The sequence below is a fragment of the Citrobacter sp. CK202 genome, from assembly GCF_030333225.1.
Classification (GTDB): Bacteria; Pseudomonadota; Gammaproteobacteria; order Enterobacterales; family Enterobacteriaceae; genus Citrobacter_B; species Citrobacter_B koseri.
The window spans coordinates 56,534-171,876 of sequence record NZ_JAOWGI010000020.1; the positions used below are offsets into that span (position 1 = coordinate 56,534).

Here is a 115,343-nt window from a genome sequence, read left to right on the forward strand (position 1 = left end):
TCTCTCCGCGAAAGTCCTGATCCTCGACGAACCCACCGCCAGCCTCGACACCCAGGAAGTTGAGATGCTGTTTGGCCTGATGCGCCATCTGCGCGATCGCGGCGTCAGCCTGATCTTTGTTACGCACTTTCTCGATCAGGTTTATCAGGTGAGCGATCGGATCACCGTGTTACGCAACGGCAGCTTTGTCGGCTGCCGCGAAACCCGTGAGCTTCCACAGATCGAACTGGTGAAAATGATGCTGGGGCGCGAACTGGAGACCCATGCGCTACAGCGGGCGGGGCGCACCTTGCTGAGCGATAAACCGGTGGCTGCCTTTAAAGATTACGGCAGGAAAGGCACCATCTCGCCGTTCAGCCTGGAAGTCCGCCCCGGCGAGATCGTCGGTCTGGCAGGGCTGTTGGGATCGGGGCGTACCGAAACCGCAGAGGTGATCTTCGGCATTAAACCGGCCGACAGCGGCAGTGCGATGATCAAAGGTAAACCGCAAACCCTGCGATCGCCGCATCAGGCTTCATGCCTTGGGATCGGCTTTTGCCCGGAAGACAGGAAAACGGACGGCATTATTGCCGCCGCATCGGTACGGGAAAATATCATTCTGGCGCTACAGGCGCAGCGAGGCTGGCTGCGGCCGATTTCCCGCAGAGAACAGCAGGAGATTGCCGAGCGTTTTATCCGCCAGTTGGGCATTCGTACCCCCAGTGCGGAGCAGCCGATTGAATTTCTCTCCGGCGGCAATCAGCAAAAAGTGTTGCTGTCGCGCTGGTTGCTGACCAAACCGCAGTTCCTGATCCTGGATGAGCCGACACGCGGTATCGACGTTGGGGCGCATGCGGAGATCATCCGCCTGATCGAAACGCTGTGTGCGGACGGACTGGCGCTGCTGGTCATCTCCTCTGAACTGGAGGAACTGGTGGGCTATGCCGATCGGGTGATCATCATGCGCGATCGTAAACAGGTGGCGGAGATCCCGCTGGCGGAACTGTCCGTTCCGGCGATCATGAACGCCATTGCGGCGTAAGGAGAATAGTGTGATGCCTCAGTCTCTCCCGCAAACCACACCGCCGAAGCGACGTTTTCGCTGGCCGACAGGTATGCCGCAGATCGTGGCATTGCTGCTGGTGCTGTTGGTGGACAGCCTGGTGGCACCGCATTTCTGGCAGGTGATTTTGCAGGATGGTCGCCTGTTCGGCAGCCCGATTGACATTCTTAACCGCGCGGCTCCCGTTGCGCTGCTGGCGATTGGGATGACGCTGGTGATCGCCACTGGCGGTATCGATCTCTCCGTCGGGGCGGTAATGGCGATTGCCGGGGCGACCACTGCCGCCATGACGGTGGCCGGGCACAGCTTACCGGTGGTGCTGCTCGCGGCGCTGGGAACAGGCGTACTGGCGGGCTTGTGGAATGGCATTCTGGTGGCGATCCTTAAAATTCAGCCGTTTGTCGCCACGCTCATTCTGATGGTGGCCGGACGTGGCGTGGCGCAACTCATCACCTCCGGGCAGATCGTCACCTTTAACTCACCCAACTTATCGTGGTTCGGCAGCGGTTCGCTGTTGCTGTTTCCGACGCCCGTGATTATCGCGCTGCTTACCCTGATGGTGTTCTGGCTGCTGACCCGTAAAACGGCGCTGGGGATGTTCATTGAAGCGGTGGGAATCAACATTCGGGCGGCGAAAAATGCCGGGGTGAACACCCGCATTATCGTCATGCTCACCTATGTTCTGAGCGGCCTGTGCGCGGCGATTGCGGGCATCATCATCACGGCGGATATTCGCGGCGCGGACGCCAACAACGCCGGACTCTGGCTGGAGCTGGACGCTATTCTGGCCGTGGTTATTGGCGGCGGCTCGCTGATGGGCGGGCGCTTTAACCTGCTGCTGTCGGTCGTGGGCGCATTGATTATCCAGGGGATGAATACCGGCATCCTGCTGTCAGGCTTTCCGCCGGAGATGAACCAGGTCGTCAAAGCCATCGTGGTGTTATGCGTGCTGATTGTGCAGTCGCAGCGCTTTATCAGTCTGATAAAAGGAGTGCGTGGTCGTGATAAAACGTAACTTACCGTTGATGATCACCCTCGGGGTTTTTGTGCTGGGCTACCTCTATTGCCTGACGCAGTTCCCCGGTTTCGCCTCAACCCGGGTTATCTGCAATATCCTGACCGATAACGCTTTCCTCGGGATTATCGCGGTCGGCATGACCTTCGTGATCCTCTCCGGTGGCATCGATCTGTCCGTGGGATCGGTGATCGCGTTTACCGGCGTTTTTCTGGCGAAGGCCATTGGCTACTGGGGGATCTCGCCGCTGCTGGCCTTCCCGCTGGTACTGGCGATGGGCTGTGCGTTCGGGGCATTTATGGGGCTGCTGATTGATGCGCTGAAGATTCCGGCGTTTATCATTACGCTGGCGGGGATGTTCTTCCTGCGTGGCGTCAGTTATCTGGTGTCTGAGGAGTCGATCCCGATTAACCACCCGATTTACGATACGCTCTCCAGCCTGGCGTGGAAAATCCCCGGCGGCGGGCGTCTGAGCGCAATGGGGCTGCTGATGCTGGCGGTGGTGGTGATCGGTATTTTCCTCGCCCACCGTACGCGGTTTGGTAATCAGGTTTACGCCATTGGCGGAAATGCGGCGTCGGCGAACCTGATGGGGATTTCGACGCGCAGCACCACCATCCGTATTTATATGCTCTCCACCGGGCTTGCGACGCTGGCGGGTATTGTTTTCTCCATTTATACCCAGGCCGGTTATGCGCTGGCGGGCGTTGGCGTTGAGCTGGATGCCATCGCATCGGTGGTGATTGGCGGTACGTTGCTGAGCGGGGGCGTGGGGACGGTGTTAGGTACGCTGTTCGGCGTGGCGATCCAGGGGCTGATCCAGACCTATATTAACTTCGATGGCACGCTGAGTTCCTGGTGGACGAAGATCGCTATCGGGATTTTGTTGTTTATTTTTATTGTCTTGCAGCGTGGTCTGACGGTGCTGTGGGAGAATCGCCAGAGCTCTCCGGTTACGCGTGTCAACACAGCCGCAACACCGAAGTAACATATTGAATTTCCTGAAACGTATAAACTTTTTCCGGTTGTAGTCGATAGATTCTATATCCCTACAACCGGAAAGATAACGATGCCAAAATCCCTCTCTATTCGTACAAGTTTACTGGTTTTACTGTCTTTACTTACCCTGCTCCTGTTGCTGACGGGCGGTATGGGGCTCTACGCCTCCACCCGTATTATCACTTCCTGGGTCTATTATGGGGTGATGACGGGGGCGACGCTGGCCGCCATCGGCCTGCTGGCGCTGGTATGGCTGATGTTGCGTAATAAGCTCCTGAAACCTCTTGATAATGTTGTTGAGCAACTGGAGCGTCTGGCGACAGGGGATTTATCGCCGACGGTAAGCCATTTTGCCAGTTCTGAATTTAACCGTCTGAATACCGCCCTTGAAGAGATGCGTGCGGCGCTGAGTGAATCCGTGGTACGCGTTCGTGACGCCAGCACGCAAATTGATACCGGTAGCCGTGAACTGACGGCGGGCAACCTGCATCTGGCGCAACGCACGGAGTCTACGGCCACCTCGCTGGAACAGACAGCCGCCAGCATGGAAGAGCTGACTGCGACGGTGAAACTGAACGCTGAAAATGCCGATCAGGCGCACCAACTGGCGAAATCAGTCTCGGACACCGCTGATCGCGGCAGCGAGATGGTGTGCTATGTCATTGAGAAAATGCGTGATATTTCCGGCAGCTCTGACCGTATCGCCGATATTCTCGGCGTAATTGACGGCATCGCTTTCCAGACCAACATTCTGGCGCTGAATGCCTCCGTTGAAGCGGCGCGCGCCGGTGAACAAGGGCGCGGTTTTGCGGTGGTTGCCGGTGAGGTGCGTAATCTCGCCAGCCGCAGCGCCGATGCCGCGAAAGAGATCCGCGCGCTCATCAGCGACTCGCAAACGCATGTCGGAGAGGGCAGCGATCTGGCGATGCAGGCCGGTGAAACGATGGATGAGATTGCGACAGAAGTGATGCGCATGACCAAACTGATGCGTGAGATTGCCAGTGCTTCTCAGGAACAGAGCCGGGGCATTGAGCAGGTGAATATCGCGGTCAGTCAGATGGATGAAACCGCACAGCAGAATGCGGCGCTGGTACAGCAATCTTCCGCAGCTACCCGTTCGCTGGAAGAGCAGTCTCATGCGCTGCTGGAGGCGATGGCCGTATTTAAGCTACAGGCAGCGTAACCGAACGTAGGCCGGATAAGGCGAAGCCGCCATCAGGCAATAAATTGCCGGATGGCAACGCTGCGCGTTTTATCCGGCCTACATCCGTGCGATTAATGATAATTATGCGTCCGGGAACTCGCGGATGAAGCGTTCTACGTCTTCCACCATATGATCGGTGCCGACGAAGAACGGACGGCGCTGGTGCAGACTTTCCGGCGTAATATCCAGAATGCGCTCTTTACCGTCGCTCGCTTTGCCGCCCGCCTGCTCAGCCAGGAAGGCCATCGGGTTGCATTCGTACAGCAGACGCAGTTTCCCTTCCGGGTGGCTGGCGGTGCTCGGGTAGAGGTAGATCCCGCCTTTCAGCAGGTTGCGGTGGAAATCCGCCACCAGGGAGCCAATATAGCGCGAGGTGTACGGGCGATTCGTGGACTTGTCCTCTTCCTGGCAGAACTTAATGTACTTCTTCACGCCATTCGGGAATTTGATGTAGTTGCCTTCGTTAATGGAGTAGGTGTTGCCCTTCTCCGGGAAGCGCATACGCTCCTGGCACAGACAGAAAACGCCCAGCGACGGATCGTAGGTGAAGGCGTGTACGCCGCAGCCGGTGGTGTAAACCAGCATGGTTGAAGAGCCGTAGACCACATAACCCGCAGCCACCTGCTTGTTGCCCGGTTGCAGGAAATCTTCTTCCGTCACCGGCGTGCCGACAGGCGTTACGCGGCGGTAGATAGAGAAAATAGTACCGACAGAGACGTTAACATCGATGTTGGACGAGCCATCCAGTGGGTCCATCAGCACCACGTATTTCGCGTGTTCGCAGCCTTCAAAGACGACAATTTCATCTTCTTCTTCAGAAGCGATGCCCGCCACAATATCGCGCGCCTTCAGTGCAGCTTTCAGTTTTTCGTTCGCGAACAGGTCGAGTTTCTGCTGAACCTCGCCCTGCACGTTCTCAGCACCGCTGGCACCCAGGATATCGACCAGACCGGCCTTGTTGATATCGCGGTGGATGATCTTGGCGCCCAGCTTTATTGCCGACAACAAAGCAGTGAGTTCACCGGTAGCATGAGAGAACTCGTGCTGCTTTTCGACAATAAATTCACCTAACGTTTTCATAACACTTTCCCTGCAATTGATATGGAGTAAAGCGACCGTAACAATCTTAACAAATATTTCAGCGGCCGCGCTCAGGTGAATCGCGCCAGCAAAGTACGGAATATCCTGAAATGCGTTTCTCACTTGCCTGACATGTGCGTAAAATGGCCCCCAGATTAAAAAAGGGTAGTGACGTATGCGCATTCATATTTTGGGAATTTGTGGCACTTTCATGGGCGGTCTGGCGATGCTGGCGCGCTCGCTCGGTCATGAAGTAACGGGTTCGGACGCCAATGTGTATCCGCCGATGAGCACCCTGCTTGAGAAGCAGGGCATTGATTTAATTCAGGGTTACGACGCCAGCCAGCTCGACCCACAGCCAGACCTGGTGATCATCGGCAACGCCATGACCCGTGGAAATCCGTGTGTTGAAGCGGTGCTGGAAAAGAACATTCCGTATATGTCCGGCCCGCAGTGGCTGCATGACTTTGTTCTGCGCGATCGCTGGGTGCTGGCCGTAGCCGGTACGCACGGTAAAACCACCACGGCAGGCATGGCGACCTGGATTCTGGAAGCCTGCGGTTATCAGCCGGGCTTCGTGATTGGCGGCGTTCCGGGCAATTTCGACGTTTCTGCCCGTCTGGGTGAAAGTCACTTCTTCGTCATTGAGGCGGATGAGTACGACTGCGCGTTCTTCGATAAGCGTTCCAAGTTTGTGCATTACTGCCCGCGTACGCTGATCCTCAACAACCTTGAGTTCGACCATGCGGACATCTTTGACGATCTGAAAGCGATTCAGAAGCAGTTCCACCACCTGGTGCGCATCGTGCCGGGGCAAGGGCGCATTATTTTCCCGGAACACGACATCAACCTGAAGCAGACGATCGCGATGGGCTGCTGGAGCGAGCAGGAGCTGGTGGGCGAGCAGGGGCACTGGCAGGCGAAGAAACTGAACGCGGATGCATCCGTTTGGGAAGTGTGGCTGGACGGTGAAAAAGCCGGTGAAGTGAAGTGGTCGCTGGTCGGTGAACACAATATGAATAACGGGCTGATGGCGATTGCCGCCGCTCGTCATGTTGGCGTGACGCCTGCGGATGCGGCTAACGCGTTGGGATCGTTCATCAACGCCCGTCGTCGTCTGGAGCTGCGCGGTGAAGCCACCGGTGTGACGGTGTATGACGATTTCGCTCACCACCCGACGGCGATCCTGGCGACGCTTGCGGCGTTGCGCAGTAAAGTGGGCGGTACGGCGCGTATTCTTGCGGTGCTGGAACCGCGCTCCAACACCATGAAGATGGGGCTTTGCAAAGACGATCTGGCTCCGTCGTTAGGGCGTGCGGATGAAGTGTTCTTGTTGCAACCGCAGCATATTCCGTGGCAGGTGGCGGAAGTCGCGGATGCCTGTGTTCAGCCTGCGCACTGGAGCGGAGATGTGGACGCGCTGGCCGATATGGTGGTGAAAACCGCGCAGCCTGGCGATCATATTCTGGTGATGAGCAACGGCGGGTTCGGCGGCATCCATCAAAAACTGTTGGATGGCCTGGCGAAAAAGGCAGAGGCGGCGGAGTAATCATATGCCCGGTGGCGCTGCGCTTACCGGGCCTACAATCTGTAGGCCCGGTAAGACGCGTTGCGTCGCCATCCGGCAATACCAAATGCACCAGGCTGTAGGCCGGATAAGACGCATTGCGTCGCCATCCGGCACACTTAACTTACGTACGCATTACTCTTCGTTTTCCGCCAGCTCACGCAGATACTGGAAGATCTGCCGCGCCGACTTCGGCGGCTTATTGCCTTCTTTCTCTTTCTTCGCGTTGCGGATCAGCGAGCGAAGCTGCTGACGGTCGGCATTCGGCCACAGGCTCAGCACTTCTTCCACCGCATCATCACCTTCAACGATCAGGCGATCGCGCAGTTGCTCAAGCTTATGGAACAGCACCACCTGCTGGTTGTGGCGGTTTTTCAGCTTATCCAGCGCCTGACGAATAGGTTCAACGTCGCGTTGACGCAGCATCTTACCGATCAGCTGCAACTGACGGCGGCGGCCTTCCATCTTAATACGCTGGGCCAGCTCAATGGCGGCGCGCAGATCCGCATCAAGCGGGATCTTATCCAGCGCGTTTTTCCCCAGATCCACAATTTCCGCGCCCAGGCGTTTTAACTCCTCGGCATCGCGTTTAATTTCACTTTTGCTGACCCAGATAATTTCATCGTCTTCGTCTTCGATGTCATCACCGGGAACGTCGTCGAGCCAGTCTTCGGGCTGCTTTGTCATGTCAGGCTCCTTAAAAAAAGAGGCTAATGTTACCAGTTAAGATGCGCACTGAAAAACGGTTCTCTGTTAGACTTCAGAGAAACTCTCTCTACAGTATGGCATTTGCGATGAAAGTAATCTCACAAGTTGAAGCGCAGCGTAAGATTCTGGAAGAAGCGGTCTCGACAGCCCTGGAGCTCGCCTCAGGCAAATCAGACGGCGCGGAAGTCTCTGTCAGCAAGACCACCGGCATCAGCGTCAGCACCCGTTATGGTGAAGTGGAGAACGTAGAATTTAATAGTGACGGCGCGCTGGGGATCACCGTTTATCACCAGAACCGTAAAGGCAGCGCGTCATCCACCGATTTAAGCCCGCAGGCGATTGCCCGTACCGTACAGGCGGCGCTGGATATTGCTCGCTATACCTCGCCGGACCCGTGCGCGGGCGTGGCAGATAAAGATCTGCTGGCCTTTGAGGCGCCGGATCTCGACCTGTTCCACCCGGCGGAAGTAACCCCGGATGAAGCCATTGATCTGGCTGCTCGCGCGGAACAGGCGTCGTTACAGGCTGATAAACGTATCACCAACACCGAAGGCGGCAGCTTTAACAGCCATTACGGCATCAAAGTGTTCGGCAACAGCCACGGCATGTTGCAGGGGTATTGCTCCACGCGCCATTCGCTCTCAAGCTGTGTCATCGCCGAAGAAAAGGGCGACATGGAGCGTGATTACGCCTACACCATTGGCCGTGCGTTAGGCGATCTGCAAACGCCGGAATGGGTGGGCGCCGAGTGCGCGCGCCGTACGTTATCTCGCCTGGCGCCGCGCAAACTCTCGACCATGAAAGCGCCGGTGATTTTCGCGAATGAAGTGGCGACCGGGTTGTTTGGCCATCTGGTCGGCGCGATTGCGGGCGGCTCGGTATACCGTAAATCGACCTTCCTGCTCGACTCGCTGGGCAAACAAATTCTGCCGGAATGGCTGACCATCGAAGAACACCCGCATCTGCTGAAAGGGCTGGCCTCTTCGCCATTCGACAGCGAAGGTGTGCGCACAGAGCGTCGCGACATTGTGAAAGACGGCGTGCTGACCCAGTGGCTGCTGACCAACTATTCCGCGCGCAAACTGGGGCTGAAAAGCACCGGGCACGCGGGCGGCATCCATAACTGGCGCATTGCCGGGCAGGGGCTGAGCTTTGAACAACTGCTCAAAGAGATGGGCACCGGTCTGGTCGTCACCGAACTCATGGGCCAGGGGGTGAGCGGCATTACTGGCGACTACTCCCGTGGCGCGGCCGGTTTCTGGGTTGAGAATGGTGAGATCCAGTATCCGGTCAGCGAGATCACCATCGCCGGGAATTTAAAAGAGATGTGGCGCAATATCGTCACCGTGGGTAACGATATTGAAACGCGTAGCAATATACAGTGTGGTTCCGTGCTGTTACCGGAGATGAAAATCGCCGGGCAGTAGCACTCGTTTGTTTTCAGGTTGCAGGACGAGCGCGTCTTTGTCGTTCTTGCCCTGTAACTTGAATTAGCGATGTAGGCCGGATAAGACGCATCGCGTCGTCATCCGGCATTTCCCCTGGACCATAAGTAATCCCTATTCCCGTCACACTTTTTCACATTCGGCGATCGCGCGAATGTGCTTTTTCTCATCGGTTTTTCCGCCTTTCCTTGCGACGTATGTCACAGTTTTTCAGCGATAAATCGCCAAATCCCCCTTTTCTGTGGAACAGATCACTGTCGCCACTCGCCTTTCCACTTCGAAGTGGAAAACAACTCGCTACAAACTTTTAACCCCTGCCGTTAGTTTTAACCCAGAGCCATTAACGGGGTAAGACGAGTGAATAACGGAGCAGTAATGAACGACATGGGGGAGCAGGTGACGGAGATCGGTGAACTGGCCGATCGCATGCTGGCGCAGGTGTATGCCTTACTCAGCGAACATCACATCATTCCCAACGCCGTACAGGAACAAATGCTGACGTCTCATGTTCGCGCCATGGCGCACCGGTCAGTGACCGGCGAGCCTTTGCCGGAAGTGGATGCCAGTTTATTTGATGAAATTTCAGCCGAATCAATGGCGCTTGCCCGCGACATCGTGGCGGCGTTTGGCAACCTTCCAGAGGAAGAAGCCTGGCTGCTGTCAGTACATTTCGAAGTCGCGAAAGACAACCTTTAAGGAGCAAAAAATGGAACAGATTACAGTCGTAATTGGCGATCGTCTGGGTAAGGGCCAGAAAGTGGCGGCAGGTGTGGAAAAAGCCGGTGGTCGTGCGCTGGTGGTGCCGGGCGTGGCGGCGGATATGAAGCTGGGCGACGTGATGAAAGCGGAAAACGCTACCTTTGGCATCTCTTTTTGCGGTAGCGGCGGCGCGGGCGCCATCACGGCGCAAAACAAGTATGGCTACAAAGCCAAATACGGGATGCGCTCTGTGGATGAAGGCGTCACGGCTATCAACGAAGGCTGCAACGTGCTGGGGTTCGGCTTTATGGATAAAGAAGAACTTGGCGAGCGTCTGGTTCAGGCGTGGCAGAAGAAATACGGCGCTTAAGTATGAAAGAACAATTCACCACTACGGTGAGAGTCACCGGTAAAGGCGAAGCCAAAGCGCGCGCCTTTGCCGATGCCCTGAACCACGTTCAGGGCGCGGTGATGAAAGCATCGCCGCATATTTTATTGCGTATTGAGCCACAGGATGTGCAGGTTGTTCAAGCGCGTGAAACGGTGCGCAAAGAAGCGTTTTTATTTGTCTTTTTGCGCCGGGAAAGACGCACCTACAGCGTGGAGCTGGAAGTGACCGTCAACGTGACTGCCATCAATCTCGACAAGGTGGACTTCGTCGCGCAACGCTGATTCTTTATTAAAAGGCATAAATATGTTCCTGATAATATTAATAAAATCGCTCATCATTGGTGGCCTGGTCGGCGTCGGTGTGGGCGCCGGGGCTGCACGCATGTTTCATGCGCCGACTACACAGGGTATGGGCGCGTTTCGTACATTGGGGGAACTGAACTCCTGTGAAGGGGACCCGGCTTCTCACTTCTCCTTCGGTCTGGGCTTCTTCTTCAACGCCTGGGCCTCATCCGTTGCGGCGGGTTCGTTCACACAGGATGTCGATCACCGCATCATCCCGAACTGGGGCGCGGCAGCGCTGATGATCAAAAACCGCAATGTCGGCGAGACGCTGCACGATCCGAAGAAAATGGCGATTGCCTGCGGCATCATCGGCATGATCGTCGTGACCTTCCTCAACCTTACCGCCTCTTCCGTACCGGAAGCGTTGCAGGTCACCGCCGTTAAGGTATTGGTGCCTGCGGCTAACCTGCTGGTGAATACCGTGATGCCGGTTATCTTCTGGCTGGCGGCGATCGACGCCGGGAAAAAATCAGGCTTCTGGGCCACCGTGTTTGGCGGCGCGGCGCAGCTGATCATGGGTAACGCCGTTCCGGGTCTGGTGCTGGGTATTCTGATCGGCAAAGGCGTTGAAGAGAGCGGCTGGAACCACGTCACCAAAGTGATGATGGTCGCCATTGTGGCGCTGTTTGTCCTGAGCGGCTTCTTCCGCGGCTTCGACATGAAGATGATCGAATCCTTCAATATGACCGTGCCGAACTGGCTCGAACTGATCCACGGCTCGCTCAGCGGCAAATAACGGAGGCCATCATAATGGAACAGAATAAAGGTTTTTGGTATGCCGACTGGTCGTTCCCGATCTTTGTAGGCTTGCTCTCATCCGGCGTTTTTGCCGGGACGCATATGTACTACCTGTACGGTATCGGCGCGTTTAACGAAGTGGCCTTTGTGGCAATGCTGAAAGCGGGGATGGACACCGGCGTTTACGGTGCGGTGGCCGCGTTTGGCGCAAGCTTCCTGTTTGCCCGCATTATCGAAGGGTCGCTGGTGGGGATTCTGGACATCGGCGGGGCGATCCAGACCGGCGTCGGTCTTGGGGTTCCGGCGCTGCTGCTGGGCGCAGGGATCGTTTTCCCGGTCGCTAACTTTGTCGCCTCGTTAATCACCGGTCTGGTGATTGGTCTGGCAATTGGCTACGTCATCATTCTGGCGCGTAAGTTCACCATCAATCAGAGCGACTCCACCTACGGGGCGGACGTGATGATGGGGGCGGGTAATGCGTCAGGCCGCTTCCTGGGGCCGCTGATCATCCTCAGCGCGATGACCGCCTCGATTCCAATCGGCGTGGGTTCTTTGCTGGGGGCGTTGCTGTTCTATCTCTGGCAGAAGCCGATCACCGGCGGCGCGATCCTCGGCGCCATGATTTTAGGTTCGATCTTCCCGATTGCCATTAGCTAACTGTTGATTTGTAGGCCGGATAAGGCGGTTACGCCGCCATCCGGCAAAGGAGAGAGCGATGTATGATTTACTCCTGCGCCGTGCGCGTCTGGTTGACGATACGGTGAGTGATATCGCCCTGAAGGACGGCAAAATTGCCGCGCTGGGCAATATCCAGCAACCGGCGGCGAAAACCGTCGATCTGCGCGGCGAGTATTACGTTAGCGCAGGGTGGATTGATTCCCACGTCCACTGCTATCCGAAATCCCCGATTTATCACGATGAGCCGGACAGCGTCGGTATTGCGACAGGCGTCACCACCGTTGTTGATGCGGGCAGTACCGGCGCAGACGACATTGATGATTTCTACACGCTGACCCGTGAAGCGGCCACTGAAGTTTATGCGTTGCTGAATATCTCCCGCGTAGGACTGATCGCACAAAACGAACTGGCGAATATGGCCAATGTCGATGCGGACGCCGTGAAACAGGCGGTGAAACGCCATCCGAATTTCATTGTGGGCCTGAAGGCGCGAATGAGCAGCAGCGTGGTGGGTGAAAACGGCATTACGCCGCTGGAATGCGCCAAAGCGATGCAGAAAGAGAACGGCGATCTGCCGTTGATGGTACACATCGGCAACAACCCGCCGGATCTGGATGAGATCGCTGAGCGTCTGACGGCGGGCGATATCATCACTCACTGCTATAACGGCAAACCTAATCGCATTCTGACGCCGGACGGTGAGCTGCGCGCGTCAATCACCCGGGCGCTACAGCGCGGCGTGCGCCTGGACGTTGGTCACGGCACTGCCAGCCTGAGCTTTGCGGTCGCGCAGCGCGCGATTAGCTTAGGCATTTTGCCGCACACCATCAGCTCGGATATCTACTGTCGTAACCGCATCAATGGCCCGGTTTATTCGCTTGCCAACGTGATGTCGAAATTCCTCGCCATCGGCATGACGCTGCCGCAGGTCATCGACTGTGTGACGGCAAATGCTGCTGATGGCCTGAACCTGAAAAGCAAAGGCCGCCTTGAGCCAGGTCTGGACGCCGACTTGACCCTCTTTACGCTCAGGCGCCAGCCAACCGTGCTGGTGGACGCTGAAAACGACAGCTTACAGGCTGAAAAATTGCTGGTGCCGCTTGCCGCCATCCGTGCGGGTAAGGGCTATGTAACCGAACAAGGGAGTGCTGAACGTGACTTCGATTTATGAAAAATACAATCTGAAACAAGTGATTAATACATCAGGGCGCATGACCGCGCTCGGTGTTTCCACCCCGCGCCCGGAAGTGGTGCAGGCGGCAATGGATGGCATGAACCAGTACTTTGAGATGAAAGATCTGGTCAATAAAACCGGGGAGTACATTGCAAAACTGCTGGATGTGGAAGGGGCGACGGTCGTCTCCTGCGCCTCGGCGGGGATTGCCCAGTCGGTAGCGGCGGTACTGGTTCAGGACAGCGACTGGCTGCTGGAAAACCTGCATGTTACTCCAATCGAGAATAACGAAATTGTATTGCCGAAAGGGCACAACGTTAACTTTGGCGCGCCGGTTGGCACGATGGTGGCGCTGGGCGGCGGTAAGCTGGTCGAAGCCGGTTATGCCAACGAATGTTCCGCAGCGCAGCTTGCGGCGGCGATCACTCCGCGCACGGCGGCGATCCTCTATATCAAATCTCACCACTGCGTGCAGAAAAGCATGCTCAGCGTAGAGCAGGCGGCGGTAGTCGCGCGTACGCACAATTTACCGTTGATTGTGGATGCGGCGGCAGAAGAGGATTTGCAGTGTTACTACCGCGTCGGCGCGGATCTGGTGATCTACAGCGGCGCGAAAGCGATTGAAGGGCCGACCAGCGGTCTGGTGATCGGTAAAACTCAGTACGTCGAGTGGGTGAAACGCCAGACGGCGGGCATTGGCCGCGCCATGAAAGTCGGCAAAGAGGGCATCCTCGGGCTGACCTGCGCCATCGAACTCTACCTGAACGCGCAGAAAGAGAGCGGCGCGGAGATGGTCGAAAAAATGACGCCGTTTATTGATGCGCTGAATGCGCTTAATGGCGTGAGCGCCCGCGTGGTGTGGGACAGCGCCGGACGCGATATCGCGCGAACGGAAATTAAATTCGATGAGGCCGTGACCGGCATTGCCACCGGCGATCTGGTGGAAGCCCTCAAACAGGGTGAGTACGCCATCTATTTCCGTGGCTACAAAGCTAACGAAGGCATTATTGAGGCGGATGTCCGCAGCGTAAATCAGGTGCAACTGGAGATTGTGGCACGCCGCATTCGCGACGTGATTAATCAGGAGAAAAAAGCATGAAACTGACCCCTAACTTTTACCGTGACCGCGTTTGTCTGAACGTTCTGGCGGGTTCCAAAGAGAACGCCCGTGAGATTTATGCGGCGGCGGAAGGCCATGTGCTGGTCGGCGTGCTCTCCAAAAATTACCCGGATGTCGATAGCGCGGTGGCGGATATGCGCGAATATGCGGCGCTTATCGACAATGCCCTCTCTGTTGGCCTGGGGGCTGGCGATCCGAACCAGTCGGCGATGGTGAGCGAAATCTCTCGTCAGGTGCAGCCGCAGCACGTTAATCAGGTCTTTACCGGCGTGGCGACCAGCCGCGCGCTGCTGGGGCAGAGTGAAACGGTCGTTAACGGTCTGGTCTCCCCGACGGGGACGCCGGGCAGAGTGAAAATTTCTACCGGCCCGCTGAGCAGCAAAACGCCGGACGGCATTGTTCCCGTTGAGACGGCGATTGCCCTGCTGAAAGACATGGGCGGCAGCTCGATTAAATACTTCCCGATGGGCGGCCTGAAATGCCGTGATGAGTACAAAGCGGTAGCGGAAGCCTGCGCCCGTCACGACTTCTGGCTGGAGCCGACTGGCGGTATCGATCTGGAAAACTTTGGCGAGATTTTGCAGATTGCGCTTGATGCCGGCGTCAGCAAAATCATTCCTCACATTTATAGTTCGATTATTGATAAGGTGAGTGGCAACACCCGTCCAGACGATGTACGCCAGCTGTTGGCCATTACCCGGACGTGCGTAGGTTAATAGCAAGAGTGAGGTAAGTGACGTGCGATTCCCCAACCAACGTTTGGCACAGCTGTTTGATATGTTGCAAAACGAGACGCTGCCGCAGGATGAGCTGGCGCAGCGGTTGTCGGTTTCCACGCGCACCGTGCGGGCGGACATTACTGCGTTGAATGCGTTGCTGACGCAGTATGGCGCGCAGTTTGTTCTGAGCCGGGGCAACGGTTATCAGCTCCGAATTGACGATCCGACCCGCTATCAAACCCTGCGGGAGCAGCAGCCGAGTACGCTGCGCATCCCGCGAACCAGCCAGGAACGGGTGCACTATCTGGTGGTTCGTTTCCTGACGTCCGCTTTCTCGCTCAAACTGGAAGATCTGGCGGATGAGTGGTTCGTCAGCCGTGCGACGCTGCAAAATGATATGGCGGAAGTTCGCGAGTGGCTGCGCCGCTATCATCTGACGCTGGAAACCCGCCCGCGCCACGGCATGAAATTGTTCGGCAGCGAAATGGCGATCCGCGCGTGTCTGACCGATCTCCTGTGGACGCTGGCGCAGCAGGACCCGGCGAACCCGTTGATTGTGGAAGAAGCGCTTAACGCGGGCGTACCGGAGCAATTGCAGCCGATTTTGCAGGAAATATTTACCCGTTTTCGTATCCGTCTGACAGATGAAGGCGAGCTGTTTTTACGCCTGTATTGCGCCGTCGCGGTACGGCGCATCAGCGAAGGGTATCCGCTGTCAGAATTTACCACGGAAGAGGTGGAGGACAACGTCTGCTTCGCGGCGCGGGATATTGCGGCGGTGCTGCAACACCTGGCGGATAAACCGCTGTCGGCGTCTGAAGAGAACTGGCTGAAGGTACACATTGCCGCACGGCAGGTGCAGGAGATTGCTCCCAGCGCCATCAATGCCGATGACGATGAAGCGCTGGTTAACTATATCCTCCGTTTTATCAACACGCAGTACAACTATAACCTGTTGAATGACAAACAGTTACACGCCGACCTGCTCACCCACATCAAAACGATGATCACGCGGGTGCGCTATCAGATAATGATCCCCAATCCGCTACTGGAAAACATTAAGCAGCACTACCCTATGGCGTGGGATATGACGCTGGCGGCCGTGTCGGGTTGGGGAAAATACACGCCATATACCATCAGCGAAAACGAGATTGGTTTTCTGGTATTGCATATCGGCGTTGGGCTGGAGCGTAGTTACAACATCGGTTACCAACGGCAGCCTAAAATCCTGCTGGTATGTGACGCGGGAAATGCGATGGTACGCATGATCGAAGCGGTGCTGGCGCGGAAATATCCGCAGATTGAGATCGTGAGAACCCTGACTCTGCGTGACTATGAGCAGCGGGACAGCATTGCCGAAGATTTTGTCATCTCTACCGCGCGCGTCAGCGAAAAAGATAAGCCGGTGGTCATGATTGCGCCATTCCCTACCGACTACCAGCTGGAGCAGATCGGCAAGCTGGTGCTGGTGGACAGAACCCGCCCGTGGATGCTGAACAAATACTTCGACGCCGCTCACTTTCGCATTATCGACGGTGCAATGGATCAGCAGACGCTGTTTAAGACATTGTGCGATCAGCTGCAAAGCGAGGGGTTTGTGGATGCGGAGTTTCTCGACTCGGTGGTTGAGCGTGAGGCCATTGTCAGCACGATGTTAGGCGACAGCATCGCCCTGCCGCACGCCCTGGGATTGCTGGCGAAGAAAACGGTGGTCTATACCGTGCTCGCGCCGCAGGGCATCGTCTGGGGAGATGAGACGGCGCACGTCATCTTTTTACTCGCCATCAGTAAAAGCGAGTATGAAGAAGCAATGGCGATCTACGATATTTTTGTCACTTTCCTGCGTGAGCGCGCCATGACGCGACTCTGCGCCAGCCAGAATTTTGCCGAGTTCAAAGCGGTAGCGATGGAGTGCGTGAGCCGTTTTTGAGAGGCGTTTTCCAGAAATGAATGTTAATGCAAATGTAATGCTATAACGCATTACATTTGTTTATCCTGAAGCAGAGAAACGGCGTTAAAGAGTGCGATCAACGTAAATGATGGACGACCTGGTTACTGCTGCCGCGCCAGATCAGCATCGGGTCTTTAAGATCCTGTACGAATTTACCGTCGACCAGCACGTTAATCAGATCCACAACCTGCATTTGCGCGGCGTTGAGTTCATCCAGCTTATAACCCGTCCATACCCAGATGTCTTTGCCGGGGCACTCTTCGCGAATGCGTTGCACCAGTTTCAGAATGTCCGGTACGTTTTGGGGATGCAGCGGATCGCCGCCAGACAATGAGATCCCCTGGCGTTTAATCCGCGCGTCGTTCAGATCGTTAATGATCTGGTCTTCCATCTCTTTCGTAAACGGTTTACCCGAATTGAGCCGCCAGGTGCTTTTGTTGTAACACCCAGGGCATTCATGTACGCACCCGGAAACAAAAAGAGTACAGCGCGTGCCGGGGCCGTTGACGATGTCGACGGGGTAGTACTGGTGAAAGTTCATAGTCTGTAACCACGCCGGGTGGCGCTACGCTTACCCGGCCTACAGTAAGAGTGCAGTCCGTAGGCCCGGTAAGCGTAGCGCCACCGGGCATTAACGTGACAGCGGATTAACCGATCTGCCCATTGCCTAAATGCTTAACGCGGCGCTTCACTTCTTCCTGCTTACCGGCGTTAAACGGACGCGCATCCGGGCTGCCTAAATAACCGCATACGCGGCGGGTGACTGAAACACGCGCGGCGTCGTGGTTACCGCATTTCGGGCAGGTAAACCCTTTGCTGGTGCACTCGAACTCGCCGGTAAAGCCGCACTCGTAACACTCATCGATTGGCGTGTTGGTTCCGTAATACGGCACGTGCTGATAGCTGTAATCCCAGACGTCTTCCAGCGCTTTCAGGTTGTGCTGAATGTTCGGGTATTCGCCGTAGCAAATGAAGCCACCGCTCGCCAGCGGCGGATACGGCGCTTCGAAATCGATTTTATCGTACGGGTTCACCTTCTTCTCCACGTCGAGGTGGAAGCTGTTGGTGTAGTAGCCTTTATCGGTCACGCCCGGCACGACGCCAAACTCAGCGGTATCCAGACGGCAGAAGCGGTCGCACAGGTTCTCGCTCGGCGTGCTGTACAGGCTGAAGCCATAGCCGGTTTCGTCTTTCCATTGATCCACCGCCTGACGCAGGCGTTCGACAATGGCGATACCTTTAGCGCGCAGCGCTTCGCTGTCGTACAGATGTTTGTCGCCAAACAGCGCGTTGATGGTTTCGTGAATACCGATATAGCCCAGCGAAATTGACGCGCGGCCATTTTTAAAAATCTCGGAAACGTCATCGTCAGCTTTCAGGCGGACACCACAGGCGCCTTCCATATAAAGGATTGGCGCAACGCGGGCTTTCACGCCTTCCAGACGGGCGATACGGGTCATCAGCGCCTTACGCGCCAGCACCAGGCGATCGTCCAGTAGCTTCCAGAACGTTGCTTCATTGCCACCGGCTTCCAGCGCGATACGCGGCAGGTTGAGGCTGATGACGCCCAGGTTGTTGCGGCCATCGTGAACCTGTTCGCCGTTCTCATTTTCCCAGACGCCGAGGAAGCTGCGACAGCCCATTGGCGTTTTGAACGAACCGGTCACTTTCACCACCTGATCGTAGTTCAGGATGTCTGGATACATGCGTTTGCTTGCGCACTCCAGCGCCAGCTGTTTGATGTCGTAGTTTGGATCGCCAAACTTGTGGTTCAGACCGTCGCGAATCGCAAACACCAGTTTCGGGAACACAGCGGTTTTACGGTTCTTACCCAGACCTGCGATACGGTTACGCAGGATGGATTGCTGAATCAGGCGCGATTCCCAGCTGGTGCCGAGGCCAAAACCAAAGGTGACGAACGGCGTCTGTCCGTTGGCGGTGTGCAGCGTATTCACTTCGTATTCCAGAGACTGGAAAGCGTCGTAGCACTCTTTCTCGGTACGGGCGTGCGCGTAGCCGTCAGCGTCCGGGATCTGCCACTCTTCGGCGGTCTTACGGTGTTTATTGAAGCTGGCGGTAACAAACGGCGCCAGCACTTCATCAATACGGTTGATGGTGGTGCCGCCATAAATATGGCTGGCGACCTGCGCGATGATTTGCGCGGTTACGGCCGTGGCGGTGGAGATGGATTTCGGCGGCTCGATTTCCGCATTCCCCATCTTAAAGCCCTGCGTCAGCATGCCTTTCAGATCGATCAGCATACAGTTGAACATCGGGAAGAACGGAGAATAGTCGAGATCGTGATAGTGAATGTCGCCGCGCTCGTGCGCCTGTACCACATCACGCGGCAGCAGATGCTGACGGGCGTAGTGTTTCGCCACGATACCGGCCAGCAGATCGCGCTGGGTCGGGATCACTTTACTGTCTTTGTTGGCGTTTTCGTTCAGCAGCGCGGAGTTGGTTTGCTCAACCAGGCCACGAATTTCCTGGTTCAGACGGCCACGTTTTTCACGTTGAATATCACGGTCATGGCGGTATTCAATGTAAGCGCGAGCGAGTTGTTTGTACGGCCCGGACATCAGCTGGTTCTCAACGGCTGTCTGGATCTCGTTGATATCAACCTGGCTGCGCTCATTCATCTGGTTACTAACGACTTCTGCGACGGTGGCGCAGTAATCTGCGTCATCGACTCCCGCTGCTTTAGCTGCACGCAGAATGGCTTCCTTGATGCGCTCTGATTTAAACGGCACTTTACAGCCATCTCGTTTCATCACATGCGGTGTCATGATCACTCCATATTTATAAGAACAGGTTATCCACAGAGGCTGAGGAAGTCTGCGTGGGTTTATTCATCTCTCTATCCAACGACTTCCCGCAATCCCGACCCACGTTATCCACAACATCACCGTTATGGCGTCGTGTTGTGTTTGTAGCAATTGTAGTCGATTAATACAACATATTGGGTCGGGTTGCATTTTAAGTTCTATATGTAGTGATTTGCATCAAAGATGTTTACGATTTTATTGATTCAGAACAAAGTAAAAATTTAAGAGTACGAATGGCGGGCGCTTGCGCTTAATGTAAATTTTTGGACTTAAAAATTGCGTAAAAATTCAACAAAATTCGGGCGTTAAGCCAGGCGTTCGTCAAACCGGCGCGAAAAGAAACGACCGGTTTGACGCAGGAGGGGTTATTGCACTGTTGCGTTCATCCAGTGAATACCCGCATTGATAAATGCAGCAACAGCGACGATCCCCAAAACCAGGGGGACAAGCCGGGTGTTTTTCACCGCAATGGCGGGTTCTGGCGAAACCGAAGGCGCATCTGGCGAGAGCAGCGCAAGCACCTCTTCGGCAGAGGAAGCGTTGATGAGTGATTCACGCACTTTATCGTCCACCAGAGATGAGGTCAGCCGGGTTAATAATTGCATATGCGTACTGCCTGCTTCTTCTGGGGGAATCGCCAGCAGAAATACCAACTGAACCTCCTCGTCCCCCTCAAGACCCGGCCACATGACGGGCTGGCGAAACAGGGCGACGCTAAATGCGGCCTGGACAACCGAGCCGCATTTCCCATGTGGAACAGCCAGCGACTCTCCCAACGCCGTGGGCCCTTCGCTTTCACGGCGCAGGACGCTATCAATAAACATCGCCTTGTCGTTGATCAGGCCCTGCCTGAACAGGGCAGCGGACATCTCCCCGATCACCGCTTCAGGAGTGCGGTGCGGCGGATCGATAAAAATCAGTTCAGAATGCGTAAGCGCGGACAACTCCATGTTATGCCTCCGGTTGCGTATCAGCGAGAATCCATACCGTTTGCCAGCCGGAAAGCTCGCAAGCGCCGTTGAATGCTGCGCCCGTCAGCAGATCTGTTCCTGTGACAGGCAGTGAAAGTGATTGTGGTATTCCTGTGACGTTCACGACGCAGTACAGCGTTTCGCCTTCTGTAAGATGCTGGCGAACGACGCCAAAGAGCGCGTCAGGCAATTCAGGAACGCGCTGCAAGGCGAACGGAGAAAATGCGGGATGCTGCTGGCGTATATGCGCTAACTTCGCCAGAGACGCGTAGATTCGGGATTGTCTCGTTTCCGGCGAGAGCAACTGCTCATGGAGCGTGGCAGCGTCCAGTTTTTCCCGGTTAATGCGGCGATTTATGCCCGATTCGAGCAGCCCGGCGTTGTCATTTTCACTGCCGAAGAGGCTGTGATAATAGATCGCAGGCACGCCCCGCAGCATAAAGAGGATGGCGTGCGCGGCGGTGAATCTGGCGAGCTGGTCGTCGGGACTTTCCCCTGGCTCGCTCAATGCGCTCAGAAAGTTGATGTTAAGTTCATACGGCGACTGGCTGCCGTCAGGGTTGGTTTTCCATGAAATACGCCCCTGCTTGCGTTCTACCTCGCTTATCAGAAACTGCCGCTCTTCTGCGCAAAGGAGATTTTCCACGGGACGCAGCCCGATGCCGTCGTGGCTGGCGAGGAAATTAAAAAAGGTCGTCTTGTCGGGAAACGCATCCTGTTCCGGACGTTGCGCCCACTGGCGTAACCAGCGTGCGTTACCGCGTAAAAAGGCATGGAGCGTCAGCGGCGGCAAGGGGAACTGATACACCATGTGAGCTTCATCGCCGTTGCCGAAGTAGCTGATATTTTCCTGATGCGGGACGTTGGTTTCCGTAATCAACAGGCAGTCAGGCCAGGTCGTATCCAGAATGGCGCGCCAGAGTTTAACGATCAGATGCGTCTGCGGCAGGTGAATACAGGTGCTGTTTCGCTCTTTCCACAAAAAACCGATCGCATCGAGTCTGATTGCGCGCGCGCCGCGCGCCGCGTATTCCAGCAGGATGTCGATACTTTCCAGTAACACGTCAGGTTCCCGGAAATTCAGATCGATCTGATCGGCGCTGAATGTCGTCCAGATCTGTACGGTTTCCCCCGTTTTGCGCTTGAATGGCGTAAGCAGGGGAAGGGCGCGTGGACGCGTGACAAGATGGTAGTCATCGTCAGGGTCGGCGCTAATAAAGTAGTGCTGATAACGCGGTTCGCCGTGTAAATAGCCCTGGAACCAGCGGCTTTGCTGAGAGATATGGTTAATCACGAAATCAAACATCAGATTAAAATCGCCTGCCAGCGCTGCAATGTCTGACCACTGGCCTAACTCTGGCGCAATGTGGCGATAATCTTTAACGCTGAAGCCATCATCAGATGTCCACGGGAACATGGGCAGCAGATGAATGTCGCTGATGACGCCTTTAAGCCAGCGTGTCGAAAACTGATGCAGACAGGCAAGAGCGTTTGTGTCCCCGCTATGGATACTGTCGCCATAAGCAATCATCCACACCCGGCTCTGATCCAAAGGCGCAGCGGTTTGCTCCCGTAGCTTCCAGCGTTGGCAGAGTTGCTCGATTTTCGCCGCCAGCGCGTACCGATCCGCATGGGGATAAAGCTGAGCTAACGTGTTTTTGATGAAGGTATGATGGGCGTTCTGGCTCATACTTTTTCGTTACGCTCCTGATGAGTAAAAAGAAAATCACACGTACTGCAAGGCAAAATGGTGGTGCAATCTGCGACAGGTTCTTCCAGATAATTGATCTGCGGAATATTTCTTAGCGAAGGCGGGAGCGGCACCGGGTGCTCTCCGGCATTGAAAATGCGAATGATTGTTCCGTCTACCGTATGGGCATGGGGGATTGCGGAAAGCATCAGCGGTTCGGGAAGCGTCAGCAGACTGAATGTTTCCGGCAGCGAGCGCGAAGCAAAATTGAGCGTAAAACGCTCCAGGCGGTTGTCCAGCGTGTTCAACGTCTGATTTTGCCAGGTGTATGGCTGGCGCGTCACGCGGGTTTCAAGATGCCTTAACGTCACAGGGGCGGCCCGATCGGCGAGCGCCAGCGTCAGGCTGAAATGCAGCGGTTTAAGCAGCTGCGCGTCGGGCGTGTTGACGACGGTATTATTAATGCCGGAAGCGCGTCCGGGTCGCCAGTCAAGATCGTCACGTCCCAGGACTCCCGTTGATTTAAACAACGTTAACGCTATCTGCGCCGTCCCGTTCTGGCATATCTGAAACTCTTTCATGCCCAGGCTATTGATGATGAGCGAGCGGTTGTTTTCCTCGATGGCGATAATGCCCTCGCTGGTTTCAATATCGACCGGCTTTTCCCGATAGTGCTGACGCCAGTCGGCTGGCGCATCGGCAACAGGACGCCGGATGACGGCAAAGGGCTGAGAGGCGATGGATTCCGTGGTGCGAATATCGCTGTTGATGAGTAAGCGCAGGCGGTGATCGCAGACGGTGTTTTCCAGCGAAACGTCGATAAAAAGCTGAGCGTCATGCTGGCGAAGCTCGCAGACAAGGCGTACAGGGTAGGGCTGAACATCCTGCGCCGCTCGCGCCGCCAGCGAAGGGGGCAGCATCAGCGTGGCGCTTAGCGTCATCCGTTCAATGTGCGGGCCTTTCTCGCAGTCAATAAGCGTAAATGTGTGGCAGCGCTGCGGAACATCGCCCTCCAGCGGCGAAAAGTCATAGCTATCGCCCGCATCCGCACAGTCTTCAAAGGCCAGCAGGTCGGATATTACCCGGCCGTTGCGCTTATCATGAAGCGACAGCGAACCGGCATGCAGCACCAGCCGGTAATCGTTGTTTTCAATGGCGCTTTCAGCGCAGTTGCGCATTGCAGGCGCGATGCGTGACGATTCCTGCACCTGAATGTGGGTATAACCCAGCGGCGGTAACGCTGGCGCGTCAATAGCGACCTGCCAGCGGTAATAAGGCGGAAGTTCGACCTCTTTTTCGCCCTGCACAGTAACCTGAACCGTGCGCCCGCCGGAGACCTGCGTGCGTTCGAGAACGCTGAACGGAAGAGGACGCGCATGATGGCTGAGTTCAATACCGGCCGTACGGCTATATAATGTGGCTTTGATAATGCCCGACCAGGCGGTGGCGCTGGGGTTGATGACGAAAAGATCGCCCTCTTCACAACTGGCGGTCGCCAGTTCTTTTACGACCAGATTCCACAGGCTATGGCTAAGCTGTTCCGTTTGCTCAAGGCGATGGAGAATATCGCGATTGGTGGCATCGCTGTTACACCCGCCGATGGAATCATGCGCATGATTACGCAGAAGGTTTTTCCATATCTGGTCAACCCATTGCACGTTGACTTCAATGCCCTGATAACGCGCCAGCGCAATGGTGGGTTCGAGCTTGCCTAACAGGAACTGTTCAACGTCATAATTCTTCTTTTTGATGTCGTAACGTACTGAACCGATTGTTTTATGAATGCGGGTATAGCGGGGAGATTTTAATTCCCCTTGCCAGCGATCATATCCTGATGCCTGTTGTCGAAGGTGGTCAATGTACGCTTCCAGAGAGGAGATCTGAAAACGATCTCCCTCAGGGGAACATGCGCTGGCGATACGCAGTATCTCCGGCAGATGGGGATCAATATTGACCTGGTCGCCGCCGCAGGGCAGGAGCAGATCGTTCAGGCCGGAGCGTTGGCGGATGTGGTTAACGATTGGGAATATTTTGTCGTGCAGATGCGCGTCGTCTGCACGAATATTTTTTGCCGCGCCATAGCCGAAGGGCATGGCGCAAGCGATAACCTGCGCGCCGGATGGCGCTTGCCAGATGAACTGACTCTTTTCAACCTGCGTATCATGGTTGATGCCCCGCCAGAAAACGATGTTATCAAGGTTACACCCGCGAAGCAGGGTCGGGAGCTGGCTGTTATGGCCGAACGTATCGGGTAAATAGCCGACCATCATGGCATGGCCCAGTTTACGCGCGGAAAGTATCCCGTATTTCAGGTTGCGAATGATGGATTCGCCATGAACATTATACGTATCCGTCTGGGTGTACCACGGGCCGATAAAAAGCCGTCTGTCAGCGACCAGCTGTTTCAGCCGCTCGCAGTATTGAGGATTGACGGCCAGGAAATCTTCCACGACAGCCGTTTGGCCGTCGAAGTGGTAACAGGTATACGCAGGGTTCTGTTCCAGGGTTCGGATCACATCCGCAAAATTCCAGGACGCGAGAATATTGCTATCCTGCAAGGTGAAATACCATTCCTGATCCCAGTGCGTATGGGCGATGACGTGAATGTTGCTCATTTCTACTTCCTGAATTATTTGGCGATCTTAGGGCTGGCGAAGAGCACGCCCAGCGCGCATACAAGAGAACCGGCAAACACGCTGATCAGATACCCTGTGACATTTGTCGCCAGCGGCCATCCCCAGATGGCAGGCAACGGCAGCGATTGCTTCACGCCGAGTGCGATAGCAATAAGCGCGCCGGACATCGCGCCGACCATAAAGACCGGAATCAGGCGTGGATTTTTCAGGATGAAAGGAATGGCGCCTTCTGAAATGCCAATGAATCCCAGCAGTAAAGACGTACCGCCGACGGTTTTTTCTTCGCTGCTAAACACGTTGGGCAGGCCAAAACGGTTATTCAGCAACGCCGCCAGGCCGACGCCGATAGATGGAATGACGATCGCCAGCTCTCTGGCGGTTAAATCGAAGGTTTCGCTGACGCCGTTAAGCCCCAGTGCCACCGAACCAGCGGCTTTATTGATGGGGCCGCCGAGGTCGAAGGCCGTCCCTGCGGCGATCATCATGGCGTAAAAACCGCGCCCGGTGTCGCCAGCGGAGGTGAAAAACTCGACCATCGCCTGGTTGATTGCGCCAAAGAAGGGGTTGATCAGGTACTGCATAACGATGACGAGCGTAATGCCGGTACACAGCGGCACGATAAGCATCGTTTTAATGGTGGTAAGCTGGGCGCGAACGTTAATGGTATTGTTGAGCCACTGCACCAGATGACCGACAAAAAAGCCGATGGCGATGGCGCCGAAGAAGCCTGAAGGCATAAAACCGTCGAGATCAAAAAAGCGTTTATAGACCTCGTCGGACATAATGCCGCCGATAAGTCCGGGGATCAGCGCAGGTTTACCGGCAATAGAGAACGCGAGGTACATGGCAAAAACCGGGTACATGAACTTGATCACCATAAAGCCCAGTTTATCCAGCACCTCGAACGGCGTACCGGCAATTGGAATGAACTGCCCGGTTATTTTGGCGACCGCCATCAGTAATCCGCCGAGGACGACGACCGGGAGCATATAGCTGATCGCCGCCATAATATGGCCGATGAAGATCTGCCAGGCGGAGCGAGCCTCTTCCTGTTCTTCACACGCGGCCGTTACGGTTTTATCCATCGCCAGCGCCTGACGCAGGTAACGATCGGTATTTTTGATCAGTTCCTGAGTGCGTATTTTGAGATGAGGAACGTTATCGAATCGTTCAGCGTCCTGGATGGGAACATCGATTGCCAGAATGACGGCATCTGCGCTGGCAATATCTTGCCGGGAAAGCTTGTTTTTGACGCCATCGCTTCCTTGTGTTTCCACTTTGACGATGACGTTATTTTCTTCTCCCCACGCTGCAATTTTGTTGGCAGCCATAAAGGTATGAGCGATGCCGGTCGGGCATGCCGTTATCGCGACGACTTTTTGCCTTGTCATTGTAAAACCCCTAACAATAGAATTGCAGAAATTATAAAGAGAAATAAAAAAGGCAATAAAATGTTTGATGGTACTAATTGCGTATCACCATACCTGTTGAATAGAGTGTGATTCGCATTCCAGTGTTATAAATACGATATTGATAGAATATATTATATTCGTAGGTTAAGGGTGGGTTTTATGAATTCCTTTCAGGGTAGTGAAAGATTAATATTTGAGTATATTCAGTGTCATGCTCATGAAATATCGGGTATTTCAGCTAAGGTGATTGCGAGCGAAACATTCACCACTACAACATCCGTTAATCGGGTGTGTAAAAAAATGGGATACCGGAGCTATACCGAGCTACGGTATCAGTTTTCTCGCGACAGGTTAATAGCCGAACCCGTAAGATATGTTGTTGGTGATGAAAAAGAAGAGACCATTACACAACTGTGCAACATACTGGTTAATTCCAGCCATATCTTCTTATATGCGCGCGGCGCGTCATTGACCAGCCTGAATTATTTGTCGCGTTTTTTGTCGCTGGCGAGCTTACCGCACCTCATTCTCAATGATGTTCATCAGCTGACGCGTGTCTCTAAAGGTACGCTGGTGTTGATCAGCAAATCGGGTGAAACGGCGTCGTTAGTCGAAATGGCGCGAAACGCGTTACGTAAGGGATTAAAAATCATTGCGATTACAAAACGAGAATCCACGTTAGCGACGATTTCAACATTATGCTGGCCTCTGGATATTGATATTGACGCAATCTCGTTATATCAACGAGAAGGCCAGCTGGAACTGCTGACGGTAGTAGACCGCATCGGATGTTATCTGCTGCAATACGATGCGGCATAGCGCGTTAAAGCTGTTTTACGATACCAAGACGTACGGCGTAATCATTTTCATGATGACCGTCGTCATTGATATAGGTTTTATCAAGAGAGACCAGCTCGACGTACGGCGTCCAGCCATCGTCCAGTTTGTAGTTGAACGCGAGGGTATGTTCCCAGTAAGTATCGTCGCCCGTCCCCTGATCAACGCCATCCTGATAGCGGAAACGGGGGTTATAAGACATGCCAAAGTTACCAATATTGTAGGCAAACCATATATCGAACTGATGAGATTCACGACGTGTATAACCGCTGCCGTCTAACTCTCTGTCGCTGTGCGCATCGTTCACCGTGTTGTAACGATAACGGGCGGAAAGGTTAAGGCCATTATCGAAGGATTTCCAGCCCTGAATAAAAGGGCGATAATGGGTATTACTGGACGTAAATACGGTGACCATCCCCGGTGCGACCGAGTAACCGTCACCTAAATCAAAGCGCCAGCGAGTTTCTATTTCCTGGGCCGCTTCGGTCACGCCTTTATCATCGGAACTGTAGCGATCGGTATCGCCAAAAAACGTATCGTTATGGTTTTGCGCAGCTTCAACGGAGAAATAAAAACCATTGTCGGCCTGGTGCATGACTTTAATTCTGGAATCATTAGCTTCTGAATTGGTATTATGACCAAAACGCAAATCAACAGAGGTATTACCGCACCATCCCTGGCTGCTAATGAGTAAAGCTGAAAGTAAACTTAACTTAATAAGAGGTTTATTCATGATATCCTGCCGGTTATATGATAAGTGTCAGTGGCAGGTCTATTTTTGTTTTATTCTTTAGCGCGTGTAAATTTTATGATGGTACATTCTAAGTATCACTATACGCGGCATTTTTTTACGTTGTCAGAAAGACGGAGAAAATATCTGTGGGCTGAATAATCCGGGATACAGACAGGTCTGTCCGTATCCCGTTGTGATTACTTTTGCAACCACCAGACGGCCTCAAACGGGCGTAACGTCATGGCGGCAGGGCGGGTGGCAACCTCGTCGTAGTTGTGCATCAGCGCCTGCCAGTTTCCTTCGTGATGCTCTGGCAACCAGGCCTGACAGGCGTTGCTCAGGTTGGCGACCACCAGTAGCCGCTGCCCCTGCCATTCGCGGCGATAGCACCATACATGCGGGCTGTCCGGCAGCAGATCCTGATAATTCCCCCAGGTTAAGACCGGCTCTGTTTTGCGCAAGGCAATCAGTCTTTGATAGGTGTAGAACACCGAGTCTTCATCATTTAGCGCCGCCGCCACGTTGATGTCCGCATAGTTATCGCAGAGGTTGATCCACGGCTCGCCTTGCGTAAACCCTGCATTCGCGCTGCTATCCCACTGCATGGGCGTGCGGCTGTTATCGCGGGATTTGCTGGCAAGAATAGCCAGTAAATCATTGGCTTCCCGGCCCTGGGCGCGCAGCCCGGCAAACATGTTGTGGCTTTCCACGTCACGGTAATCGGTGATGTGGGAGAAATGCGGGTTCGTCATGCCAATTTCTTCGCCCTGGTAGATATAGGGCGTACCCTGCATACCGTGCAGCACCATCGCCAGCATCTTCGCCGCCGGAACCCGCAGTTCGCCTTCGTCGCCAAAGCGCGACACGATACGCGGCTGATCGTGGTTACACCAGAACAGGGCATTCCAGGCAACGTTATGCATCCCCTGCTGCCAGTGGCGAAACAGTGCTTTTAGCGCCACGTAATCCGGCTTTGCCAGCGTCCATTTCTCGCCGCCGGGATAATCGACTTTCAGATGATGGAAGTTAAAGGTCATCGACAGTTCGCTGCCATCGAGAGCGGCATACCGCTGACAGTTTTCCAGGGTGGTGGATGACATTTCGCCCACCGTCATCAGGTTACGCGGAGTAAAAACGTCACGGTTCATCTCGTGCAAGAACTCATGCGCGCGCGGCCCGTCGGTGTAAAAGCGGCGACCATCGCCGTCCAGATCGTTCGGGAAACGCTGATCTTTGGAGATGAGGTTCACGACATCCAGGCGCAGCCCGTCCACGCCGCGATCGGCCCAGAATTCACACACTTTTTTCAGCTCAGCGCGTACCGCCGGATTTTCCCAGTTCAGGTCGGCCTGTTCCGGGGCGAAAAGGTGCAGGTAATACTGTTCGCTCTGGGCATGCCAGCGCCAGGCGCTACCGCCAAATTTGGAGCGCCAGTTATTGGGCGGCGCATCCGGCGTACCGTCGCGCCAGATATAAAACTCCCGGTGCGGACTCTCTTTATTCAGCGCGTTATGGAACCAGGCATGCTGCGTGGAGGTGTGGTTAAACACCATATCCAGAATAATGCGGATGCCGCGCGCTTTGGCCTGCGCCGCCAGTTCGTCAAAATCATCCAGCGTGCCGTAGGCCGGGTCGATGGCGGTGTAGTTCGCGACGTCGTAGCCGTTATCAATCTGCGGTGAAACATAGAATGGCGTCAGCCAGATAGCATCCACCCCCAGTTTTTGCAGGTAATCAAGACGCTGCGTAACGCCGCGTAAATCGCCGGTTCCGCTGCCGGTCGTGTCCTGAAAACTTTTGGGATAGATCTGGTAAATAACGCCGTTTTGCCACCAGTGGGGAAGGGTATTCATGCTTGTAACCTACATATGCGATGGGGCGCAACTGCGCCCCGAAGAAGAATCAGACAATCTGCAACGTGCCCTGACGGTATTTACGCTGATAGATAACGGAAGTCAGCACGATTGGGATGACGACCGCGATCGCCATCGCCATGCTAAACACCTGCCAGTAGCTCGGCTGGATAGAAAGGATGCCCGGCAAGCCGCCGACGCCGATCCCGTTCGCCATGACGCCGTTCAGGCCGCATAACAACCCGGCGAGGCCAGAGCCGATCATGGCGCACAGCATCGGGAAGCGGTATTTCAGGTTGATGCCGTACATCGCCGGTTCGGTCACGCCGAGGTAGGCGGAGATGGCGGCCGGAACGGAAATTTCGCGTTCGTTGTGCTTACGGCTGGAGATAATAATGCCCACCACAGCGGAAGCCTGGGCGATATTCGACAGCGCAATCAACGGCCATACCGGCGTACCGCCCATGCTCTGAATCATCTGCATATCGATAGCCAGCGTAGTCTGATGTACGCCGGTAATGACCAACGGAGCATACAGGAAGCCGAATAGCGCCGCGCCGACAGGGGCGAAACTCCCGGTCATCAGATGGCGCACCGCAAAGGCCACGCCATCGCCAATCATGCGGCCAAACGGGCCGATAAAGGCGTGTGCGAGAAAGACCGCGAGGATCAACGAGCATACCGGCACCACCACCAGATAGAGGTAATCCGGCACGATGCGCTTCATGCGCGTTTCAATAAAGCCGAGCGCCAGACCCGCCAGCAATGCCGGGATGACCTGCGCCTGATAGCCGACTTTCGCAATGCTGAACATGCCGAAGTCCCACACTTCAGGAGCCTGCTGGCCCAGCAGATAGGCGTTCATCAACTGCGGCGACACCAGCGTTACGCCGAGTACGATACCGAGGATCGGCGTGCCGCCCATTTTCTTCACCGCAGACCAGCAGATCCCGACCGGCAGGTAGAAGAAGATCGCTTCGCCGATCAGCCACAGGAAGTCGTAGATCGTTTTCAGCGCGGGATGCATCTGCGCCAGCGTCTGGCCGTTGCTCATCGGCAGATCGCCGATCACGTTGCGAAAACCTAAGATCAGACCGCCGCTGATCAGCGCAGGCAGCAGCGGGAAGAAGATCTCAGCGAAGTGGGAGATCAACTGCTCGTGCCATTTCATATTCTGCCGCGCGGCTTTTTTAGCCTGCTCTTTGTCGGCGTGCGCCTGACCGGTGGTCGCCAGCAGCGCGTTGTAGTAGTCGCCAACGTCAGTGCCAATCACCACCTGGAACTGCCCGGCGTTGGTGAAGCAGCCTTTAACCATCGGTAATTGTTCAATTTCTTTCGGTCTGGCATTTGCTGGCTGGTTCAGCACAAAGCGCAGGCGAGTAATGCAGTGGCTCACCGTGGCGATATTGTCTCGCCCGCCGACCAGTTCAATCAGCTGGTCTATATCAGCTTGTTTTACTTTGCTCATCATAAAGCCCCGTGGCAGATGAAATGTGTCCCTGTAAGCCGGATGATAAGACGCTTTAGCGTCGCCATCCGGCAGCTCTTACGTTGTTGGCGCAAGAGTATATCTTCGGTGAATATTAAAAAATGGGAACGTTCCCGAAACGCAGCGAAGATCACAAATTACCGTTCAGAAAAGAATCAGGAGAGGGTAGACGGAATGACGATCTGGCGGGGATCGCTGCGGCCGTTGATTTGCTCGATCAGCTGTAAGGCCGCTTGTTTCCCGGCTTCAGCGTAACCGGGATCAACCGTGATAATCTCCGGGTGGAGAAATTTCATCAGCGGCGTGTTCCCGACGCTCGCCAGTTGCAGAGAATCGATACGCTGTTCCTGTAAATATTTACTGGCGCCCAGCGCCAGCGTATCGGTCGCGCAGACCAGCGCGCTGGTGTCTGGTGTAATGACATCCGCAGCGTGCTCATAGCCTTGTTTCATCGCCAGGCCAGGCAGAGCGGCGACAGGGTGCAGTTTATTTTTTTTGCAGAAACTCAGATAGGCTTCGTGACGGCGCTTACCGGTCGTGACGTCGCTGTGAGGCACGCCGAGAAAGCTGATCGCCCGATGTCCCTGGTCATACAGACGCTGCATTAAGGTATGGATAGCGCCTTCGTCGTCATAGCACACCGACGCAAAACCACTGGCGTCCCTTGCCAGCAGCACCAGCGAGGCCTGCCAGGGCGCAAGCATCTCCTCGCAAATACCGGTAAAACCGAACAGCACCACGCCGTCAATATTACGCCGTCTGAGCATCCCCAGGTGTTCTTCTACCAGTTCTGGCGAGAACTGACTCTCCATCATGATGGGATCGTAACCCTGCTCGTAAAATGCGGGCAGCATGGTCTGGACGGCGAGGTTTTCTGACAGGGAATCCAGACGGGTAACGATAATGGCGACCACTTTATCACTTTGCCCGCGCATGGCGCGTGCGGAACGGGAAGGGGAAAAACCATGTTGATTCATTACGGCTTCCACACGTTCACGAGTCCGTTCACTTACCCCGCTTTCGTTGTTGAGCACACGGGAAACGGTGGATTTCCCTACGCCGCTTAAGCGGGCAATGTCTTTAATGGTCAGCCGATTCTGCATCCTGTTTTCCCGTGGTGCGCATCAAGTTGTGTCAAAAAGAGTAACTTTACTCAAGCCAGGGGCAATGGGTAAAGTCTGGTTTATACGCTTCATCCTTCAAGCTAAATGTTTTTGTGTATACGTTTGGTTTAATTACACGGCGGTATCATACCGCCATAATTGCCACAAACCTTATGGTTTTCTGCGTATAATGCGCGGCGCCAATCATTCACTTACCGGAGGCTGCATGGATCCCGAACCCACCCCTCTCCCGCGATGGAGAAATAGCCCTTTCCGGTAAGCCTGTTTTTCACTGTCTTACCGGATACGTAAGGCAGTGACGTTCCCGACGTCCCTGTTATCGCTTTAAATTATCGTCAGGTAAGGCTTTGCCGCGCCTGAGAGATGTTTCTGCGCCGCTTTTTCGGCGCGGAGGGACTGCTTATGCTGAAAAATATCACCCGCGAGCTGTTTGCCCGCCTTAACCGTCATTTACCTCATCGTCTGGTGCATCGTGACCCTCTGCCCAGTGCGCAGAGCGTTGCGAATACTCCGATTCCCCCGTCATTGAGCGATCGCTGCCTGAAAATGGCGGTGATGGAAGAAGCGGCGCTTTGGCGCGCATTCGATGCGCATCCTGAGGGGCTGAATGTCGCAGAGGTGGAGGATGCGCGCGAGAAATACGGTGAAAATCAGCTGCCCACACAGAAGCCGACTCCGTGGTGGAGACACCTGTGGGTCTGCTATCGCAACCCTTTCAATATCTTGCTGACCATTCTCGGCGTCATCTCCTATGCCACGGAAGATCTGTTTGCCGCAGGCGTTATTGCGCTGATGGTCGGGATTTCGACGCTGCTGAATTTTGTGCAGGAAGCGCGTTCGACCAAAGCGGCAGATGCGTTGAAGGCGATGGTCAGCAATACCGCTACGGTGCTGCGCGTTATCAATGAAAAAGGCGAGAACAGCTGGGTTGAGCTGCCCATCGACCAACTGGTGCCGGGCGATATTATCAAGCTGGCGGCGGGCGATATGATCCCGGCGGATTTACGCGTTATTCAGGCGCGCGATCTGTTTGTTGCGCAGGCTTCGCTCACGGGCGAATCTCTGCCGGTAGAAAAAGTGGCGACAACCCGCGACCCTAAGCAAAGCAATCCGCTGGAATGCGACACGCTGTGCTTTATGGGCACCAACGTGGTGAGCGGAACGGCGCAGGCGATTGTCATTGCAACGGGCGGCGAGACCTGGTTTGGTCAACTGGCTGGCCGCGTGAGCGAGCAGGAAAGCGAGCAAAACGCGTTTCAGAAAGGCATCAGCCGCGTCAGTATGCTGTTGATCCGCTTTATGCTGGTCATGGCGCCTATCGTGTTGATCATTAACGGCTATACCAAAGGCGACTGGTGGGAAGCGGCGCTGTTTGCGCTCTCGGTCGCGGTAGGGCTGACGCCGGAAATGCTGCCGATGATTGTCACCTCCACGCTGGCGCGCGGGGCGGTGAAACTGTCGAAGCAAAAAGTCATTGTTAAGCACCTGGACGCCATTCAGAACTTCGGCGCGATGGATATTCTCTGCACCGACAAAACCGGCACGCTGACTCAGGATAAAATTGTGCTGGAGAACCATACGGATGTCTCCGGCAAGCCCAGTGAACGCGTGCTGCATTCCGCCTGGCTGAACAGCCACTACCAGACCGGGTTGAAAAATCTGCTGGATACCGCAGTGCTGGAAGGCGTGGATGAAGAGTCTGCGCGTCAGCTCTCCGGGCGCTGGCAGAAAATTGATGAGATCCCGTTTGATTTTGAGCGTCGCCGGATGTCCGTAGTGGTGGCGGAAGAAGCCGATGTGCATCAACTGGTGTGCAAAGGCGCGTTGCAGGAGATCCTCAGCGTCTGCACCCAGGTGCGCCACAATGGCGATATTGTGCCGATGGATGACAACATGCTGCGCCGGGTGAAGCGCGTAACGGATACGCTGAACCGCCAGGGGCTGCGCGTGGTAGCCGTTGCCACGAAGTATCTGCCTGCGCGGGAAGGGGATTATCAACGCATTGATGAGTCTGACCTGATCCTCGAAGGCTACATTGCGTTTCTCGATCCGCCGAAAGAGACGACCGCTCCGGCGCTGAAGGCGCTGAAAGAGAGCGGCATTACCGTGAAGATCCTCACTGGCGACAGCGAACTGGTGGCGGCGAAAGTATGCCATGAAGTCGGGCTTGATGCGGGCGATGTGGTGACTGGCAGTGATATCGAAGGGCTGAGCGATGATGAACTGGCGGAACTTGCCGCGCGCACCACGCTGTTTGCCCGCCTGACGCCGATGCACAAAGAGCGCATCGTCACACTGCTGAAACGCGAAGGGCATGTGGTTGGCTTTATGGGCGATGGCATCAATGATGCTCCGGCATTGCGTGCGGCAGATATCGGCATTTCCGTTGATGGCGCCGTGGATATTGCCCGCGAAGCTGCGGATATCATCCTGTTGGAAAAGAGCCTGATGGTGCTGGAAGAGGGCGTTATCGAAGGGCGTCGCACGTTCTCCAACATGCTGAAATACATCAAAATGACCGCGAGTTCTAACTTTGGTAACGTCTTTAGCGTGCTGGTGGCGAGCGCATTCTTGCCCTTCCTGCCAATGCTGCCGCTGCACTTACTGATTCAGAACCTGCTGTACGATGTATCCCAGGTGGCGATCCCGTTTGATAACGTGGATGACGAGCAGATCCAGAAGCCGCAACGCTGGAATCCCGCCGATCTGGGGCGTTTTATGATCTTCTTCGGGCCAATCAGTTCGATTTTCGACATCCTGACCTTCTGCCTGATGTGGTGGGTATTCCACGCGAATGTGCCGGAAGCGCAAACTCTGTTCCAGTCGGGTTGGTTTGTCGTCGGGCTGTTATCGCAAACATTGATTGTGCATATGATTCGCACGCGCCGCGTACCGTTTATTCAGAGCCGCGCCGCATGGCCGCTGATGCTGATGACGCTGGTGGTGATGGTGGTGGGTATCGCGCTGCCGTTCTCGCCGTTGGCGGGCTATCTGCAATTACAGGCGCTGCCGCTGAGCTACTTCCCGTGGCTGATCGCTATTCTCGCGGGTTATATGACATTGACACAATTAGTGAAAGGTTTTTATAGCCGTCGTTACGGCTGGCAATAATCCAGAATAATGGCTGCTGCGGCAGCCATTACGCTTTTCTATACTCCGTAAATATATCCTCACGAAAGTTCCTGTTTTATTTTTTTTGAAATACTAAAGAGTGTGACGGATCACAATTTTACTCCTCTTTCAGACATCTTTTTATCAGGAAAAAGACCTTCATTGCAAAAATGAAACAGCGTGCTAAAAATATTTCCATTCAGTCATATTTTATGAACATAATTATCGTAATACTTTCTTACATGCGTTGGCCTGCGCAGGCTACGCTGTAAAAGGTCATATATAACTGTAAGTTAAGCCCGGCACTCTTTTATCCTGTCAGTTAGCGCTATTCATGGCATTTTTTAAACTGCCAGCGAACCCTATAAAGATCGCCAGGATTTGATTAAACGGATTCAGGATATGAAGTAATACCTCTGGCGGGGTAAGGACTTTATCCGCCTGAACCTAAAGATTAATTCAAGGGGACGACCATGGGTGAATTTTATTCGTCGGTAATGGATTTGTTTTACCGAATCTCAATGTGGGTTGCCGGATTGGCGCTGTTGATTATGGTGGCCGTTATTCCCGTCGGGATATTTGCGCGCTATGTGATGAACAGCGCGCTGTCATGGCCGGAACCGGTCGCTATTCTTTGCATGGTGACATTCACCTTTGTTGGCGCCGCGGTGAGCTATCGCGCGGGTTCCCATATTGCCGTCAGCATGGTGACCGACCGCCTGAGCGAGGGCGCGCAACGAATCTGTTTTATCGTGGCGGATCTGATGCTGATGGCCGTCAGCCTGTTTATCCTCTGGTACGGCTCCCTGCTGTGCTACGACCTGTGGGAACAGCCGGTGGCGGAATTTCCTCTGTTATCAGCGGGAGAGAACTACCTGCCGTTGCCTGTCGGCTCTGCCATCACGCTGCTTTTCATTATCGAGAAAATTTTCCGTGGTTCGCAGTATCAACGTCCTGTCGTCATGCTGGGCTCAACCCATTAATGCGCGACCCCATTTCATAAAGGAAAGCAGATGGATGCATTTATTCTCGTCTTTACGCTCGGCATTATGCTGGCGATTGGGGTGCCGGTAGCATACGCGGTGGGCATTAGCGCGATCATTGGCGCCTGGTATATCGACATTCCCCTGGAAGCGGTCATGATCCAGCTCACCAGCGGCGTGAACAAATTTTCGCTGCTGGCGATCCCATTTTTTATTCTGGCGGGGGCGATTATGGCGGAGGGCGGTATTGCGCGTCGCCTGGTGAACTTCGCCTACATCTTTGTCGGCTTTATACGCGGCGGGCTGTCGCTGGTGAACATTGTGGCGTCTACCTTTTTTGGCGCGATTTCCGGCTCGTCCGTCGCGGATACGGCGTCTATCGGCTCGGTGATGATCCCGGAGATGGATAAAAAAGGCTATCCGCGTGACTTCGCGGCGGCGGTCACCGCCAGCGGCTCCGTACAGGCGATCCTGACGCCGCCCAGCCACAACTCGGTGATTTATTCGCTGGCGACGGGCGGTACGGTGTCGATTGCCGCGCTGTTTATCGCCGGCATTCTGCCGGGGCTGCTGTTAAGTTTTACCCTGATGGTGATGTGCGTCGGTTTTGCCCATAAGCGCGGCTATCCGAAAGGCGAGCGGGTGCCGTTTCGCCAGGCGTTGAAGATTTTTGTCGATACGCTGTGGGGGCTGATGACGGTTGTCATCATCATGGGCGGGATTCTCTCTGGCATCTTCACCGCGACGGAATCGGCGGCGATCGCCTGTCTGTGGGCCTTCTTCGTCACTATGTTTATCTACCGCGACTACAAATGGTCTGAACTGCCGAAGCTGATGTACCGCACGGTAAAAACGGTCACCATTGTGATGATCCTGATCGGGTTCGCCGCCGCATTCGGCGCCATCATGACCTACATGCAGCTGCCGATGCGCATTACCGAGGCGTTCACCAGTATTTCAGATAACAAGTACGTCATCCTGATGTGCATTAACATTATGCTGCTGCTGATCGGGACACTGATGGACATGGCGCCGCTGATCCTGATCCTGACGCCTGTTCTGCTGCCGGTCACTACGGCATTGGGTATTGATCCGGTGCATTTCGGCATGATCATGCTGGTGAATCTTGGGATCGGCCTGATTACGCCGCCGGTGGGATCGGTGCTGTTTGTTGCCAGTGCGGTGAGTAAGCAGAAAATAGAGCAGGTGGTGAAGGCGATGCTGCCGTTCTACGCGGTACTCTTCCTGGTGTTGATGTTAGTGACCTATATTCCGGCGATCTCGCTGTTTCTGCCGAAACTGTTTGGGGTGATGTGATAAATGCCCGGTGGCGCTGGCGCTTACCGGGCCTACAAACGGCACTGTCGTAGGCCGGATAAGGCGGAGCCGCCATCCGGCGCAGACATATTTTTAAGGAGACTTAGCGGCGAACAGCGATCGCTTCGATCTCGATTTTTACGTCTTTCGGCAGACGCGCAACTTCAACGCATGAACGTGCCGGGAAGGTCGCATTATGCTCGGTGAAGAACGCTTCATAGGTCGCATTCACGGTCGCGAAGTCGTTCAGGTCTTTAACGAACACGGTTGTTTTCACGATGTCGCCCACTTTCAGGCCTGCGGCTTCGACGATAGCTTTTACGTTTTCCAGCGACTGGCGCGCCTGAGCGGACACGTCATCCGGTACGCTGCCGGTTTTTGGATCAACCGGGATCTGACCGGAAGTGATGATCATGCTGCCCAGGTCAACGCCCTGAACGTATGGGCCGATAGCTGCGGGTGCATTTTCCGTCGCGATAGTTTTGCTCATGATTTCTCCTGAATTACAGCGGTAAATTAGGTACAGGCCATTATAGGGAGCCGGATAACCATTACCAACCTCAATTAGTTGGCCAGCACCACATAATGCGAAAACTCTTTTTCGCAGTATTTACATTTGAGCGCAATGTCATCTGTGCGTTTTTTCACTGCAAAACTGGATGAAACCGGCTCAGCATGACTGATGCAGTTACTGTTCGGGCAAACCAGCACGTTGTCGATGCGATCCGGCAGGCTCGGGCGCGATTTGCCCACCACATCATAGTTGTCGATGCGGTTTACCGTTGCCTGCGGCGCGTACAGGGAGAGCTGGTTAACCTGTTCTTCGGTCAGGAAAGTGTTCTCGATTTTAATCAGGTCCTTACGACCCATCTCGCCGGACGGCAGGTTAAGGCCGATGGTGATGCGCTGATCGGTCTCGGTCAGTTTGAACAGCGTCAGTAACTTAAAGCCAACCTGCGCGGGAATGTGGTCGATTACGGTGCCACGTTTGATCGCTTCAACCTGTAGTTTATTGTCGTGTGTCATCTCTTTTCCCCTTACAGTGCCAGATCGCTATTCAGAACCAGTGCCAGTAACGCCTGGCGAGCGAAAATACCGTTTCCTGCCTGCTGGAAGTACCAGGCGTGCGGCGTTTTATCTACGTCGGTGGTGATCTCATCAATACGCGGCAGCGGATGCAGAACCTTCATGTTTTCACGCGCGCCGTTCAGGTCGCTGGCGCGCAGGACAAACTGCGCTTTGACGTTGGCGTATTCGGACGGGTCCAGACGCTCTTTCTGCACGCGGGTCATATACAGAATATCCACTTCCGCCATCACCTCTTCGATGGCGCTGTGCAGACTCCAGGCAATGCCTTTCTCATCCAGCATATCCAGAATGTATTGCGGCATCGCCAGCGCGTCCGGCGCGATAAAGTAGAAGCGGTTGCCGTCAAACTTCGCCAGCGCCTGCGTCAGTGAGTGTACGGTTCGGCCATATTTCAGGTCGCCGACCATGGCGATGTTCAGATTGTCCAGGCGGCCCTGGGTTTCCTGAATGGTAAACAGATCCAGCAGCGTCTGGGTCGGATGCTGGTTTGCGCCGTCGCCGGCGTTCAGTACCGGCACGTTGCCGGAGAACTCGGTCGCCAGACGCGCTGCGCCTTCCTGTGGGTGACGCATCACAATCGCGTCCACATAAGTGCTGATAACGGAGATGGTATCCGCCAGCGTCTCGCCTTTTTTGCCCAGCGACGTGTTAGCGCTGTCGGAGAAGCCCACCACGCTGGCGCCGAGGCGGTGCATCGAGGTTTCAAACGACAGGCGGGTGCGTGTGGATGCCTCGAAGAAGCAGCTGGCGATCACTTTATGCTTCAGCAGCTCCGGCTGTGGATTGGCTTTTAATTTCGCCGCCGTCGCCAGAACCAGATTGAGGTCATCGCGGCTGAGGTCGTTTATGGAAATGATGTGTTTTTGGTATAGCGGGTTAGCCATGTTTATCTCCTGACGCCTGGGCAAAAAAAAAGCCCCTCAATGAGGGGCCTGGAATAGGTGAGCAACGGGAAGAAAAACGGCAGTCCAGCGTCTGTTTTCAGACGCGGTAAGACAGAATGTCGTACACACTGAACCATACTTCCTCCCGGCAAATTGTCCGCGATTATACTCAGCTATGTTATGGGATCAAGCGATTAATGCACATTTTATTCATCGCAAACGGTTCTCATGAATAAGAATTCATTTTTAATAAATAATTAATTTGCTTGTGAACAAGCCCGGTGCGCTGTACGACCCGTGGCGCGACCCAGACGATACTGCTGCCCGCGATCACACCTAAAATTTCCGGCAGGGCGTGATAATCCAGGATTCTGGCAACGGCGCGGCCATAACCGGCCACCGTGTGGATAAGGATAAATTCGCTATTGTGTTCCACGCTGACCACCATCTCGGATATCGATCGCGCAGCGTCAGGAGCGGGGCGCAATTGCGGATTTACGGAATAAATTTTTTGTCCCTTTGTATTTCTTATTTTTATGACGCCGAGCAGTTTCAACAGACGTGAAACGGTCGACTGGCTGATGCCTTCGAAGCCGTGGTTTTGCAGATCGCGACGTATTTCCTCCTGGGATAAGTAACTTTTTTCTGTAATCAGGCGCTGACATACCGCCAGTTGCTGCTGTTCTTTGGCGGAGCAATCATTGTATTCCTTCATATATGCACCTTGCTTTGTCATTGATATCAATGGACTAGCGAAATTCATCCTGTTTGTCACATTGATAACGAATCAACCGGTCGGTTTTGCAGGAAAGTGAGAAGCCAGTCAAAAAAGAAAGCGTATTGGCTGCGTTCGTTTGCCGGATGGCGGCGCTAAAGCGCCTTATCCGGCCTACGGAATGCGTAACCTGTAGGCCGGATAAGCGAAGCGCCATCCGGCGGGAGTTACAGCATTGCGCCAACGCTCAAAACAGCCATATTCAGTAGCGTCAGGATCAGCAGCAGCGGCGCGACCCACTTCAGATACCGCACATACGGCACACGCGCAATCGCCAGACCTCCCATTACGACCGCCGACGTCGGCGTAATCAGGTTCACAATCCCGGACGCCGATTGATACGCCGTCACCACCAGATCCCGTTGCACATGGGCGAAGTCCGCTAACGGCGCCATGATCGGCATGGTCAACACCGCCAGACCAGAGGAAGAGGGCACCAGGAATGAGAGCAATACTTCCAGCCAGTAAGTGACATTGATAAAAATGGTGGTGGACAAGCCAGATACCAGATTTTCCGCGCTGTGCAAAATGGTATGCGTAATCATGCCATTATCCATCACCACCACAATGCCGCGTGCAATACCGATAATCAGCGCCACGCCAAGCAGATCCCGCGCGCCGTCGATAAACGTACTGGTGAACGCCTCTTCGCTCATCCTGGCGATAACGCCGACGATAATCGCGGACGCCAGGAAAACGCCGGAAATTTCTGCCATCCACCAGCCGAGAACCGCGACGCCGTAAATCATCACGGCAAAGGCGGCGGCGAAAATCAGCAAGATCCATTTGCGGGTTGCGGTGAACTCCAGCAGCGTGCTGGAACGGTTGCCAAGAAAGTGAGCGCGGTTCTCCTCCATCTTATCCGCCACGATAGATAACTCCGGGTTGCTGCGCACTTTGCGGGCATAGCGCATCACCCAGACCACGCAAATAACATAGCCAACGACCAGCAGAATGATGCGTAACAGCATACCCTGAGTGAACGGGATTCCGGCGGCGTTGGCGGCAATCACCGTGGCAAAAGGGTTGATGGTCGAACCGAGTGTGCCAATACCTGCGCCGAGCAGCACGGTGGCGGCCGCGACCAGCGGATCGAATCGAGCGGCCATCATCACCGGAACCAGCAGCGTGTAGAAGGGGAGTGACTCTTCCGCCATCCCGTAAATCGTCCCGCCTGCGGCAAAGAGTCCCATCAGTATGGGGATCATCCACTCCTCTTTGCCGTTGAGCCGTACCGTGACGCGTTCAATACCCGCATCGATTGCACCGGTTTTGTTCACCACGCCGAGAAAGCCGCCGATGATTAGTACAAACAGCGCCACATCGATTGCGCCTGCGGTATAGGTTTCGTGGTTGTAGAGGCCGTCAATGGGGGCCAACAGTACGGCGGTAATCCCTTGCGGATGCGACTCGGCAGGAGCATAGGTGCCCGCGACCGGAACCTCTTTACCCAACGTGGGGTTCATCGCCATCTGGTATTTGCCCGCCGGGACAATCCAGGTCATCACAGCGACCAGTGCGATAAGAATAAACAGGATGGTATACGCGCTGGGAAATTTAAATTTGCCCATGGTGTTCTCTCCAGATAACACGGGCATGTGTCGTCAGGCGGCACATGCCCGGAGGGGTTAGTCGCCGAGCGTCGCCACCATGACCGCTTTAATGGTGTGCATACGGTTTTCCGCTTCGTCAAACACGATGGAGTGGGCTGACTCGAACACCTCTTCCGTCACCTCCAGTCCTTTCAGGCCATAGGCGGCCTCGATTTCGCGGCCCACTTTGGTGTGCTCGTTGTGGAAGGCGGGCAGGCAGTGCATAAACTTCACGTTGGGGTTGCCGGTGGCGTTGATGACCTGCTGGTTGATCTGGTAGGGCTTCATCAGGCTGACGCGCTCCGCCCACGCCTCTTTTGGTTCGCCCATCGACACCCAGACATCGGTATAGAGGAAATCCACGTCATAAACGCCTTCCTCCACGTCCTCGGTTAGCGTAATGCGCGCGCCGGTGACGCTGGCGATGTCGCGGCACTGCGCCACCAGTGCGTCGTCCGGCCAGAAGGATTTCGGCGCGACCAGGCGGATGTCCATCCCCATTTTTGCCGCGCCGACCATAAGCGAATTGCCCATGTTATTGCGGGCGTCGCCGAGGTAAGCGAAGCTGAGTTCAGGCAGCGTTTTGCCCGGCGCATGTTCCAGCATGGTCATCAGGTCGGCGAGGATCTGCGTAGGGTGAAATTCATCGGTCAGGCCGTTCCACACCGGTACGCCCGCGTACTGCCCCAGTTCTTCAACGATCTGCTGACCAAAACCGCGATACTCAATGCCGTCATACATCCGGCCCAGCACGCGGGCGGTATCTTTCATGGATTCTTTATGCCCAATCTGCGAGCCGCTTGGCCCGAGATAGGTCACCTGTGCGCCCTGATCGAATGCGCCGACCTCAAACGCGCAGCGGGTGCGGGTGGAGGTTTTTTCGAAAATTAGCGCGATGTTTTTACCGACCAGCGTTTGCTTCTCGCGTCCGGCTTTTTTTGCCGCTTTCAGCTCGATGGCCAGATCGATCAGGTACTGGATCTCCGTCGGAGTGAAGTCGAGCAGTTTAAGAAAGTTGCGATTTTTCAGTGAAGTAGCCATTACAGTGTCCTTGTTAAAATGAATTACCTGATGGCGCTGCGCTTATCAGGCCTACGGTTATGCGCGTGCTGTAGGCCGGATAAGGCACCGCCGCCATCCGGCAGAAATCGCCTTATGCGTCGTAATCGACGGTTTCGGGTCGAATCAGAGTGCCTTTGTCACCGCTGAGAATGGCCGGGCCGTCGGCCAGTGAACCGATACCGGCAATCCCCTGGCAGTGGCTGACAAACTCGGCGCAGGCGGTGACTTTCGGCCCCATCGAACCGGCATCGAACTGCATTTCGCTGAGCAGTTCCGGCGTTACCTGAGCCAGCGGGCGTTGGGTTGGCTTGCCCCAGTCGAGGTACACCGCGTCGGCATCAGTCAGGATCAGCAGCGCGTCCGCGTGGATTTGACTGGCGAGCAGAGCGGCAGAGAGGTCTTTGTCGATCACCGCTTCAATGCCATGAAAACCATCGGCTTTTTCCACTACCGGCACGCCGCCGCCGCCGTTGCAGATCACGAGATGGTCGCGGGCGATCAGGGCGCGGATCGCGTCGCTCTCAACGATGCGTTTGGGCTGTGGCGAAGGCACTACGCGGCGAAACGCTTTTCCGTCGGCTTTGAAAATCCAGCCTTTTTCCGCCTGTAGCGCGTTGGCCTGGGCGCCGTCATAAACCGGGCCGATATATTTGGTTGGGTTGCGGAATGCCGGATCGTCGGCGTCCACCTCCACCTGAGTAAGCAGGACGCTGATTTCACGTTGCGGAAGCTGATTTTTCAGCGACTGTTGCAGCATGTAGCCGATCATCCCCTGGCTTTCCGCGCCGAGAATATCGAGCGGGTAGGGGGTGACGCGGTCATAGGCGCTGTTCTGCAACGCCAGCAGGCCAACCTGCGGGCCGTTGCCGTGTACCAGCACCACGCGCCACTGTTGCGTCAGTTGGGCGATGGTTTTTGCCGCCAGATCGATGTTTTTGCGCTGGATATCCGCTTCCAGCGGTTCGCCGCGTTTGAGCAGCGCATTGCCGCCCAGTGCGACAACCAGAGTGGGTTTGTTGTCCATAATCGCTTCCTTAAATGCCGTCGCGTTCCAGCGGGCAGCTCATGCAGCGCGCGCCGCCGCGTCCGCGTCCCAGTTCATCGCCAGGAATGGGCAGAACGGTGATGCCCGCTTTGTCGTATTTTTCGTTGGTCCAGATGTTGCGCTCGTAGCCGACCACCACACCGGGGCGCAGGGTGAGAACGTTGTTGGCGTCATTCCACTGCTCACGTTCGGCTTCGAAGGCATCGCCGCCAGTGGTGATCAAACGCACCTGATCAATGCCGAGGGCTTTTTCGATGGCGTGTACCAGCGTGCTTTCCTGGGTACGCTTCAGCCCGCCGCGCCCGTCCGGTGTTAAGGTCCAGCACTGGACGTCCGGGCGAACCACTTCCGGGTAGACGGAGAAGGTGTCGATGTCGATATGGGTCATGACGGTATCGAGGTGCATGCAGGAACGGTGTTTTGGCAACTCAACGGCGATGACGCTCTCGGCCTGGCGATGTTTAAACAGTGACTGGGCGAGGAACTCGATCCCCTGCGGGGTGGTACGTTCAGACATGCCAATCAGCACGGCGCCGCGACCAATAACCAGCACGTCCCCGCCTTCTAACGTGGCATGGTCGTAATTAATGTTTTCGTCGCCGAAATATTTAATAAATTCGCCATCTGCAAATTGTGGATGCCAGCGATAAATCGCCCGCAGATTATTGGTTTCACGCTGGCGCGCTGTTTTTGCCATTGGGTTGATCGACACGCCGTTATATATCCAGCATGAGGTGTCGCGGGTAAATAAGTGATTGGGTAATGGCTTCATAATAAAGTCATTAATATCGTGTGTATCAACCACCATATTTTTAATCGAGGCGGGAATTTCGCCATATGTCAGCCCACCGCTTAAATGGCGCGCTAATTCCCGATGCGGCATATCCGCCAGCCAGGTACGAATATCCGCCGCGAACGTCGGGCCCAGGCGATAGTCGGAGATTTGTGTTTCCAGCAGCCAGGTTTTGGCTTCGAGAACATCCAGTGTTTGCGTCAGCAGGTCGGTTAGCAGCAACACCTCTATGCCTTGTTGGCGTAACGTATTAGCGAAAATATCGTGCTCTTCGCCTGCGCGTTCCACCGACAGAACGTCATCAAAAAGCAGCTCCTGGCAATTTGATGGCGTCAGTCTTTTCAGACTGAGATTAGGGCGGTGTAACATCACACTACGTAATTGACCGATTTCAGAACCGACATAATGTTTTTCCATCACGATACCTTTTACTCAATTTTCAGGAATAAAGAAGTGGTGGCTGCAAATAATTAAATTGTTTGCAGTCATTACTGTTCAGCTAATTTTCGGAAATCATCATTGATTCTAATTCGGTCTGATAATGTGATGTGTTTCACATCAGAGGGGATATTTAATTTTTCTTATTTAATATATGAGCGAGGTCAGAGAAATTGAAAAATAAAGAGAGTAATAACTGAATTACTACGCAATAAAATGTCTTGTTATTCTTTCTTGTTAATTATTTGTAGATAATCTAAATTTATTATTTAATTCTATCCTGTTGATTTTATAGTGTTTTATTTTTGTCTGTGCATAGGTATGCGGGAGGGTTATTTTATTATTTTTACCTTAACGTAAATCATAAAATAACTATGGTGATAAATGCAGGTTATGCAGGGAAAAGGAAGTGTGATCAACAAGGTGTTTTTCTAATAAACCCTTTTATAACAGCATATTACGGTTTTTACTGTAAAGTGGAGGGGGAAAGTTATGCAAAGGATATGCATAATCTTCGATGACGATTAACAGTCGGACAACATCTTCAGCGATAAACATGCGCTGACGCAAAACATCGTGAAATAGAAGTGGTATGGCAGCGGTTTTTTTCGTATAACCATAAAAATGAAACGATGTTTTATTTAAGGAGTCTATGATGATCGTTGGCAATATCCACAATCTGCAACCCTGGCTGCCGGACGTGCTGCGTCAGGCCATTGAACATATTAAAGCGCATGTGACGGATGAAACGGCAAAGGGCAAGCATGATATCGACGGCAATCGCCTGTTTTATCTGGTTTCGGAAGACATGACCGAGCCGTTTGAAAAGCGTCGTGCGGAGTATCACGCGCGCTATCTCGATATTCAGATCGTATTAAAGGGGCAGGAAGGAATGACCTTCAGCACCCAGCCTGCGGGCGCGCCGGAAACTGACTGGCTGGCGGATAAAGACATCGCGTTTTTGCCTGAAGGGGCAGAGGAGAAAACGGTGATCCTTAATGAAGGCGATTTCGTGGTCTTTTACCCGGGGGAAGTCCATAAGCCGCTGTGCGCCGTAGGGGCGCCAGCTCAGGCACGCAAAGCGGTCGTTAAGCTGCTGGTCGAGTAAGTTGTATTGCCGGGTGGCGACGCAAAACGTCTTACCCGGCCTACGGGAGCACGATCTGTAGGCCGGATAAGACGTAATCGTTATTTCGCCAGCGTTGCCACCATCACCGCTTTGATGGTGTGCATCCGGTTTTCCGCCTGGTCAAACACGATGCTGGCCGGAGATTCAAACACCGCATCGGTCACTTCCATCCCGTCGTGCAAACCGAACTCTTCGGCCATTTTCTTGCCAAGCGTGGTCTGATCATCGTGGAATGCGGGCAGGCAGTGCAGAAACTTCACCTGAGGATTACCGGTCTGCGCCATCATTGCGCTGTTTACCTGATACTGACGCAGCAGTGCGATACGCTCCGCCCATTTCTCTTTTGCTTCACCCATCGACACCCATACGTCGGTATAGATAAAGTCCGCGCCTTTCACGCCCGCTGCGATATCTTCAGTCAGCGTAATATCGCCGCCGTTCTTTTGCGCCAGCGCTTTGCACTCTGCGACCAGGCTTGCTTCCGGCCAGCAGGCCTGCGGAGCCACCAGACGTAAATCCAGCCCTGTCAGCGCGGCGGCTTCCAGCATGGAATTTCCCATGTTGTTACGCGCATCGCCAGCGTAAACCAGGGTCATCTCATTGAAGGCTTTGCCCGGCAGATGTTCCTGCATGGTCAGCAAATCCGCCAGCAGCTGCGTGGGGTGAAACTCGTTGGTCAACCCGTTCCACACGGGAACGCCTGCATATTCCGCCAGCGTTTCGACCACTTCCTGGCCGTGGCCGCGGTACTGAATACCGTCATACATGCGTCCCAGCACGCGGGCGGTGTCTTTAATTGACTCTTTATGCCCAATCTGGCTGCCGCTTGGCCCAAGGTACGTTACGCGAGCGCCCTGATCGTATGCGGCAACTTCGAAAGAGCATCGGGTGCGGGTCGAGTCTTTTTCGAAGATGAGCGCGATGTTTTTGCCGGTCAGTCTGGCGACTTCTACGCCGTTTTTCTTGTCGGCTTTCAGTTTGGCGGCGAGTTGCAGCAGAGCGGTGAGTTCAGCGGAGGTGAAATCGAGTAATTTCAAAAAATGTTTCTGATAAAACGTAGACATGGTTCCCTCACATGGCAAAGGCCATTTGTTGAATTAAAATTCAATTTATATGGATGGTTATGCATTTGCAACCCCATTTAACAAATCTTTCCTGGAAAGGTGGAGGCAATGACAGCGGTGTGTGACAATAAGAGTATCGGCAGGACATTTATGAGGAACGAGCCATGGCAAACCCGGAACTACTGGAAGAGCAGCGTGAAGAGACGCGTCTGATTATTGAAGAATTACTTGAAGATGGCAGTGATCCAGATGCGCTGTACACTATCGAGCATCACTTTTCCGCTGACGACTTCGAAACGCTGGAAAAAGCAGCCGTAGAAGCGTTCAAACTCGGTTATGAAGTGACCGAGCCGGAAGAGCTGGAAGTGGAAGAAGGCGATACGGTGATTTGCTGCGATATCCTCAGCGAATGTGCGCTGAATGCCGATCTGATTGATGCTCAGGTTGAACAACTGATGAACCTGGCTGAGAAATTTGACGTGGAATATGACGGCTGGGGTACGTACTTCGAAGATCCGAACGGCGAAGAGGGTGAAGACGGCGACGATGAAGATTACGTCGACGAAGACGATGACGGCGTACGCCACTAACTCAGAAGCAGAATGTTTGCATAAATTGCCGGATATGGCGTCGCCTTATCCGGCCTGTGGGTGACTTACAGCGTTTTCAGCATGCGGACTTCGCAGTCAACATGCCCGGTGCAGCCCAGCGGTTCGCTGATATGCTCAAATCCCAGATGTTCATACAGGCCAATCGCTTCGCGTAAGGATGCGGTGGTTTCCAGGTAGCAGCGTTTAAATCCCTGCTCACGCGCGTGCTCCAGCGCCATCAGCGCCAGTTTCTTCGCCAGCCCCTGGCCGCGTACCGTCGGCAAAAAGTACATTTTTTGCAGTTCACAGATATCCGGTTCGCTACAGCCTAACGGCGCCACGCCGCCGCCGCCCACCACCTGACCGTTCTGCTCGACGACCCAATAGGCCGCGCCTGGCTGACTGTAAACCTGGAACAATTCATCCAGATTAGGATCGGCAACCGTATAGCCTTTATCAGCGGTCAGGCCGTATTCAGCGGAAACCTGGCGGATGACGCGGGCGATGGCGGCGTTATCGTCAGCGGTAATACGGCGTAGCGTAAGGGGAAATAGCGTAGAACTCATTTTATTACTCAATTAAATGATAAATTATCATAGTTATATTTGATACCACCCTCTTTTCGAACATGCAAGACTGTTATTCTCTCTGAGAAAAATTTTTATCATTAACCTGCTGTTTTCGTTGCATTGCTCAAGTTTTATTATTTGAGTTTATCTTAATTTTTCTCCCGGAGTAAAACGCGATTATATTATTTACCAGGGTGATGAGTTATGAGTAATGATATGTATTTATTAATGTCTCTGCCCCGTGAGATATTTGCTACATCCCATCGTTTTGAAGATTATCATATTGATGATATGCAGTATGGTGATTTGGACGACTGGGATTTTTACACTCTGGGGTTGAAGGATATCTCTGCTCGGGTTGACCCGTTCAGGTGTTTGCAATTTGATATGATGACTACTTTTAATTCGCAGGCTTTGGATTTCGTCCATCAACAACCACAAGGCAGGCCGATTAGTCGCCAGCATTGTGCAGATATTCTGTTTGATGAGATGAAAGAACTGTCAGCACAATTCGCTAAAGGGTTATATTCCCCTATTATTGGGGAACTGATTGATCATTTCCATTACGGTAACGGGCAGCCATGGTTTGGAGAACTTCTAAATCGCGCGTATGCAGATGTCATTAGGGGAGCTGGAACAAATGATGTGTTGATGAAAGTCCAAAAGGCGATAAATGGTCGTTTATATTCGAAGCGACAGGTGATCCTGGACTATAATTTTTTTATGGAACTCAAAACAGCGATAAAAAGAGACTCGAGGCTGCCAAAGTTCAACCGCTTTATCGACAGATTTAATGGTTTGGGGGTAAGCGTACATGATATTTATGCACAACAAATCAAACTGGTGCGTTTTCAGCGCTATGCCATGTCATGGGAGGGATTACTTTCTTTTAAAGGGCAGGATCATTTTGGTCTGGGCAAAGAGGATATTACCAATACGTTATATAAAAACTTTCGCTTCTTCCGCATCTGGTTTTTTCTACAGCGTCATCGTGACTATGCGTACAGGCCGTTTCTGACAAACTTTAGTGCCCATGTTTGTATTGAGAGTAACGCATGAAGTCAAAACGCGAAGTCGTCATCGTTAGCCTGGTACTGCTGATATGTGGTTATCTGCTTTGGACTCAGCGACCGGTGACTATATTTCGGGCTGAAGTCGAACTCGAAGATGACCCTATGTATTTACATGGACTTTATACCAGCAGTAAACGAGGGTTTATTGACAAGGAGTGGTATGATATTGCGGTTGACCACCTGGCATTAACCGAATGGGGGCGGATTCACTGGTATTTGGACCACAAAGCTGAACTTAAGAGAAAATACCGTATACCAACGAGTACCTCATACAGTATTGCTTTTTTGGGTATTGGTAGCGGATTTATCGATATTGATAAGTCAGGCGATAGCGATCTGTATTGTTTCTCCCCAAAAAAAGATACAAAAGAAAATTGTATCGAAAAAAATATGCTCCTGGAGGTGGATTTCGATGCAGGAAGTTATGAGCGATTTTCTTTCGGTGACAGTGAGTATTACTGGATAACCATGCCGGACGGGAAGCTTGTTAGAATAAAAAACGCATAAAATAAAACGCCGGAGAGTAACTCCGGCGCAGTGTAGAAGGGAATAGTGTGGAACTCATTTTGTTACTCAATCAAAGAAATTCATCATGGTTATATTTGATACCACCCTCTTTTCAATCATGCAAGACAGAGATAACGGCAGGGGAGAATTTTCATCATTAATTTTATTTTTATGTCGGATTGCTCAAGTTTTATTTTTTGAAATTATCTTATTTTTTCTCTTGTAGTTAAACTTTATTATATTATTTGTCAGGATGATACATTATGAATATAGATACATTTTTAGTAATGTCTCTTCCGTATGAGATTTTTTCCACATCTCGTCGCTTTGAAAATTATTATATTGATGATATGCAGTGTGGTGATTTGAGCGATTGGGATTTTGAGATGCTTGGGGTGATGGATATCTCGGCTCGTGTTGATCCGTTCAGGTGTTTGCAATTTGATATGATGACCACCTTTAATATTCATCCTATGAATTTTGACCATCAACAATTGCAAGGAACTCCGATTAGTCGCCAGTATTGCGCAGATATTTTGTTTGATGAGATGAAAGTGCTGTCTACGCAATTTGCCAGTGGGCAGTATGCCTTCCTTATTGGAGAGTTGATTGATCATTTTCATTATGGTAATGGACGGCCCTGGTCAAGCGAGCGTCTGAATCATGCGTACGCAGAAGTCATTAGGGGGGCTGGAACGAATGATGTGTTGATAAAAATTCAGAAAGCAATAGATTATCATTTGTATTTGAACCGAGAAGCAAGTCTGGATTACAATTTTTTTACGAGTCTTAACCTAGCAATAAGGCATTTGAAGCTACCAAAATTCAACCGTTTTAACGACAGATTTAATGGCTTGGGGATAAGCGTACATGATATTTATGTACAACAAATCAAACTGGTGCGTTTTCAGCGCTATGCCATGTCATGGGAGGGATTACTTTCTTTTAAAGGGCAGGATCATTTTGGCCTCGGCAGAGAGGATATTGCTAACGAACTCTATAAAAATTTCTGCTTCTTCCGCATCTGGTTTTTCCTGCAACGACATAGTGACTATGCGTACAGACCATTTCTGACAAATTTAAATGCCCATGCGCATATTAAGGGAAGCGTATGAAGCCGAAACGTAACGTCATTATCGGCAGCTTGGTGTTGCTGATATGCGGTTATCTCCTCTGGGCTCAACGACCTGTGACAATCCTTCGGGCTGGCGAGAGATTTGAGTATGATCCTACGCTTTTTCATGGGCTTTATGTTAGCAGTGAACGTGGTTTTATGGATTTTGAGGCTTATGATATTGCAGTTAACCACTTTGCATTAACCGAGTGGGGACGGATACACTGGTATCTGCAGCACAAAAATGAGCTGAAGGCAAAATACCATATACCAACAAGTGCCTCTTACTATATTGTTTTTTGGGATATTGGCGGCGGGTTTATCGATGGTGAGAAATCAGGCGATGGTGATCTGTTTTGTTTTCCGCCACAAAAAAACACAAAAGAAAATTGTATTGAAAAAAATGTGCTGCTAATCGTGGAATTCGACGCGGGATCTTACGAAAGATTTTCTTTCAGCAACATAGAGTATTACTGGATCACCATGCCGGACGGGAAGCTGGTACGAATAAAAAATGCCTTATAAAAGAAAACGCCGAAGAGGGTCTCCGGCGTTTCCATCAAGTTACAGCGCGGCGATAACTGCCTGCTGCTCAATCAGCTTCGCTTTCGCTTCCGCGTAGTTTTCCAGCTTCTCACGCTCTTTGGCGATCACCGCTTCCGGTGCGCGGGCGACAAAACCTTCGTTCGCCAGCTTACCTTCAATGCGGCCAATTTCAGCTTCGACCTTCGCCACTTCTTTCGCCAGACGCGCCAGCTCGGCTTCTTTGTCAATCAGCCCCGCCATCGGGATCAGCAGCTCGGCGCCATCGATAATCTTCGTCACGGAAACCGGACCTTTGTCATCGGCTGGCAGCACGGTGATGCTTTCCAGACGCGCCAGGTTCAGCAGGAAGCTGCGGTTGTCGTTCACGCGGCGAATCGCTTCTTCGCTGCAACCACGCAGCAGCAGTTCCAGCGGTTTGCCCGGCGCGATATTCATTTCCGCACGGATGTTACGTACGGCAACGATCGCCTGCTTCAGCCATTCGGTATCGGCCAGCGCGGCTTCATCCACCTGGGAGGCATCGTACTGCGGGAACGGTTGCAGCATGATGGTGTCGGCGGTAATGCCGGAAATCACTTTCACACGCTGCCAGATGGTCTCGGTGATGAACGGGATGATCGGATGTGCCAGGCGCAGCAGACCTTCCAGCACGGTGACCAGCGTGTTGCGGGTGCCGCGCAGTTCTGCTTCAGAGCCGCCGGTCATGACCGGCTTGGTCAGCTCCAGATACCAGTCGCAGAACTGGTTCCAGGTGAACTCGTACAGAATGCCCGCTGCGATATCGAAGCGGAAGCTGTCCAGCGCTTCGCGGTACGCTTTGATGGTCTGATTGAATTCCGCCAGGATCCAGCGGTCTGCCAGTGACAGGGTCATCTCGCCGCCGTTGAAGCCGCAATCCTGATCTTCGGTATTCATCAGCACAAAGCGGCTGGCGTTCCACAGCTTGTTACAGAAGTTACGGTAGCCTTCCAGACGCTTCATATCCCAGTTGATGTCGCGGCCGGTAGAGGCCAGCGCCGCCAGGGTGAAACGCAGGGCGTCAGTACCGTGCGGCTCAATGCCGTCCGGGAATTGTTTCTCGGTACGTTTGGCGATCTTCTCAGCCAGCTGCGGCTGCATCATGTTGCCGGTACGTTTTTCCAGCAGATCCGGCAGGGAAATGCCGTCAACCATATCCAGCGGGTCGATAACGTTACCCTTGGATTTGGACATCTTCTGGCCTTCGTCATCGCGAATCAGACCGGTCATGTAGACGGTCTTGAACGGTACCTGCGGCTTGCCGTTTTCATCTTTGATGAAGTGCATGGTCATCATGATCATGCGGGCAATCCAGAAGAAGATGATGTCGAAACCGGAGACCATCACGCTGGTTGGGTGGAACTGACGCAGCGCGTCGGTGTTTTCCGGCCAGCCGAGAGTCGAGAAGGTCCATAGCGCGGAAGAGAACCAGGTGTCCAGTACGTCGTCGTCCTGACGCAGCGCAACGTCGGCGCTCAGGTTGTTTTCCTGACGCACTTCGTCTTCGCTACGGCCAACGTAGACGTTGCCCGCGTCGTCGTACCATGCCGGGATGCGGTGGCCCCACCACAACTGACGGGAGATACACCAGTCCTGAATGTCACGCATCCAGGAGAAGTACATGTTTTCGTACTGTTTTGGCACGAACTGGATATCGCCGTTCTCTACCGCTTCCACCGCCGGTTTTGCCAGCACGTCGGCACGGACGTACCACTGGTCGGTCAGCATTGGTTCGATAACCACGCCGCCACGGTCGCCGTACGGTACGGTCAGGTCGTGCGGTTTAATCTCTTCCAGCAGGCCGAGGGCATCGATAGCGGCAACCACCGCTTTACGCGCGGCAAAACGCTCCAGCTTCTGGAACTCAGCCGGGATTTCGTTGGAGTAAACGTCGGACTCTTCGCCTTTGGTGTCATACACTTCCGCGCTTTCACGGATATCGCCGTCAAAGGTCAGAATATTGATCATCGGAAGCTGATGACGACGGCCCACTTCATAGTCGTTAAAGTCGTGCGCCGGGGTGATCTTCACGCAGCCGGTGCCTTTTTCCATGTCGGCATGCTCGTCGCCCACGATCGGAATACGACGGTTCACTAGCGGCAGCACCACGAATTTGCCAATCAGATCTTTATAACGCGGATCTTCCGGGTTGACGGCTACGCCGGTATCGCCCAGCAGGGTTTCCGGGCGGGTGGTGGCGACCACCAGGTAATCTTTACCGTCTGCGGTTTTCGCACCGTCAGCCAGCGGATAGCGGATGTGCCACATAGAGCCTTTGGACTCGCGGTTTTCCACTTCCAGGTCAGAGATCGCGGTGCGCAGTTTCGGGTCCCAGTTGACCAGGCGCTTGCCACGGTAAATCAGATCTTCTTTGTACAGGCGGACAAACACTTCTTTCACGGCATTGGAAAGACCTTCGTCCATGGTGAAGCGTTCGCGCTCCCAGTCCACGGAGTTGCCCAGACGGCGCATCTGACGGGTAATGGTGCCGCCGGATTCCGCTTTCCACTGCCAGATTTTGTCGATGAAGGCATCGCGGCCATAGTCGTGGCGGGTTTTACCCTCTTCTGCGGCAATCTTGCGCTCAACCACCATCTGGGTAGCGATCCCGGCGTGGTCAGTACCGACCTGCCACAGGGTGTTTTTACCCTGCATGCGCTGATAGCGGATCAGGGTATCCATGATGGTTTGCTGGAAGGCGTGACCCATATGCAAACTGCCGGTGACGTTTGGCGGCGGGATCATGATGCAGAAGCTTTCCTGGCTTTCATCGCCATTCGGCTTAAAGTAGCCCTGCTGCTCCCAGTGCTCGTAAAGCGGCTGTTCGATATCTTGTGGGTTATATGTCTTTTCCATTATTTCCAGGTTGCCGTATTCAGGTTAAAACCAGCCACGCGGTAGGCTTTGTAGCGTTCGCGCGCCAGTTGTTTCAAAGTTTCTTCGTAAGGGACAAAGTCTATCACTTCTGTGAAAGCGGTGGCAAAATCTGCAAAGCCAGTACGCAGGCTGATCAGAATATCACGCGGGCTGCTGTTGCGTTTTTGCGGCCAGGCGATTTCCACCGGCGCGCCGCCGCGCGGACCTTCTCCCGCCAGATTATGCGGGACAAAACTCTCCGGCGGTCTTGCCCACAGCGCTTCATCCAGACGGATGGCCTGTTTTTCGTCTTCACAGGCAATCAGCACGCGTTTACCACTGCGCCAACGTTCTGCGGCAATGTCGCACACCAGTTGTTCAACGGCGCTCAGGCCATCAATGGTGGTGTCATTGTCCAGAATATAGAACGTTGCATTCTTCATATATGGGGCTTCTTGTGGTGAATTTAAATGCGAAGCCGGATGGCGCTACGCTTATCCGGCCTACGGTTAAATACTCCATGTAGGCCGGATAAGGCGCATATGCGTCGCCATCCGGCAATCATGCAAACTTACTCTTCGCCGTTAAAACCCGCGCGATTGAGCAGGAACTGCGACAGCAACGCCACCGGACGACCGGTTGCGCCTTTCGCTTTGCCGGAACGCCATGCGGTACCGGCGATGTCCAGGTGCGCCCAGTTGTACTTACGGGTAAAGCGCGACAGGAAGCAACCGGCGGTGATAGCACCACCAGGACGGCCGCCGATGTTCGCCATATCCGCAAAGTTAGACTCCAGCTGTTCCTGGAACTCATCGCCCAACGGCAAGCGCCATGCGCGGTCGCCTGCCTGTTCGGACGCGCTAATCAGCTCATGCGCCAGTGGATTGTGGTTCGACATCAGACCGGTGATGTGATGGCCCAGCGCAATCACGCAGGCGCCCGTCAGGGTCGCGACGTCAATCACCGCTTCCGGCTCAAAACGCTCAACGTAGGTTAACACGTCGCACAATACCAGGCGGCCTTCGGCATCGGTGTTCAGCACTTCTACCGTCTGGCCGGACATGGTGGTCAGCACGTCGCCCGGACGATACGCTCGCCCGCCAGGCATGTTTTCGCAGCCTGCCAGTACGCCGATGACGTTAATCGGCAATTGAAGTTCCGCGACCATGCGCATCACGCCGTAGACTGCCGCCGCGCCGCACATATCGTACTTCATCTCGTCCATGCCTTCGGCAGGCTTGATGGAGATGCCGCCGGAGTCAAAGGTCAGCCCTTTGCCGACCAGCACAACCGGACGCGCGTCTTCGGACGGGTTGCCTTTGTATTCGATAACCGACATCAGCGATTCGTTCTGCGAACCGTGACCGACCGCCAGATAAGAGTGCATACCCAGCTCTTTCATCTGCTGTTCGCCGATGACGCGGGTGATGACGTTCTTGCTGTAGCTGTCAGCCAACTGGCGCGCCTGAGAGGCCAGGTAGGCGGCATTACAGATATTCGGCGGCATATTGCCGAGATCTTTCGCTGCTTTAATCCCGGCGGCAATCGCCAGACCGTGCTGGATCGCACGCTCGCCGCTGGTCAGCTCGCGGCGGGTCGGCACGTTGAAGACCATTTTACGCAGCGGGCGACGCGGCTCGCTCTTGTTGGTCTTCAGTTGATCAAAGCTGTACAGCGTCTCTTTAGCCGTTTCGACAGCCTGACGTACTTTCCAGTAGTTGTTGCGGCCTTTGACGTGCAGTTCGGTCAGGAAGCAGACCGCTTCCATTGAGCCGGTGTCATTCAGCGTATTGATGGTTTTCTGAATGACCTGCTTGTACTGGCGCTCATCGAGCTCGCGCTCTTTACCACAACCAATGAGGAGGATTCGCTCGGAAAGAACGTTAGGAACATGGTGCAGCAACAGGGTCTGCCCCGGTTTTCCTTCCAGTTCACCACGACGCAGCAGGGCGCTGATGTACCCGTCGCTGATTTTATCGAGCTGTTCTGCAATCGGAGAAAGGCGGCGTGGTTCAAAGACGCCCACGACGATGCAGGCACTCCGCTGTTTCTCCGGGCTACCGCTTTTTACACTGAACTCCATGCACTACGCTCCTGAATCTTAAAGACAACGGCGGCGGCTACAGTTAGAATTGCAAGCTTTCGTAACTCATGTCCGCAGTTGCGGTGACTTCGTGTTAATCTTAACGTTATTACGGCATTGGCACGTCAGAACGCGTTCTGAGTGGCGAATCCGCTGAGTATAATAATTTTAGCGACGATTTCGACGACTCAAGAGAATAAATGACGTTTAAGCCATGAAACAAGCTAAATTCCTGCAAAAGACGAGTTTTTACGGGCGTATTTAAAGTGATAATCATAAGATATCTGGTGCGGGAGACGCTCAAAAGCCAACTGGCGATTCTTTTCATCCTGCTTTTGATCTTCTTTTGTCAAAAGCTAGTGAGGATCCTCGGGGCGGCGGTTGACGGTGACATTCCGGCAAATCTGGTGCTCTCGCTACTGGGGCTGGGCGTGCCGGAAATGGCGCAGCTCATTCTGCCATTAAGTCTGTTCCTCGGGCTGTTGATGACGCTGGGCAAACTGTATACCGAAAGTGAAATAACGGTCATGCACGCCTGTGGTCTGAGCCGGGCTGTGCTGGTGAAAGCCGCGATGGTGCTGGCGCTGTTTACCGGCGTCGTCGCCGCTGTCAACGTCATGTGGGCGGGGCCCTGGTCATCCAGACACCAGGATGAGGTACTGGCGGAAGCAAAAGCCAATCCTGGCATGGCCGCGCTGGCGCAAGGGCAGTTCCAGCAGGCGACCAATGGCAGCGCCGTGCTGTTTATTGAAAGCGTTGACGGCAGCGATTTTAAAGATGTGTTCCTTGCGCAAATCCGCCCGAAAGGCAACGCCCGTCCTTCTGTGGTGGTGGCCGATTCTGGACATCTGACGCAATTGCGCGACGGCTCCCAGGTTGTGACGTTGAACAAAGGGACGCGCTTTGAAGGCACTGCCCTGCTGCGTGACTTCCGCATCACCGATTTCCAGAACTATCAGGCGATTATTGGTCATCAGGCCGTTGCGCTGGACCCGAACGATACCGATCAGATGGATATGCGCACGCTGTGGCAGACTGATACCAATCGCGCCCGTGCGGAACTGCACTGGCGTATTACGCTGGTATTCACCGTATTTATGATGGCGCTGATGGTTGTACCGCTGAGCGTGGTTAACCCGCGACAGGGGCGCGTGCTGTCGATGCTGCCAGCTATGCTGCTGTATCTGCTGTTCTTCCTCCTGCAAACTTCCCTGAAATCAAACGGCGGTAAGGGCAAACTGGACCCGGTTATCTGGATGTGGGCGGTCAACCTGATCTATCTGGCGTTGGCGGTTGGTCTGAACCTTTGGGATACGGTGCCGGTACGCCGCCTGCGCGCCCGTCTTCTGCGTAAAGGAGCGGTATAATGCAGCCGTTTGGTGTACTTGACCGCTATATCGGTAAAACCATTTTCACCACCATCATGATGACGTTGTTCATGCTGGTGTCGCTCTCCGGCATCATCAAGTTTGTTGACCAGCTTAAAAAAGCCGGGCAGGGGAGCTACGATGCGCTGGGCGCGGGGATGTATACCCTACTCAGCGTGCCGAAAGATGTGCAGATTTTCTTCCCGATGGCGGCGCTGCTTGGCGCGCTGCTGGGGCTGGGGATGCTGGCGCAGCGCAGTGAACTGGTGGTGATGCAGGCTTCGGGTTTCACCCGGATGCAGGTGGCGCTGTCGGTGATGAAAACCGCCATTCCACTGGTGCTGTTGACAATGGCCATCGGGGAATGGGTCGCTCCGCAGGGCGAGCAGATGGCGCGTAACTACCGTGCGCAGGCAATGTACGGCGGTTCGCTGCTCTCTACTCAGCAAGGCCTGTGGGCGAAAGATGGCAACAATTTCGTCTATATCGAGCGGGTGAAGGGCGACGAAGAGCTGGCGGGCATTAGCATCTACGCCTTTAACGATCAGCGTCGCTTACAGTCAGTGCGTTATGCCGCGTCTGCGAAGTTCGACGCAGACAACAAGGTCTGGCGTCTGTCGCAGGTGGACGAGTCTGACCTGAAAGACCCGAAACAGATCACCGGTTCGCAGACCGTGAGCGGCACCTGGAAAACCAACCTCACGCCGGACAAACTGGGCGTGGTGGCGCTGGACCCGGATGCGCTCTCCATCAGCGGCTTGCATAACTATGTGAAGTATCTGAAGTCGAGCGGTCAGGACGCCGGACGTTATCAGCTCAATATGTGGAGTAAAATCTTCCAGCCGCTTTCCGTGGCGGTAATGATGTTGATGGCGCTGTCGTTCATTTTTGGCCCGCTGCGTAGCGTGCCGATGGGCGTGCGTGTGGTGACCGGGATCAGCTTTGGTTTCGTCTTCTACGTTCTGGACCAGATTTTCGGCCCGCTGACGCTGGTTTATGGCATTCCGCCGATTATCGGCGCGCTGCTGCCAAGCGCCTCGTTCTTCCTGATTAGCCTCTGGCTGATGATGCGTAAGTCGTAAAATCGATCTCTCTCATTGTTGGCCAGATACGGCGCAGCGCCATCAGGCGCTGCGCTTAGCAAACCAGGATTCCTTCTGTTAGCGTTTTCTACCGCCCATCAGGCTACCTAACATCCCCCGGATAATTTGGTTCGTTACCTGACGCGCTGCGCTTTTGGCGACGCTCTGCACCACACCATCACGTTTGCCGCCGCGTGGCCCGGTGCTGCCAAACAATATCTCTTTCAGCCCGCCAAGAATTCCGTCATCAACGGCGACTTCTTTGCCTTTTGCTGGCGGATTGTTTTGCTGCTCGGTGGTGGCCTGAACGCCTTTTTGCAGCATTTCATACGCCGATTCGCGATCGACTTCGTCTTCATATTTGCCGTACAGCGAGGAGTGATTGATAAGCCCGTTACGCTCATCGTCCGTCACCGGCCCCATGCGTGAGCACGGCGCGATGACCATCGCTCGTTCAACCACTGACGGGCTGCCTTTGGCATCCAGGAAGGAGATCAGCGCCTCGCCGGTGCCCAGTTCCTGAATCGCTTTCTCGGTATCAAACGCCGGATTCGCCCGCATGGTTTGCGCGGCGGCTTTCACCGCTTTCTGATCTTTGGGGGTGAAAGCGCGCAGGGCGTGCTGTACGCGGTTGCCTAACTGACCGAGCACGTTGTCCGGGATATCGGAAGGGTTCTGTGAGACGAACCAGACGCCCACGCCTTTGGAGCGAATCAGGCGGATAACCTGTTCGATTTTATCCAGCAGCACCTGCGGAGCGTCGTTGAACAGCAGGTGAGCTTCGTCGAAGAAGAACACCAGCTTTGGTTTTTCCAGATCGCCCGCTTCCGGCAGTTGCTCATACAGTTCGGAGAGCATCCACAGCAGGCTGGCGGCATACAGTTTGGGCATCTGGTAGAGTTTTTCGGCGCTGAGGATGTTGATAATGCCTTTGCCGTTGGCATCGGTACGCATCCAGTCTTTGATGTCCAGCATCGGTTCGCCGAAGAAGTGCGCCGCGCCTTGCTGTTCCAGCGACAGCAACCCGCGCTGGATCGCCCCGACCGATGCGCTGCTGATATTGCCATACTGGTTCTGGAAGGATTTGGCATTATCACCGATATACTGCGTGATCGCCCGCAGGTCTTTAAAGTCCAGCAGCAACAGCCCCTGGTCATCGGCGATGCAGAAGATAATATTCAGCACGCCGGACTGCACCTCGTTCAGGTTCAGCAGGCGAGCCAGCAATAGCGGCCCAAGATCGGAGACGGTCGCCCGTAGTGGATGACCTTTTTCGCCAAAAATATCCCACAGCACCACCGGATTAGCGTGCGGTTGCCAGTCGGTGATGCCGATATTTTTCAGCCGTGCGAGCAGTTTTTCAGAAGGTTCGCCTTCCTGCGCGACGCCGGTTAAGTCACCTTTCACATCCGCCATAAATACCGGAACGCCGATGTCTGATAGGGACTCAGCCAGTTTTTGCAGGGTAACCGTTTTGCCGGTTCCGGTTGCGCCGGTAATCAGCCCGTGACGGTTGGTCATGCCCGGCAACAGGAACAGTTCGCTTTCCAGCGTGCGGGCAATTAACAGGGGTGCACTCATGAGATTTTCTCCATTTATCCTGCCTGGAGTATAGGCAACTGCGGCGTACTCTTCACCGCTAAATTGCGGAGATTGCGAGAAGAATTCCAAAAGGGGGAGCAAAACCGGGCAGCGAATGCCGCCCGGTGAAGGCAATTAAAAGTCGGCTTGCAGTACCACACGGTAGCGAGCTTTACCGTCACGAACGTGCTGGATGGCCTCGTTGATTTGCGACATTGGGAACAGCTCGGTCGTCGGCGAGACCTTGCTGCGCCCGGCAAATTTCATCAACTTGCGCAGTTCATACGGCGTACCGGTTGCCGAACCGGAGATGCTGCGATCGCCTGCAATCAGGGTAAACGCCGGAACCGGTAGCGGCTTCAGCACCGCGCCAACGGTGTGGAAGTTGCCGCCATAGGCCAGCGCTTCGAAGTAAGGCTGCCAGTCGAGATCGACATTGACGGTGTTGATGATGAGATCAAATTGACCTGCCAGCGCTTTCAACGCCTCTGGATCGCGGCTGTTGACCACTTTATCGGCGCCCATCGCCAGCACTTCCTGTTCTTTGGCCGGACTGGAGCTGAATGCGGTAACCTCGCAGCCCATCGCGTGTAGCAGCTTAATGGCGATATGGCCGAGGCCGCCGATACCGATCACCCCAACGCGACTGGTGGCGGTAACGTGGTGCATCAGCAGCGGTTTGAAGACGGTGATCCCGCCGCACAATAGAGGGCCTGCGGATTCAATATCGATGCTTTCTGGAAGCGGGATCACCCATTGCCAGTCTGCTCGCAGCTTCTCGGCAAAGCCGCCGCGATTGAGGATGGTTGGCACCGATCCTTCCAGACAGTTAATCTGATTGCCGCTGATACAGGCATCGCAGTGCCCACAGCTGCGCGCCGTCCAGCCAATCCCGACGCGTTGACCTACCTTCAGACCTTTATCCTGCGCGGCGCTGCCGAGTGCCACGACGCGGCCAATCACCTCATGCCCGGCAACCAGCGGATACTGAGAAAAGCCCCATTCGTTGTCGATCATCGACAGATCGGAGTGGCAGATACCGCAGTAATCTACCTGTACCTCAACATCTTCCGGCTTGAGTTCACCCGCATCATATTCATAGAGTTCAAGTTCGCTGCCCGCCTCTTTTGCGGCATAGCTTTTTATAATAGACATCGTGTTTCCCTCAGTGTGGTGTTGAACTGGAAGTGTAGAGCATGGGAAACGGAGTCGCTTCGCAGAAGGAGGGGTTAAGGAGGTGCCAGCCGTGGGGTTGTGCTGATTTTTTCAACACTTAGCGAGCCGGGCATATGCTACCGCTTGCATGGTGGCGTGTGACAGGTATAATCCACAACGTTTTCCGCATACCTCTTCAGTGCCGAAGTGGCGAAATCGGTAGACGCAGTTGATTCAAAATCAACCGTAGAAATACGTGCCGGTTCGAGTCCGGCCTTCGGCACCATCGGAACATCAATAGACGTCAACGGACGTCTTTTTTTGTGCCTGAAATCCAGTATCTGCAAGGCTTTCCTCGCTTTTTCACTCAACCTAAGTCAACCTGATTCAATCTACATCAACTTACTGATGCGGGTACAACTGCGGGTATATTCCAGTTCGATAATGTTTGTACCCACACAGAACCCTTGAAAGGATACTCATCATGGCTCTGAGTGATGTGAAGGTTCGTTCGGCTAAGCCTGAAGCAAAAGCCTATAAGCTGACCGACGGTGAAGGCATGGTTTTGCTGGTTCACCCTAACGGTTCTAAATACTGGCGGCTTCGTTATCGCTTTGGCGGTAAAGAGAAGATGCTGGCGCTGGGGAAATACCCTGAAGTCTCACTGGCGGATGCCAGGGCACGCCGGAATGAAGCCAGGAGGTTGTTAGCTAATGGCGTCGATCCCAGTGAGAACAAGAAAGCCGTTAAGGTAGAGCAGGAGCAAGAGGCAATAACGTTTGAAGTGGTTGCCAGAGAATGGCACGCCAGTAATCAGAAATGGTCGACATCGCATAGCGCTCGTGTATTGAAAAGCCTCGAAGATAATCTCTTTGCTGCTATCGGTAAGCGGAACATTGCTGAATTGAAGACACGGGATCTGCTTGTACCCATTAAAGCCGTAGAGTCATCAGGGCGCCTCGAAGTCGCCGCCCGTTTACAGCAGCGTACTACCGCGATTATGCGCTTTGCTGTGCAGAGCGGTTTAATCGACTACAACCCCGCGCAAGAAATCGCTGGAGCGGTCGCCACAGCTAAACGACAGCATCGTGCTGCGCTAGAACTCAATCGCATTCCTGAATTACTTCATCGCATTGATCACTACTCTGGCAGGCCTTTAACCCGGTTGGCAGTGGAACTCACTTTGTTAGTTTTCATCCGTTCAAGCGAGCTACGTTTTGCTCGCTGGTCAGAAGTCGATTTTGAAACTGCTATGTGGACGATTCCGGGGGAGAGAGAACCGTTGGAAGGCGTTAAGCATTCTCAACGTGGTTCAAAGATGCGTACACCTCATCTCGTTCCTTTATCGCGGCAAGCCTTAGCCATTTTGGAAAAGATCAAAAGCATGAATGGGAACCGTGAGCTGATTTTTGTGGGCGATCACGATCCGCGTAAGCCTATGAGTGAGAACACGGTGAACAAGGCGCTGAGAGTGATGGGTTATGACACGAAAACGGAAGTGTGTGGGCATGGTTTCAGGACGATGGCGTGTAGTTCTATGATTGAGTCAGGATTGTGGTCGAGGGATGCAGTGGAGCGGCAGATGAGTCACCAGGAACGTAACTCTGTGCGGGCGGCTTACATCCATAAGGCGGAGCATCTGGGAGAGAGGAGACTGATGTTGCAATGGTGGGCTGATTATCTGGATGCAAATCGGGAAAAAGAGGTTAGTCCGTTTGATTTTAGGAAGCAAAACGGTGATTAATCGGTCTCAAATGGAAAAGATGTTTTACTTCCTAGACTTAATCCCATATCAGTAGACAGATTCTGTCTTTACGATGAGGTCTGGTAGAGGGGAGATCATCTTCGATGTAGATATGTGTTTGCCGTGTACTACTGGCTTGATAAACTACACTCTGTAGTAAGATGAGGTAAAAAATGGCCAGAGCCGACTTAGTGCTAAGTTTAGTTGAGACTGGGATGAAGGGTGACCTTTCGCGTTTCAAAATAACTGCAGAAGCGATCGCTGCAGAAGCAACAGCACGCCATCAATATCAGCTTGCCGATAAGCTGAAAAATATTCTTACTAGTACAGGCTCTGGTGAGGCGCGCCGTTATACCTACGATTCTGATCTCCAGAATGCCTTTTATGAAATCCAACCGCGTAAAATTCTGGATGATCTGATCATCCCTGAAACCGTGACTACGCAGTTTATGGAGTTGATAGAAGAGCATGCGCGTCGCGATCTGTTGCGGTCGTATAATCTGGAACCGCGTCATAAACTATTGTTATCTGGGCCTCCAGGAAACGGCAAAACTTCAATTGCCGAAGCGCTGGCCAACCATCTCTCGCTGCCTTTCTTTACGGTTAAGTACGAAGGAATAATTAACCGCTATCTTGGAGAAACAGCACAGCAAATAGACAAGTTATTTGAATTTGTTAAAACTCAGCGCTGCGTGCTATTTTTTGACGAATTTGACGCCATAGGTAAAGAGCGCGAAGATGTTAATGACAACGGTGAAATGAAGCGTGTAGTGAATTCCCTGCTTAAACATATTGACCTATTACCTAGCCATGTTGTGTTTGTAGGGGCAACGAACCATGAAGCAATGCTCGATAAGGCCATCTGGCGCAGATTTCAGTTACAGATAACTTTGCCGTCTCCAACACAGAGTATGGCGACGAAATGGTTTGAAGAGTTTGAGAAACGCGTGGGTCATTCTCTCGGCCTTGCCCCTTCGACACTTGCCAGAAAGCTGTCTGGTCTTAGCTTCGCCGAGTTAGAAGAATTTGCTCTCGATGTGCAACGTAAATACGTGCTTGGTCTCCCCGCAAGCGAAAAAAAACTGAAGGAAATTTCCGCTCACTGCCTTAAGCACTGGTCGGAGCGATATCGGCAAAAAGATTAATTCACTAATAAGGAAAGTGAAATGGCGCAGAATCCTCTCTTAATATTCACCCCGCCAAAACCAGTTTTAAAGAGGGACGATCTGACGCCTAATCGTTCATCGATTCAGTTTCCGAATATAGATATCCAGGCTGCACGAGTTTTTCCAAAAGTCGAAAGGCTTGAGCGTAATTTCGCAGAATATATCGAACTTGCTGAAACCGCTGACGGCTTTCTTCCTGAAAAAGTACTTGTGCTGGAAGTCGTCGGCGAAATAGAAGGCCTCGCTACCGCACTTACCCGAGTTAAGGGTTTTGAATATCTTTCCTCCGCATTACTCGAAAAATCTTTTGATAGTGAAGATTATTACACGTTAAGCAATGGAACCCGTAGACCTGCTTCCAGAAACGCTTATCTGACAATGAGCAGCCAGGCTGGGCTCAGTCGTCTCTTGGCACTGTGGCGCGAATACCAGAAAAATAGGAAAGTAGAATGGGGATTTGGTGCGCTGAAGGCCGTCTTTGACCGACTTACAGATATTCGTTTCTGGGATACCCGAGACAGGCTAGCTGCTACTTTCGTCTTAGAAGACTGGCAGGGACGTGTTGAGGATGCGACTGCTGGATATGATGATCCCGTTCCTTTCGAAATTGAACTTTGGTATCGGTCGTCTCCTGAGGAGCAGTCTAAAGCGGAGTCACGCATAAGAGGTTTAATATCTCGTGCAGGTGGCACCATTATCGGTGGATGCAAGTATAAAGGTATCAGCTATCACGCACTTATCGGTAATCTCCCTGTCAGTAAGGTTCAGGAGATACTCCTATATGGGGGCGAAGCTCTGGAACTGATGCGCTGCGATGATGTAATGTTTTTTAGGCCACTAGGCCAATGCGCTTTTCCCATTATTGAAGAAAATGTTCAGACTGGGGACGAGATATCGACGCTGGTCGGTCAGAATCTCCCCGATCCCTATGCGAGCCCAATTGTCGCTTTACTCGATGGTCTACCACTTGAAAACCACTCGGCCCTCAGAGGTAGGCTTGAAATTGACGATCCGGATGATTTCGAATCTCTTTACACCTCGCCGTCCTATCAGAACCACGGTACATCGATGGCATCTCTGATTGTCCATGGTGATCTTTCGAATCCGATCGAACCGCCTCTTTCTAGGCGTATTCATGTCAGACCAATCATGATTCCCGAGAGTATCAGTTTCGATGGTAGTGTGAGGGAGCAAATTCCTACTCAATATCTTCCCGCTGATCTGATCCATCGCGCCGTTGTCAGAATGAAAAAAGGAGAAAACGGTCAGCCGCCCACATCTCCAGACGTCTCCATTATTAACCTATCTATTGGAGATCCTTGCCGTATGTACGATGCCCAGATGAGTCCATGGGCGAGAATGTTGGACTGGTTGTCTGTTGAATATCAGGTATTGTTCGTCGTTAGTGCAGGAAATTCGAGTATGCCTTTAATTCTGGATAATGTCGCTGGGGATGATTTCTCTAATCTCACCCCTACAGAACTGGAAGAGCATGCTCTTAAAGCAATCGCGGTTCAACGCCCGTTGCGTCGTTTGCTTTCACCTGCTGAATCAATAAATGCGTTAACCGTCGGTGCATCGCATCATGATGGCTTTACTGGCAATATTCCACCAAGACATGTTGATGTATTTTCAACTCATGGAATGTTTTCACCGATTAATACCATTGCGTTAGGAAGGCGAAAGTCGATCAAACCTGAGGTGCATATGCCTGGAGGGCGTCAAACTTATGTGAATAAGACGAACACATCGCGCGATCCGGTCAGGCTTGATGTTTCCAAAACATTTCGTTTTGGACCGGGACTGAAATCAGCTATGCCTGGAGCTGAGGGGGCACTTAATCAGTGTGGTTTCACGGCGGGCACAAGTAACGCAGCAGCGCTAGCGACCAGGAGACTTGCGATACTGTATGACACGCTCCAGGAAATGAAGGCGTTCGGATACAAGGAAGCACTTTCCAAAGCATCTGATGCCCTGATTTTAAAGGCAATGATGATCCATGGTGCTGAACATAATACACTCTCGAGCAGAGTAATTAGTCGCCATTTAGATGTGAACGGTAGCAGAACATTTAAATCTGATCTTAATCAGTATCTAGGATTTGGCCAGGTAAACGAAAGTCGAATTCACTTTTGTGCCGACAATCAAGCAACACTTATTTATTCAAACGTTATCGAGGCTGAGACTGCTCAAGATTATTTTTTCCCACTCCCACCAAGTCTTGCCGCGAAAACTATTAATCGTCGCCTGGTAGTAACAGTAGTTTGGTTCTCGCCAGTGAATCATGGGCATAAAGATTACCGCGGGGCTCAACTCTGGGCAAGTCCAGCTTATGGTGATATTAATCTTGATGAATTTGATTATTATCCTTCACATCTGAAAAATGGCACAGTGTTTCACGACGTTCGCAAGGGAAATCGCGCTTCAGCCTTTACCGAGGGAGATCGCCTAGCTATCAGAATTAATTGTTACGGTCGAGCTGGCATTAAAAATCTCAAGGTTCCTTATGTAGTTATTGCGACATTAGATACACCAGGTACGGCGCTGCCAGTTTATGAGGAAGTTCGAGAGGCGCTACGTATTATGGCGAAACAGAATGCTTAATGTGATATTTAAAAATGTATAAGCACTCATTCACAAACTTGTGAATGAGTGCTTATTTATCAATAAAAAACATTATTATGGCATTTTATTAAATTGAGCTTCCGGCTCTATCAGACTCCCCACTGACCACCTAGATGATAGGGCCTCGGCCTGCTGCAAAACAGTTTGCACGGCCATGTCCTGAAGGTCAGGTGGATATCCATATTTACGTAGAATACGCTTTACCAGCACCCTCATGCGCGCACGAGCTGAGTCACGACGCGCCCAATCAACCGATACATTTGCTCGTAAGTTTATAAGTAGTTCATGAGCGATGATTCGAAGTTTGTCATCACCCATCAGTTGTACCGCATTTTCATTTTCAGCCAGAGCGTCGTAGAAGGCGATCTCTTCATCAGACAACCCCGATTCTTCGCCCCTTTGACGGGCGGCACGGATATCTTTTGCGAGGCGGATGAGTTCTTGCAGTACTTCAGCCGTAGTGATGGCATTTGCATGATAGCGAGCTACAGCCTCTTCCAGACGTTCAGAGAAGGCCTTGGTTTGTACCACATTGGTTTTGCTACGTGAGCGAATTCCATCATTAAGCAGCTTACGTAAAGCTTCCAGAGCAAGATTTTTTTTCTCCATCTGTTGAACTTCAGCTAAAAATTCATCCGAGAGTATGGAAATATCTGGGCTTTTAATACCCACAGCCCCCAAAATATCTACAATCTCGGTCGAAATTACTGCGCGGCTAACGATTTGCTGGATAGCCAACTCTCGTTCTTGTTGGGTAATACCTGAACCAGTGCTACTTTTGACTAATGCGGCGCGAATCGCCTGGAAGAAACCAACTTCTTCTCGAATTTCTTGAGCTTCATCAGAGGCAGAGGCTAAAGCGAAGGCTTTTGATAGTGCCAACACAGCATCTTGGTAACGGCGATGAGCATTTCTTTTCGCTTCTTTTGAATTCTCTTTTGCAGCAAGATTCTGTTGCAAATTGAGAATCCACTCGATAGCACCAGCCATCATTGCTAATCGTTGTTGTGGTGTCCCTGACATAGCAGAGGCGTAGTCGAAACCATGGAACATGTCACGTACGATTTCGTACTTCTCTATCATTACAGCTATTGCCTGTGCTTCGTCAATTCCGGTATTGTCTTGGTCACTCTGAGAGTACCGTTGCAATGCCGATTTTAGATTTTGCGCAATACCGATATAATCAACAATCAGTCCAGCAGGCTTGTCACGGAACACTCGGTTTACGCGTGCGATAGCCTGCATCAGACCGTGTCCTTTCATTGGTTTATCCACATACATCGTGTGCATGCAGGGAGCATCAAAACCAGTCAGCCACATATCGCGAACTATTACTAGCTTAAGTGGGTCTTTTGGATCGCGGGCACGCTTAGCAAGCAAATCACGACGTTTTTTATTGCCGATGTGTGGCTGCCAATCATGCGGATCGCTCGCAGAGCCAGTCATGACAATTTTCACACTGCCTGCATTATCATCATTGCTGTGCCAATCGGGACGTAACTTAATAAGCTGATCATACAAAGCAATACATATACGTCGGCTCATACAAACTACCATTGCTTTCCCTTCCAGAGCAGCAACACGGTCTTCAAAATGGGCAACCATATCCTGCGCAACAAGTGCTAAACGTTTATTGCTGCCCACCAGCGCTTCAACAGTTGCCCATTTTTGCTTGAAACGCTCTTGATCAATTTCGGAATCGTCCTCGGTCAGTTCGTTAACCTCGGTATCAATATTTGGTTTTTCATCTTCGTCAAGCTCAATACGAGCCAAGCGGGATTCGTAGTAAATAGGGACGGTAGCACCATCTTCTACTGCCCGGCTGATATCATAAACATCTATGTAATGACCAAACACTGCCGGAGTATTTATGTCATCAGCCTCGATTGGTGTACCTGTAAAGCCAATAAATGATGCATTGGGTAACGCATCGCGCATGTATTTAGCGAAGCCATAAGAGATTTCACCGGTCTTTGTATCGACTTTTGCTCTAAATCCATACTGACTGCGGTGAGCCTCATCGGCTATAACTACTACATTACGCCGTGTAGTGAGTGGTTCAGCGATCTCACCAAATTTTTGCAATGTAGTGAAAATCACGCCGCCCGATGCACGATTTAAGAGTTTTTGTAAGTCTTCGCGGCTATTGGCTTGAACTGGTGTTTGCCTAATAAGATCATGGCACATTGAAAAGGTAGCAAACAACTGATCGTCTAAGTCATTTCTATCAGTAAGCACTATCAATGTTGGGTTTGCCATTGCAGGATGCTTGACCAACTGACCAGCATAGAAAGCCATTAGCAGACTTTTTCCAGAGCCTTGCGTGTGCCATATAACGCCAGCACGTTTATCCCCTTGGGACTGTAGATTAACTAAACTTTGACTATCTGCAGCAGCTTCCCTAGAGGCTCGAATAGTAGATTCAACAGCACGATTTACTGCATGAAATTGATGATAACCGGCGATGATTTTTGAGAGTCCTGAGCCAGTTTCACCGAATACCGTGAAGTAATATAAAAGCTCAAGCAGTCGCTTATGTTCAAAAACACCCTCTATTAATGTAGCAAGCTCTGGCAAACCTTTTGGAGTCACATTCTTACCATCAGTTGTCCGCCATGGCATAAACCTTTCAAGATTGGCAGATAGCGATCCAACTCGTGCAGTAACACCGTCAGATATGACTAACAATGCATTCGTGTTAAACAGCGCAGGGATTTGATTTTTGTAGGTTTGGAGCTGGTTAAACGCACCCGCTAAATTAGCTGTAGGACTACCCGGGGCTTTTAACTCAACTACTGCAAGTGGCAAACCATTAACGAACACAACTACATCTGGCCGTCGTTTATAATTACCAGCAATAACTACAAACTGGCTAACTGCCAACCAGTCATTATGCTCAGGGAATTCAACATCAATAAGCTTAACCTTGCCGGCGGTCAATGTTCCATCGTCAGCATAATATTCTACATCCACACCTTCTATCATTAGCTTGTGAAGACGTCGGTTTTCTTCTAGTAAGGAGGGAAGCTCGGTCTGCATTACTTTGCGTATGGCATCCTGTCTGGCCTCATCTGGTAAGCTAGGATTGAGGCGAGAAACGGAGTCCACAAGCCGTTTTTTAAGCACCACTTCATGGTGGCTCTCACGCTCAGGGTGACGCCCATCAGGACTAATATCTTCTTCTTGCTGGATATTGTAGCCAAGGGTAAGAAGCTGTTCGAGTAGTGCTTGCTCTACGGCAGCTTCAGATAGAAATGCCATTACTATTCTCCCTCTTTTTCCTCAAGTCCACTCACTGAGACTTGCACCCCACGAGCAGCATTCAATGCTTCAACGTAGGCATCACGATCTAGTTGATAGAGCAACCGGCTGACTTCAATGTTAATAGGCACTTCATCTCGGCCTGGCAGCAAAAAGCGCAGGATTGTGGTATCACCTTCACCTGTTTCTATAGTGAGTCCAACATGACTATCTATCAACGCATTATCTTCGGCAAAGCGCTCCCAAGGCTCTCGTGAACTGAGAGGGTCTAACTTCGTATCTAGGTAAGCCTTGTGTAAAAAGGCAACAATAGCATCAGCTGCTAGCACAGCGGTACGACGATGATGAACTGCCAATCGTTCTAAATATGGATCTTTGCCATGGCTTACTGGGCCCGCTTTGTTTCGCAGATCGTTTAATGAGTGGGCTAGCTTGTGGTGGCTTGAAACCAATTTCTTGAACTGGTCATCTCGTATATCGCCAAGCTTCAATGCTCGAATAGCAGCCGTCAGCCAGTCCGATAATGACGGTGTTTCTTGCACTGGTTTTAGTGGAGTCTGTGGGGTATGAAAGTTCTGCACTATTACTTGACATATGTTTTCTACAATTGTCTTAGCACAATCAATGCAAGCATCGTTATCCTGTTCAAGGTTGCGTTCAAGCGCCTCAAATGTTTGCTGTAACATTGGCGCATCACGCCAATGTAAGCATGCTTCCCGAATTCCGGGGCACCAATCTAAAGTCATACATCTACCCCAACAATACTCTCAGTATTGGACACCCGCAGTTCCCCAGCAATGAGTTTGGGGAGCAGGGAATTACGAAGTTGATTAAGTGTTTCGATTGTTTGGGAATTGGCCGTGATACTTTCGAACATCGGGACGATGATTTTAGAGAAAGCGTCCCAGACCCCATTGTTTAGAGGTGAGGCTAGCATGTATGAAGCTACGGAGTCAGCTTGAACCCTTTGACGACCAGATGTACCAGTCATACTTCGAATCGCTTGCGCACGAAAAGTAACATCGCGAGCGAGTAAATATCCAAATTCAGCTGGCACGGGGGCTTTTGTACGCATCACAATATATTCAGTAGATCCCCAGCCTACTGAATTATCTGGTAAACACTGAATAAATGCTGTCTTACCATTTTCTAGGCAAGGGGTGATTCGAGCAAGTAGTGTGTCGCCATTACGAAACCGCATACCACTACCAAAAGGTCTAAGCACTGGATGTTTGGGCCAGTATCCTATGGTTGGTAATGAAGCCATTTCAATATAGGGAGCTTCTGTTCCTTTACGTAGAGGCTCGCTAGGATTGAATTCAATTAACTTATTAGCAGGTACGTGTTCCCACCCTTCAGGAATTAACCCCAGCTCAGATTCGACTAGACGGGAAGGGAAAAGATCGTATAGATCGGAAGGCAGACCAAGCAGAGATTGATTAGCCCGCCAGCGACCTTCCATTTTTGCTCGCACTGGTTCGAAGTCTACAAACCATGCTTTGAATAAGGTATGGGCCATTTCCTCCAGCGTTTTGTTCATTTGGAGATTTAATTCGATTTTATCGTCGATTGTGCTGAGAATATGAGAAATAGCGCGTTGTTCTGCAATTGGCGGCAGAGTTACCTCTACCTTTCGTAATTCACTCTGCTTGATACCAATTACTGTAGTTCCTGTACTTCGTCCAATCAGTTTCTCCTGCATTTGTGATGATTGCAGAAGGTACAACAGGTAATTGTTATCGAGAACTCCTTCCTTGCCACGCAATGTTACTATTCGTTGAGCTAAGGCAACGGGAAGATATTTGATTTGCGCTACTTCTCCCAGAGGCGCCTCAGTTGTCAGAACAATATCACCGACTTCGGGATAGCCACGCGTCATCCATGTAGCGTAATCGGCCTCTGCGATAAATTCATTTGGGAGTTCAATTCGGCCGGATTTTACTACCTTGGCAGTGATAAGTGGAACGCCAGAACTTACTTTTTTGGGCGTTTTCCCCCTATAATCGATTAGAGCGTCCAGACATTCTTCAAGCGGACGTGTAATTAAATCACTCCCCATAGCCCAATCCTCTCAAATTTGCCTCGATTGCGTCATCTAGCTTAGCCGAAGTGGAACGCTGCTTGCGCCACTGCTTTGTTAGACGTGCCATTTTTTCGACAAAAGGTTCGGCATCTTCTTCCTGCTCTGCTGCACTTACGTAGCGTCCAGGGGTTAAAACATAATCGTGCTTGCGAATGTCGTTTAGTGAGACCGATTTGCAAAAACCAGCTACGTCTTTGTATTCACCGGCTTTCTCTTCACCACGCCAGGCATGGTAGGTATCCGCAATACTCTTTATTTCCTCATCAGTAAGTTCACGCCTGGTTCTGTCAACCAACATGCCCATCTTCCGAGCATCAATAAAAAGCACATGACCGCGGCGGTCACGTAGACCATTTTGGGGGTTCTTATTTCTAGCCAGAAACCACAAGCACGCGGGAATTTGCGTGGAATAGAAAAGCTGTCCAGGTAAAGCAACCATGCAATCCACTATGTCAGCTTCAAGCATGTTTTTACGAATTTCGCCCTCACCGGACTGACTGGAACTCATTGATCCATTTGCCAGTACTACACCTGCTGTACCGTTGGGTGCAAGATGATAGAAGATATGTTGTAACCATGCGTAGTTGGCATTTCCCACTGGTGGAGCACCGAATTTCCAGCGTACATCTTCACGCAGGCGATCACCGCCCCAATCAGAAACGTTGAAGGGAGGATTAGCGAGAATGAAATTTGCTTTAAGGTCGCGTAATTCGTCTTTGTGGAAACTGCCTTCATTATTCCAACGAATATCAGAGTCGATGCCCCGCACGGCTAGGTTCATTTTTGCAAGGCGCCATGTAGTATAATTTGACTCTTGTCCATACACAGCTATATCTCCAATGCGACCACCATGCTCTTGGACGAATCTTTCCGACTGTACGAACATGCCGCCAGAGCCACAGCAAGGATCGTAAATGCGACCAAAGTAGGGTTCAAGCGCTTCTACAAGCACCCGCACAACCGAACGAGGAGTGTAAAACTCACCACCTCGCTTGCCTTCAGCACCGGCAAATTGGCCGAGGAAATACTCATACACGCGTCCTAGAATATCTTTGGAGCGGCTTCCCTGCTCGTTGAGAGCAATACCGGAGATAAGGTCAATCAGCTCTCCCAACATCACTTTATTTAACGCGGGTCGTGAATAGTCTTTCGGTAGCACGCCTTTGAGCGATTCATTATCTTTCTCGATGGCACGCATCGCGTCATCAATTAGTGAACCGATAATAGGTAGCTTAGCGCTAGCCTGCAGGTGTGACCAACGTGACTCTTTCGGTACCCAGAACACATTATCGGCGAGATATTCGTCCTTATCCTCGGCGGCCAGAGTATCTTCATTCAACAGAGCTTGGCGCTTCGCTTCAAAGGCATCAGAGATGTATTTGAGGAAAATAAGTCCGAGAGCAACATGTTTGTAGTCCGATGGCTCCATGTTGCCGCGAAGTTTATCGGCGGTTTTGAAGAGCTCAGCCTCAAAGCCAAGGTCTCCGCCTTTACTAATATTGTTTGAACCATTCAGTGCCATCTTGTTCGTTCCTTTTACTTAATGCTTTCACCACTGTGGGCAGAAACCCTAGGATTTTTCAACTCACATAAAGTTCGGAGGTTGCCACCGTCTATGCAGACAGCAAAATGTTCGCTACGAACTTGGAATGAGAATATTCCTGTTGTGTTGATTTCAGCATGATGTGGTGAGGGTTTTGTCTAATAATATCACTGTATTGGCTTTGAATCCGCTGCTCATTTTTTTTGCTTGCTAGCTGAAGTCTGACCCCTTGGAAGGCTCATTAATATCAATGTGATTCAGTATTATATCATATATAACAATGGGTTAAGAGTTATTTATCGAAGTTGCTTATTGTGTAACTCTTGGGGGATAGGAGCTGCGTCGACCTCAATAGTTCGTAAAATTCACGTATTCATCCATTAAATGGGGTAACTCTGCGTTTTCTTCCTGGAGCTGCAACAGCCAAAAGCAGATCTCTTCATCATTCATTTTCTTAATATTCTCCAGCCTGTCGTCAAAAGGCGCTCCGAGCATGCGGTCATACCAGAAGATCCAAACAAGCTTATGGCGATATGCCACGTTGTTGAACTGCTGAAGCAGGCTTATCAGTTCATTAGCAAGTGAGCGTTGTTTGAGTCTGACGCATTCGCTAAGCAATGCACCTTCAAGGCCTCGGCGGGCAAAAAGTAACTGCCCGTCAGTCTCCAGGCTAAGACGTAAATCATTTTGGATACTCAGCGGCTCTGGCTTGGTTTTGTTATAGATCATTCGGTACAGGCACTTTGGTACGATCCCAGGTATAGGGCCGGTATTAGGGAAGTAAAGTGTGGATAGTGTAAGGTAATGGCTGGGATAAATATTCTGATGGCATATCCCATGCCTGATTATCAGTTTGGTCAGATCAGTAAGCCAGCTTTCGTAGGTTTTGAGTAAAAAAATCATAGCGAGCGATTGTATCTTGCATGGAGGATTCTCCGTATGTGCTGTATTCAAATTGGCGTCATACTGCGCTTTGGGGAGATGACGCTGATGGTTTTCGCAAAGGTGATTACTGACGGGACTGGCTGATACGGCATTTGGTTCGGTTGTATCATTCCTACGCGAACGGTACACGTTATCACTGCGCGGATATTTATTTGGTTTATAACTATTTTCAGAACTAAATCATTTTTGTGAGCAGCAGATACTCTCTTTCTGACAATGCGGAATGCGACAGGTTCTGTCGTTTTTTTGATGACCAATCTATCTTGAAATCAACTAATTAACTTATATTTCATAGCATTAGACAACTTCATCTACCCTCGCCATTTTTTCAACTCACCTCCCTTTGGTACGACATAACGTGTCGTACCAGTACGTCATAATCTCCCATATCAATATCAGGTTATTTTGGGAGTACAGGACTGTTCTCACCATGAAAACACAACATGATCATTATGACCGCCTTTCTGTCAGGTTATCGGTCATTATCAGCCGTTTACTGGCTGGCCAATCCTTGGAACTGAAAGCTCTGGTAAATGAGTTCGGTGTTTCAGAGCGCACCCTGCAGCGGGATTTTCAGCAGCGTCTAATCCATCTGGATCTTGAACATTCCAGTGGCTGCTATCGACTTATGCGGCGAACGGGTCGAGAGCACTTACCTAATACATTTGCGTTTATTCTTAACTCTGGTATTTCGGGGATCATTCCGGCCCAGAACCGCAGACTAATCCGGCTGATTACCAGCAGTTCTGGCGGCTCTCCATGTCTTATCGGACATGGAGGGCTGCCATCGCCAATCACCCAAACCACATGCTTTCTGGAGCTGGCCGAAGCGATCCGTGACTACCGAGCCGTCACGCTATTAGTCAATGGTAAGAGCTACGAAGGAGTGGCTCCTCGCCGCCTGATTTTCCAGTCAAGAAACTGGTTCCTTGTGGCTACTCGAGCGAGAAAGCTACAGGTGTTTCGGATGGAAGACGTTAACGCTGTGACTGTTCTTGACACCTCTTTTCGCAGAAAGCCTGAACTTGATGCACTTACCGCCAGTGAGGAGTTTATTTCGGCTCTTCCTCACTTTCGTTTCATCAGCGACGTTATTCACACCTTCAAAGAGTAACTGGCAACGTTCATTTCAACATAAGCAAGGAGACCTTTATGGATGACCCGGTAAAGGGCGTAGGCCGGATGATTACTGATGCTAATGGCATCACCAGAAGAGAAGGGGGAATTTCAGGAATATGGGGCAATATGTTTAATGATAGCAACGGAGTAAAAGCCGATAGCCCGCCGCTCATACCTGACATCAGGGATATTCTCGATGTTTTTCCTCAGTCACTGCGGGAAAACCTAGTTAACAAAATCAGTGAAGCTATCGACTATGAACCTGTTATTGGTGTTATGGGTAAGACCGGTGCAGGTAAATCAAGCGTGTGTAATGCGCTATTTCAAGGCGAAGTGTGTGCGGTCAGTGACGTTGAAGCCTGCACACGTGAGGTTCAGGAGCTGCGCATACGCTTTGGTAAACGTTCGCTGAAGATAATCGATATCCCTGGTGTCGGTGAGAATGCTTTACGGGATGAAGAGTACGAAGGTCTTTACCGTACTTTGCTTCCCTCGCTGGATCTCATCCTTTGGGTGATAAAAGGCGATGATCGAGCTTTTTCTGCCGATGAGCATTTCTACAATAATGTCCTGCTCCCTGCAGGTGGGGGAGAGCGCGTTTTGTTCGTCCTCAACCAGGTGGATAAAATCGAGCCCTTTCGTGAGTGGGATACATACCTGCATCAGCCGTCCCCAGCACAGCGCATCAACATCGAAAAGAAAGAATCTTACATTACTGAACGTTTTGGCTTTACGCGATATCCGGTAATCCCTATCTCCGCCGATGAGGGCTACAACATTCTTCGTTTGGTCGAAACGATGATCCGCGCTTTGCCTGATCGAGCTAAAAGCAGCACAGCCTCGCAGTTTAAGGAAGAGTACAAAACCGATGACGTAAAGACGGAGGCGAAAGGCGGCTTTGCCAGCGTGCTTTCCGGAATACTTGACGACGTTATTGATTCTGTTCCGTTACCCAGTCCCGTCAAAGAGCTGGCCCGTAAGGGGAAAGATAAGGTTATTGAGTGGGCGGGTAACGCCTGGGACCATTTTTTTGGATAAGGAAACATACAATGAAACCACTAATTGTTCCTGCATTGTTAATATCGTTATTTGCTGCCCAGTCTGCTCATGCAGACGGAGGCTACGACTTGCAATGCATGCTTGAAAACGGCGAACAAATGACGCTCAGTCATGCCAGTCATACTGTTTATATCAGTTTTGAAAAGCCCGGTGGTGATTCCGAAGAGGGAGGTTCAGTCATTAAACTGGACATTCCTTCCGGTGAGGCGAAGCAAACTGTCATCGCTAAATCAAAGGCGGGAACCGCTTCTTTCACGCTGCGCGGAGAAAGTGACGATATCGAAGGCGCTGTTGCTGTCAATTATTCGGAATATGATGGTACAGGCGATGCTTATTACACGGCCATGAATTCACTCGGGCAGGAAACCAGCACCGTATCTTGCAAACCGGGTACGATTAAAGTTTCCAGGAGTCTCCTCCAGAACGGTATTAATGGCGTGGGTAGCCAGCAGGCGAATAAACCTGCACTTTCTCAGCAACAGCAGGTACAGAAATCCACGACACCTCCGTTTAAAGTACAGTTCGGCAGCGCAGTCAGCAATGAAGGCTGGAATACAAAATATGGCGTTATTCAACTCACCATCACTGATGACAACGTGGTGGTGAAATCTATTCGGGTTAACAGAGGGAACTGTAAAATGGAGAGTGTCGGTAACAGAACCCTGCCAGCCAAATATCAATTCGGTGATGTGGCCACGTTCAAATATATGAGATGTGACCGTATTCTCGAAGCCAGTATTGTGACCGATTCTGGGAGCTGGACCGTTAGTCATTAAATTTATCTGTGGTAAATTCGGGGGAAGGGAATGCCTGTAAATAATCAGAAACCTCCCCCTTTTAATTATGTTCAACTGAATCAAACGTATTTCATCTGACCATAATAACGTTATTCAGCCGATAACGAACAGCAACAGCCCTGTCATGCGTTTATCGACATGACATATATGCCGGGTTAATACTTACGGGTAAGACGTACAGAGAAAGTCTCAGGGGCGTTACTGGCGGGATGCTTCTATGCGCTCCATTAGCCAGCGTCTGACATCACTTTCGCGCCAGCGACTGCTGCGGCCAAACTTGATAGGCCTAGGAAACAGCCCGTCTTTAATCAGCTTGTAGAACCACTTATCGGTTAGACCCGTGAAGGTGGTGATGAAGACCATATCCACCAGCTTATCGTTCATCAGGTCGGTATCGGGAGTCGGAAGATTGTTCATGACGATTGTCCTTCTGTCTTTGAGTGGGTAAAAGACAGGAGCCGCAGAACTAACCTGTTGATTTAAGTTCATGTTGCGTGCTCCGTCATTACAATCACTTCTCCGGTAATAAATTACTTTTCGCTTTGGCCTTAAACTGGCTACAGCCAAAATTACGCTCACCGTCGTCATTTTCTTTGGAGCGTTTTTTAGCGAGATAGCAGATCCTCTTCAGGTAATCCTCATAATCAGGACTGTGGGTTCCCTCTCTGCGGTTTAGCTCAAATACACCTGCCAGATGATAACTTACGCTCTCCTTCGCTTTACCCTTCAGTTTCAGCGCGTGGCACCACGCCTTAGCTGCCATCGTTAGCAATAATCCTCTTCCGGCACCCTTAACCCCGAGTTTCAGCATCATGCAACTGAACACCTCACGGTTAACCAGCAGCACCAGGTGATAATGCTTATTGCCATTAAGCTCACCGAACTCTCTGGCCCATGCGTAATACACCGGGCAAGGGTATATTCGTTTACCTTCTCTGCTGCGTCTCTTCAGATAAGCGGCTATTTGTGCCTTAAGGGAGGCAATAAAACGGGTTATCACCGCAGATTCATATCCCTTATGTTGGTTATGCTGCGGCAGGCTTAAATCCAGCCCGAAAGCTAGAACACGGGCATGTTCATTCATCACAAAGGCTGTCAGCGCTTCCAGGCGCTGCATATGGTAAGCATTCTTCTCGCTGTTACACTCTTTGAGTATCATTTCCGGGTTCTCATGTTGTGGGTAACATACCCATGAGAGCCTCGGTAACTTTTAACGTAGGTACATGACGATCAAAGAAAACACTGCCTCACTCTACAACTGGCTTGAGCATCTGCTGATATCGTTACTCTCTCTTAACGGTTCTATACCCACTTCCCTGTAACCCCTATTCCTACTCATACTGTTGAGAACAACAATAAGCATAATATTAATGTCCGGCAGTAAATAATCACTGAAATCACCACCTGCTACCTCATACGCCCCTGCTGTATTGGGTTTTCTGGCTGTTATTACTCCCGCTATTCGGACTAAAACCACTCTTAAGTTATCCCGGTACACTGATTATGGGGCTATTTCTTGCCTGGGTTTACGGATGAACATTTTACTGTCGCTCATGCCCACCATACCGGGTATTGCCGAAAACAGTTGTTTTTGTATGGAACACTCTCTTGATTTAAATCGGTTTTTAAAAAGGTGCGGTACTGTTAAAATCTAAAAAGTGCTGCACCTTATAAGGAGTGTGTGATGGTAAGTAAAAAAAGGATAACGGTTAATCTTTCCTATCCTGAACTTCATCAGATGATAGTGAATCTGGCGAAGAGGACGGGTAGTAGTAGTTCAGCTGTTATTCAGGATATGATTCTGGATGCCTTGAAGTACAGGATGGAAAACGATGCACTTTTACCTTCAGGTAAACTGGTGGTGAATAAAAACCTGGTGCCGGAAAAGGTTTTCAATGCAGGTTTTGAAATCAATAATCTGACTATTGATGGAAGAGCCAGGGGGGCAACCGATGCATTTCATCGTTTGTTTCAAAGAGGAAGTTTTATCGAAACGCTTCCTTACATCATTTTTAGTGACGTGCCAAAGCCTGCGGAAGCGATAAATAAGAGGGATATACTCAGAAGAGTAATTGCATACCTACAGACAAAACTTCATGTCCCTGATAATAGTGAATGGAAACCTGCGTTATTTTTATTTTTTATCGGAAAGGTAACAGTAAAATATAGACAACACACTGCTGACGGTCTCGAGGTGAAAATTGATTATTCATGCAAGGTGATTCCTGTACATACTAAAAGATCAAACGACGATGAAGCGCTTTTGTTCGATCTGAACAACATTAAGTACAGAACATTTCATGACATGGCCAAAAATGGATGGAACAGAAAAAAACATTCACACCAGTTGTATATTAATGGGCTGGAAGGCATGCGTGGGGGCGGTTTTTTTGTCGGGGTTTTGTATGAGCCGCAATCACCAGATGAACTGGCGACCCCATCAGAGGGAGACTTTATTAGCGGCATAGGTCTCAGATATCGATTTTTTAGTCACCCATCAACGGTTAAAATCATAAAGGATCATTTTCCGAAATCAGTCACTATTGACCAGAATGGAACCACCTACACAGTAAAAGAAAAAACTATACAAGATTTGGACACGCTCAACCGGGCTATCAGGAAGCAGAATGCTGGCTGGTAATATTTAAATTACAGTCGTTTTTATCTCTGTACTATCCGTGTGATCTCACCCGAATTTAACACAATCTTTTTTCACCGTTCACTTCCAGAAAAGACCATGCCTCACTCTGAGGCATGGTCTTTTTTTATATCTCAATAAGGAACTAATAATGACACGTTTAGCCAGCCGCTTCGGAGCTGTAAACCTCGTTCGCCGCGACCGCCCGCTAACCCGTGATGAACTGGCGCATTATGTGCCAAGTGTATTTAGCGAAGAAAAGCATGAATCCCGCAGCGATCGGTACACATACATTCCGACCATTACCCTGCTTGATAACCTGCAACGTGAAGGCTTTCAGCCATTCTTTGCGTGCCAGACTAGAGTCCGAGACCAGAGCAAACGCGAACATACGAAGCACATGTTGCGCCTCCGGCGTGAAGGACAGATTACTGGCAAACAAGTACCGGAAATTATTTTGCTTAACAGTCATGACGGCTCCAGTTCATACCAAATGCTGCCGGGGCTATTTAGATCGGTTTGCCAAAATGGACTGATTTGCGGTGAGAGTTTTGGTGAGGTGCGGGTGCCGCATAAAGGCAATGTGGTGGAGAAAGTCATTGAAGGGGCATACGAAGTACTGGGGATATTTGACCGAGTGGAAGAGAAGCGCGATGCCATGCAATCGCTAATGTTACCGCCGCCTGCACAGCAGGCGATGGCGAAAGCGGCATTAACCTATCGCTTTGGTGAAGAGCATCAGCCGGTGGCGGAATCGCAAATCCTTTCCCCGCGCCGCTGGCAGGATGAGAGCAACGACCTGTGGACCACTTACCAGCGTATTCAGGAAAACCTGATTAAAGGCGGTCTGCCTGGACGAACGACTAAAGGCAAACGTGCACATACCCGTGCTGTAAAAGGTATCGACGGTGATGTGAAGCTTAATCGCGCCCTCTGGGTGATGGCCGAGAATATGCTGCAGCTTGCTTCATGAACCTTTTTATTATCCCTTCCCTCAGGCCTTGCCAATAAACCGGCGAGGCTTTTTGTTTTAAGGAACTGTGATGTCCGAAATCGCATTATCTCCCGTTTTTCCGGTTAACGAACAACGCATTATCCGTCGAGCCCTGCGTCTGCTGGAGAAATATCAGCGCCTGCCGGGAGAGTCGTTTACCTCAACCAGCTTCACTAAAACCTGGCTGCAGCTGCAAATGGCGGGCCTTGAGCGGGAATTTTTTATCGTCCTGTACCTCGATAACCAGCATCGTTTGCTGGAGCGTGAAACGCTGTTTACCGGCACGCTCAGCCATACGGAGGTACATCCTCGCGAAGTGGTCAAAGCGGCTCTACGCCATAACGCCGCTGCGGTCATTCTGGCCCACAACCATCCATCCGGCGAAACGGAGCCCAGCCAGGCAGATCGGCACATCACAAAGCGGGTAGTGAATGCACTGGCCTTGGTCGAAGTGCGTGTGCTGGATCACCTCGTGGTAGGGGATGACGTGATGTCATTTGCAGAGCGCGGTTGGCTGTAGGTCCGGCAAAATATCAACAAAAGGAAACTGTTATGTCGTTATCTGATTCTCCCCAATGGGGACTGCAAAGTGATATTACCCCCCGCTTTGGCGCAAGGCTGGTACAGGAGGGCAAGCGTTTGCATTACCTGGCTGACAGGGCTGGATTGACGGGGTGTTTTACCCCAGAGCAACTACAGAAATTGGACCAAGATTTCCCGCTGTTTGTAGCACAACTGGAAGATATGCTGCGTGCTGGCGAACTAAATCCACATCAGCAACGTCAGGTGAACATTCAACTTGCGAGTTTAACCTGTATAGCTGATACCCGTGGTAGCTGCGGTTACGTTTACATTTCTATTTATCCAACCCCGTAACACCTTCTCTCTTCTTCTTTTCTCAGGATTCTACCCATGCACATTCCAACTGTACCGGCCACGGTGCCGGTTTCGTCACGCCTGTCGCCCGTACAGGTCTGGCAGCAACTGTTAACGTATTTGCTGGAGCACCATTACGGCCTGACACTTAACGATACGCCATTCCACGACGATGCGGCCATTCTGGAACATATCGAGGCGGGAATAACGCTTGCCGATGCGGTTAATTTCCTCGTGGAGCGTTATGAACTGGTGCGCACTGACCGTAAGGGGTTCACTTGGCAGGAGCAGACACCGTTCCTGACCGCCACCGACATTCTTAGAGCCAGGCGAGCTACTGGGTTAATAAATACTTGAATTCTTCGAGCCTCATTCCTGATTTTTACCTCTGAACTTTCCACCTTTTTTATTCATCGCATAATGCGCCTGCCACTCCCGGCAGGCGTGTTTGCTTTTATGGACGATAAACGATGCAAACAGAACCCGAAGTGTTAACGGAACACAATGAACTCATCCTTTCGACCAATATCGAACGAGTAGTTTCTGGCCGCGATGCAGCACTGCTGCAGATTGAACTGCTCATCCAGCAGCTTGATGCCATTTCAAGGCTAACCTCAGAAATTGGCGGTGGTACGGCGCAAGACTGGGCGATGAAGTCAGGGCACCGCTACGATAGTTGGCTGATTGAGAAGGCTGATAAAGCGATGCCTGCCGTTACCCGCAATATCGACTGCAGTATCTGGCGCGATTTGATGCTGAAGTCCGGCATGATGGCCTTGATGGATGCGCAGGCTCGAGACCAGTGGCACAAGAACTTGGAGGAGGGCGATCTTCCTGCTATCAGTGAGGCGAATATTCTCAGTACTTTTGAGCAGTTACATCTGAACAAAATGGATGTCTTTGAGCGCGGGATCATTAACGTCTTCAAAGGCCTGTCGTGGGATTACAAAACCAATAGTCCCTGCAGCTTTGGTAAGAAGATAATCATTAATAATTTGGTAACTCATAACCGCTGGGGCTTTAGCCTTAACTGGGGTTGGCGGAGGGATCAGTTGGCTGACTTGGAGCGAATGCTGTTTTTACTGAGTGGTAAATCAATACCTGACAACCGTAGCGATATAACTACTCGGTTGATGGCGCATATTCGAGATAACCCGGATAAGGATGTTTATGAGGATGAGTACTTCCGCGTTCGCTACTTTCAGAAGGGCACTGCGCACTTGACTTTTAAGCGCCTGGATTTGGTCGAGAGGATGAACGATATTATCGCTAAACACTACCCAGGAATGTTAGTGAAGTAATTTTGGAGAGTTTTGACGCCTACGGCTAACAAGCTTATGATTCAGCATAATTTCTTTTCCTCATGAAGGGATGGGTATGGGCAACAGAATGTGGATGATCCGCGGTGACGGCGGCAAGCTCTATGACGATTTTCGCGATAAGCAAATTGTAGGTATCGGTTGGTCTCTACTAGCCCCATTAGTTAAACCTGGCCTGTCCCGTGCTCAGTTACTCGCCTTATACCAGGAGGCAGACCCTTTAACAAAGCTGGGAACTGCGCGTTCTGGTGCATCGCAGGTCTGGCGTTTTGTGAACGAAATCCAAAAGGGTGATTGGGTTATTACCTATTCGCCAGCCAACCGTACTTATTTGCTAGGCAAAGTTACTTCAGACTTCCAGTATCATCCTGAATGGGTGGAAGAGGGGATGGGTATCGCTCGGCAGGTTAAATGGAATACTCAAGAAATCGACCGCGATAGACTGTCTGTTGCTACCAAAAACACATTGGGTTCTACGCTGACGGTTTTCCAGCTTCCAGAATATGCGCTAGAAGAGCTTTTGCAGGATAAGAAACCCACTGCAGATGTAATTACTCAGAATCCAATTGCGATGGATGAAGATGAGGTTGTTTCTGATCCGCTTCGCGATATGGAAATGCTGGCGTTTGAGGGTATCAAAGATCGTATCAACTCTCTTGACTGGGATGAGATGCAAAATCTTGTTGCCGGAGTTTTACGCAGTATGGGCTATAAAACGCAGGTCTCACCTGCGGGAGCTGATCGGGGTAAAGACATCATTGCTTCACCTGATGGGTTCGGTTTTGAAAATCCGCGTATCATCGTTGAAGTAAAGCACCGCAGGGAACAGATGGGAAGCCAACAGATACGCAGCTTTATCGGCGGTCGCCATAAAGACGATCGCGGGCTTTATGTCAGTACAGGGGGTTTTACGAAAGATGCTCGATATGAAGCCGACCGTTCGACAATACCACTGACGCTCTGGACACTTGATGATCTCGTCCGTGCGCTTATTGAGAACTACGAACAAGTTGATATCGAGACTAAACTTTTGGTGCCTCTGAAGAAAACGTTCCTGCCTGCCTGAGTCTTGCTTCGACAGCCATATCAGTGTTCTACTGGTATGGCTTTATACCCACTCGCGATGTCTATTTTTTATACGGATTTTAACTTGTGGGTACAAGTGTGGGTATAAATAATTATTCCTGCTTATAAACTACATTGATATCAGTCTATTGGGTGTGAAATTCGAGTCCGGCCTTCGCACCAAGTGATGCAATAATTAGCTACCTAAGGGTGGCTTTTTTTGTGTCCATTTACGTCCAAACTCGTCCATATCCGTCTGTAATTCAAAGATAATTTATTTTTGATTGATAACCATATTTATTATGTGGTCTTTCCGTGTTGGTCGTTTTTCATCCATTGACATCCACGCGATTTGGGGGCAAAAAAGGGGGCAAACCCGGTTCGATAGAAGAGTGCCCCCCAAATGGCGCTTACAGATCTCGCAATCCGGCATGCCAGGCCGCTTGGCAAGGCATACAGGCTCTCTGACTGTCACGGTCTTTACATTCAGGTTAACCCCAGCGGATCTAAGCTGTGGTATCTGAAATTTCGCTTTGGAAACAAAGAGAATCGTATGGCATTAGGCCCTTATCCGCTTATTTCTTTCGCACTGGCAAGGGAGAAGCAAGCGGATATAAGAAGGCTTATTTTAGAAGGCATTAATCCGGCGGAAAAACGCAGAGAGGAAAAGCGGGGTGGAGAGCCCCTTTATACGTTCGAGTCCGTGGCGCGCGAATGGGTCTCCAGCAACGTGACCTGGTCGGCGGAACATAAGAAGCGGGTGCTGCGTTATTTCGAGCTTTACGTCTTTCCCACAAACGGTAGCTGCGACATTACCAAAATGAAGGTCAAAGACCTGCTGGTACCCATCAAAGAGGTGGAGAAAGCGGGCAAACTGGATGTCGCTTCCCGGCTTCAGCAGCGCACTGCCTGCGTGATGCGCTACGCCGTCCAGAACGGCATTATCGATCATAACCCTGCATCAGATTTAACTGGCGCGGTCTCCACGCCCAAAGTGCGTCACCACCCTGCGCTGGATCTTAATCTCATCCCTGATTTCCTGGAAAGAGTTGACGACTTTAAAGGACGTAAGCTGACTCAACTGGCGGTAAAGCTGGCGCTACTGCTATTCATCCGCTCCAGCGAACTGCGCTTTGCCTGCTGGGATGAAATTGATCTGCATAACGCCATGTGGACCATTCCCGCCGAGCGCGAGCCGATCCCCGGCGTTAAGTATTCTGCGCGTGGCGCGAAGATGCGATCTCCACATCTGGTGCCTTTATCACATCAGGCCATCGAACTGCTGCACGAGGTGCGGCAGCATTGCCGACCGGGAACTGAACTGGTGTTCCCCGGCGATCACAATTACCGCAAACCAATGAGTGAAAATACCATCAACAAAGCGCTGTGGGTGATGGGTTACGACACCCAGAAAGATGTCTGCGGCCACGGTTTTCGCACTATGGCCTGTAGCGCGCTGGTGGAGTCGGGCCTGTGGTCAAGCGACGCGGTAGAGCGCCAGATGAGCCATCAGGAGCGCAAGCGCGTTCGTGCGGCGTATATCCATAAGGCGCAGCATCTCGAAGAACGCCGGGAAATGATGCAGTGGTGGGCGGATTATCTGGATGCAAACCGGTTCAGGCATGTGGTGCCGTATGGCTTCAAAAAATCGCCGGGAGGCGCACTCGACCATATAAGCTTCCAGGAGCGCAATGACCGGCAACTGGAGGAGCTGAAAGCCAGAATACTCGCTGACTCGGATTGGCTGACGGCGTCTGAATTATCGGCAAAAGCGGGTTTCCGTTCTGTCGATCCTGAGGCTGGTCCGAAAGGTTGGAAAGCCGCAGGTAAGATTTTCTCGCTGAAGATCGACGGGGAGGATTTATATCCTGACTATGTTCTTGATGAGAAAATGCGGCCTCTTAAGGTTGTCAGGCTTATTCTCTCGCTGTTCAAAGAACGTAAGACCCCGTGGGGGTTGGCTATCTGGTTTGGTTTGGCAAATCGCAGGTTACGCGGCGGGAAGCCGAAAGATTTGCTGGTATCAAAATCTGAGTTGGTCCTGATGGCGGCGCAGGATGAGGTGGAGGCGGGGGATGCTGGTATTTAGTCATCCTTGGAGCAGGGCTGTTCATAACAGAGGGCATCAGGGCAAAGCAACCCGGCATTTATGTAGACTAAAAATAATGACTGTGGTTTAGCTTAGCACTCCCCGTGGGTAGTTAAATTTGACCGTCCGCTAAGAGTGAGCAATGGAAATCGAAGTGTTGGTACTGATGGTGAATTTTGGTTGCTTAAAACATTGCAGGTGCTGGTGTAGATGCGACAAACATAAAAGTGGATGCAGTCAGAATAGATATTTGTGCAGTAGGTTTCTTTGAGGACTAGATCAATCAAAAAGATTTAGATAAAATCGCAGTGTTAAATTAATTAACTAGTAATAATTATGCTTTAAATGCGTTAGTTGAATTGTGTGATTATAGAAAGTTAGAGCTTTTTGAATGCTTGGAGAGTGAAATGTTAGAACCACCAAAGAGTTATAATGAAATGTTGCCTATGCTCCATAAGGCAACTTTTATTACTACATTCATATTTTATCTATCATTGGTTATTTATGGCTACATCCCATTGGTTGGCATTAATGCCAAGTACATCCCACCCATTAAAGACTACGAAGAGTTTATTAAGTGGATATTAACATTCGGTATTTTACCAATCGCATTTTCAATTTTTTGGTCCGTAATTAGTGGAGCTTTAGATCTACATAATAACGTGGCAAAAATTATTGGAATAAGAAAAGCATGGGATAATCACTTAATTATTAAGCCATTAGCGATGATCGCCGGAGTTACGAGAAAGTTAACTAGTGATGAATCTTACAAGGTAATGAGTAAACTTTATTATCCAGAAGTAAAAGAGTTGAAAGATAAACATTATGTTGAGCTTTTTTGGAACAAAGTATATTACTTCTGGTTTTTTTTTGAACATACAGTTATTGCATTTATTACTGTTTTGATAATAAGTTTCGCTAAATTAACTAATCTATTCTCTGTTACTGGTTCTTTAAATAACCTTTGGTTGTGGATTATTTTACTTGCCGCCTTCAATTTTCTTATTTTTATAGCATCTGTTAAGCCAAGAACAGAAAGTCAAGTAAGACAGATACCTGATGATAAAATAAAGGAATTCTTTAATAATAACAGTATTCTTTAAATGGGGTTAGTTTTGAATTACAAGATAAATGAAATGATTATACGTTCAGAAAATGCAGCCAAACCATATACCATGCCATCTAACTATCTCTGCAACTATATTAAAAACTCTATTAAAAGTGGCAGAGCTCTTGATTTTGGATGTGGGAAGCTTAGATATTCAGAACAATTGGTAAATAAATTTGAGACTGTAACATTTTTAGATTCCAGAAAACAAATTGAAAGAGTGCAAATTATCAGGGGTGTACAAACCACAATTCCAGAGTATGTGGCTAATAACTATAAAAATGCTAATGTTGTTCCTTTTGAAAGTATAGATAAAATAACGAGTAATTATGATTTTATACTTTGCGCAAACGTGCTTTCCGCAATTCCATGTAAATCCACAATTTACAAAATTATCAGTGCGATTAGAGAATTATTAGAGAGTGATGGTGAGGCAATGATTGTCAATCAATACAAAAGCTCTTATTTTAAGAAGTATGAGAGTGGAATTAAACATTTGCATGGTTATATATACCAAAATTCTCGCAGTGCTTCCTATTATGGCTTGTTGGATGAGAATGTTGTAAGTAAAATTTGTTTAGATAACAATTTAGTAATAATAAGGTCATGGAGCAAAGCAGGCAGTTCATATGTGATTGTTGGTAAAAATAAACATATTTAGTATATCTCAATAAATTGTTAGAAGGTGTAATTTACTTGTTACTTATTAGCTTTCTGGGGTCGGGTCAACATGACCCGCACCCTCAAGCTATTGCCGGTTTACAGACATTTTGAAAAAACATTGGTAAAGTTCAGTACAAAGCTTTTCCGTGCTTTTCCTAATTTTAATAGTTATGCTCGCTTATGTTAACAACTTCTTGTACATAGCTGCCTATTCCAATAGGACTACTATGAGCGAAGAGCGAAAGTCGATAAACAATAAAGAGCCTCCAAATAATAATTATTCAATGAATTCTGCTAACCATTATATGTTATTATTAAGTCACTAATTATAAATCAACAATGTTTAGTGTCATGTCAATATTATTTTGACTTGAAATCTCTGATGAATTGTTTGCTATTTTAGCTTTTAATTTATCAATGCTGATCATATCTTCATAGCTGATATAAACCATATCATATTGGTTAACTTTTGATTTGTTCACTATAGCTTGAATAACAGACAGATCATCCATTACACCTCTCAGGAATTTAACCATGCTTTGATCTTTGAAGTCAGATATCGATTTTGAACGTTTCTTACGTTGGATTGTTCCTTTTGTAATTACTTCATTAATTTCCTTTAAACCGGTAAGCATATCAGATAGGCTGCCTTCGCAACTCATCCGGTGTTTAATTGCATTGCGATTAATAACATTGAGTATTATTTCGAGTGAGTCTTTATCATTCCATGGGTGTAATGACGTATAATCCTGATGGCGTTGAATAGCATCGAGCATATCATGGATCATATCTTCATCTGCTTTATCGCAAAGTTCATTCACGAAATAGCTGGGGTCGATTATTTTACAATAACTTGGAACTGAGATTCTTGATATTTTACAAAAACCAAATATATATAAAATAGAGTATTTATCTTTGAGACTCACACCTAATTCATTTGTCTTTTCAAAAGCTGTAATGGTTTTTTTAATTTTTGTCGGGCTTGCATTCGTAGTAACTTGAACTGCTATTTTGTTTTGATTGTCAGCTAAATCAATGGCGGGAAAGTTAACTTTAATCTGATTCATGTTCTCAAGCTCACCCATTTTTAGTGCGCGAAACATAAAGATGGTCAATGACTCAATCATTCTTTCCATGTCATGAAAGCCAGCCTGTTTGCGTTGCGCGATATAAAGCTGAAGTAGTGCAATGTCACTCTGTAAGTTTCTAATAAGTGGGTCAATCATAGCTAATAATCCTTTTCAATTAAATAGGAGGAGGGCTTGTTTATTTGACTGTTAGTTTAATCTCTTGTTGTTATATTAACAAGCTTTACAATTTTATCAAATTTCCTCAAAAACTAAACCCTCGTGCAAATCCACTAACTATGCTGAATGCATTCCGTTGTGAAACATGTCCACCTCTGGCAGAGAAGGGCCTGAAGGAAATTGCTAACTTTGCTATGAGCAAGGAACAACAAATCTGTCTTATGAGGAAGGTCGGCCAACTTACATTTGACCTACTTAAAGTGGTTTGTTAGATAGGATGGCATTCAAGCATAAAAATATTAGATCACATAGGCGCGAAGACTGGTGAGACGTTTCATGCATCCCGTCCATATGTTTATAAAAACTGTCTTTATCAACATATAGCCAAAACATGTCGATGCCATAAACATGTTTTCGCCATATGTTAAAAAAATAAATTTTATCACTATATTGCCGGAGCATGTTGATAGAGTTTTTGGGTGGTCAATCACAGTTTTCTGCACAGTGCTGTTAACGATATCTTTTGGGGGTGATACCGATGTACATGGATACGACAGTGAAGCTATGTTCAATTAAGAATCTTCTGCCAGATAGCGAGCAAATTCGTAGCCGGATTCAGGCGCGGTTCCATGCGCCCACGAAGCAACCTTTCGACTTGTTAGCACATATTGGGATGGACTGTGTTGGGGCTATACAGCTTTGGCCTTATGAAACCGATATTCCATCCATTCAGAGAGTGGATGCCGAACCCTTAACTGAAAACGAAATAGAACATCTGCTGCAGGGATACAAAGATGCCCCATTGGGTATGCAGGCAGAGGTCGATGATTTCCGTATTTCACTGGCGGGTGCACAGGAAAAAACAGCTCTGCTCTGGTGGAATAATCAATGGTGCAGGCCACGCGGGAGCACACCGACAAGCCATATTTTTAAACTACCTATTGGCTATATCGCCAATAACGGAATTGACCTTCGCGAGAGCGTTGAAAATGAGTGGCTGTGTTCAAAAATAGCGGCTGAGTTTGGTTTTCCCGTTGCGGATACCCGAGTTGCGTATTTTGGGCAACAAAAGATACTGATTGTTGAACGTTTCGATCGGCGATGGGCTAAAGATGGTCAGTGGCTGATGCGTTTGCCAACGGAAGACTTTTGTCAGGCATTGGGCGTGGCTCCGGCACTTAAGTATGAATCTGATGGTGGGCCAGGAATCGCCAGAAGCATGGATTTGTTACTGGGTTCTCAACAACCGCTTGAGGACAGGATTTTGTTTTTCAGAAGTCAGATCTTTTTCTGGATGTTGGCGGCAATTGATGGCCATGCCAAAAACTTCAGCGTATTCCTTGAACCAAACAGTGCTTACCGTATGGCCCTGCTTTACGATGTAATGTCTGCTTACCCTTTGATGCACCCGAAAGGTATTCCTCCCAGAAAAGCTAAAATGGCGAGGGCGCTATCCGGACGTAATCGCCATTTTCACTGGAGTACAATCATGCCCCGTCATTTTCTTTCCACTGCGCGAGAAGTGAGCTTTCCCGTTTTGCAAGTTGAGCAATTGCTGGCGGAGATGAAACAACGAACTGAATCGGTGATCTCAAAAGTGGAAACGATGTTACCTGCAGGATTCCCAGAGCACATAAGCGAAGCTATTTTTGAAGGATTAAGGCATCAGTCAGCGCGTATTCCGTAGCCATCTCGGCAGTAGTTGAAACAGTAAAAAATGCCCCTATTTCATGGCTAATGAACCGCTAAATTCTAGCCATGGAGGAAACTACCGATGTCACCCCGGACACACCGCCAGCTCGTAAGTGTTGAAGTGATGTGGCCTGCTCAGACGCTACCGCTTCCCCTGCAACAGGTAGTCGAAGCATTGAATCAGGGCGAAACGCCCGATCAGATTATTATTCGTATGAACCAACAGGGTCTGCTGGCGTGGCGTGAGGATGCATCCGTGCAGGATACACACGATATCTTTCAGCTACGGCTGGATAATCAGCATGAGGCGCGGTTTCTCTGCCGCTACGTTACGCTACCGCTGCACTGATGCCCGTATCCCGGTAACGCGAAATTGAAGAGTGCTGTTTATCACTGGCTAAATTAATATGCTATAAAATAAAGAGTTAGCATATGTCGTTTCAGGGATGATGAGTTGTAAATGAAGAAGAAACTGCCAGACCAGCTTTCCAGGGAATGCATTATTGCGGCTATGCGCGCCTATGATGAAGGTGTACGCCACCAGTTCAGCGAGTCCCGGATGTATTATGTGGTCTTTGAAGGGCGCAGTTATCCACCGAAAGCTATAGTCGGTATTGCTGCTTCAAATATGACAGGCGTTGAGTTTTCTCCTGAAGATTTTAGCGGTGGTATCAAGTCGAAATGCGTCAAGTTGCTTACCGAACAAGGGTTTCAGATCGTTGAGAAAAATATGGGTAACGAGAAGCCCGCCATCAGTATTTTTCCTGATGAACTGCCACCGCAGAGCGTATTTACTGAAGGTACGGCTACGCAGGTAACGGTTAACCGCTATGAACGCGACCGTAAGGCCCGACAGGCCGCATTAGCCTGGCACGGTTGTCTGTGCAAAGTATGTGGTATTGATATGATGAAGGTATATGGCGAGATAGCGAAAGGTTTTATCCATATACATCACCTGATTCCGCTATCAGACATCAAAGAGAATTACTCTCTGGATCCCAAAAAAGATCTTATTCCCGTCTGCCCTAATTGCCATGCCATGTTACATCGACGGAGCCCGCCATTTTCTCCTGAGGAGTTGAGGGCCTTTCTTCTTCTGAACTATTAGATTAATTCAAGGAGTGATGAAAATATTTAATAATTCATCATGGATTTTGTTCCATTCCTGATTGAGATTAAGAGTTCTGAGAGTAATTTTGTAATTGTTTATTGTATATGTTTCATTAACACTATCTCCTGTCATTGGATATATAATCATGCCACCTGTGTTCTTATTTTGTTTTGTTTCTTGAAAATCGTAATTGTGCAAGTAACACATTAATTGATAAAGGTTGTTTGAGCGGAATTTTGCTTTATTGTACCTGTTGGCATACATGTTTTTATAGTATTTGGCATCTATGATAATAGTTTTATCTGCATTTGACATTATTATATCACTTTCCATCCTAGGTAAGAGTTTCAATTCTGGATCAGTATCACTAGAAGCATCCCATTTTATATGCGGCCTGCTTACACTCCAGCCAATATATTCTTTTTTCATAAACTGATACAAGAACTCTTGAAATATCCGTGACATTTCATGTTCATCTCGTATAAAATCATAAAAATTAACATGGCCTTTTTCTTGCGATATAAAAGATGAAGTGTATACTAATTGACAAATGGCAATAATAAATTTATAAAATTTATTATTGCCATTGAGTTGTATTATTCTGAAAATTTTTGAGTTTAAGTCAATTTCTTTAATAGGACGCATACACTTCAACACAGAACTAATTTTTAATTTTAAGTCATTATCAATATTTTCATTTGTATATAATAATTTAAGCGTGCTTTTTATTATTTGATTTGTAATAACGTCGACGGTGAGTTCATCAAAGACACAATGCAATTTACCATTATGTGTTAAGAAACGCTTGGTTGTATTTGTTATGTCAATTTTTCCTTTAACACCGCTTAGAATATCATTATGATTTTTGTATCCTAACTCGAATCCTCTTCTATAAATATGCTGCGTTCCTTGTATTAATACAATGCTGAGAAGATCATAGATATTATCTCCTTTTAGCGACGATAAATTTATTGTTTTTGCTTGCCTGATATACCCCCAAGCATAACAGAGCATGTAATAAATGTTTTTAATTGGAATGGTGTTTTCATTCATCGATATTCACCAAGAGTATGTTTAACCATTTTTCATATTTTTCTGGTTCATCGAACCAATATTCCTCTAATAATTGGCCAATGTCAGACATGATGGTTTCTTTATACCATTCATAGTCTAATCCTTTTTCTATATTACTCGAAGGGCAAAAGAAACTGTGGCCAATCATGTATCCTTTTCCAAGGTTATTTTTGTCATGACCAATCTCTAAATTCAATTTGTGCATGCTGGTACGAATGAGGTTAATAACTTCTTCGCTTACACCTTTGGATAACATATAGGAGCGATATTGCTCAGTATTGAATCCCGGTGCTATATCAATAAATGAAAAACGACGACGTAATGCATAATCAACAACAGCCAAAGAACGGTCTGCAGTATTCATTAATCCTATAATGAATATATTTTCCGGGACGAAAAAAGTGTCCTTTTCATCTTCAGAATAAGTCAAAGGGATTGCCCACTCGGGGCCTCTTTTGTCTGCTTCAATGAGCATCATTAGCTCACCCAATACTTTGCTCAAATTCGCTCTGTTAATTTCGTCAATTATAAATACATAATTATTTTCGGGGTCATCTTTAGCTTTCTGGCAAAACTCATAGAAAATACCATTTTTTCTAGTGAAACCGGTCGTATTAGGTCGAAAGCCTTGAATAAGATCCTCATAACTATAAGATTGATGAAATTGAATCATACCAACCTTATTAATATCTTTACTTCCAATTTGGAGGTATGCCAATCTCTTGGCAATAAAAGATTTACCAACTCCAGGAGGACCTTGTAGTATTATGTTTTTTTTGTTGTTAAGCTTTTTAATTATCTTGTTGAGTGTGTCAGTTGGAAGGAATAAATCTTCACTGGCATTATTGAAATTATATGTGGTAATTTCTTTTTGGTTGTTATTTAACTTGTTGATATTATTTTTTTTGTTTATTAAATTATTATATTTATCAATTGCTTCATTCAGTCCAGATACTAGAGAGTTATAATCAACTTCATTATTGGTTTGGTAAACAGAGTGAAATAATGAAGTGCCATATTTCTCTGCAGGTTTATTATGGTATTCCTTAAAGTAATCATTAATGGTGATGGTCTTAGGCGGCAACCCTTCCCATGATAGTTCTGGTTTTGTAATACTACTAACACCATAAGCAAGGATTAATTCATTGTAATCTTTATAATATAATATTACAGGATAAATCCCATTTGAAGGTGTTTGCCCACCACCAAGAAATGCGATCCATGGGACATCTGCGTAACTTCCTTTTCCAAAGCTCAGCGTTATTTTTAGATTACGATATTCTTTATTGTATGAAGACGTGCTTTGTGATGATTTTTCGTCTGCTTGCTTAAGAAAATTTTTGATGAGTTCAGCTATCAAGTGCAAATCCTCTGCAATGTAACTTAAAGGAGTCAAATCAACAAGTTGCTTTAGTCTAACCCGATAAAACAAGTAACCAAACTATTTTAAATAAATATCTAATATAAAATGTCTTGGGAATGTTAAAATATACTTATTTTTCAATTGGTTATTTATTTTATTTTGAGACTGTCAACTTCAGCCACGGAGTATTCGCCGGCACTTTCTCCCCAAACACCAGCCCCAGATCTTCCATCAGAAACCCTTTCAAATGACTACTTTTCTTTTGTGGCGCGCGAACCTCGCAGGTCCAGATAAAACTGTCATCATTACAGCGCAGGGCCAGCCCTGACTCCTGAAACATTCGCTGTGCCAGCTTCCAGCCGTCGCCGGTGTCTCCAGTGGTTTCTGATGCGTATATCTTAAAGATCCCCGGTGAAATCAAGAAAAGATGGTTTTCCACCACATGTACCTTGCCGTTCCGGGTATTCACCGTGGCTGAAGGGCTGGTGTGGTTCTTCAGCCACTGCAGGAAATTATTATTGTCACCAAGTCTCGGGTCGTCTGCTATCTCCGGTAGCGGTTGAGTGGGGGCGCTAAGTTCAGGGACGGGGACGGGTTCAGCTTCGCTTACCGGCGTCACATCACCGACAAAACAGGCGGGACGTTGTTCGCCTGGCTCCCATATTGCAGACGGTGTCAGGCGCAGCAGCGTCAGCGGTTCAACGTGCGACCAGCCCTTATCCGATCGGATAATGCAGCGCCAGATCGCTTTATCCTCATTGGCAACGATAAGCTGATGCGTCAGCAGTTCGTCAAACAGGCGGTTATTGTTTTCCGGCACGCTAGATACGCCATGCTGGAGCAGCCAGGCGCGAACCCGGTCGGCGGTGGTTTTGCTGATAAGCCACAGCGCATCCTCCGTCAACCAGCCATCTGATCCGCATTCGGGATTATTGAGCCGGTACTCGTTCTGTACCAGCGACCGCAAGGCTGTAAGAAGTTGCTGGGGGAAGGAAGAGGGCTTTTGCGCCAGCGCGGTTTTGATATCGCCGCCGAGGTATCGGGCGACAGAGGCTTTATCGGCCTGCTGCACCAGTTCAGTCAGTGCGCCAGCCCGTTCGTAGTGTCCGGTGAGCTGATAAATCAGGGACGCAAAAGCCGCCGGGTATCCGGCCAGCCAGTCCAGTAATGGCGAGGGTATCAACTGATTAATCAGCATTGCGCCAGCCGCCGGATGCAGATGATAGTCACGACCGTGGCTCTCGTACTGCCAGCGATAAGGCTGCACCAGATTACCCTGCCACGGATGCCAGCGGGTGCCATCACGTTGATGAATTTCCATATCCACGGCGATTTTTCCCGTATCGTGCAGTAATGCCGCGCAGACCACCGCGACCGTCCATGCGCTGGCCTGCCGGGCCTGTTCTTCCGCACCCGCTTCCGGTGGCAGCAGATAACCCTGGCGCAGCCGGATGGCGTTGCAGGCAACTTCCAGCGAATGATCCAGCAACCCGCCGGGAGTGGAATGGTGATGACTTTGTGAGGCGGGTAGCAGCTGTACCAGTGCGGCGAAGCGATGAATCGCCGTGAGGATCCAGCTATCAAACAGGGTATCCGGCAGTGGGGTCAGTTGTCGTAACTGGTGCAAACAGGACTGGCGTAACGGTGTCGCCAACAATCGCTCTGCGGATTGTGGCGCAAACCAGCCTTCCGGCAGCGCAGCATCTGGCGCAGGTTGTTGGCTCTGGGATGGTCTTTGTAGCCACTTCAGCATATTTATCCTTTTCGGGCAGGCCCCTTTGCCCTTGTCGCCCTTCCTTAGCAGTGTCTCCCTTTGGCCCTTTTACATTTTTATTAGTAAAAACTGTATGCTCTCATGTGCATATCTTGCGCTGTATTTCTGGTCGACGTGTGAAAAGTGACCGACGTATTGTCGGCCACTTTAAAACTACCACCAGGCATAAAACAGTAGCCTGTCTCGCTCAAAATCAAACGTCTCCAGCGTATCCTTCACCCAGTGAGTGACAGCGCGGACATCCCGCCAGTAGTGTTCTCCATAATCGGTATAACCATAGAAAAAGCCATCAATCGTCGGATAAACCGCGCCGCAGTTATCCGGCGTCAGGCTCTGCAGGTCGCTCAGAAACGCCTGCAAATGTGCTTTTGTGATTTCTAACAGCACCTGGTTACGCACCAGCCCGACATGTTTGTCGATCCAGTTAAGCAGCGGGTTCACTTTACGAAAATACCCTACTCTGGCGTACTGCCCGTCGTCGGGGGTGTTTTTTGCCCGTTCGAAAAAGAAGATGTCGAGTCCCATATATCACTCCAGAAAAAGGGGAGCAACTTCCCGGCGGGGAAGGCTCCCCGTGCGGGTGGGCTGTCAGGCGCTAAGCTGACAGGGTTGTGGTACAGCGTTGAGCAGCTATTCACTGGAGTGGCGCGCCATACCGCTGGCGCGGATCACCGCCCGCTTGTCCTGGCGTAGGATGTTCAGCCAGGAGCCGATATAGCTGGCATGCTGGAGCCTGCCCTGAATGCCACAGTGGGCGCACAGGAAGGCGCTGCCCATCTCTGCCACCAGTTCTTCGGCGGCATCATCACCAGATCGGTCGCGGGTTTGTAATACGCTTTCGACTGGCGGCGATGGCGCAGCGTCACGCCGCTGCTCAGCGCAATGGCTTCGGCCATCTCCACAGGCTCTGCGGGTCGGGTAAACGGCTCGGACAGCGACTGCGGCAGGCCGTCGCACTGCGACAGGTTAAACAGCCGAAATTCACGAATGATCCCAAAATGCCGCACCTTCGGCTCGCCGTCTTTATCCAGCAACGGCTGGCCGAGTGCGTCGGTCTCTTCCTGCGTGCGCGGCAGATACAACACCGCCAGAGAGGATTTCTCCCCCCGGCGCACCTGCCCGCCGAGCGCGCTGACCTGATGGAACGTCAGCCAGCGGTCGCTGGCGAAGCTCTGCTTGTCGGCGCTGTTCCACAGCAGCGGCACGTTGATGCCGTGATACGGACGACCGGATAACGCATTGATCGGGAACGGCGGCTCGCCATCGCGCCACGGGCGGATCCACGGCACATTGCCGTTTTCCAGCTCAGCAATAATCTGGTCGGTGACTTTCTGGTAGATATCGTTGCTTCTGTCCATTGTGCGATCCTCATGGAAGAAGCCGGAGCTGCCTCCGTCCGGAAGCGACTCCGGCGGGGAGAGGTTATGCCTGTTCAGCCATCGAGACCTGCATATAGTGGCCGTGATAGTTGAGCGACAGCGGTAATGCGACAGGGACTTTCATATCGCCCTGCGGCGGCTGGCAGTAGATCGTAAAGGTGACTTTCTTGCGGGATGCCCCGGCGGTGCGCAGGGTCAGCAGTACGGCGAGCAACAGATTGCCCAGCCGTTCTTCCACCTGCTGCGGGTCGGCGGGAAATTCCACAGCGGATTGCCAGACATCAGGGGCGATAACCACCGGCATTAACGACGGTTTTTTATCGAAAAGCGACATGGTGTTTCTCCTGTAAATGAACAGGGAACACCCTTCGCAGGGCGTTTCCCTGCGGGATGGAATGGTACGGGTATCCTGCGCATCTGCGCCGTTCGCGCCTTCCGGATACATGGCGAACTTACTGCATGGCTGGCGGTAGTGTTTTCTGCGCGGATGATAAAAGGGAGGGGAAAATCATTACCGGGGCTGAAGAGTTTTGTCGTTCCTGAAATGTGAACGCAGGCAGATTGATGCGCACGCATCGCTCAAAAAATGATCTTTTTCAGGCGGATACTGAAATCAGAAAAGCATATGACCTTGAACAGTAAACACAATGACTGGAGGGGTATGCTAATGAACCGACAAGATATAAACGCATTGAAGAATTTTGATTTTCTGGCGCGCAGTTTTGCCCGTATGCACGCCTTGGGCCAGCCAGTTGATATCGATGCCGTGACCGGCAATATGAGTGATGAACAGCAAGTATGGTTCCGGGAGCGATACGACCACTACCGAAAGCAGGCTGAGCGGGCGAGAGTGATAGAGCTGCGGTGATGTAACGAACAACGGGCTTAACGGCCCGTTGCGTATTTTCAGGCTTTGAAAATCTGTTTTCGGTGCCAGCCAACATACTGTTCAGCAGGCCACTGCGTTTTATCATAAGGGAGGAATAACTGCTGGCCGTCCCGGTGCCAGAACAGATGGTCTACCACCGGACTACGACTGACGCCGCCGGAGATACGGATGGTCATACTCTCATCCAGCCCGAACGCCCCCATATCAAACGCGTCATGGTGTAATGTACAGAGCGCCAGGCCATTGTTTACCACGCACGGACCACCATACGCTTTCCAGTGAATATGCGCCGCTTCAATACCAACCAGCGCGCCATCGAGTCTGAGATCGTAACCACAGAACGCACAACGTGAGTGGTAAGCGCGAAGAACGATATCCCTGAAACGCGGATCGCGGTTCCTGGAGCGATCGATAAAATCGAATCCCAGTTGGTTGGCAAGGATCCGCTGGATACTTTCCGGGAAGCGATCGGTGAGGATCTTCTGGGCCAACTGGTCGATCATCTCAGGGTGTGCCAGCAATTGTTGATAAGCCGCCTCATTGAAGCCGCCCGCCACCTGGTTATCAATCAGTTCTTTCTTTGTCGGCTGAGTATTGCCCCTGCGCGGTTTGCAACCTTCTGCGTGAGCGATCTCCCAGAAGCCGTCTGTTCGCAGCCGCCAGAACGGCATATTGGGATAGTCGGTGCGTCGCTTGGGACCAAACTCTTTCAGCAGGCGAGTAAGCGGTTCGTGGATCTCCAGGCCGTAGTTAAACAGGCGTGGATGGCCTGCTTTGTACTGCGACAGTACATACAACAGCAGTAGCGGTTTATGCGGCGCGCATACGTCACCCTGACGCCAGACAGAGACGTTAGCGATGGCGGATTGCAGCATTTCTGGAGAAATCATAAGAATGAACCGGGTAACAGGCTGATGTTATTGCGATCATGCTCGCAAAATGCCGGTGACTCAAGCCCCGTTCATCACACCGTCAGCATGAAAGGCTCAGGGAATGCGTGTTTTACTGACGATCATTTTCCCGACCTGTTCGCCAGCGCTGCGGATATCACCGACCGCGTTGCCCATCACCCCAGCGACTGCTGCGCCGATCCTGACGCCCGCCCACGTCAGCGAGCCCAGCCAGAATGTGGGTAACACCAGGAACATCACGCCCATAATGATATTCACAATCAGATCATCGGAGGTGTTTTGCAGGCCCCAGAGGTTGAAATATGAGTGGGTGTCGCTGTCATACATCATTTGCATCAACCAGTTATCCAGCCAGCGGGCCAGTTCCCACCAGAAGGTGAGAAAGAACAGGGCGAACTGCACAAAGCTCAACGTGATGACCGTTTTAAGATCCCATGCCGAGAACAGCAGGATCACCGGAATACAGATCACCAGCGCCATTTCGAGGAACGCCTGCACCATCGGCAGCGCCTGGCGGACGTTATCAAACGCCGGAAATAGGGCGTAGCTCGAAAGCCCCGCGCCGATGATCCCGCCGACGCGGCTGAGCAACTGCGTCTGGCTTAAATTATCCCCCGTACTCCCACCAAATCCGTTGTACACCAGCCCGCCCTGCGATACCTGCATATTGCGCGGACTCACCAGCGAGCGCAGTACCGCTTCCTCATACTCCTCTTTAGACTGCCCCAGTTTTTGTAGTTGCTGCCAGAGAGTGGTATCGACCTGCTTCAGCAGGCGGTTTTTCAGCCCCGCATCGCCATCGGACCACCACTCCTTACACGCAGGATAGCCTCCGCCACCCGTATCGCTCAGGCCGTCGTCGCGGCTGGCGTCATAAGGCCAGGCGGCGCGGGGCGAACGGGAATGATCGTGGTCGTAATAGCCCGGCGTGGAGAGGTAAAAAGACGATCCCACCCAGTCCACCTCCCGGCTCTGTTCCTCGCTAATATCGCTGCCCAGCCGTTTCAGCTGTGCGCGTGATGGCCCGTAGCAGTCGTTAACGAAATCCTGTAATTCCTGCGCCAGCGCCGGATCGGTAATCCGGGTGTGCTGCACCTCAAAGCGCAACTGGCGCAAGTCCGGCTTGCAGGGCAGTACCGCGACGGCGGCACTGGTGATACCTTTGCCCAGCGCATGAGTGAAGTACCACCACACCGGCACGGAAGCGCTCTGGCCGCTGAGTTCATTGATCAGTGGCGCGTAGCCGGAATCGCCGGGCTGTACCACCGACCAGCCGCACTGCTTTGTGCGCTGGCTGTCGTAGGTGAGGGTATTGATATCGACATTCAGAAACGGCACGCCCGCAAAGAAGATCACCAGCAGGGCGCTGTAGAGCGAGTGCTCCACCCAGACGACCAGCAGGCGGGCGACGTTGCCTTCATCCGCCCCCTGGCCGCGCGCTTTTAGCCACAGGGCAACCAGTTTTGCCAGCAGGGGCAGGGCACCGTACAGCGCTTTGGGGATGCAGGGCAGCAGCCAGTCTACGGTCTGTAGCATCCGGCTGATTTGCGACTGGCTGACGGGATTGCCGTCGCGGGTGAGTTGCTCTGCCAGCGCCAGCTGCGTCGAGCATTCAATGCCTGCCTCTTGGTAAAGATCGCGCAGGTGCAGGATCCTTTCCGCGCGTTCGATAAACATCAATCCGTTATGCAGGTCGCTTTCGGCCAGATGGCCGATCAGGCACTGGACTTCGCCTTGCTGCGGTGACAGCGTTTCCGGCCACGGTCTGAACGGCCAGCAGACGCGGTGGTAACGCTCATCCTTCGTCTCCTGCCACAGTTCATTGAGGATGGCGAGGCGCGTATTCCCGCCGCTGGCGAGCATATATTTTTCATCACCGGGGCGACGGGTCAACACCGGTGGGTTATCCAGCTCACGGGCAAGAATTGACGCTTTCAGTACGTCATAGCCGGGGTTGCGGGTGACGCGAGGATTGAGGGAGAACGGCTGGATTTGTTCCAGACTGACCTGGACTATTTCCTGTTCTCCGGTAGTGCTGGCACCGTGAAGCCAGCGGTTGAGCAGGTGTGAAGCGCACATAATTTTCCTCCGGCATTCAGACATCGCGGGTGAGGCGGATGCGCTGGTGGATCCAGGCATCCACCTCGCTTTCCAGCCAGGCGACGTGGCGGCTGTTGAGTCGGATGAATGGCGGAAACTGTTGCAGCTGAATTTGCCGATAAATCCACGATTTACCGAAGCCGATTTTGTCTTCCACCTGGCGTAAGCGTAAAAATCTGTCGCTATTCATAACCATTCCTCCTGTGTCCAGATTCGTTCACATCAGCACGATGGGCGTGGTTATCAAAGCAGCAGCGTCCCTGCCAGGCAGTAAAAATCCTTATCTGGGTTAGTGAGAGTTGTTAGTTGAAATGGTTAGTTGATCGCGTTACGACGGTGCGCCGCGCTGGAGTGCGGTTTTCAACGTCTCGGGGCTCAGCGGCAGGTGCATACCTTCCTCACGCGCCCAGCATTCGAAAATGTTCAGCAGTTTGTAGGGATGCCCCAGCATTTCATCGTCCAGCTGCGGGTTGTGCTTGCAGGCCAGCCACAGCAAACGGGAAAGCGCGGAGGTGATCCGCTCCTTTGATTCCGGCTGATGACGGGTCAGGAAGGCCTCGAGATGAGTGCGGCGGATGACGAACAGAGCGTCAGGAGGCAGCGTGTCCTGCAGGTAGCAGACGGACAGACTAAGCCGGGATTTCAGGTCATTGCGACCATTACCATACAGCTGGCCAATCAGCAGATGCAGCTCTTCCTGGAGGTTGTTTTGCGTGGCGAGTAGTTCCAGTAAAAGCTCCCGCAACGATTTGCGGCAACAGAGTTGGTAGTAGCTGTTGTTCTCATCGCAGACCACAATGCCAATCTGGTTGCAGCAGTGGGTATCTTTGGGGCAAGGACGATTCAACGTTTTCGCCAGTTGCTGGTGGAGCAGCAGGCGCTCAAGGCCAATTAACGGCAAATTCCACAGATGGCTGGTGGTCAGTTGCAGAGTCGGGCCGCGTCTGCACGGCGGAGAGTTCGCCATCACTTTGCGGTTGCCGGGTTTGTTGCACTGAGAAGGCGGAAAGGGAGGTTTGCTGAATCGGCAGGCAAAGCGGCAAGGAGGATTGAGTGGTCTCAGAAGTACGGGCGAGGGGAAGTAGACCGAGAGTGGCAGATCGCCGTGCAGGGCATGGCGGATCAGGTCGGCGGGCAGCAAAGTGATATTGTGCTGCCGGATGACTTCTGCGGCCTCGTCCAGCGTCAGCCACTCCTAGCGGATTTTGTGTGGGGGCATGGGGCGTTCCTTTTTGTGTTGTTGGTTGTGTGTAGTGCTTGTTGATGGTGAAAACTGGTGTGAGATGTTTTTGCTAAAACAACTAACCTGATCAGTTTAGTTAACGATCTTTTCAGACATAATCCGGTGATGATTTACGCTGGAAAAACAGGATGTAACATTGAATAGCTCGGAAGACGATTTGCTTGAAGTGGCGTGGTATTTGTCGAAGTACGGTAAATCTCAACCACCTGTGGGACTTGGTGTTCAGAAATGGAAAGAGGCTTTTGCCTTGTTTTATCCTCGTTTTGGCGCGGGCAAAACCGCCAGCGAGTTTCACAATAGTCTGAAAAATAGTCGTGACCGTTTTGATTCCTGGCTTACTGATGCGCGTGTCGGCTGGCTTGACGAGCAGGGCGCTCCTGCTGCACTTTCTCATTCAGCGCAGCGTGTGCACCGGCGATTGAGTGTGCTTTCAGACAGTGTGATTGAGCAGCGCGTTCTTTCGTTAATATCTTTTGATGGAGATGAACAGGCGCAACGTGACTGTCTTATTATTCAGCAGGATAAAAGTATTGAAGATACCGTACGCGAGCAGCTGATTGCGGCACGGCTGGGGCAGGGTACCTTTCGGAAAAATTGTCTCATGTTGTATCCGGCATGCCCTGTTACGGGAACGACTTTTGCGCCGTTACTGCGTGCCAGCCATATAAAACCGTGGGCTGCCTGCGAGAATGGGAATGAACGCCTTGATCCGTTTAATGGAATTATACTGGCCGCACATATTGATATTCTTTTCGATCAGGGATGGATTTCGTTTGAGAACGATGGGCGCTTATTAATTAGTAATGAGCTGGATATTAGCGTTAAAGAGCAGTGTTTGTTGCCGGAGAAAATAAAGGCGTTTTCTGTTGAATCGTATTGTTATCTGGAGTGGCATCGGGAGAATTTATTGAGATAGTTAAGCTATAAACTATCTTCGACAGCGCTATTTTCTGAACTTACAGGTTCCAATATTGCATTGAACGCTGTCCAGTAGGGCTCACGGGCTTCTGGAGCATGCTGTGCAACCGGTAATCCTCTGCTGCTTCGGTTATAAAGCTTTTATGTGCCATGCAGCAGGATATGGTTGCCTCCTGAACTCCGTATAACCCGAGTATTTGTATCGAAGCGTGAACAAAACATTGCAGCCAGCCTTTCAACGTGGACAATAGTTATCCATACGGTGATTTTATATTCGATAAATCAATGGATTTCATTGAGTCATAGGACTGGTAATGGATGAAAATGCTTTAGGGTTTGCCTCATACTGGCGCAACTCGCTTGCAGATGCTGAGTCAGGAAAGGGCAGTTTTGAACGCAAAGACGCCAAAAATTTCACTCACTGGCATGAGATAGCGGCGGGACGTCTTGACGAAGCGATCGTCGGTAAATTTTTTGAGGGAGAAAAAGACGACGTCGAAACAGTCGATATCATCTTGCGGCCAAAGGTTTATTTCCGGTTACTGCAGCATGGTAAGGACCGTTCCGCTGGTGCGCCTGATATTGTTACCCCGATTGTGACGTCAGCCCTGTTGAGCCGTGAAGGTTTTTTATATCCGACTCCAGCGACTTCCATTCCCAGAGACCTGCTTGAACCTTTGCCAAAAGGGGCATTTTCGATTGGTGAGATTGAGCAGTATGACAAATACAAAACGACACATACGTCATTCTCTATCAACGTTGATTACAGCGTTGATAAGACTGCCGAAACAGATGAAGAACGAGAAGCACGATATGCAGCCTGGCAGCAGGATTGGCGTCAATATCTGGATGATTCAGAGAGGCTACTGAAGAACGTTGTCGGCGACTGGATTAAAAATCCCGAGCAATATGAACTCGCTGAGCACGGTTATATTGTTAAAACGGCGCAATCTGGCGGCGCCAGTTTCCATATCCTTTCGCTTTATGATCACCTGCTTATTTGCAAAAAGGATGTGCCGCTCTTCAATCGCTTCGCCTCGCGAGAGGTTCATGCTGCAGAGTCATTACTTCCTCCGGAAGCAAAATTCAGCGACAGACTTGGACACTCCGGGGATAAGTTTCCGCTGGCAAAGGCTCAGCGCGATGCCTTAAGCCATTTTCTTGATGCAAGACATGGCGATATCCTTGCCGTCAATGGTCCACCGGGAACCGGAAAAACCACGTTGGTGCTTTCTATCATCGCCACGCAGTGGGCCCGAGCGGCTCTCGAAAAAGCGGAACCTCCGGTTATTATCGCGACTTCAACGAATAACCAGGCTGTAACGAACATTATCGAGGCGTTCGGGAAAGATTTTTCCCAGGGCACTGGTGCAATGGCCGGACGATGGTTGCCAGAGCTGAAAAGCTTCGGCGCTTATTTTCCCTCAAGCACTCGTAAAGCCGAGGCAGCCAAAAAATATCAAACTGAAGATTTCTTCAACCAGGTTGAGTCAAAAGAGTATGTAGAGGATGCACTGCTGTTTTATCTCGAGAAAGCTAAAGCAGCCTTCCCTGAAAAAGATTGTTCATCCCCTGAAAAGGTAATTGAACTCCTGCATGGTCAGTTGGCAGCAAAATCCGAACAACTGGTAAGGCTGAACGCAACATGGCAAACGTTAAGCCTGGTTCGGGCGGCGCGAGAGCTTATTGCTAACGACATTGAGCAATATCTCGATAATTTAAATAAATTACTTTCCGGGCAAGAACAAAAAGTCACTCTACTGAAGAGTGCTAAAGCGGAATGGAAAAAATATCGGGCCAGTGAATCACTGATCTATTCATTATTTTCATGGCTACCAGCGGTTCGCAGTAAGCGGCAGTACCAAATACAACTGTTTCTCGAAGATAAATTAGGTGCGCTGATTGCGGGAAATCAGTGGTCTGATCCTGAAACCATCGAACGTAATATAGATGGACTGCTCAACTCCGCTGAGCGCGAGCAAACAACCTACCGGCAGCAGATTGACTCCACCCATGAAATTGTTCTTAAAGAACAGCAGGTAGCTCAGGAATGGCAGAGGCTGGCACTTGATTTAGGGCATGAGGGCGACGAGGAACTGAGCTTCTCACAGGTCGATGAACTGGCTGATACGCAGATTCGCTTCCCTGCATTCTTACTGACGACTCACTACTGGGAAGGCCGTTGGCTGATGGATATGGCCAGCATTGATGACCTGCAGAAAGAAAAGGGCAAGAAAGGTGCTAAAGGGGTAGCCGCCCGATGGCAACGCCGAATGAAACTTACCCCATGTGTGGTCATGACCTGCTATATGCTGCCCGGCAATATGCAGATAAGTGAACACAAAGGACAACGTAAATTCGAGAAAAGCTATTTATATGACTTCGCTGATTTACTCATTGTCGATGAAGCCGGGCAGGTGCTTCCTGAAGTGGCCGCTGCCTCGTTTGCCTTAGCCAAAAAGGCATTAGTGATTGGTGATACGGAACAGATCCCGCCAATATGGAGTATTGCTCCCGCTATTGATATAGGTAACATGCTGGCGGAAAAAATTCTTTCTGGGAGTACGCAAGAAGAGATTACTGAGAAATATACGGCAATCGCAGAGCTTGGCAAAAGTGCCGCATCTGGCAGCGTTATGAAAATAGCGCAGTGTGCTTCGCGCTATCAATATGATCCCGAACTGGCTCGCGGGATGTACTTATATGAACACCGCCGGTGTTTCGATAATATTATTGGATACTGTAATACGCTCTGCTATCACGGTAAGTTGTTGCCTAAAAGAGGGCTTGAAGAGAGCAATTTAATGCCCGCAATGGGTTATCTCCATATTGATGGTAAAGGAGAGTTGGCAAGTAGCGGAAGTCGATATAATTTGCCTGAGGCTGAAACGATAGCTGCCTGGCTTACAGAGAACCAGCAAGATATTGAAACGCATTACGGCAAAGCGCTTCATGAAATTGTCGGTATCGTGACGCCTTTTAGCGCGCAGGTATCCACCATCAAACAGGCGCTGGATAAACAAGGTATCAGTACAGGCGCGAATGAAAAGTCGCTCACAGTGGGCACCGTGCACTCTCTTCAAGGAGCGGAAAGAGCGATTGTGATATTCTCGCCAGTCTATTCAAAGCATGAAGACGGCGGGTTTATTGATAGCGATAACAGCATGCTGAACGTTGCTGTCTCCCGTGCGAAGGACAGTTTCCTGGTCTTCGGCGATATGGACCTGTTTGAGATTCAGCCAGCTTCATCTCCGCGGGAATTACTGGCAAAATATCTCTTTGAGTCAGAGAAGAATGCGCTCACTTTTGATTATAAAGAGCGTAAGGATTTAAAAACTTCCGAGACCAAAATCTACACACTCCATGGTGTGGAGCAGCATGATAATTTCCTGAATCAGACGTTTGAAAATACCGGTAAACACATCACGATAGTTTCTCCATGGCTGACCTGGCAAAAACTGGAGCAAACCGGTTTTCTTGATTCTATGATTGCGGCGTGTTCACGTGGTATTAACGTCACGATTGTCACTGACAGAAGCTACAACACTGAACATAATGATTTTGAGAAGCGAAAAGAGAAGCAGCAGAACCTCAAAGCGGCGCTGGAGAAACTGAACGCCCTTGGTATTGCGACAAAACTGGTCAATCGTGTTCATAGTAAAATTGTTATTAGTGATGATGGTTTGCTGTGCGTGGGATCATTCAACTGGTTTAGTGCGACACGTGAAGCGCGATATGAACGATACGATACATCGATGGTTTATTGCGGTGATAACCTGAAGGGCGAGATTGAGGCAATTTATAATAGCCTTGAGAGGCGTCAGGTTTAGAGCGGCGATTATATAAGCCATCTTATCGCTATTTCTTTAGGATAAGATGGCTAAATTACCGGTTGTGATACAGGAACCATATGATTTAGCGAAGAATTATGTATGCCGATACTGTAAGATTCACTGCGCAGCTTGTATGTACGCCCCCCACAACAATTGGCAACACTATTGGCTAGCTCTCATAATTTGTACGCTCCGTTGAATCCATATACTGATCAAATATCCAGAATAAATCGTTTCATCTGGGTCAAATGAGTGATATATTTTCACCCATAAACCCCGAGGAGGCGTTATGTCTGAATTCGATTTATTTGCGCAGGAACTGCTCGAAAAAGCAGAAGCTGAAGAAAAACAACAACAAGAGCGCGACAGGAAGCTGATTGATCGGGTACTTGAAATTTACGACCAGAAGTATGTCGCAGAACTGCTAAGAAAAATAGGTAAAAATGAGTGGAGCCGCGAAACGCTTAACCGCTGGGTAAATGGCAAGTGTGAGCCAAAATCGCTCACCATGGCTGAAGAAGCGCTGTTACGGAAAATGCTGCCGGAGCAACCTGCTCATCATCCTGACTATGACTTCCGCTTTATTGACCTGTTTGCTGGTATTGGTGGTATCCGTAAAGGATTCGAGGCCATCGGCGGGCAATGCGTTTTTACCAGCGAATGGAATAAAGAAGCGGTACGTACCTACAAAGCAAACTGGTACAACGATGAAGACGCACACACATTCAATCTGGATATCCGCGAAGTCACGCTAAGCGGAGAAGAAGGCATCTCAGAAGAGAAAGCCTACGCCCATATCGATCAACACATCCCGGATCATGACGTCCTGCTGGCCGGTTTTCCCTGCCAGCCATTCAGTCTGGCGGGTGTAAGTAAGAAAAACTCTCTCGGACGCGCACATGGATTCGAATGTGAAGCGCAGGGCACTCTTTTTTTCGATGTTGCCCGCATAATCAAGGCTAAGCAACCAACCATTTTTGTGCTGGAAAACGTGAAAAACCTTAAGAGCCATGACAAAGGCAAAACGTTTAAAGTCATTATGGATACCCTTGATGAATTAGGCTATGAAGTCGCTGATGCCAATATCACAGGGAAAGATGATCCTAAAATTATTGATGGTAAAAATTTCCTGCCACAACATCGTGAGCGTATTGTTCTGGTCGGATTCCGCCGTGACCTTAATATCCATCAGGGATTCACTTTAAAGAATATTCATAAATTCTACCCTGAGAAAAGACCAACATTTGGTCAGCTTCTGGACCCTGCGGTTGACAGTAAATATATCCTGAGCCCTAAGTTATGGGAATATCTCTATAACTATGCTAAAAAGCATGCCGCCAAAGGTAATGGGTTCGGTTTTGGTCTGGTTGATCCGAATAATGAAAATAGCGTCGCGAGAACATTATCCGCTCGTTACCATAAAGATGGATCTGAAATTCTCATCGACAGAGGATGGGATAAAGAACTCGGCGAAATCGATTTCTCTAATCCAGAGAATCAGGAACAAAGGCCAAGAAGACTGACGCCCCATGAATGCGCAAGATTAATGGGATTTGAGCAACCCGGAGGCAAGCCATTCCGAATCCCCGTTTCCGATACTCAGGCCTATCGACAGTTTGGGAACTCAGTGGTCGTTCCCGTTTTTGAAGCCGTGGCAAAACTGCTTCAGCCTTATATTATGAAAGCCGCTGCAAGCAAGGCGACCAAAAAATAATATAAACAGATCCCCCGGAATTTATCCGGGGGGAAACAGAATCAAATTATTTAATCGACATACAATGATTTAGTTTCATCGATAAATGTTTCTAACGAAATAAGATATTCCCGGATAGCTTTCGGGTACTTATCATGAAGGCTACTGGGTACAACCAACCTGACCCTTTCCTGCTGCATCTCCTGAAATTGAGCAACAGAAACACCTTCCTGAAGGGTAAAGAGATAAATATCCTGAATCCTGTCTGCCTCATTTAATATCTGCCGCCAGCGATCTTTACAGGTCGTTTTTACCGCTAGCATACGCAGCTTCTGCTCTGGAAAAGCTTCATCGTGATAAGCTTGCGCAGAGGGGAATAAAAAATCTGGCTTCTTATTTCCTTCTGTAACGGCCTGAGTCTCAAAAGTTTTCAGTCCATGCTCATTAAAAAGCTGTTCAAGATGCAGCTCAAGTGATTTTCCGGCTCGTGATTTTCGTCTGTTGCTCACGGAATTCGCCAGTGCAATAAATTCATTTACGGAACCAAACCCAGACTGAACTATACCCAGTACATGCATTTCCTCCACCAGTAGGAAAATTTCGTACTCAACACGACGACGTTCAATCAGTTGCTTATCCGGGCCTATGACATTTGGGGAATAGTGAGCTGCTGCATACTGGATAATCTCCTTACCTGAAGGGAAATTTGTTCTCCACTCTTCCGGAAGACGATACCCACTGGAAACTGGTTCTTTTAAAGCCAGACCACCCAGAATCTCATTTGCGGGACCATAGACCAACGATCCAGGAACAATTTCTCCGAGCGATGACTCAACGATATCTTCTTCTTCTGCGTTATGACACACCCAAATATCAACAAATTGGCTATCAGATCCCTGATGGTGATCAAACGCCAATAACGCCAGCGCCCCCGTATTCTCCGGGTCTTGCAGAGGATTCTTTCCTCCCCCCCATCGGGTGATACGCTTTTCATTTCGGGTCTTACCAAAGAAACGACCATTGTAATAAATGGCCCTGGCCTCGCTGTCCGGGCAGTTGTGTGAGGAGGTATGCGCATTCAGCATCACGGACGGGTTAAGATCCCTTGTATGATTAATTGAAGGGAAAAGATGTTCAACAATGCCAGAAGGTATGTAAATGCCAACCTGATGTCCGCCCGTCGCGCCGGTATCGTTGGCTGACAAGCGCTTGATGAACATATAGGTGTCACTGGTTGACTTATCTAACAGCCATGAATGTAGCCCCGACATCATCACTTCCTCGCTGTAAAAATATCGCTGATTTATAGAGAGTTATCCTGCCACAGCTCTGCCTTTGTGAATACTCACGATGCCGTTTTATGTGATGTCGTTATTTTCCTTGTTCTCCCAGATTCAGCTCAGTTCCCGAGATACCTTATAAACCGTTTTCTGGTCGTTTTCTGACATCTCTGTTAAGAGACTTGCACGTGCTAGGGTACGCAAATAATTACGCGCAGTGTTATCCGATACGCCCAGCGCCTCCGCTACGCCTGCTGCGGAATATTTCTTACCAGGCTCAGCCAGAATAATATTAAGTAGTGTGACTTGCCGTCCGCTCAGCCGCGATAAGCTCCCTGATTTATACAAAAAATGATCAATTCGGGCAGCGCGGGCAACCAGATCGTCTACATGCTGTAAGAGCCTTGTCATAGCACGATGGATAATACTGGCCTGATATTCAAGATAGTGCGTCAGATCCATACCATCGGTTTCAGTGTACTGGTAACTGTGGGCATATTTGGCCGGGGCGGCATGCAGTAGCTGGCTGATAGAGACATATTTAAATACGTCGTACTCTGATTTGAGCATGTACCAGTAAAAAAGCCCACGGCTTGTACGCCCGTTACCGTCTCTGAAAGGGTGCTCGTGAACGAGCATGAAGTGAAGAACACAGGCTTTTGCCAAGGGGTGAACGTAGGATTCTGTGTCGTTTACGAAGTCACACACCATTTGCAGACGTGCCTGCAGGTCGGTGGCCGCTGGCTGTTGATGAACAATGTTACCGTCATAATCTGCAATCACTACATCATCGGTATCGCGGAATTCTCCAGGACTGTATTTTTCGTCATTAATTCCACCCATGCCAATGGCATGGAAACGGCGGATTAAATCTGGTGTTAATGGCTCCTGGATAAGTTCCGGAATTTCGGCCATCAACCGCGCATTACCCGCGATCATGTGTTCATCTTCGGTACGGGGGGCTCTGCCACTTTCTAGCATGTCCCGCGCGACAAGCGTAGTTGTGTTAGCGCCTTCCAGTTGCGATGAAGTGATTGGCTCTTCCATACTTAGTGCTGTTAACTCTTTACCTGCCTCCCTGAGTCTGGTGGTAAGTTCTTTGAGCACCAGCCTTGTGGCGTGCTTGTCCACCAGTTCACAGACTGACATGATGTTAGGTGTAAGGACAAAGCCAGCCTGATTGCCTGCTTCGTTGCGATAATGGATCCGTTGCATGGCTGAGTCACGAGAACAGCCTGTCGATAATCCTGCCTCCATTCATCATCTTCGACATCTGTATGTGCATAGTCTCGTCTGGTCCAATCGTTCCTTTATCAAAACTTTTATGATGGGCCACATTGTTTGCGTGTCTGTTGGATAGCGAATCCTACCTCGTCAGCAGAGAGTCATGTTCTTCATCAAAACCACTGGCAACGTTGTGTTCGACGGTCTCTTTTTATTCTCAAACTACGTGAACTTTGCTGCTTATCTACTCTCCCCAAATCCATGCCAAAAAATGTGAACCTCATCCCTGAAGCAAATCGTAATCTCTGAAATCGATCCGTATCGTAAACTTTACTTTACACTTTTGGTGATGTTAGTCACAAAATTAAGCGCGGAGGGTGATCGCAATCTCACAATAGCCTGGTATACAAAATCGACAATGTGAGCGGAAAAGAGGCTGGAAAGTTAAGTTTTCACTGCTTTCTCTCTTTTACCGCGTCTGGAGGGAAACTGCAATTCAAAAGATAAAAAATAACTTGTTGAAATTGAGTCAGTAAAAAAATGGTATGTGATTTAAATCACGCGTATTTACAGATTTTATGATTTACGCCAATGGCGAATATTGACGGAGCTATTTTCTTCATGAATTAAATCTTGCATAGTGCCATCACATTATTTCTCCCCCTGAATCAGGAGGCGGATAGTTATATTCCATCAATCTTTATTGATGGACCAGGTATGCTTTACTTCACATTAATACGAACATGACCACTGTTAACTGGAGAAACAAAATGAATTATCCGGCAGAACCCTTCCGTATTAAAAGCGTTGAAACTGTATCTATGATCTCGCGTGATGAGCGCATCCAAAAAATGCAGGAAGCGGGCTACAATACCTTCCTGTTGAACTCGAAAGATATCTATATCGACCTGCTGACGGACAGTGGTACGAACGCCATGAGTGATAAGCAGTGGGCCGGGATGATGATTGGTGATGAGGCCTACGCAGGCAGTGAAAACTTTTATCATCTGGAAAGAACGGTTCAGGAGCTGTTTGGCTTTAAACATATTGTTCCTACGCACCAGGGGCGCGGGGCGGAAAACCTGCTATCGCAGCTGGCGATTAAACCGGGGCAATATGTTGCAGGGAATATGTATTTCACTACCACGCGTTATCATCAGGAAAAAAATGGCGCCACCTTTGTGGATATCGTCCGTGATGAGGCGCACGATGCCGGTCTGAATATCGCCTTTAAAGGCGATATCGATCTTAAAAAGCTGCAAAAACTGATTGACGAAAAGGGCGCTGAAAATATTGCCTATATCTGTCTGGCGGTGACGGTGAACCTTGCGGGCGGTCAGCCGGTCTCGATGGCGAATATGCGTGCCGTCAGGGAGTTGACGCAGGCGCATGGCATCAAAGTCTTCTACGATGCAACCCGCTGCGTAGAGAACGCCTATTTCATCAAAGAGCAGGAAAAAGGCTTTGAGAACAAGAGCATCAAAGAGATCGTCCATGAGATGTTCAGCTACGCCGATGGGTGTACCATGAGCGGGAAAAAAGACTGCCTGGTGAATATCGGCGGGTTCCTGTGCATGAACGATGATGAGATGTTCTCGGCGGCTAAAGAGCTGGTGGTGGTATATGAAGGGATGCCATCCTACGGCGGTCTGGCCGGGCGCGACATGGAAGCAATGGCCATTGGTCTGCGTGAATCCATGCAGTTTGAGTACATCGAGCACCGCGTGAAGCAGGTTCGTTATCTGGGCGATAAGCTGAAGGCGGCAGGTGTGCCGATTGTTGAACCGGTAGGCGGCCATGCGGTATTCCTTGATGCTCGTCGCTTCTGCGAACACCTGACCCAGGACCAGTTCCCGGCGCAGAGTCTGGCGGCAAGCATCTATATGGAAACGGGCGTGCGCAGCATGGAGCGTGGCATTATCTCCGCAGGGCGTAATAAAGAGACGGGCGATCACCACCGGCCAAAACTGGAAACGGTACGCCTGACTATTCCACGCCGCGTTTATACTTATGCGCATATGGATGTGGTGGCCGATGGCATTATTAAACTCTATAAGCATAAAGAGGATATTCGCGGGCTGAAGTTTATTTATGAGCCTAAGCAGTTGCGCTTCTTTACTGCACGTTTTGATTATATTTAATGGTATTGATAGCCCCATTTTTAAATGGGGCTTTTTGTTTTTTATTATCCGAAGATGTACAAATGACAGCCGTAATTATAATTAATAGTCAACAGGAACATTTATCATGG

The 115,343-nt window shown here is 50.7% G+C and carries 100 protein-coding genes, 1 tRNA gene and 4 pseudogenes (2 of these 105 running past the window's edge); 56 read left to right on the forward strand and 49 right to left on the reverse strand.

What is annotated here, in order from left to right:
- From ytfR to OGX84_RS03905, 4 genes are all read left to right on the forward strand, one after another.
- Positions 1-1,021: the 3' portion of a galactofuranose ABC transporter, ATP-binding protein YtfR gene (ytfR, locus tag OGX84_RS03890; protein WP_058668471.1), read on the forward strand. The gene continues 482 nt to the left of window position 1, outside the view; 1,021 of the gene's 1,503 nt are visible here — the last part of the coding sequence; the start codon falls outside the window, past its left edge; it ends in the stop codon at positions 1,019-1,021.
- Positions 1,022-1,034: 13 nt separating this feature from the next.
- A complete protein-coding gene (gene ytfT, locus OGX84_RS03895) occupies positions 1,035-2,057 on the forward strand; it encodes a galactofuranose ABC transporter, ATP-binding protein YtfT (protein ID WP_198447272.1) in 1,023 nt (340 codons plus the stop codon).
- Positions 2,044-3,045, forward strand: coding sequence for a galactofuranose ABC transporter, permease protein YjfF (gene yjfF, locus OGX84_RS03900; protein ID WP_286457399.1), 1,002 nt, complete (start codon positions 2,044-2,046; stop codon positions 3,043-3,045). The genes ytfT and yjfF overlap by 14 nt, the downstream gene beginning before the upstream one ends.
- An 81-nt stretch (positions 3,046-3,126) precedes the next feature.
- Positions 3,127-4,239: a methyl-accepting chemotaxis protein gene (locus tag OGX84_RS03905; RefSeq protein ID WP_012134377.1), complete on the forward strand. Its 1,113-nt coding sequence runs from the start codon at positions 3,127-3,129 to the stop codon at positions 4,237-4,239.
- Positions 4,240-4,341: 102 nt separating this feature from the next.
- Here OGX84_RS03905 and fbp read toward each other — a convergent pair whose 3' ends face one another.
- A complete protein-coding gene (gene fbp, locus OGX84_RS03910; protein ID WP_024130778.1) occupies positions 4,342-5,340 on the reverse strand; it encodes a class 1 fructose-bisphosphatase in 999 nt (332 codons plus the stop codon).
- Between the two features lie 175 nt (positions 5,341-5,515).
- Between fbp and mpl the strand changes: the two genes are divergently transcribed.
- Positions 5,516-6,889 carry a UDP-N-acetylmuramate:L-alanyl-gamma-D-glutamyl-meso-diaminopimelate ligase gene (gene mpl / locus OGX84_RS03915; protein ID WP_286457402.1) on the forward strand — a complete coding sequence of 458 codons (1,374 nt, stop codon included), beginning with the start codon at positions 5,516-5,518 and terminating at the stop codon, positions 6,887-6,889.
- Positions 6,890-7,042: 153 nt separating this feature from the next.
- Here the strand turns inward: mpl and yjgA are convergent, their stop codons facing one another.
- Complete coding sequence (gene yjgA / locus OGX84_RS03920) at positions 7,043-7,594, reverse strand: ribosome biogenesis factor YjgA (protein ID WP_012134373.1); 552 nt, start codon at positions 7,592-7,594, stop codon at positions 7,043-7,045.
- Positions 7,595-7,689: 95 nt separating this feature from the next.
- Between yjgA and pmbA the strand changes: the two genes are divergently transcribed.
- From pmbA to OGX84_RS03970, 10 genes are all read left to right on the forward strand, one after another.
- On the forward strand, positions 7,690-9,042 hold the full coding sequence (gene pmbA / locus OGX84_RS03925) for a metalloprotease PmbA (protein ID WP_047459405.1): 1,353 nt from the start codon (positions 7,690-7,692) through the stop codon (positions 9,040-9,042).
- Positions 9,043-9,435: 393 nt separating this feature from the next.
- A complete protein-coding gene (locus tag OGX84_RS03930) occupies positions 9,436-9,756 on the forward strand; it encodes a glycine dehydrogenase (protein WP_012134369.1) in 321 nt (106 codons plus the stop codon).
- 10 nt (positions 9,757-9,766) lie between these two features.
- A complete protein-coding gene (locus OGX84_RS03935; protein ID WP_112001305.1) occupies positions 9,767-10,129 on the forward strand; it encodes an SFCGS family glycine-rich protein in 363 nt (120 codons plus the stop codon).
- A gap of 2 nt (positions 10,130-10,131) precedes the next feature.
- Entirely contained in the window at positions 10,132-10,431 is a 300-nt protein-coding gene (locus OGX84_RS03940) for a DUF4312 family protein (RefSeq protein WP_012134367.1), read from the forward strand.
- Between the two features lie 22 nt (positions 10,432-10,453).
- Entirely contained in the window at positions 10,454-11,230 is a 777-nt protein-coding gene (locus tag OGX84_RS03945; protein ID WP_012134366.1) for a DUF4311 domain-containing protein, read from the forward strand.
- Between the two features lie 14 nt (positions 11,231-11,244).
- Positions 11,245-11,889 carry a DUF4310 family protein gene (locus OGX84_RS03950; RefSeq protein ID WP_012134365.1) on the forward strand — a complete coding sequence of 215 codons (645 nt, stop codon included), beginning with the start codon at positions 11,245-11,247 and terminating at the stop codon, positions 11,887-11,889.
- Between the two features lie 58 nt (positions 11,890-11,947).
- Positions 11,948-13,081: an amidohydrolase/deacetylase family metallohydrolase gene (locus OGX84_RS03955; RefSeq protein WP_112001304.1), complete on the forward strand. Its 1,134-nt coding sequence runs from the start codon at positions 11,948-11,950 to the stop codon at positions 13,079-13,081.
- Positions 13,065-14,183, forward strand: a complete 1,119-nt coding sequence (locus OGX84_RS03960) for a DgaE family pyridoxal phosphate-dependent ammonia lyase (RefSeq protein WP_071257369.1) — start codon at positions 13,065-13,067, stop codon at positions 14,181-14,183. Before OGX84_RS03955 ends, OGX84_RS03960 begins: the two co-directional genes overlap by 17 nt.
- Positions 14,180-14,920 (forward strand): 2-dehydro-3-deoxy-phosphogluconate aldolase, encoded by a 741-nt coding sequence (gene dagF, locus OGX84_RS03965; protein ID WP_047459393.1) that lies wholly within the window; start codon positions 14,180-14,182, stop codon positions 14,918-14,920. The genes OGX84_RS03960 and dagF overlap by 4 nt, the downstream gene beginning before the upstream one ends.
- Positions 14,921-14,942: 22 nt before the next feature.
- On the forward strand, positions 14,943-16,853 hold the full coding sequence (locus OGX84_RS03970) for a BglG family transcription antiterminator (RefSeq protein WP_058668474.1): 1,911 nt from the start codon (positions 14,943-14,945) through the stop codon (positions 16,851-16,853).
- A gap of 97 nt (positions 16,854-16,950) precedes the next feature.
- Here the strand turns inward: OGX84_RS03970 and nrdG are convergent, their stop codons facing one another.
- The 6 genes from nrdG to OGX84_RS04000 all read right to left on the reverse strand — a co-directional run bounded on the left by nrdG (position 16,951) and on the right by OGX84_RS04000 (position 26,387).
- On the reverse strand, positions 16,951-17,415 hold the full coding sequence (nrdG, locus tag OGX84_RS03975) for an anaerobic ribonucleoside-triphosphate reductase-activating protein (RefSeq protein WP_071257371.1): 465 nt from the start codon (positions 17,413-17,415) through the stop codon (positions 16,951-16,953).
- Between the two features lie 106 nt (positions 17,416-17,521).
- Positions 17,522-19,660, reverse strand: coding sequence for an anaerobic ribonucleoside-triphosphate reductase (gene nrdD, locus OGX84_RS03980; protein WP_047459384.1), 2,139 nt, complete (start codon positions 19,658-19,660; stop codon positions 17,522-17,524).
- A gap of 404 nt (positions 19,661-20,064) precedes the next feature.
- Positions 20,065-20,649 carry a fructose PTS transporter subunit IIA gene (locus OGX84_RS03985; RefSeq protein WP_112001303.1) on the reverse strand — a complete coding sequence of 195 codons (585 nt, stop codon included), beginning with the start codon at positions 20,647-20,649 and terminating at the stop codon, positions 20,065-20,067.
- 1 nt (position 20,650) lies between these two features.
- Positions 20,651-22,360 carry a sugar phosphorylase gene (locus OGX84_RS03990; protein ID WP_286457406.1) on the reverse strand — a complete coding sequence of 570 codons (1,710 nt, stop codon included), beginning with the start codon at positions 22,358-22,360 and terminating at the stop codon, positions 20,651-20,653.
- On the reverse strand, positions 22,357-24,975 hold the full coding sequence (locus OGX84_RS03995; RefSeq protein WP_112001301.1) for a glycoside hydrolase family 38 N-terminal domain-containing protein: 2,619 nt from the start codon (positions 24,973-24,975) through the stop codon (positions 22,357-22,359). Before OGX84_RS03995 ends, OGX84_RS03990 begins: the two co-directional genes overlap by 4 nt.
- Positions 24,976-24,989: 14 nt before the next feature.
- Positions 24,990-26,387 carry a PTS fructose transporter subunit IIC gene (locus OGX84_RS04000; RefSeq protein ID WP_115182056.1) on the reverse strand — a complete coding sequence of 466 codons (1,398 nt, stop codon included), beginning with the start codon at positions 26,385-26,387 and terminating at the stop codon, positions 24,990-24,992.
- Between the two features lie 180 nt (positions 26,388-26,567).
- Here OGX84_RS04000 and OGX84_RS04005 point away from each other — a divergent pair, with 180 nt between their 5' ends.
- Positions 26,568-27,227: a MurR/RpiR family transcriptional regulator gene (locus OGX84_RS04005; protein WP_012134352.1), complete on the forward strand. Its 660-nt coding sequence runs from the start codon at positions 26,568-26,570 to the stop codon at positions 27,225-27,227.
- 4 nt (positions 27,228-27,231) lie between these two features.
- On the opposite strand, the gene OGX84_RS04010 is transcribed toward OGX84_RS04005, so the two are convergent.
- The 4 genes from OGX84_RS04010 to treR form a co-directional block, all read right to left on the reverse strand.
- Complete coding sequence (locus OGX84_RS04010) at positions 27,232-27,978, reverse strand: oligogalacturonate-specific porin KdgM family protein (protein WP_047459367.1); 747 nt, start codon at positions 27,976-27,978, stop codon at positions 27,232-27,234.
- A gap of 197 nt (positions 27,979-28,175) precedes the next feature.
- The gene (gene treC / locus OGX84_RS04015; RefSeq protein ID WP_012134350.1) at positions 28,176-29,831 is read right to left on the reverse strand and encodes an alpha,alpha-phosphotrehalase; all 1,656 of its coding nucleotides are present in this window, start codon (positions 29,829-29,831) and stop codon (positions 28,176-28,178) included.
- Between the two features lie 49 nt (positions 29,832-29,880).
- Positions 29,881-31,299: a PTS trehalose transporter subunit IIBC gene (gene treB, locus OGX84_RS04020; RefSeq protein WP_024130770.1), complete on the reverse strand. Its 1,419-nt coding sequence runs from the start codon at positions 31,297-31,299 to the stop codon at positions 29,881-29,883.
- Positions 31,300-31,475: 176 nt separating this feature from the next.
- Entirely contained in the window at positions 31,476-32,423 is a 948-nt protein-coding gene (gene treR / locus OGX84_RS04025) for a trehalose operon repressor TreR (RefSeq protein WP_012134348.1), read from the reverse strand.
- 226 nt (positions 32,424-32,649) lie between these two features.
- Between treR and mgtL the strand changes: the two genes are divergently transcribed.
- The 4 genes from mgtL to OGX84_RS04040 all read left to right on the forward strand — a co-directional run bounded on the left by mgtL (position 32,650) and on the right by OGX84_RS04040 (position 37,855).
- Entirely contained in the window at positions 32,650-32,703 is a 54-nt protein-coding gene (mgtL, locus tag OGX84_RS22745) for a mgtA regulatory leader peptide MgtL (protein WP_223849130.1), read from the forward strand.
- A gap of 143 nt (positions 32,704-32,846) precedes the next feature.
- Positions 32,847-35,555, forward strand: a complete 2,709-nt coding sequence (gene mgtA / locus OGX84_RS04030; RefSeq protein ID WP_047463800.1) for a magnesium-translocating P-type ATPase — start codon at positions 32,847-32,849, stop codon at positions 35,553-35,555.
- Positions 35,556-36,028: 473 nt separating this feature from the next.
- Positions 36,029-36,538: a TRAP transporter small permease gene (locus tag OGX84_RS04035; protein WP_012134344.1), complete on the forward strand. Its 510-nt coding sequence runs from the start codon at positions 36,029-36,031 to the stop codon at positions 36,536-36,538.
- A gap of 30 nt (positions 36,539-36,568) precedes the next feature.
- Positions 36,569-37,855 carry a TRAP transporter large permease gene (locus tag OGX84_RS04040; protein WP_047459361.1) on the forward strand — a complete coding sequence of 429 codons (1,287 nt, stop codon included), beginning with the start codon at positions 36,569-36,571 and terminating at the stop codon, positions 37,853-37,855.
- A 103-nt stretch (positions 37,856-37,958) separates the two neighbouring features.
- Here OGX84_RS04040 and ridA read toward each other — a convergent pair whose 3' ends face one another.
- The 4 genes from ridA to pyrL all read right to left on the reverse strand — a co-directional run bounded on the left by ridA (position 37,959) and on the right by pyrL (position 39,965).
- Complete coding sequence (ridA, locus tag OGX84_RS04045) at positions 37,959-38,345, reverse strand: 2-iminobutanoate/2-iminopropanoate deaminase (protein ID WP_012134342.1); 387 nt, start codon at positions 38,343-38,345, stop codon at positions 37,959-37,961.
- Positions 38,346-38,419: 74 nt separating this feature from the next.
- On the reverse strand, positions 38,420-38,881 hold the full coding sequence (gene pyrI / locus OGX84_RS04050) for an aspartate carbamoyltransferase regulatory subunit (RefSeq protein ID WP_012134341.1): 462 nt from the start codon (positions 38,879-38,881) through the stop codon (positions 38,420-38,422).
- 11 nt (positions 38,882-38,892) lie between these two features.
- Entirely contained in the window at positions 38,893-39,828 is a 936-nt protein-coding gene (gene pyrB / locus OGX84_RS04055) for an aspartate carbamoyltransferase (protein WP_012134340.1), read from the reverse strand.
- 2 nt (positions 39,829-39,830) lie between these two features.
- Complete coding sequence (gene pyrL / locus OGX84_RS04060; protein WP_024130768.1) at positions 39,831-39,965, reverse strand: pyr operon leader peptide; 135 nt, start codon at positions 39,963-39,965, stop codon at positions 39,831-39,833.
- Between pyrL and OGX84_RS04065 the strand changes: the two genes are divergently transcribed.
- Positions 39,945-40,064, forward strand: coding sequence for a hypothetical protein (locus OGX84_RS04065; protein WP_077956855.1), 120 nt, complete (start codon positions 39,945-39,947; stop codon positions 40,062-40,064). The two genes, pyrL and OGX84_RS04065, sit on opposite strands and share 21 nt — an antisense overlap.
- Here the strand turns inward: OGX84_RS04065 and OGX84_RS04070 are convergent.
- From OGX84_RS04070 to arcA, 5 genes are all read right to left on the reverse strand, one after another.
- Complete coding sequence (locus tag OGX84_RS04070) at positions 40,055-40,543, reverse strand: arginine repressor (RefSeq protein ID WP_024130767.1); 489 nt, start codon at positions 40,541-40,543, stop codon at positions 40,055-40,057. The genes OGX84_RS04065 and OGX84_RS04070 overlap by 10 nt on opposite strands.
- A 227-nt stretch (positions 40,544-40,770) precedes the next feature.
- Positions 40,771-42,174, reverse strand: coding sequence for a YfcC family protein (locus OGX84_RS04075; RefSeq protein ID WP_024130766.1), 1,404 nt, complete (start codon positions 42,172-42,174; stop codon positions 40,771-40,773).
- 57 nt (positions 42,175-42,231) lie between these two features.
- Positions 42,232-43,236, reverse strand: coding sequence for an ornithine carbamoyltransferase (gene argF, locus OGX84_RS04080; RefSeq protein WP_012134335.1), 1,005 nt, complete (start codon positions 43,234-43,236; stop codon positions 42,232-42,234).
- 112 nt (positions 43,237-43,348) lie between these two features.
- Positions 43,349-44,281 (reverse strand): carbamate kinase, encoded by a 933-nt coding sequence (gene arcC, locus OGX84_RS04085; protein WP_112001298.1) that lies wholly within the window; start codon positions 44,279-44,281, stop codon positions 43,349-43,351.
- 10 nt (positions 44,282-44,291) lie between these two features.
- A complete protein-coding gene (arcA, locus tag OGX84_RS04090) occupies positions 44,292-45,512 on the reverse strand; it encodes an arginine deiminase (RefSeq protein ID WP_112001297.1) in 1,221 nt (406 codons plus the stop codon).
- Between the two features lie 676 nt (positions 45,513-46,188).
- Between arcA and OGX84_RS04095 the strand changes: the two genes are divergently transcribed.
- Entirely contained in the window at positions 46,189-46,641 is a 453-nt protein-coding gene (locus OGX84_RS04095; protein ID WP_112001296.1) for a YhcH/YjgK/YiaL family protein, read from the forward strand.
- An 80-nt stretch (positions 46,642-46,721) separates the two neighbouring features.
- Here the strand turns inward: OGX84_RS04095 and argF (OGX84_RS04100) are convergent, their stop codons facing one another.
- Positions 46,722-47,726, reverse strand: a complete 1,005-nt coding sequence (argF, locus tag OGX84_RS04100; RefSeq protein WP_112001295.1) for an ornithine carbamoyltransferase — start codon at positions 47,724-47,726, stop codon at positions 46,722-46,724.
- A 164-nt stretch (positions 47,727-47,890) separates the two neighbouring features.
- Here argF (OGX84_RS04100) and rraB point away from each other — a divergent pair, with 164 nt between their 5' ends.
- Positions 47,891-48,316 carry a ribonuclease E inhibitor RraB gene (rraB, locus tag OGX84_RS04105; protein WP_047459344.1) on the forward strand — a complete coding sequence of 142 codons (426 nt, stop codon included), beginning with the start codon at positions 47,891-47,893 and terminating at the stop codon, positions 48,314-48,316.
- A gap of 65 nt (positions 48,317-48,381) precedes the next feature.
- On the opposite strand, the gene OGX84_RS04110 is transcribed toward rraB, so the two are convergent.
- Positions 48,382-48,882, reverse strand: a complete 501-nt coding sequence (locus OGX84_RS04110) for a GNAT family N-acetyltransferase (protein WP_058668485.1) — start codon at positions 48,880-48,882, stop codon at positions 48,382-48,384.
- Between the two features lie 207 nt (positions 48,883-49,089).
- On the opposite strand from OGX84_RS04110, the gene OGX84_RS04115 reads away from it, so the two are divergent.
- The 4 genes from OGX84_RS04115 (at position 49,090) to OGX84_RS04130 (ending at position 52,104) form a co-directional block, all read left to right on the forward strand.
- Positions 49,090-49,944 carry a DUF3289 family protein gene (locus tag OGX84_RS04115; protein WP_230032302.1) on the forward strand — a complete coding sequence of 285 codons (855 nt, stop codon included), beginning with the start codon at positions 49,090-49,092 and terminating at the stop codon, positions 49,942-49,944.
- Positions 49,941-50,465 (forward strand): DUF943 family protein, encoded by a 525-nt coding sequence (locus OGX84_RS04120; RefSeq protein WP_112001293.1) that lies wholly within the window; start codon positions 49,941-49,943, stop codon positions 50,463-50,465. The genes OGX84_RS04115 and OGX84_RS04120 overlap by 4 nt, the downstream gene beginning before the upstream one ends.
- A gap of 263 nt (positions 50,466-50,728) precedes the next feature.
- A complete protein-coding gene (locus OGX84_RS04125; RefSeq protein ID WP_012134323.1) occupies positions 50,729-51,580 on the forward strand; it encodes a DUF3289 family protein in 852 nt (283 codons plus the stop codon).
- A complete protein-coding gene (locus OGX84_RS04130) occupies positions 51,577-52,104 on the forward strand; it encodes a DUF943 family protein (RefSeq protein ID WP_012134322.1) in 528 nt (175 codons plus the stop codon). Before OGX84_RS04125 ends, OGX84_RS04130 begins: the two co-directional genes overlap by 4 nt.
- Positions 52,105-52,143: 39 nt before the next feature.
- On the opposite strand, the gene OGX84_RS04135 is transcribed toward OGX84_RS04130, so the two are convergent.
- The 3 genes from OGX84_RS04135 to pepA all read right to left on the reverse strand — a co-directional run bounded on the left by OGX84_RS04135 (position 52,144) and on the right by pepA (position 57,082).
- Positions 52,144-54,999 (reverse strand): valine--tRNA ligase, encoded by a 2,856-nt coding sequence (locus OGX84_RS04135; RefSeq protein ID WP_112001292.1) that lies wholly within the window; start codon positions 54,997-54,999, stop codon positions 52,144-52,146.
- Positions 54,999-55,442: a DNA polymerase III subunit chi gene (gene holC / locus OGX84_RS04140; protein ID WP_012134319.1), complete on the reverse strand. Its 444-nt coding sequence runs from the start codon at positions 55,440-55,442 to the stop codon at positions 54,999-55,001. The genes OGX84_RS04135 and holC overlap by 1 nt, the downstream gene beginning before the upstream one ends.
- Before the next feature lie 128 nt (positions 55,443-55,570).
- A complete protein-coding gene (gene pepA / locus OGX84_RS04145) occupies positions 55,571-57,082 on the reverse strand; it encodes a leucyl aminopeptidase (RefSeq protein ID WP_047459338.1) in 1,512 nt (503 codons plus the stop codon).
- Positions 57,083-57,235: 153 nt separating this feature from the next.
- Here pepA and ytgA point away from each other — a divergent pair, with 153 nt between their 5' ends.
- From ytgA to lptG, 3 genes are all read left to right on the forward strand, one after another.
- Positions 57,236-57,286, forward strand: coding sequence for a protein YtgA (gene ytgA / locus OGX84_RS04150; RefSeq protein ID WP_211180521.1), 51 nt, complete (start codon positions 57,236-57,238; stop codon positions 57,284-57,286).
- Between the two features lie 62 nt (positions 57,287-57,348).
- The gene (gene lptF, locus OGX84_RS04155; RefSeq protein WP_012134315.1) at positions 57,349-58,449 is read left to right on the forward strand and encodes an LPS export ABC transporter permease LptF; all 1,101 of its coding nucleotides are present in this window, start codon (positions 57,349-57,351) and stop codon (positions 58,447-58,449) included.
- A complete protein-coding gene (lptG, locus tag OGX84_RS04160) occupies positions 58,449-59,531 on the forward strand; it encodes an LPS export ABC transporter permease LptG (protein ID WP_012134314.1) in 1,083 nt (360 codons plus the stop codon). Before lptF ends, lptG begins: the two co-directional genes overlap by 1 nt.
- Before the next feature lie 78 nt (positions 59,532-59,609).
- Here the strand turns inward: lptG and OGX84_RS04165 are convergent, their stop codons facing one another.
- Together OGX84_RS04165 and ahr are read right to left on the reverse strand one after the other, a co-directional pair.
- The gene (locus OGX84_RS04165; RefSeq protein WP_112001291.1) at positions 59,610-61,112 is read right to left on the reverse strand and encodes a helicase HerA-like C-terminal domain-containing protein; all 1,503 of its coding nucleotides are present in this window, start codon (positions 61,110-61,112) and stop codon (positions 59,610-59,612) included.
- Between the two features lie 135 nt (positions 61,113-61,247).
- Positions 61,248-62,267 carry an NADPH-dependent aldehyde reductase Ahr gene (gene ahr, locus OGX84_RS04170; protein WP_012134312.1) on the reverse strand — a complete coding sequence of 340 codons (1,020 nt, stop codon included), beginning with the start codon at positions 62,265-62,267 and terminating at the stop codon, positions 61,248-61,250.
- Positions 62,268-62,468: 201 nt separating this feature from the next.
- Here ahr and OGX84_RS04175 point away from each other — a divergent pair.
- The 4 genes from OGX84_RS04175 to OGX84_RS04190 all read left to right on the forward strand — a co-directional run bounded on the left by OGX84_RS04175 (position 62,469) and on the right by OGX84_RS04190 (position 67,781).
- A tRNA-Leu gene (locus OGX84_RS04175) sits at positions 62,469-62,553 on the forward strand.
- Positions 62,554-62,751: 198 nt separating this feature from the next.
- Positions 62,752-64,011 carry a tyrosine-type recombinase/integrase gene (locus OGX84_RS04180; protein ID WP_286457418.1) on the forward strand — a complete coding sequence of 420 codons (1,260 nt, stop codon included), beginning with the start codon at positions 62,752-62,754 and terminating at the stop codon, positions 64,009-64,011.
- A 173-nt stretch (positions 64,012-64,184) separates the two neighbouring features.
- A complete protein-coding gene (locus OGX84_RS04185) occupies positions 64,185-65,156 on the forward strand; it encodes an AAA family ATPase (RefSeq protein WP_286457420.1) in 972 nt (323 codons plus the stop codon).
- A gap of 21 nt (positions 65,157-65,177) precedes the next feature.
- Entirely contained in the window at positions 65,178-67,781 is a 2,604-nt protein-coding gene (locus OGX84_RS04190) for a S8 family peptidase (protein ID WP_286457421.1), read from the forward strand.
- A gap of 75 nt (positions 67,782-67,856) precedes the next feature.
- Here OGX84_RS04190 and OGX84_RS04195 read toward each other — a convergent pair whose 3' ends face one another.
- The 5 genes from OGX84_RS04195 to OGX84_RS04215 form a co-directional block, all read right to left on the reverse strand.
- Positions 67,857-71,063 carry a type I restriction endonuclease subunit R gene (locus tag OGX84_RS04195; RefSeq protein WP_286457422.1) on the reverse strand — a complete coding sequence of 1,069 codons (3,207 nt, stop codon included), beginning with the start codon at positions 71,061-71,063 and terminating at the stop codon, positions 67,857-67,859.
- A 2-nt stretch (positions 71,064-71,065) separates the two neighbouring features.
- On the reverse strand, positions 71,066-71,809 hold the full coding sequence (locus OGX84_RS04200) for an abortive infection family protein (protein ID WP_286457423.1): 744 nt from the start codon (positions 71,807-71,809) through the stop codon (positions 71,066-71,068).
- Positions 71,806-73,122, reverse strand: coding sequence for a restriction endonuclease subunit S (locus OGX84_RS04205; RefSeq protein ID WP_286457424.1), 1,317 nt, complete (start codon positions 73,120-73,122; stop codon positions 71,806-71,808). The genes OGX84_RS04200 and OGX84_RS04205 overlap by 4 nt, the downstream gene beginning before the upstream one ends.
- The gene (locus OGX84_RS04210; protein WP_286457427.1) at positions 73,112-74,668 is read right to left on the reverse strand and encodes a class I SAM-dependent DNA methyltransferase; all 1,557 of its coding nucleotides are present in this window, start codon (positions 74,666-74,668) and stop codon (positions 73,112-73,114) included. The genes OGX84_RS04205 and OGX84_RS04210 overlap by 11 nt, the downstream gene beginning before the upstream one ends.
- A gap of 369 nt (positions 74,669-75,037) precedes the next feature.
- Positions 75,038-75,418 (reverse strand): hypothetical protein, encoded by a 381-nt coding sequence (locus OGX84_RS04215; RefSeq protein ID WP_353654422.1) that lies wholly within the window; start codon positions 75,416-75,418, stop codon positions 75,038-75,040.
- A gap of 646 nt (positions 75,419-76,064) precedes the next feature.
- On the opposite strand from OGX84_RS04215, the gene OGX84_RS04220 reads away from it, so the two are divergent.
- Genes OGX84_RS04220 through OGX84_RS04230 form a run of 3 tightly spaced genes read left to right on the forward strand, consistent with a single transcriptional unit; the run spans position 76,065 to position 78,588 of the window.
- A complete protein-coding gene (locus OGX84_RS04220; RefSeq protein WP_286457431.1) occupies positions 76,065-76,748 on the forward strand; it encodes a WYL domain-containing protein in 684 nt (227 codons plus the stop codon).
- 38 nt (positions 76,749-76,786) lie between these two features.
- Positions 76,787-77,791, forward strand: coding sequence for a GTPase family protein (locus OGX84_RS04225; RefSeq protein WP_286457433.1), 1,005 nt, complete (start codon positions 76,787-76,789; stop codon positions 77,789-77,791).
- 11 nt (positions 77,792-77,802) lie between these two features.
- A complete protein-coding gene (locus OGX84_RS04230; protein ID WP_286457435.1) occupies positions 77,803-78,588 on the forward strand; it encodes a hypothetical protein in 786 nt (261 codons plus the stop codon).
- A gap of 219 nt (positions 78,589-78,807) precedes the next feature.
- Here the strand turns inward: OGX84_RS04230 and OGX84_RS04235 are convergent, their stop codons facing one another.
- Together OGX84_RS04235 and OGX84_RS04240 are read right to left on the reverse strand one after the other, a co-directional pair.
- Positions 78,808-79,026: a helix-turn-helix transcriptional regulator gene (locus OGX84_RS04235; RefSeq protein WP_286457436.1), complete on the reverse strand. Its 219-nt coding sequence runs from the start codon at positions 79,024-79,026 to the stop codon at positions 78,808-78,810.
- 94 nt (positions 79,027-79,120) lie between these two features.
- Positions 79,121-79,768, reverse strand: coding sequence for an inovirus Gp2 family protein (locus tag OGX84_RS04240; RefSeq protein WP_286457438.1), 648 nt, complete (start codon positions 79,766-79,768; stop codon positions 79,121-79,123).
- 525 nt (positions 79,769-80,293) lie between these two features.
- Here OGX84_RS04240 and OGX84_RS04245 point away from each other — a divergent pair.
- The 10 genes from OGX84_RS04245 (at position 80,294) to OGX84_RS04290 (ending at position 89,359) form a co-directional block, all read left to right on the forward strand.
- Positions 80,294-81,250, forward strand: coding sequence for a hypothetical protein (locus OGX84_RS04245; RefSeq protein WP_286457441.1), 957 nt, complete (start codon positions 80,294-80,296; stop codon positions 81,248-81,250).
- Positions 81,251-81,398: 148 nt separating this feature from the next.
- Positions 81,399-82,220 carry a DUF932 domain-containing protein gene (locus tag OGX84_RS04250; protein WP_286457443.1) on the forward strand — a complete coding sequence of 274 codons (822 nt, stop codon included), beginning with the start codon at positions 81,399-81,401 and terminating at the stop codon, positions 82,218-82,220.
- Between the two features lie 70 nt (positions 82,221-82,290).
- The gene (radC, locus tag OGX84_RS04255) at positions 82,291-82,761 is read left to right on the forward strand and encodes a RadC family protein (RefSeq protein WP_286457445.1); all 471 of its coding nucleotides are present in this window, start codon (positions 82,291-82,293) and stop codon (positions 82,759-82,761) included.
- A 32-nt stretch (positions 82,762-82,793) separates the two neighbouring features.
- Complete coding sequence (locus tag OGX84_RS04260; protein WP_286457446.1) at positions 82,794-83,117, forward strand: type IV toxin-antitoxin system YeeU family antitoxin; 324 nt, start codon at positions 82,794-82,796, stop codon at positions 83,115-83,117.
- A 36-nt stretch (positions 83,118-83,153) separates the two neighbouring features.
- On the forward strand, positions 83,154-83,474 hold the full coding sequence (locus tag OGX84_RS04265; protein ID WP_286457448.1) for a TA system toxin CbtA family protein: 321 nt from the start codon (positions 83,154-83,156) through the stop codon (positions 83,472-83,474).
- 113 nt (positions 83,475-83,587) lie between these two features.
- Positions 83,588-84,418: a DUF4942 domain-containing protein gene (locus OGX84_RS04270; protein ID WP_286457449.1), complete on the forward strand. Its 831-nt coding sequence runs from the start codon at positions 83,588-83,590 to the stop codon at positions 84,416-84,418.
- Positions 84,419-84,512: 94 nt separating this feature from the next.
- Complete coding sequence (locus OGX84_RS04275; protein WP_502873613.1) at positions 84,513-85,502, forward strand: restriction endonuclease; 990 nt, start codon at positions 84,513-84,515, stop codon at positions 85,500-85,502.
- Between the two features lie 402 nt (positions 85,503-85,904).
- Positions 85,905-87,590: a tyrosine-type recombinase/integrase gene (locus tag OGX84_RS04280; protein ID WP_112001262.1), complete on the forward strand. Its 1,686-nt coding sequence runs from the start codon at positions 85,905-85,907 to the stop codon at positions 87,588-87,590.
- A 407-nt stretch (positions 87,591-87,997) separates the two neighbouring features.
- The gene (locus OGX84_RS04285; protein WP_286457452.1) at positions 87,998-88,693 is read left to right on the forward strand and encodes a hypothetical protein; all 696 of its coding nucleotides are present in this window, start codon (positions 87,998-88,000) and stop codon (positions 88,691-88,693) included.
- Positions 88,694-89,359: a class I SAM-dependent methyltransferase gene (locus OGX84_RS04290; protein ID WP_112001260.1), complete on the forward strand. Its 666-nt coding sequence runs from the start codon at positions 88,694-88,696 to the stop codon at positions 89,357-89,359.
- 328 nt (positions 89,360-89,687) lie between these two features.
- Here the strand turns inward: OGX84_RS04290 and OGX84_RS04295 are convergent, their stop codons facing one another.
- A complete protein-coding gene (locus OGX84_RS04295; protein ID WP_112001259.1) occupies positions 89,688-90,587 on the reverse strand; it encodes an SMEK domain-containing protein in 900 nt (299 codons plus the stop codon).
- Between the two features lie 559 nt (positions 90,588-91,146).
- Between OGX84_RS04295 and OGX84_RS04300 the strand changes: the two genes are divergently transcribed.
- The 3 genes from OGX84_RS04300 (at position 91,147) to OGX84_RS04310 (ending at position 93,408) form a co-directional block, all read left to right on the forward strand.
- On the forward strand, positions 91,147-92,295 hold the full coding sequence (locus OGX84_RS04300) for a type II toxin-antitoxin system HipA family toxin (protein WP_112001256.1): 1,149 nt from the start codon (positions 91,147-91,149) through the stop codon (positions 92,293-92,295).
- Positions 92,296-92,382: 87 nt separating this feature from the next.
- Positions 92,383-92,649, forward strand: a complete 267-nt coding sequence (locus tag OGX84_RS04305; RefSeq protein WP_112001254.1) for a hypothetical protein — start codon at positions 92,383-92,385, stop codon at positions 92,647-92,649.
- A 111-nt stretch (positions 92,650-92,760) separates the two neighbouring features.
- The gene (locus OGX84_RS04310; protein WP_112001253.1) at positions 92,761-93,408 is read left to right on the forward strand and encodes an HNH endonuclease; all 648 of its coding nucleotides are present in this window, start codon (positions 92,761-92,763) and stop codon (positions 93,406-93,408) included.
- Positions 93,409-93,414: 6 nt separating this feature from the next.
- Here the strand turns inward: OGX84_RS04310 and mcrC are convergent, their stop codons facing one another.
- The 6 genes and pseudogenes from mcrC to OGX84_RS04340 form a co-directional block, all read right to left on the reverse strand.
- Positions 93,415-94,464: a 5-methylcytosine-specific restriction endonuclease system specificity protein McrC gene (mcrC, locus tag OGX84_RS04315; protein ID WP_112001252.1), complete on the reverse strand. Its 1,050-nt coding sequence runs from the start codon at positions 94,462-94,464 to the stop codon at positions 93,415-93,417.
- Positions 94,457-95,845 carry an MrcB family domain-containing protein gene (locus tag OGX84_RS04320; RefSeq protein WP_258525187.1) on the reverse strand — a complete coding sequence of 463 codons (1,389 nt, stop codon included), beginning with the start codon at positions 95,843-95,845 and terminating at the stop codon, positions 94,457-94,459. The genes mcrC and OGX84_RS04320 overlap by 8 nt, the downstream gene beginning before the upstream one ends.
- Before the next feature lie 157 nt (positions 95,846-96,002).
- Positions 96,003-97,601, reverse strand: a complete 1,599-nt coding sequence (gene mobH / locus OGX84_RS04325; protein ID WP_112001251.1) for a MobH family relaxase — start codon at positions 97,599-97,601, stop codon at positions 96,003-96,005.
- A gap of 174 nt (positions 97,602-97,775) precedes the next feature.
- Positions 97,776-98,147 (reverse strand): hypothetical protein, encoded by a 372-nt coding sequence (locus OGX84_RS04330; RefSeq protein WP_286457462.1) that lies wholly within the window; start codon positions 98,145-98,147, stop codon positions 97,776-97,778.
- 105 nt (positions 98,148-98,252) lie between these two features.
- Positions 98,253-98,980 (reverse strand): annotated as a pseudogene (locus tag OGX84_RS04335) (ArdC family protein).
- 64 nt (positions 98,981-99,044) lie between these two features.
- Positions 99,045-99,335 carry a hypothetical protein gene (locus OGX84_RS04340; RefSeq protein WP_112001682.1) on the reverse strand — a complete coding sequence of 97 codons (291 nt, stop codon included), beginning with the start codon at positions 99,333-99,335 and terminating at the stop codon, positions 99,045-99,047.
- Between the two features lie 327 nt (positions 99,336-99,662).
- Between OGX84_RS04340 and glgS the strand changes: the two genes are divergently transcribed.
- Positions 99,663-99,869 (forward strand): cell surface composition regulator GlgS, encoded by a 207-nt coding sequence (glgS, locus tag OGX84_RS04345; RefSeq protein ID WP_258525186.1) that lies wholly within the window; start codon positions 99,663-99,665, stop codon positions 99,867-99,869.
- A gap of 38 nt (positions 99,870-99,907) precedes the next feature.
- On the opposite strand, the gene OGX84_RS04350 is transcribed toward glgS, so the two are convergent.
- The 5 genes and pseudogenes from OGX84_RS04350 to OGX84_RS04370 all read right to left on the reverse strand — a co-directional run bounded on the left by OGX84_RS04350 (position 99,908) and on the right by OGX84_RS04370 (position 104,042).
- Positions 99,908-100,780, reverse strand: coding sequence for a phosphorothioated DNA-binding restriction endonuclease (locus OGX84_RS04350; RefSeq protein ID WP_112001248.1), 873 nt, complete (start codon positions 100,778-100,780; stop codon positions 99,908-99,910).
- Positions 100,781-100,876: 96 nt separating this feature from the next.
- Positions 100,877-102,283, reverse strand: a pseudogene (locus tag OGX84_RS04355) (conjugal transfer protein TraG N-terminal domain-containing protein); the annotation flags it as partial.
- A 51-nt stretch (positions 102,284-102,334) separates the two neighbouring features.
- A pseudogene (locus OGX84_RS04360) lies at positions 102,335-102,940 on the reverse strand (ParB family protein); the annotation flags it as partial.
- Positions 102,897-103,091, reverse strand: a complete 195-nt coding sequence (locus OGX84_RS04365; RefSeq protein ID WP_024130750.1) for a helix-turn-helix transcriptional regulator — start codon at positions 103,089-103,091, stop codon at positions 102,897-102,899. The pseudogene OGX84_RS04360 and the gene OGX84_RS04365, both read right to left, overlap by 44 nt.
- Before the next feature lie 138 nt (positions 103,092-103,229).
- The gene (locus OGX84_RS04370) at positions 103,230-104,042 is read right to left on the reverse strand and encodes a hypothetical protein (RefSeq protein WP_258525185.1); all 813 of its coding nucleotides are present in this window, start codon (positions 104,040-104,042) and stop codon (positions 103,230-103,232) included.
- 238 nt (positions 104,043-104,280) lie between these two features.
- Between OGX84_RS04370 and OGX84_RS04375 the strand changes: the two genes are divergently transcribed.
- The 3 genes from OGX84_RS04375 to OGX84_RS04385 all read left to right on the forward strand — a co-directional run bounded on the left by OGX84_RS04375 (position 104,281) and on the right by OGX84_RS04385 (position 110,609).
- Positions 104,281-105,060, forward strand: coding sequence for an HNH endonuclease (locus tag OGX84_RS04375; protein WP_112001244.1), 780 nt, complete (start codon positions 104,281-104,283; stop codon positions 105,058-105,060).
- 316 nt (positions 105,061-105,376) lie between these two features.
- A complete protein-coding gene (locus OGX84_RS04380) occupies positions 105,377-108,892 on the forward strand; it encodes an AAA domain-containing protein (RefSeq protein WP_286457484.1) in 3,516 nt (1,171 codons plus the stop codon).
- Between the two features lie 292 nt (positions 108,893-109,184).
- The gene (locus tag OGX84_RS04385; RefSeq protein WP_012134251.1) at positions 109,185-110,609 is read left to right on the forward strand and encodes a DNA cytosine methyltransferase; all 1,425 of its coding nucleotides are present in this window, start codon (positions 109,185-109,187) and stop codon (positions 110,607-110,609) included.
- Between the two features lie 50 nt (positions 110,610-110,659).
- Here the strand turns inward: OGX84_RS04385 and OGX84_RS04390 are convergent, their stop codons facing one another.
- The gene (locus tag OGX84_RS04390; RefSeq protein ID WP_024130747.1) at positions 110,660-111,859 is read right to left on the reverse strand and encodes a type II restriction endonuclease; all 1,200 of its coding nucleotides are present in this window, start codon (positions 111,857-111,859) and stop codon (positions 110,660-110,662) included.
- 123 nt (positions 111,860-111,982) lie between these two features.
- Positions 111,983-113,107 (reverse strand): annotated as a pseudogene (locus OGX84_RS04395) (Fic family protein); the annotation flags it as partial.
- Positions 113,108-113,862: 755 nt separating this feature from the next.
- On the opposite strand from OGX84_RS04395, the gene OGX84_RS04400 reads away from it, so the two are divergent.
- Positions 113,863-115,233 (forward strand): tyrosine phenol-lyase, encoded by a 1,371-nt coding sequence (locus OGX84_RS04400; RefSeq protein WP_049010418.1) that lies wholly within the window; start codon positions 113,863-113,865, stop codon positions 115,231-115,233.
- A 106-nt stretch (positions 115,234-115,339) separates the two neighbouring features.
- Positions 115,340-115,343: the 5' portion of an aromatic amino acid transporter gene (locus tag OGX84_RS04405; protein WP_012134247.1), read on the forward strand. Its footprint extends 1,259 nt past the window's final position; 4 of the gene's 1,263 nt are visible here — the first part of the coding sequence; its start codon is at positions 115,340-115,342; the stop codon falls past the right edge of the window.

Bases quoted from the DNA above. Each gene is read 5' to 3' on its own strand.
- ytfT (WP_198447272.1), top strand. From the start codon at position 1,035: ATGCCTCAGTCTCTCCCGCAAACCACACCGCCGAAGCGACGTTTTCGC.
- OGX84_RS03905 (WP_012134377.1), top strand. From the start codon at position 3,127: ATGCCAAAATCCCTCTCTATTCGTACAAGTTTACTGGTTTTACTGTCT.
- fbp (WP_024130778.1), bottom strand. From the start codon at position 5,340: ATGAAAACGTTAGGTGAATTTATTGTCGAAAAGCAGCACGAGTTCTCT.
- mpl (WP_286457402.1), top strand. From the start codon at position 5,516: ATGCGCATTCATATTTTGGGAATTTGTGGCACTTTCATGGGCGGTCTG.
- yjgA (WP_012134373.1), bottom strand. From the start codon at position 7,594: ATGACAAAGCAGCCCGAAGACTGGCTCGACGACGTTCCCGGTGATGAC.
- pmbA (WP_047459405.1), top strand. From the start codon at position 7,690: ATGGCATTTGCGATGAAAGTAATCTCACAAGTTGAAGCGCAGCGTAAG.
- OGX84_RS03930 (WP_012134369.1), top strand. From the start codon at position 9,436: ATGAACGACATGGGGGAGCAGGTGACGGAGATCGGTGAACTGGCCGAT.
- OGX84_RS03935 (WP_112001305.1), top strand. From the start codon at position 9,767: ATGGAACAGATTACAGTCGTAATTGGCGATCGTCTGGGTAAGGGCCAG.
- OGX84_RS03940 (WP_012134367.1), top strand. From the start codon at position 10,132: ATGAAAGAACAATTCACCACTACGGTGAGAGTCACCGGTAAAGGCGAA.
- OGX84_RS03945 (WP_012134366.1), top strand. From the start codon at position 10,454: ATGTTCCTGATAATATTAATAAAATCGCTCATCATTGGTGGCCTGGTC.
- OGX84_RS03950 (WP_012134365.1), top strand. From the start codon at position 11,245: ATGGAACAGAATAAAGGTTTTTGGTATGCCGACTGGTCGTTCCCGATC.
- OGX84_RS03955 (WP_112001304.1), top strand. From the start codon at position 11,948: ATGTATGATTTACTCCTGCGCCGTGCGCGTCTGGTTGACGATACGGTG.
- dagF (WP_047459393.1), top strand. From the start codon at position 14,180: ATGAAACTGACCCCTAACTTTTACCGTGACCGCGTTTGTCTGAACGTT.
- nrdG (WP_071257371.1), bottom strand. From the start codon at position 17,415: ATGAACTTTCACCAGTACTACCCCGTCGACATCGTCAACGGCCCCGGC.
- nrdD (WP_047459384.1), bottom strand. From the start codon at position 19,660: ATGACACCGCATGTGATGAAACGAGATGGCTGTAAAGTGCCGTTTAAA.
- OGX84_RS03985 (WP_112001303.1), bottom strand. From the start codon at position 20,649: ATGGAGTTGTCCGCGCTTACGCATTCTGAACTGATTTTTATCGATCCG.
- OGX84_RS03990 (WP_286457406.1), bottom strand. From the start codon at position 22,360: ATGAGCCAGAACGCCCATCATACCTTCATCAAAAACACGTTAGCTCAG.
- OGX84_RS03995 (WP_112001301.1), bottom strand. From the start codon at position 24,975: ATGAGCAACATTCACGTCATCGCCCATACGCACTGGGATCAGGAATGG.
- OGX84_RS04000 (WP_115182056.1), bottom strand. From the start codon at position 26,387: ATGACAAGGCAAAAAGTCGTCGCGATAACGGCATGCCCGACCGGCATC.
- OGX84_RS04005 (WP_012134352.1), top strand. From the start codon at position 26,568: ATGAATTCCTTTCAGGGTAGTGAAAGATTAATATTTGAGTATATTCAG.
- OGX84_RS04010 (WP_047459367.1), bottom strand. From the start codon at position 27,978: ATGAATAAACCTCTTATTAAGTTAAGTTTACTTTCAGCTTTACTCATT.
- treC (WP_012134350.1), bottom strand. From the start codon at position 29,831: ATGAATACCCTTCCCCACTGGTGGCAAAACGGCGTTATTTACCAGATC.
- treB (WP_024130770.1), bottom strand. From the start codon at position 31,299: ATGAGCAAAGTAAAACAAGCTGATATAGACCAGCTGATTGAACTGGTC.
- treR (WP_012134348.1), bottom strand. From the start codon at position 32,423: ATGCAGAATCGGCTGACCATTAAAGACATTGCCCGCTTAAGCGGCGTA.
- mgtA (WP_047463800.1), top strand. From the start codon at position 32,847: ATGCTGAAAAATATCACCCGCGAGCTGTTTGCCCGCCTTAACCGTCAT.
- OGX84_RS04035 (WP_012134344.1), top strand. From the start codon at position 36,029: ATGGGTGAATTTTATTCGTCGGTAATGGATTTGTTTTACCGAATCTCA.
- OGX84_RS04040 (WP_047459361.1), top strand. From the start codon at position 36,569: ATGGATGCATTTATTCTCGTCTTTACGCTCGGCATTATGCTGGCGATT.
- ridA (WP_012134342.1), bottom strand. From the start codon at position 38,345: ATGAGCAAAACTATCGCGACGGAAAATGCACCCGCAGCTATCGGCCCA.
- pyrI (WP_012134341.1), bottom strand. From the start codon at position 38,881: ATGACACACGACAATAAACTACAGGTTGAAGCGATCAAACGTGGCACC.
- pyrB (WP_012134340.1), bottom strand. From the start codon at position 39,828: ATGGCTAACCCGCTATACCAAAAACACATCATTTCCATAAACGACCTC.
- OGX84_RS04065 (WP_077956855.1), top strand. From the start codon at position 39,945: ATGTCGTACACACTGAACCATACTTCCTCCCGGCAAATTGTCCGCGAT.
- pyrL (WP_024130768.1), bottom strand. From the start codon at position 39,965: ATGGTTCAGTGTGTACGACATTCTGTCTTACCGCGTCTGAAAACAGAC.
- OGX84_RS04070 (WP_024130767.1), bottom strand. From the start codon at position 40,543: ATGAAGGAATACAATGATTGCTCCGCCAAAGAACAGCAGCAACTGGCG.
- OGX84_RS04075 (WP_024130766.1), bottom strand. From the start codon at position 42,174: ATGGGCAAATTTAAATTTCCCAGCGCGTATACCATCCTGTTTATTCTT.
- argF (WP_012134335.1), bottom strand. From the start codon at position 43,236: ATGGCTACTTCACTGAAAAATCGCAACTTTCTTAAACTGCTCGACTTC.
- arcC (WP_112001298.1), bottom strand. From the start codon at position 44,281: ATGGACAACAAACCCACTCTGGTTGTCGCACTGGGCGGCAATGCGCTG.
- arcA (WP_112001297.1), bottom strand. From the start codon at position 45,512: ATGGAAAAACATTATGTCGGTTCTGAAATCGGTCAATTACGTAGTGTG.
- OGX84_RS04095 (WP_112001296.1), top strand. From the start codon at position 46,189: ATGATCGTTGGCAATATCCACAATCTGCAACCCTGGCTGCCGGACGTG.
- argF (WP_112001295.1), bottom strand. From the start codon at position 47,726: ATGTCTACGTTTTATCAGAAACATTTTTTGAAATTACTCGATTTCACC.
- rraB (WP_047459344.1), top strand. From the start codon at position 47,891: ATGGCAAACCCGGAACTACTGGAAGAGCAGCGTGAAGAGACGCGTCTG.
- OGX84_RS04110 (WP_058668485.1), bottom strand. From the start codon at position 48,882: ATGAGTTCTACGCTATTTCCCCTTACGCTACGCCGTATTACCGCTGAC.
- OGX84_RS04115 (WP_230032302.1), top strand. From the start codon at position 49,090: ATGAGTAATGATATGTATTTATTAATGTCTCTGCCCCGTGAGATATTT.
- OGX84_RS04120 (WP_112001293.1), top strand. From the start codon at position 49,941: ATGAAGTCAAAACGCGAAGTCGTCATCGTTAGCCTGGTACTGCTGATA.
- OGX84_RS04125 (WP_012134323.1), top strand. From the start codon at position 50,729: ATGAATATAGATACATTTTTAGTAATGTCTCTTCCGTATGAGATTTTT.
- OGX84_RS04130 (WP_012134322.1), top strand. From the start codon at position 51,577: ATGAAGCCGAAACGTAACGTCATTATCGGCAGCTTGGTGTTGCTGATA.
- OGX84_RS04135 (WP_112001292.1), bottom strand. From the start codon at position 54,999: ATGGAAAAGACATATAACCCACAAGATATCGAACAGCCGCTTTACGAG.
- holC (WP_012134319.1), bottom strand. From the start codon at position 55,442: ATGAAGAATGCAACGTTCTATATTCTGGACAATGACACCACCATTGAT.
- pepA (WP_047459338.1), bottom strand. From the start codon at position 57,082: ATGGAGTTCAGTGTAAAAAGCGGTAGCCCGGAGAAACAGCGGAGTGCC.
- lptG (WP_012134314.1), top strand. From the start codon at position 58,449: ATGCAGCCGTTTGGTGTACTTGACCGCTATATCGGTAAAACCATTTTC.
- OGX84_RS04165 (WP_112001291.1), bottom strand. From the start codon at position 61,112: ATGAGTGCACCCCTGTTAATTGCCCGCACGCTGGAAAGCGAACTGTTC.
- ahr (WP_012134312.1), bottom strand. From the start codon at position 62,267: ATGTCTATTATAAAAAGCTATGCCGCAAAAGAGGCGGGCAGCGAACTT.
- OGX84_RS04180 (WP_286457418.1), top strand. From the start codon at position 62,752: ATGGCTCTGAGTGATGTGAAGGTTCGTTCGGCTAAGCCTGAAGCAAAA.
- OGX84_RS04185 (WP_286457420.1), top strand. From the start codon at position 64,185: ATGGCCAGAGCCGACTTAGTGCTAAGTTTAGTTGAGACTGGGATGAAG.
- OGX84_RS04190 (WP_286457421.1), top strand. From the start codon at position 65,178: ATGGCGCAGAATCCTCTCTTAATATTCACCCCGCCAAAACCAGTTTTA.
- OGX84_RS04195 (WP_286457422.1), bottom strand. From the start codon at position 71,063: ATGGCATTTCTATCTGAAGCTGCCGTAGAGCAAGCACTACTCGAACAG.
- OGX84_RS04200 (WP_286457423.1), bottom strand. From the start codon at position 71,809: ATGACTTTAGATTGGTGCCCCGGAATTCGGGAAGCATGCTTACATTGG.
- OGX84_RS04205 (WP_286457424.1), bottom strand. From the start codon at position 73,122: ATGGGGAGTGATTTAATTACACGTCCGCTTGAAGAATGTCTGGACGCT.
- OGX84_RS04210 (WP_286457427.1), bottom strand. From the start codon at position 74,668: ATGGCACTGAATGGTTCAAACAATATTAGTAAAGGCGGAGACCTTGGC.
- OGX84_RS04215 (WP_353654422.1), bottom strand. From the start codon at position 75,418: ATGATCTATAACAAAACCAAGCCAGAGCCGCTGAGTATCCAAAATGAT.
- OGX84_RS04220 (WP_286457431.1), top strand. From the start codon at position 76,065: ATGAAAACACAACATGATCATTATGACCGCCTTTCTGTCAGGTTATCG.
- OGX84_RS04225 (WP_286457433.1), top strand. From the start codon at position 76,787: ATGGATGACCCGGTAAAGGGCGTAGGCCGGATGATTACTGATGCTAAT.
- OGX84_RS04230 (WP_286457435.1), top strand. From the start codon at position 77,803: ATGAAACCACTAATTGTTCCTGCATTGTTAATATCGTTATTTGCTGCC.
- OGX84_RS04235 (WP_286457436.1), bottom strand. From the start codon at position 79,026: ATGAACAATCTTCCGACTCCCGATACCGACCTGATGAACGATAAGCTG.
- OGX84_RS04240 (WP_286457438.1), bottom strand. From the start codon at position 79,768: ATGATACTCAAAGAGTGTAACAGCGAGAAGAATGCTTACCATATGCAG.
- OGX84_RS04245 (WP_286457441.1), top strand. From the start codon at position 80,294: ATGGTAAGTAAAAAAAGGATAACGGTTAATCTTTCCTATCCTGAACTT.
- OGX84_RS04250 (WP_286457443.1), top strand. From the start codon at position 81,399: ATGACACGTTTAGCCAGCCGCTTCGGAGCTGTAAACCTCGTTCGCCGC.
- radC (WP_286457445.1), top strand. From the start codon at position 82,291: ATGTCCGAAATCGCATTATCTCCCGTTTTTCCGGTTAACGAACAACGC.
- OGX84_RS04260 (WP_286457446.1), top strand. From the start codon at position 82,794: ATGTCGTTATCTGATTCTCCCCAATGGGGACTGCAAAGTGATATTACC.
- OGX84_RS04265 (WP_286457448.1), top strand. From the start codon at position 83,154: ATGCACATTCCAACTGTACCGGCCACGGTGCCGGTTTCGTCACGCCTG.
- OGX84_RS04270 (WP_286457449.1), top strand. From the start codon at position 83,588: ATGCAAACAGAACCCGAAGTGTTAACGGAACACAATGAACTCATCCTT.
- OGX84_RS04275 (WP_502873613.1), top strand. From the start codon at position 84,513: ATGATCCGCGGTGACGGCGGCAAGCTCTATGACGATTTTCGCGATAAG.
- OGX84_RS04280 (WP_112001262.1), top strand. From the start codon at position 85,905: ATGGCGCTTACAGATCTCGCAATCCGGCATGCCAGGCCGCTTGGCAAG.
- OGX84_RS04285 (WP_286457452.1), top strand. From the start codon at position 87,998: ATGTTAGAACCACCAAAGAGTTATAATGAAATGTTGCCTATGCTCCAT.
- OGX84_RS04290 (WP_112001260.1), top strand. From the start codon at position 88,694: ATGGGGTTAGTTTTGAATTACAAGATAAATGAAATGATTATACGTTCA.
- OGX84_RS04295 (WP_112001259.1), bottom strand. From the start codon at position 90,587: ATGATTGACCCACTTATTAGAAACTTACAGAGTGACATTGCACTACTT.
- OGX84_RS04300 (WP_112001256.1), top strand. From the start codon at position 91,147: ATGTACATGGATACGACAGTGAAGCTATGTTCAATTAAGAATCTTCTG.
- OGX84_RS04305 (WP_112001254.1), top strand. From the start codon at position 92,383: ATGTCACCCCGGACACACCGCCAGCTCGTAAGTGTTGAAGTGATGTGG.
- OGX84_RS04310 (WP_112001253.1), top strand. From the start codon at position 92,761: ATGAAGAAGAAACTGCCAGACCAGCTTTCCAGGGAATGCATTATTGCG.
- mcrC (WP_112001252.1), bottom strand. From the start codon at position 94,464: ATGAATGAAAACACCATTCCAATTAAAAACATTTATTACATGCTCTGT.
- mobH (WP_112001251.1), bottom strand. From the start codon at position 97,601: ATGCTGAAGTGGCTACAAAGACCATCCCAGAGCCAACAACCTGCGCCA.
- OGX84_RS04330 (WP_286457462.1), bottom strand. From the start codon at position 98,147: ATGGGACTCGACATCTTCTTTTTCGAACGGGCAAAAAACACCCCCGAC.
- OGX84_RS04340 (WP_112001682.1), bottom strand. From the start codon at position 99,335: ATGTCGCTTTTCGATAAAAAACCGTCGTTAATGCCGGTGGTTATCGCC.
- glgS (WP_258525186.1), top strand. From the start codon at position 99,663: ATGCTAATGAACCGACAAGATATAAACGCATTGAAGAATTTTGATTTT.
- OGX84_RS04350 (WP_112001248.1), bottom strand. From the start codon at position 100,780: ATGATTTCTCCAGAAATGCTGCAATCCGCCATCGCTAACGTCTCTGTC.
- OGX84_RS04365 (WP_024130750.1), bottom strand. From the start codon at position 103,091: ATGAATAGCGACAGATTTTTACGCTTACGCCAGGTGGAAGACAAAATC.
- OGX84_RS04380 (WP_286457484.1), top strand. From the start codon at position 105,377: ATGGATGAAAATGCTTTAGGGTTTGCCTCATACTGGCGCAACTCGCTT.
- OGX84_RS04385 (WP_012134251.1), top strand. From the start codon at position 109,185: ATGTCTGAATTCGATTTATTTGCGCAGGAACTGCTCGAAAAAGCAGAA.
- OGX84_RS04390 (WP_024130747.1), bottom strand. From the start codon at position 111,859: ATGTCGGGGCTACATTCATGGCTGTTAGATAAGTCAACCAGTGACACC.
- OGX84_RS04400 (WP_049010418.1), top strand. From the start codon at position 113,863: ATGAATTATCCGGCAGAACCCTTCCGTATTAAAAGCGTTGAAACTGTA.